The organism is Streptomyces sp. NPDC060184 (genome assembly GCF_042728795.1).
GTDB lineage: Bacteria > Actinomycetota > Actinomycetes > Streptomycetales > Streptomycetaceae > Streptomyces.
On record NZ_JBHWYX010000027.1, the window covers coordinates 3,090 to 105,032 of the forward strand.

The 101,943-nt window shown below is 71.1% G+C and carries 83 protein-coding genes and 2 pseudogenes; 38 read left to right on the plus strand and 47 right to left on the minus strand.

Translation table 11 applies throughout. The features are described 5' to 3' along the window. The coding region (locus tag ACFWEE_RS19055) for a tetratricopeptide repeat protein (RefSeq protein ID WP_386890485.1) at window positions 1-961 on the plus strand (961 nt) is incomplete at its 5' end. A gap of 435 nt (window positions 962-1,396) precedes the next feature. On the opposite strand, the gene ACFWEE_RS19060 is transcribed toward ACFWEE_RS19055, so the two are convergent. The 5 genes from ACFWEE_RS19060 to ACFWEE_RS19080 all read right to left on the minus strand — a co-directional run bounded on the left by ACFWEE_RS19060 (window position 1,397) and on the right by ACFWEE_RS19080 (window position 5,466). Next, window positions 1,397-2,413 carry a zinc-dependent alcohol dehydrogenase family protein gene (locus ACFWEE_RS19060; protein WP_386890487.1) on the minus strand — a complete coding sequence of 339 codons (1,017 nt, stop codon included), beginning with the start codon at window positions 2,411-2,413 and terminating at the stop codon, window positions 1,397-1,399. A 28-nt stretch (window positions 2,414-2,441) separates the two neighbouring features. Next, window positions 2,442-2,840: a cupin domain-containing protein gene (locus tag ACFWEE_RS19065; protein WP_386890489.1), complete on the minus strand. Its 399-nt coding sequence runs from the start codon at window positions 2,838-2,840 to the stop codon at window positions 2,442-2,444. A 25-nt stretch (window positions 2,841-2,865) separates the two neighbouring features. Continuing rightward, complete coding sequence (locus ACFWEE_RS19070; RefSeq protein WP_386890491.1) at window positions 2,866-3,186, minus strand: carboxymuconolactone decarboxylase family protein; 321 nt, start codon at window positions 3,184-3,186, stop codon at window positions 2,866-2,868. A gap of 53 nt (window positions 3,187-3,239) precedes the next feature. After that, window positions 3,240-4,001, minus strand: coding sequence for a glucose 1-dehydrogenase (locus ACFWEE_RS19075; protein WP_386890492.1), 762 nt, complete (start codon window positions 3,999-4,001; stop codon window positions 3,240-3,242). Window positions 4,002-4,062: 61 nt separating this feature from the next. Further along, entirely contained in the window at window positions 4,063-5,466 is a 1,404-nt protein-coding gene (locus ACFWEE_RS19080; RefSeq protein ID WP_386890493.1) for an MFS transporter, read from the minus strand. A 146-nt stretch (window positions 5,467-5,612) separates the two neighbouring features. Between ACFWEE_RS19080 and ACFWEE_RS19085 the strand changes: the two genes are divergently transcribed. Continuing rightward, window positions 5,613-6,509: a helix-turn-helix transcriptional regulator gene (locus ACFWEE_RS19085; protein ID WP_386890495.1), complete on the plus strand. Its 897-nt coding sequence runs from the start codon at window positions 5,613-5,615 to the stop codon at window positions 6,507-6,509. 130 nt (window positions 6,510-6,639) lie between these two features. On the opposite strand, the gene ACFWEE_RS19090 is transcribed toward ACFWEE_RS19085, so the two are convergent. The 4 genes from ACFWEE_RS19090 to ACFWEE_RS19105 all read right to left on the minus strand — a co-directional run bounded on the left by ACFWEE_RS19090 (window position 6,640) and on the right by ACFWEE_RS19105 (window position 10,282). After that, window positions 6,640-7,032: a hypothetical protein gene (locus tag ACFWEE_RS19090; RefSeq protein ID WP_386890496.1), complete on the minus strand. Its 393-nt coding sequence runs from the start codon at window positions 7,030-7,032 to the stop codon at window positions 6,640-6,642. Further along, complete coding sequence (locus tag ACFWEE_RS19095; protein WP_386890498.1) at window positions 7,013-7,759, minus strand: hypothetical protein; 747 nt, start codon at window positions 7,757-7,759, stop codon at window positions 7,013-7,015. Before ACFWEE_RS19095 ends, ACFWEE_RS19090 begins: the two co-directional genes overlap by 20 nt. Next, the gene (locus ACFWEE_RS19100) at window positions 7,747-9,507 is read right to left on the minus strand and encodes a site-specific integrase (protein WP_386890500.1); all 1,761 of its coding nucleotides are present in this window, start codon (window positions 9,505-9,507) and stop codon (window positions 7,747-7,749) included. Before ACFWEE_RS19100 ends, ACFWEE_RS19095 begins: the two co-directional genes overlap by 13 nt. A 133-nt stretch (window positions 9,508-9,640) precedes the next feature. Beyond that, window positions 9,641-10,282 (minus strand): hypothetical protein, encoded by a 642-nt coding sequence (locus ACFWEE_RS19105; RefSeq protein ID WP_386890502.1) that lies wholly within the window; start codon window positions 10,280-10,282, stop codon window positions 9,641-9,643. 260 nt (window positions 10,283-10,542) lie between these two features. Here ACFWEE_RS19105 and ACFWEE_RS19110 point away from each other — a divergent pair, with 260 nt between their 5' ends. Next, window positions 10,543-11,313, plus strand: coding sequence for a helicase associated domain-containing protein (locus tag ACFWEE_RS19110; RefSeq protein WP_386890504.1), 771 nt, complete (start codon window positions 10,543-10,545; stop codon window positions 11,311-11,313). A 538-nt stretch (window positions 11,314-11,851) separates the two neighbouring features. Here the strand turns inward: ACFWEE_RS19110 and ACFWEE_RS19115 are convergent. From ACFWEE_RS19115 to ACFWEE_RS19130, 4 genes are read right to left on the minus strand one after another with little or no spacing between them, the layout of a single operon-like run. Next, on the minus strand, window positions 11,852-12,973 hold the full coding sequence (locus tag ACFWEE_RS19115) for a hypothetical protein (RefSeq protein WP_386890505.1): 1,122 nt from the start codon (window positions 12,971-12,973) through the stop codon (window positions 11,852-11,854). Further along, window positions 12,970-13,521 carry a hypothetical protein gene (locus ACFWEE_RS19120; RefSeq protein WP_386890507.1) on the minus strand — a complete coding sequence of 184 codons (552 nt, stop codon included), beginning with the start codon at window positions 13,519-13,521 and terminating at the stop codon, window positions 12,970-12,972. The genes ACFWEE_RS19115 and ACFWEE_RS19120 overlap by 4 nt, the downstream gene beginning before the upstream one ends. A gap of 12 nt (window positions 13,522-13,533) precedes the next feature. Beyond that, entirely contained in the window at window positions 13,534-13,863 is a 330-nt protein-coding gene (locus ACFWEE_RS19125) for an NAD(P)-binding domain-containing protein (RefSeq protein WP_386890509.1), read from the minus strand. Next, complete coding sequence (locus ACFWEE_RS19130; RefSeq protein ID WP_386890511.1) at window positions 13,860-14,990, minus strand: hypothetical protein; 1,131 nt, start codon at window positions 14,988-14,990, stop codon at window positions 13,860-13,862. Before ACFWEE_RS19130 ends, ACFWEE_RS19125 begins: the two co-directional genes overlap by 4 nt. A gap of 324 nt (window positions 14,991-15,314) precedes the next feature. Between ACFWEE_RS19130 and ACFWEE_RS19135 the strand changes: the two genes are divergently transcribed. Then, a complete protein-coding gene (locus ACFWEE_RS19135) occupies window positions 15,315-16,145 on the plus strand; it encodes a Scr1 family TA system antitoxin-like transcriptional regulator (RefSeq protein WP_386890513.1) in 831 nt (276 codons plus the stop codon). Continuing rightward, on the plus strand, window positions 16,142-16,348 hold the full coding sequence (locus ACFWEE_RS19140) for a DUF397 domain-containing protein (protein WP_386890515.1): 207 nt from the start codon (window positions 16,142-16,144) through the stop codon (window positions 16,346-16,348). The genes ACFWEE_RS19135 and ACFWEE_RS19140 overlap by 4 nt, the downstream gene beginning before the upstream one ends. Window positions 16,349-16,543: 195 nt before the next feature. Here ACFWEE_RS19140 and ACFWEE_RS19145 read toward each other — a convergent pair whose 3' ends face one another. The 4 genes from ACFWEE_RS19145 to ACFWEE_RS19160 all read right to left on the minus strand — a co-directional run bounded on the left by ACFWEE_RS19145 (window position 16,544) and on the right by ACFWEE_RS19160 (window position 19,439). Beyond that, the gene (locus tag ACFWEE_RS19145) at window positions 16,544-16,999 is read right to left on the minus strand and encodes an HNH endonuclease family protein (RefSeq protein WP_386890517.1); all 456 of its coding nucleotides are present in this window, start codon (window positions 16,997-16,999) and stop codon (window positions 16,544-16,546) included. Continuing rightward, entirely contained in the window at window positions 16,996-17,760 is a 765-nt protein-coding gene (locus ACFWEE_RS19150; protein WP_386890519.1) for a class I SAM-dependent DNA methyltransferase, read from the minus strand. Before ACFWEE_RS19150 ends, ACFWEE_RS19145 begins: the two co-directional genes overlap by 4 nt. 186 nt (window positions 17,761-17,946) lie before the next feature. After that, window positions 17,947-19,116, minus strand: a complete 1,170-nt coding sequence (locus ACFWEE_RS19155) for a YcaO-like family protein (protein WP_386890521.1) — start codon at window positions 19,114-19,116, stop codon at window positions 17,947-17,949. After that, window positions 19,113-19,439 (minus strand): hypothetical protein, encoded by a 327-nt coding sequence (locus ACFWEE_RS19160; protein ID WP_386890523.1) that lies wholly within the window; start codon window positions 19,437-19,439, stop codon window positions 19,113-19,115. The genes ACFWEE_RS19155 and ACFWEE_RS19160 overlap by 4 nt, the downstream gene beginning before the upstream one ends. A gap of 504 nt (window positions 19,440-19,943) precedes the next feature. Here ACFWEE_RS19160 and ACFWEE_RS19165 point away from each other — a divergent pair. Beyond that, window positions 19,944-20,098 (plus strand): annotated as a pseudogene (locus ACFWEE_RS19165) (IS5/IS1182 family transposase); the annotation flags it as partial. On the opposite strand, the gene ACFWEE_RS19170 reads toward ACFWEE_RS19165, so the two are convergent. Next, window positions 20,093-20,563 (minus strand): hypothetical protein, encoded by a 471-nt coding sequence (locus ACFWEE_RS19170; RefSeq protein WP_386890525.1) that lies wholly within the window; start codon window positions 20,561-20,563, stop codon window positions 20,093-20,095. The pseudogene ACFWEE_RS19165 and the gene ACFWEE_RS19170 overlap by 6 nt on opposite strands. A 449-nt stretch (window positions 20,564-21,012) precedes the next feature. Between ACFWEE_RS19170 and ACFWEE_RS19175 the strand changes: the two genes are divergently transcribed. The 4 genes and pseudogenes from ACFWEE_RS19175 to ACFWEE_RS19190 form a co-directional block, all read left to right on the plus strand. Then, window positions 21,013-23,301 carry a helix-turn-helix domain-containing protein gene (locus ACFWEE_RS19175; protein WP_386890526.1) on the plus strand — a complete coding sequence of 763 codons (2,289 nt, stop codon included), beginning with the start codon at window positions 21,013-21,015 and terminating at the stop codon, window positions 23,299-23,301. Window positions 23,302-23,630: 329 nt separating this feature from the next. Beyond that, window positions 23,631-24,056, plus strand: a complete 426-nt coding sequence (locus tag ACFWEE_RS19180) for a hypothetical protein (protein ID WP_386890528.1) — start codon at window positions 23,631-23,633, stop codon at window positions 24,054-24,056. Window positions 24,057-24,335: 279 nt separating this feature from the next. Next, window positions 24,336-24,821: a hypothetical protein gene (locus ACFWEE_RS19185; RefSeq protein ID WP_386890529.1), complete on the plus strand. Its 486-nt coding sequence runs from the start codon at window positions 24,336-24,338 to the stop codon at window positions 24,819-24,821. A 19-nt stretch (window positions 24,822-24,840) separates the two neighbouring features. Beyond that, window positions 24,841-25,044: pseudogene (locus ACFWEE_RS19190) on the plus strand (hypothetical protein); the annotation flags it as partial. Between the two features lie 30 nt (window positions 25,045-25,074). Here the strand turns inward: ACFWEE_RS19190 and ACFWEE_RS19195 are convergent. From ACFWEE_RS19195 to ACFWEE_RS19220, 6 genes are all read right to left on the minus strand, one after another. Next, window positions 25,075-26,028 (minus strand): MerR family transcriptional regulator, encoded by a 954-nt coding sequence (locus tag ACFWEE_RS19195; RefSeq protein ID WP_386890531.1) that lies wholly within the window; start codon window positions 26,026-26,028, stop codon window positions 25,075-25,077. Between the two features lie 1,071 nt (window positions 26,029-27,099). Next, the gene (locus tag ACFWEE_RS19200; RefSeq protein WP_386890533.1) at window positions 27,100-29,577 is read right to left on the minus strand and encodes a glycoside hydrolase family 3 protein; all 2,478 of its coding nucleotides are present in this window, start codon (window positions 29,575-29,577) and stop codon (window positions 27,100-27,102) included. 506 nt (window positions 29,578-30,083) lie between these two features. Further along, window positions 30,084-32,657 carry a family 78 glycoside hydrolase catalytic domain gene (locus ACFWEE_RS19205; RefSeq protein WP_386890535.1) on the minus strand — a complete coding sequence of 858 codons (2,574 nt, stop codon included), beginning with the start codon at window positions 32,655-32,657 and terminating at the stop codon, window positions 30,084-30,086. A gap of 75 nt (window positions 32,658-32,732) precedes the next feature. Then, a complete protein-coding gene (locus ACFWEE_RS19210) occupies window positions 32,733-33,620 on the minus strand; it encodes a carbohydrate ABC transporter permease (protein WP_386890536.1) in 888 nt (295 codons plus the stop codon). Between the two features lie 5 nt (window positions 33,621-33,625). After that, window positions 33,626-34,510 (minus strand): carbohydrate ABC transporter permease, encoded by an 885-nt coding sequence (locus tag ACFWEE_RS19215; RefSeq protein ID WP_386890537.1) that lies wholly within the window; start codon window positions 34,508-34,510, stop codon window positions 33,626-33,628. A gap of 127 nt (window positions 34,511-34,637) precedes the next feature. Next, a complete protein-coding gene (locus ACFWEE_RS19220) occupies window positions 34,638-35,954 on the minus strand; it encodes an ABC transporter substrate-binding protein (protein ID WP_386890539.1) in 1,317 nt (438 codons plus the stop codon). Between the two features lie 292 nt (window positions 35,955-36,246). On the opposite strand from ACFWEE_RS19220, the gene ACFWEE_RS19225 reads away from it, so the two are divergent. Together ACFWEE_RS19225 and ACFWEE_RS19230 are read left to right on the plus strand one after the other, a co-directional pair. Then, window positions 36,247-37,260: a LacI family DNA-binding transcriptional regulator gene (locus ACFWEE_RS19225; protein WP_386890540.1), complete on the plus strand. Its 1,014-nt coding sequence runs from the start codon at window positions 36,247-36,249 to the stop codon at window positions 37,258-37,260. A gap of 120 nt (window positions 37,261-37,380) precedes the next feature. After that, complete coding sequence (locus tag ACFWEE_RS19230) at window positions 37,381-38,376, plus strand: LacI family DNA-binding transcriptional regulator (protein ID WP_386890542.1); 996 nt, start codon at window positions 37,381-37,383, stop codon at window positions 38,374-38,376. 210 nt (window positions 38,377-38,586) lie between these two features. Here the strand turns inward: ACFWEE_RS19230 and ACFWEE_RS19235 are convergent, their stop codons facing one another. After that, window positions 38,587-39,504 (minus strand): LysR family transcriptional regulator, encoded by a 918-nt coding sequence (locus ACFWEE_RS19235; RefSeq protein ID WP_386890543.1) that lies wholly within the window; start codon window positions 39,502-39,504, stop codon window positions 38,587-38,589. Between the two features lie 127 nt (window positions 39,505-39,631). Here ACFWEE_RS19235 and ACFWEE_RS19240 point away from each other — a divergent pair, with 127 nt between their 5' ends. The 13 genes from ACFWEE_RS19240 (at window position 39,632) to ACFWEE_RS19300 (ending at window position 51,228) form a co-directional block, all read left to right on the plus strand. Continuing rightward, on the plus strand, window positions 39,632-40,633 hold the full coding sequence (locus tag ACFWEE_RS19240; protein WP_386890544.1) for a fumarylacetoacetate hydrolase family protein: 1,002 nt from the start codon (window positions 39,632-39,634) through the stop codon (window positions 40,631-40,633). Further along, window positions 40,630-41,592: a cyclase family protein gene (locus ACFWEE_RS19245; RefSeq protein ID WP_386890545.1), complete on the plus strand. Its 963-nt coding sequence runs from the start codon at window positions 40,630-40,632 to the stop codon at window positions 41,590-41,592. The genes ACFWEE_RS19240 and ACFWEE_RS19245 overlap by 4 nt, the downstream gene beginning before the upstream one ends. Before the next feature lie 24 nt (window positions 41,593-41,616). Then, window positions 41,617-42,747 carry an FAD-dependent oxidoreductase gene (locus ACFWEE_RS19250; protein ID WP_386890546.1) on the plus strand — a complete coding sequence of 377 codons (1,131 nt, stop codon included), beginning with the start codon at window positions 41,617-41,619 and terminating at the stop codon, window positions 42,745-42,747. Then, window positions 42,744-43,763, plus strand: coding sequence for an amidohydrolase family protein (locus tag ACFWEE_RS19255; RefSeq protein WP_386890547.1), 1,020 nt, complete (start codon window positions 42,744-42,746; stop codon window positions 43,761-43,763). Before ACFWEE_RS19250 ends, ACFWEE_RS19255 begins: the two co-directional genes overlap by 4 nt. Window positions 43,764-43,767: 4 nt before the next feature. After that, window positions 43,768-44,700 (plus strand): VOC family protein, encoded by a 933-nt coding sequence (locus ACFWEE_RS19260; protein ID WP_386890548.1) that lies wholly within the window; start codon window positions 43,768-43,770, stop codon window positions 44,698-44,700. 100 nt (window positions 44,701-44,800) lie between these two features. Continuing rightward, window positions 44,801-45,772 carry a fumarylacetoacetate hydrolase family protein gene (locus ACFWEE_RS19265; protein ID WP_386890549.1) on the plus strand — a complete coding sequence of 324 codons (972 nt, stop codon included), beginning with the start codon at window positions 44,801-44,803 and terminating at the stop codon, window positions 45,770-45,772. Further along, entirely contained in the window at window positions 45,769-46,521 is a 753-nt protein-coding gene (locus tag ACFWEE_RS19270; protein ID WP_386890550.1) for an SDR family NAD(P)-dependent oxidoreductase, read from the plus strand. Before ACFWEE_RS19265 ends, ACFWEE_RS19270 begins: the two co-directional genes overlap by 4 nt. A 16-nt stretch (window positions 46,522-46,537) precedes the next feature. Next, window positions 46,538-47,293 (plus strand): CoA transferase subunit A, encoded by a 756-nt coding sequence (locus tag ACFWEE_RS19275; protein ID WP_386890551.1) that lies wholly within the window; start codon window positions 46,538-46,540, stop codon window positions 47,291-47,293. Then, window positions 47,293-47,943: a CoA transferase subunit B gene (locus ACFWEE_RS19280; protein ID WP_386890552.1), complete on the plus strand. Its 651-nt coding sequence runs from the start codon at window positions 47,293-47,295 to the stop codon at window positions 47,941-47,943. The genes ACFWEE_RS19275 and ACFWEE_RS19280 overlap by 1 nt, the downstream gene beginning before the upstream one ends. 96 nt (window positions 47,944-48,039) lie before the next feature. Next, window positions 48,040-48,675, plus strand: coding sequence for an FAD-dependent monooxygenase (locus ACFWEE_RS19285; RefSeq protein WP_386890553.1), 636 nt, complete (start codon window positions 48,040-48,042; stop codon window positions 48,673-48,675). A gap of 154 nt (window positions 48,676-48,829) precedes the next feature. Next, on the plus strand, window positions 48,830-49,240 hold the full coding sequence (locus tag ACFWEE_RS19290; RefSeq protein WP_386890554.1) for an FAD-dependent monooxygenase: 411 nt from the start codon (window positions 48,830-48,832) through the stop codon (window positions 49,238-49,240). A gap of 23 nt (window positions 49,241-49,263) precedes the next feature. After that, window positions 49,264-50,304: a cupin domain-containing protein gene (locus ACFWEE_RS19295; protein ID WP_386890555.1), complete on the plus strand. Its 1,041-nt coding sequence runs from the start codon at window positions 49,264-49,266 to the stop codon at window positions 50,302-50,304. 57 nt (window positions 50,305-50,361) lie between these two features. Further along, a complete protein-coding gene (locus ACFWEE_RS19300; RefSeq protein ID WP_386890556.1) occupies window positions 50,362-51,228 on the plus strand; it encodes a fumarylacetoacetate hydrolase family protein in 867 nt (288 codons plus the stop codon). A 148-nt stretch (window positions 51,229-51,376) separates the two neighbouring features. On the opposite strand, the gene ACFWEE_RS19305 is transcribed toward ACFWEE_RS19300, so the two are convergent. Next, the gene (locus tag ACFWEE_RS19305) at window positions 51,377-51,787 is read right to left on the minus strand and encodes an ATP-binding cassette domain-containing protein (RefSeq protein WP_386890558.1); all 411 of its coding nucleotides are present in this window, start codon (window positions 51,785-51,787) and stop codon (window positions 51,377-51,379) included. A 64-nt stretch (window positions 51,788-51,851) separates the two neighbouring features. Further along, entirely contained in the window at window positions 51,852-53,165 is a 1,314-nt protein-coding gene (locus ACFWEE_RS19310; protein WP_386890560.1) for a peptidoglycan DD-metalloendopeptidase family protein, read from the minus strand. Between the two features lie 796 nt (window positions 53,166-53,961). Here ACFWEE_RS19310 and ACFWEE_RS19315 point away from each other — a divergent pair. Both ACFWEE_RS19315 and ACFWEE_RS19320 read left to right on the plus strand, forming a co-directional pair. Then, entirely contained in the window at window positions 53,962-54,273 is a 312-nt protein-coding gene (locus tag ACFWEE_RS19315; protein WP_386890561.1) for an ankyrin repeat domain-containing protein, read from the plus strand. Beyond that, window positions 54,212-54,643, plus strand: coding sequence for an ankyrin repeat domain-containing protein (locus ACFWEE_RS19320; RefSeq protein WP_386890563.1), 432 nt, complete (start codon window positions 54,212-54,214; stop codon window positions 54,641-54,643). Before ACFWEE_RS19315 ends, ACFWEE_RS19320 begins: the two co-directional genes overlap by 62 nt. 46 nt (window positions 54,644-54,689) lie before the next feature. On the opposite strand, the gene ACFWEE_RS19325 is transcribed toward ACFWEE_RS19320, so the two are convergent. The 5 genes from ACFWEE_RS19325 to ACFWEE_RS19345 form a co-directional block, all read right to left on the minus strand. After that, the gene (locus tag ACFWEE_RS19325) at window positions 54,690-54,848 is read right to left on the minus strand and encodes a hypothetical protein (protein WP_386890605.1); all 159 of its coding nucleotides are present in this window, start codon (window positions 54,846-54,848) and stop codon (window positions 54,690-54,692) included. Window positions 54,849-55,468: 620 nt separating this feature from the next. Beyond that, a complete protein-coding gene (locus tag ACFWEE_RS19330; RefSeq protein WP_386890565.1) occupies window positions 55,469-58,138 on the minus strand; it encodes an alpha-L-rhamnosidase C-terminal domain-containing protein in 2,670 nt (889 codons plus the stop codon). 495 nt (window positions 58,139-58,633) lie between these two features. Continuing rightward, window positions 58,634-59,254 (minus strand): hypothetical protein, encoded by a 621-nt coding sequence (locus ACFWEE_RS19335; RefSeq protein WP_386890567.1) that lies wholly within the window; start codon window positions 59,252-59,254, stop codon window positions 58,634-58,636. A gap of 4 nt (window positions 59,255-59,258) precedes the next feature. Next, window positions 59,259-59,924, minus strand: coding sequence for a sigma-70 family RNA polymerase sigma factor (locus tag ACFWEE_RS19340; protein WP_386890569.1), 666 nt, complete (start codon window positions 59,922-59,924; stop codon window positions 59,259-59,261). Window positions 59,925-59,929: 5 nt separating this feature from the next. After that, window positions 59,930-60,130, minus strand: a complete 201-nt coding sequence (locus ACFWEE_RS19345; RefSeq protein WP_386890571.1) for a hypothetical protein — start codon at window positions 60,128-60,130, stop codon at window positions 59,930-59,932. A gap of 492 nt (window positions 60,131-60,622) precedes the next feature. Between ACFWEE_RS19345 and ACFWEE_RS19350 the strand changes: the two genes are divergently transcribed. The 5 genes from ACFWEE_RS19350 to ACFWEE_RS19370 all read left to right on the plus strand — a co-directional run bounded on the left by ACFWEE_RS19350 (window position 60,623) and on the right by ACFWEE_RS19370 (window position 67,519). After that, window positions 60,623-62,569: an NAD-binding protein gene (locus ACFWEE_RS19350; protein ID WP_386890573.1), complete on the plus strand. Its 1,947-nt coding sequence runs from the start codon at window positions 60,623-60,625 to the stop codon at window positions 62,567-62,569. Window positions 62,570-62,961: 392 nt separating this feature from the next. After that, window positions 62,962-63,051 (plus strand): K(+)-transporting ATPase subunit F, encoded by a 90-nt coding sequence (gene kdpF, locus ACFWEE_RS19355; RefSeq protein WP_037777601.1) that lies wholly within the window; start codon window positions 62,962-62,964, stop codon window positions 63,049-63,051. Between the two features lie 8 nt (window positions 63,052-63,059). Continuing rightward, entirely contained in the window at window positions 63,060-64,724 is a 1,665-nt protein-coding gene (gene kdpA / locus ACFWEE_RS19360) for a potassium-transporting ATPase subunit KdpA (RefSeq protein ID WP_386890574.1), read from the plus strand. Continuing rightward, a complete protein-coding gene (kdpB, locus tag ACFWEE_RS19365) occupies window positions 64,721-66,847 on the plus strand; it encodes a potassium-transporting ATPase subunit KdpB (RefSeq protein WP_386890575.1) in 2,127 nt (708 codons plus the stop codon). Before kdpA ends, kdpB begins: the two co-directional genes overlap by 4 nt. Before the next feature lie 6 nt (window positions 66,848-66,853). Then, window positions 66,854-67,519: a potassium-transporting ATPase subunit C gene (locus ACFWEE_RS19370; RefSeq protein ID WP_386890576.1), complete on the plus strand. Its 666-nt coding sequence runs from the start codon at window positions 66,854-66,856 to the stop codon at window positions 67,517-67,519. A gap of 12 nt (window positions 67,520-67,531) precedes the next feature. Here ACFWEE_RS19370 and ACFWEE_RS19375 read toward each other — a convergent pair whose 3' ends face one another. The 3 genes from ACFWEE_RS19375 to ACFWEE_RS19385 form a co-directional block, all read right to left on the minus strand. After that, entirely contained in the window at window positions 67,532-68,485 is a 954-nt protein-coding gene (locus ACFWEE_RS19375; RefSeq protein WP_386890577.1) for a 5'-nucleotidase, read from the minus strand. 142 nt (window positions 68,486-68,627) lie between these two features. Then, entirely contained in the window at window positions 68,628-70,076 is a 1,449-nt protein-coding gene (pntB, locus tag ACFWEE_RS19380) for a Re/Si-specific NAD(P)(+) transhydrogenase subunit beta (RefSeq protein ID WP_386890578.1), read from the minus strand. Between the two features lies 1 nt (window position 70,077). After that, window positions 70,078-71,628: a Re/Si-specific NAD(P)(+) transhydrogenase subunit alpha gene (locus ACFWEE_RS19385; protein WP_386890579.1), complete on the minus strand. Its 1,551-nt coding sequence runs from the start codon at window positions 71,626-71,628 to the stop codon at window positions 70,078-70,080. A gap of 702 nt (window positions 71,629-72,330) precedes the next feature. On the opposite strand from ACFWEE_RS19385, the gene ACFWEE_RS19390 reads away from it, so the two are divergent. The 3 genes from ACFWEE_RS19390 to ACFWEE_RS19400 all read left to right on the plus strand — a co-directional run bounded on the left by ACFWEE_RS19390 (window position 72,331) and on the right by ACFWEE_RS19400 (window position 75,272). Beyond that, window positions 72,331-73,173, plus strand: coding sequence for a class I SAM-dependent methyltransferase (locus ACFWEE_RS19390; protein WP_386890580.1), 843 nt, complete (start codon window positions 72,331-72,333; stop codon window positions 73,171-73,173). Beyond that, complete coding sequence (locus tag ACFWEE_RS19395; protein ID WP_386890581.1) at window positions 73,170-74,336, plus strand: GNAT family N-acetyltransferase; 1,167 nt, start codon at window positions 73,170-73,172, stop codon at window positions 74,334-74,336. The genes ACFWEE_RS19390 and ACFWEE_RS19395 overlap by 4 nt, the downstream gene beginning before the upstream one ends. Before the next feature lie 186 nt (window positions 74,337-74,522). Next, on the plus strand, window positions 74,523-75,272 hold the full coding sequence (locus ACFWEE_RS19400) for an ATP nucleotide 3'-pyrophosphokinase (protein ID WP_386890583.1): 750 nt from the start codon (window positions 74,523-74,525) through the stop codon (window positions 75,270-75,272). A 60-nt stretch (window positions 75,273-75,332) separates the two neighbouring features. Here the strand turns inward: ACFWEE_RS19400 and ACFWEE_RS19405 are convergent, their stop codons facing one another. Continuing rightward, the gene (locus ACFWEE_RS19405; protein WP_386890603.1) at window positions 75,333-76,511 is read right to left on the minus strand and encodes an MFS transporter; all 1,179 of its coding nucleotides are present in this window, start codon (window positions 76,509-76,511) and stop codon (window positions 75,333-75,335) included. A gap of 243 nt (window positions 76,512-76,754) precedes the next feature. On the opposite strand from ACFWEE_RS19405, the gene ACFWEE_RS19410 reads away from it, so the two are divergent. Then, window positions 76,755-77,126 (plus strand): ArsR/SmtB family transcription factor, encoded by a 372-nt coding sequence (locus tag ACFWEE_RS19410; RefSeq protein ID WP_386890584.1) that lies wholly within the window; start codon window positions 76,755-76,757, stop codon window positions 77,124-77,126. Between the two features lie 135 nt (window positions 77,127-77,261). On the opposite strand, the gene ACFWEE_RS19415 is transcribed toward ACFWEE_RS19410, so the two are convergent. Then, a complete protein-coding gene (locus ACFWEE_RS19415; protein ID WP_386890585.1) occupies window positions 77,262-77,684 on the minus strand; it encodes a PPOX class F420-dependent oxidoreductase in 423 nt (140 codons plus the stop codon). 105 nt (window positions 77,685-77,789) lie between these two features. Next, window positions 77,790-78,002 carry an MbtH family protein gene (locus ACFWEE_RS19420; RefSeq protein WP_386890587.1) on the minus strand — a complete coding sequence of 71 codons (213 nt, stop codon included), beginning with the start codon at window positions 78,000-78,002 and terminating at the stop codon, window positions 77,790-77,792. Window positions 78,003-78,257: 255 nt separating this feature from the next. Here ACFWEE_RS19420 and ACFWEE_RS19425 point away from each other — a divergent pair, with 255 nt between their 5' ends. Then, a complete protein-coding gene (locus ACFWEE_RS19425) occupies window positions 78,258-79,373 on the plus strand; it encodes an alpha/beta hydrolase-fold protein (RefSeq protein ID WP_386890589.1) in 1,116 nt (371 codons plus the stop codon). A gap of 94 nt (window positions 79,374-79,467) precedes the next feature. On the opposite strand, the gene ACFWEE_RS19430 is transcribed toward ACFWEE_RS19425, so the two are convergent. The 8 genes from ACFWEE_RS19430 to ACFWEE_RS19465 all read right to left on the minus strand — a co-directional run bounded on the left by ACFWEE_RS19430 (window position 79,468) and on the right by ACFWEE_RS19465 (window position 100,105). Beyond that, a complete protein-coding gene (locus ACFWEE_RS19430; RefSeq protein ID WP_386890590.1) occupies window positions 79,468-81,171 on the minus strand; it encodes an ABC transporter ATP-binding protein in 1,704 nt (567 codons plus the stop codon). Then, window positions 81,155-92,110 (minus strand): amino acid adenylation domain-containing protein, encoded by a 10,956-nt coding sequence (locus ACFWEE_RS19435; protein ID WP_386890591.1) that lies wholly within the window; start codon window positions 92,108-92,110, stop codon window positions 81,155-81,157. Before ACFWEE_RS19435 ends, ACFWEE_RS19430 begins: the two co-directional genes overlap by 17 nt. Window positions 92,111-92,434: 324 nt before the next feature. After that, window positions 92,435-94,222 carry an ABC transporter ATP-binding protein gene (locus ACFWEE_RS19440; RefSeq protein WP_386890593.1) on the minus strand — a complete coding sequence of 596 codons (1,788 nt, stop codon included), beginning with the start codon at window positions 94,220-94,222 and terminating at the stop codon, window positions 92,435-92,437. 46 nt (window positions 94,223-94,268) lie between these two features. Beyond that, window positions 94,269-95,327, minus strand: a complete 1,059-nt coding sequence (locus ACFWEE_RS19445; RefSeq protein WP_386890594.1) for an iron-siderophore ABC transporter substrate-binding protein — start codon at window positions 95,325-95,327, stop codon at window positions 94,269-94,271. Window positions 95,328-95,444: 117 nt separating this feature from the next. Then, the gene (locus tag ACFWEE_RS19450) at window positions 95,445-96,323 is read right to left on the minus strand and encodes an ABC transporter ATP-binding protein (protein ID WP_386890604.1); all 879 of its coding nucleotides are present in this window, start codon (window positions 96,321-96,323) and stop codon (window positions 95,445-95,447) included. 45 nt (window positions 96,324-96,368) lie between these two features. Then, a complete protein-coding gene (locus tag ACFWEE_RS19455) occupies window positions 96,369-97,457 on the minus strand; it encodes a FecCD family ABC transporter permease (RefSeq protein WP_386890596.1) in 1,089 nt (362 codons plus the stop codon). A 62-nt stretch (window positions 97,458-97,519) separates the two neighbouring features. Beyond that, window positions 97,520-98,578 (minus strand): FecCD family ABC transporter permease, encoded by a 1,059-nt coding sequence (locus ACFWEE_RS19460; protein WP_386890597.1) that lies wholly within the window; start codon window positions 98,576-98,578, stop codon window positions 97,520-97,522. Between the two features lie 171 nt (window positions 98,579-98,749). Beyond that, window positions 98,750-100,105: a lysine N(6)-hydroxylase/L-ornithine N(5)-oxygenase family protein gene (locus ACFWEE_RS19465; RefSeq protein ID WP_386890599.1), complete on the minus strand. Its 1,356-nt coding sequence runs from the start codon at window positions 100,103-100,105 to the stop codon at window positions 98,750-98,752. A gap of 232 nt (window positions 100,106-100,337) precedes the next feature. Between ACFWEE_RS19465 and ACFWEE_RS19470 the strand changes: the two genes are divergently transcribed. Beyond that, entirely contained in the window at window positions 100,338-101,285 is a 948-nt protein-coding gene (locus ACFWEE_RS19470; RefSeq protein WP_386890600.1) for a methionyl-tRNA formyltransferase, read from the plus strand. Window positions 101,286-101,366: 81 nt separating this feature from the next. Here the strand turns inward: ACFWEE_RS19470 and ACFWEE_RS19475 are convergent, their stop codons facing one another. Continuing rightward, entirely contained in the window at window positions 101,367-101,783 is a 417-nt protein-coding gene (locus tag ACFWEE_RS19475) for an SRPBCC family protein (RefSeq protein ID WP_386890601.1), read from the minus strand. Window positions 101,784-101,943 lie beyond the last annotated feature (160 nt).

Sequence of the window (101,943 nt, forward strand, 5' to 3'; positions counted from 1 at the left end):
CCGCGACAACCTCGCCAACTCCTACGCGGCCATGGGGCGCACCACCGAAGCCACCACCCTGCGCAAGAGCGTCCTCGCCGACCGAGAACGACTCCTCGGACCCGAACACCCCGCCACCCTCACCGCCCGCGACAACCTCGCCAACTCCTACGCGGCCATGGGGCGCACCACCGAAGCCACCACCCTGCGCAAGAGCGTCCTCGCCGACCGAGAACGACTCCTGGGACCCGAACACCCCGACACCCTCGATTCCCGCAACAACCTCGCCAACTCCTACGCGGCCATGGGGCGCACCACCGAAGCCACCACCCTGTTCAAAGGTGTCCTGGCCGACCGGGAACGACTCCTCGGCCCCAGCCACCCCGCCACCATCAGCGCCCGCAGCAACCTCGCCGCCTCCTACGCGGAAGCGGGGCGCGTCACCAAAGCCACCACCCTCCAGGAAGGTGTCCTGGCCGACCAGGAACGACTCCTGGGACCCGAACACCCCGAGACCCTCACCGCCCGCAGCAACCTCGCCGCCTTCTACGCGGCCATGAGGCGCACTACCGAAGCCACCACCCTGTTCAAAGGTGTCCTGGCCGACCGGGAACGACTCCTGGGACCTGAACACCCCGACACCATCAGCGCCCGCAGCAACCTCGCCGTCTCCTACGCGGAAGCGGGGCGCGCCACCGAAGCCACCACTCTCCAGGAAGGTGTCCTGGCCGACCGGGAACGACTCCTCGGACCCGAACACCCCGACACCCTCACCGCCCGCAACAACCTCGCGAACTCCTACATGGTCGCCGGGCGCCCCGAGAGAGCCATCACCCTGCTCACGGACGTCCTCCCTGACTGCGAACGGCTCCTCGGCCCCGACCACCCCGCCACCCTCACCGCCCGCAATAGCCTCGCCATGGCGTCCAAGCTTGGTGGTGATGGCACCGCACCGCAGGTAGAGGCATCACCGAGGAAATGAGCTGAAACCTGCGCGGTCCTTGGTCTCGTCCGTACCGGGGGATGCTGGCCGGGCTCCTGTCCGCGAAGCCCGGCGAGTCAGGTCGCTGTGTCGGGGGCCGGGCGTGGGTCGGTCGATGCTGGAAACGTGGTGACCTTTCAGGAGGCGGGACAGGCTGCCTTCGCTTATCCCGACCGCTGGGACGATCGTGGGACTTGGTGGAAGGGATCACGGTGTGACGTGGAGACTGCCGGAGCCCATGCTGAGTACGCCCGTTTTTGAGCCGGTACTGCGGCCGGGTGGGCAGGGGAGCCGAAGTTATGGCCAGGGTTCCTCGCTGTCCGTTGTCCATCGCGGACCTCATCTTTAGGGAACTGTCTAAGGACCAGCACGGCTCGCTCCCCTGCGGTCATCCAGCTGGTCGGCTGGCAGACCGCAGGGGAGGTTCGGCGTCGGTCAGGGGCGCAGGAGGGCCTTGATGGCGCGGCGCTCGTCCATGGCCTTGTAGCCTTCGGCAGCCTGATCGAGAGGGAGTGTCAGGTCGAAGACGCGGCCGGGGTTGATGCGGCCGGTCATGACGCGGTCGATGAGGTCGGGGAGGAAGCGGCGTACAGGGGCGGGGCCGCCCTGGACGGCGACGTGGGAGTAGAACAGGGCAGTGCCGTCGATCTGGACGCCGTGGGGGACACCGGCGATGCCGACGCCTCCTCCGGGGCGGGTGGAGTTGAGGGCTTGCTGGGTGGACTGCTCGGTGCCCACGCATTCCAGGACGCGGTCGGCGCCGATGCCGTGGGTGAGGTCCTTGATGTGGGCCACGCCGTTGTCGCCGCGTTCGGTGACGACGTCGGTGGCGCCGAACTCGGTAGCGAGCTTCTGGCGGGACTCGTGCCGGGACATGGCGATGATGCGTTCGGCGCCGAGTTCGCGGGCGGCGAGGACGGCGGAGAGGCCGACGGCGCCGTCACCGACGACGGCGACGGTGTCGCCGGGCTGGACGCCGGCGGCGATGGCAGCCCACCAGCCGGTGCCCATGACGTCGGAGCAGGCGAGCAGGTCCGTGGCCTGGTCTTCGGTGGGCAGGTCGGCGGTGGCGACCAGGGTTCCGTCGGCGAGCGGGACACGGATGTACTCGGCTTGGCAGCCGCCGACGAACTCACGGTGGAGACAGTTGCTGGGGTAGCCGTTTCGGCAGTTGAGGCAGGTGCCGTCGCTGGCGAAGAAGGAGCCTACGACGAACTGTCCCGGCCGCACGGTGGTGACCTGGTCGCCGACTTCTTCGACGATGCCGACGTACTCGTGGCCGATGGGGGCGGGATCCTTGGCGGGGTTGATGCCGCGGTAGTCCCACAGGTCCGAGCCGCACACGCAGGTGGCGAAGGTCTTGATGACGGCGTCGGTGGGCTTGATGATCTGCGGGGCGTCGAGGCTTTCGACGCGGACGTCGTGGGGGCCGTAGAGGACTGCTGCACGCATGACGGGGTGCTCCTGGGAGTCGTTCGGGTCAGAGTTCGCGGGTGCGGGGACCGGCGTATTCGGCGTCGGTGACATGGTCGAGCCAGTCGACGTCGTCGCCTTCCCACAGGGCGATGTGGGTCATGAAGTGGTCGGGTGCGGCGCCGTGCCAGTGCTCCTCGCCAGGCGGGGTCCAGATCACCTGGCCCGGGTGGGCTTCAAGGACCTTGCCGCCGCGGGACTGGATCAGGGCGATGCCCTGGACGATGTAGAGGGTCTGGCCGATGCCGTGGGAGTGCCACGCGGTGCGGGCGCCGGGCGCGAAGTGCACCGCGTTGGCCCGCGTGCGGGAAGGCTCCTCGCCGCGGTAGATGACATCCGCCCAGGCGTCGCCGGTGAACATCTTCTCGGGCAGCTTGCGGGTCGCGGGACGCGTCTGCAATTCCATCAGGTGGCTCCTTGAACGAGGGGGGTCAGTTGGTGAAGAGGTCCTTGGCGACCGCCATGGCAGACATGGCGTGCGGCCAGCCGGTGTAGAAGGCGAGGTGGGTGATCGCTTCGATCAGCTCGGTCTCGCTGAGGCCGTTGTCCTTCGCGCGCCCCAGGTGGTGGCGCAGTTGTTCGGTGCTGCCGGCGGTAACCAGGCTGGCCACGGTGATCAGGGACCGGTCCCGGGGGCTGAGGCCGGGGCGTTCCCAGACTTCACCGAACAGGACGGTGTCGGTGAAGTGGACGAGTTGGGGGGCGAAGTCGCCGAACATCCGGGCGGCGCCGGAAGGCTCGTTGTCGGCCATGAGAAGGCTCCTTTCGCCGCGTCCCAGGGGCGGGACGCGAGGCTGGGCAGGGGTTACTGAACGGTGTAGCCGCCATCGACGGCCAGGGCGTGACCGATGACGAAGCTGGACTTGTCGCCGGACAGCCACAGCACGGCCTCGGCGATCTCCTCGGGCCGTCCCAGGCGGCCGATGGGCTGCTGGGCCAGCAGCGCGTCCATCGCAACCGGGTCGGTGGCTGTCATGCGCTGCACCATGGGGGTGGCGATGATGCCGGGGCACACGGCGTTGATGCGGATGCCGCGGGCGGCGTACTCCAGGGCCGCGCTCTTGGTCATGCCGAGCACTCCGTGCTTGGAGGCGTGGTAGGCGGCCAGACCGGCGATGCCGATCAGCCCGCCGATGGAAGCGCAGTTGACGATCGTGCCGCTGCCCTGCTCGCGCATCTGGCGCAGTTCGTACTTCATGCAGTTCCACACGCCGCGCAGGTTGATGGCCTGTACCCGGTCGAACTCGGCGCCGTCGGCGTCGGCGGTCTCCACGTTGGGGGTCTGCACCCCGGCGTTGTTGTAGGCGGCGTCCAGGCGGCCGAAGGCGGCGACGGTCTGCTTCACCAGGTCGGCGACCTCGTCCTCGGCGGCAACGTTGCAGACCACCGGCAGGGCCCGGTGACCCTGGGCGGTCAGGCTGTCGGCCGCTTGAGCGATGGCGTCCTCGTTGGTGTCGGCCAGGACGACAGCTGCGCCTGCGGCGGCGAATGCCTCCGCTGTGGCCAGGCCCATTCCGGCTCCAGCGCCGGTTACCAGCGCCACCTTTCCCGAGAAAAAGCCACTCATTGTTCTACCTCTTCCGGTATTGGAACTTGCAGTTATTTCAGAGTGGTTTGGTGCTGAGCTCTTACGCGTCGCGGCGACGGGCACCGCCCATGCGAGGCACGACCAGCGCAGAAGCCAGGGCCACGATGGCGGCCAGTAGGAGGCTGAGGCGCAGGCCGTGCTCGAACCCGGCCGAGCCGGACAGCAGGGCGCCGAAGACCGCGACGGCCAGGGCCCCGCCGACTTGACGGCTGGTGTTGAACACGCCGCTGGCCGTGCCGGTGCGGTGACTGGGGACGTGCTCCAGCAGGAGTGCGGTGGTCGGGGGCATGACCAGCGGGCCCGCCAGACCGACCGGGATAAGCAGCAGCGCGGTCAGCCACACCGGCGCCGACGCCGGGACCACGGCCAGTGCGATGGAGCCTGCCGCGATCAGGACCAGGCCCGCGATGACCGGCACACGCGGCCCGGTGCGCTCGGCGATCCGCGCGGAAAACGGGGTCAGACAGGCGCTGAGCAGCATCATCGGCACGAACGCGATGCCGGCTCCCAGCGCGGACAGGCCGTGCTCCTGCTGGAAGTACAGGCTGAACAGGAACGGCAGCCCGTAGAAGCCGACCATGAACGCGAACCCGATCACGGTGGCGATCACCATCACACGTGAGCGGAACAGCTCCAGCGGCACCATCGGGTGCGCCACCTTGGCCTGCGCGAACACGAAGGCGGCGAACGCCACGACTGCCAGGCCCAGGGCTGAGAGAACCTGCGGCGCCGCGAAACCGGCCTCCCCTGCTTCGATCGCACCGAACGTCAGCCCGCCCATCGCGATGACCGCGGTGAACTGGCCGATCCAGTCGAACGGCGCCGACCGTGTGGGAGAGTGCGCGGTACGGGTGAGCAGCAGGAGCGTGACGAGGCCGACCGGCAGGTTGATCCAGAAGATCATCCGCCACGAGGCGAGGCTGAGCAGGCCACCGAGGACCGGCCCTGCGGCGGCGGCCACGGCACCGCCCATCGCCCACACCCCGACCGCGCGGGCCCGGCGGCCCGGGTCGGGGAAGGCATGGCGCACCAGGGCCATCGACGTCGGCATGGTGACCGCCGCTCCGATGCCCTGCACCAGCCGGGCAATGATCAGCACCGGCAGCGTGGGCGCGAGCCCGCAGGCGGCCGAGGCCAGCACGAAGAGCAGCAACCCGCCGCAGAAGGCCCGCCGCGCACCGATGCGGTCGGACAAGGAGCCGGCCGACAGCAGCAGAGCGGCGAACATCAGGGTGTAGGAGTCGACCACCCACTGCAGACCCGTGATGCCACCGCCCAGCCCGTCGCGGATCGAGGGCAGCGCGACATTGACGATGGTCGCGTCCAGGGTGATCACGAAGAAGCCGAGGACCGCCGCAGTCAGGGTCGCCCTGGCGTGCTGTTCCGTGCCGGACGTGGTCGCGTCCGCGTCCGGCGGGCGCCGCAGGGAAGCGATGAGGGACATGGGGTGGGTTCCTTCTGCCAGGGAGGGCCGACCTCGTGGTCCGGCCACTCATCCAAAGAACCACGCAACCCCTCTGACCTGGGAGTCCTTGCCGGGAGGGGTACTGGCAGGGACCCCCGCCGCCCCCACCGGCCTACGCTGGAGCAGTGCCAGACCACACTGTCCGCGAGGACATCCGCACCTTCCTCACCAGCCGCCGCGCCCGCATCACCCCGCAGGAAGCGGGTCTCCCCGACTTCGGCGGCCGGCGGCAGGTCTCCGGATTGCGACGCTCAGAAGTCGCCCAGCTCGCCGCGATCAGCATCGAGTACTACACCCGCATCGAACGCGGCAACGTTGGCGGCGTCTCCGAGGACATCCTTGACGCACTCGCCCGCGCCCTGCGCCTGGACGACGTCGAGCGCGCCCACCTCACCGCACTCGTACGCGCCGCCAACAACCCTCACCGGCCGCCCGAACGCGACGGCGGCACCAGCCGCGTACGCCCCAGCCTCCAGCAGATCCTTGACGCCATGACCGGAGCCGCCGCCTTCCTGCGCAACGCCCACCTGGACGTCCTGGCCACCAACGCCCCCGCCCGCGCCCTGTACCGCGAAGCCCTCGACACCGACGACCAGCCGCCGAACCTGGCCCGCTTCGTCTTCCGCGACCCCCGCTCCCGGCGCTTCTACCGCGACTGGGACGGCATCGCCCACGACGCGGTCGGCAGCCTGCGCACCGAGACCGCCCGCACGCCCGGCGACACCGAGCTCATCGACCTCGTCGACGAACTCATGTCCTGCAGCGACGAGTTCGCGACGCGCTGGGAAGACCACACCGTCGAGTACTACCGCAGCGGACAACAGCACTTCCACCACCCCGACGTCGGCAACCTCGACCTCGACTACGACGCCCTCGAAGTCCCGGCAGACCCCGGCCTCACCCTCGTCACCTACACCCTGCGCGCAGCCCATCCCCACCTTGCCCCGTTTGGGACGCTGCTGGGCCGACCGTCGCCGTCCAGCACGACGGCGGCTACCGGCAGTGAAAACCTGCCCCGCTGAAGCGGAGCCGTACCGGTGCATGCGGTGGCGGGGCCGCCGGGCTTCGGCGAGCAGCATGATCAGAGGGCATGTGCAACACCCCCTGCCTATATGCCGTGCCCGCGCGCGGGTGGCGCCGAGCAGGCCAGCCTTACCCCGGCCCCGGGCCCGTCCGCACACGGGAGGGCAGCGGATGGATGGTGGCGCCTTGGCGCAGGGCGGCGTTTTGGAGAGTGAGTTGCCGGATGGCCTCCTCGTACAGGACGAGGGTGCGGCGCAGGTCGGTGTTCTCCTGGCGGAGCCGCTGGAGGTTGGTCTCCGTTCGGTCCCGGCTTTTCTCGTCTGGCGGCGCGGGCGCAGGGCCGCGGGCGCGGAAGTGGGTGTCGATCAGGTCGTGGTAGTGGCGGTGGAAGGTGGCGTGCGGGATGCCGAGGTGCCGCTCGACGGCGGTGACCGTGGGCCTTCGCCCGGTAGCGGCAGCCTGGCTGAGGACGGTGTCAATGGCGGCCTTGACGGTGTCGGCGTCAGGCAGGGTGCGTTTCACTGTGTGGGCTCTGGGGCGTGTCGGGCGAGGAATCCCGCGGTGTCGCGGCGCTGCTCTTCGAGGCGGTGACGGACGTAGGGGGCGAGACGGTCGCCGTCGGCGAGGGGGCATCCAGTGAGGCGAGGTGGTCGGTCAGGGCCGAGCGGTTGGTGGGGGTGAGGGCGGCGTTGCGGCAGGCCAGGGGCCGACAATCGGCCATGACCGGAGTCTCGGCAGGTCCGGAGGGTGTGCGGCACAGGGCTCGGTCGGGGTTGTAGACGCAGGTGAGGAAGGTGCCTGGGTACAGGTGCGGGTCGTGGCGGGCGAGGATGCGGCGCAGTCGGGCCTCGTCGGTGACGACCTGGCCGTCGAAGACGGTGTGCCGGGCGAATTCGGCGAGCCGTGCTTCGGCTTCCGCGCCCGCCGGGCCGGTCAGCGCTGGCCGGTCGCGGTCGGTGCTCATGGCTGCGAGGTGCTGGCCGCGGGCGAGGGCTTCTTCGGCCTCGACCTCGTCGCGGAAGCCGGAGTCGCTGGTGCCGGCATAGCCCTCGAACATCTGGATGCACTGATGGCGGTACTGCAGGGCCCCGGCGATGGTGCCGCCCGGCCGGCGGGCGATGAACCAGGCCAGAGTGCGGCGAAACTGCCGGGTCGTCAGGTGCGGCATCCGCCCCCTGGCCTGGGGAATGCTGTCCGGGCGGTGGTGTGCGGCGCAGTAGTCGTTGATCCAGGTGATCAGTGCAGCCATGTCCCGGTTGGTGGTGTTGCTGTCCGGCACGTGGTGCGGGTCCTGACGCTGTCGGTGGCTGGGTGAGCTGGGCGGTTTGGCGAACAGGTAGGACTGGCCCTGCGGTTGGAGGCGTTCCAGGACCGTGACGGCGCGGGCCACGGGTGCGGTGACCACCCAGGTGGCTTCTGCTCCGTGGGCGCCTTCGCGCCCTTGAAGGCCAGGCTGCGCAGTCGGTGTCGGTAGATCTGGCCGTGCGGGTCACGCTGCACGCTTACGCATCCGCGCTGGAGGTGCTTGATCTCCGAGTCGCGCATTCCGGAGAGGTAGGCGATCACGATCCAGCAGGACACCTGCACCAGCCGCTCCAGCCGGGCCGCCTCGTAGTACGAGATCCGCTGCAGCCACGGGCCGCCGTCCAGTTGGCCCCGGACCGCGTGGGCGAGCGGGCAGTCGCTGTCCACGCCCAGCTCGCGGGCCGCCTCGGCAATCATCCGCCGGGCCATGGTGCCCTTTCCGAGCCGGTGCTCGGGAAAGCCGATCAGCCGGGCCAGGTAGCTACTGCTCGGCACGGCCCCGGGATGGAGACGTGCCGTGGCCAGGTTCGGCGGCGCTGAGGGCAACGGCTGCCTGCGGCGCCGGAAGTCGTCCAGCAGGGCGTGGATGGCCGCGAGCGGATCAGGCCAGGCTGGCGCCCGGGTGTCGATGGCGTCGCGCTCAGCGCGAGCCGCCAGCACGTCGTCGGCGAAGTCGTCGACCCAGCGCAGTGCCCATGTCAGCAGCGGCCCCAGGACCGGCTCGGGGATGCGGTCGGTGAGGTTCTCCCCAGGACGGTAGGAGTGGGATCGCACCCACGCCTGCCAGACGGGGCGCCGCAGCGGGTCCTGTTCGAGATGTTCGGGAAGCCGGCTGCGATAGGCCCACAGCAGCCGCACAGCACGGCGGTGGCGTTTGGTGGCACTGGCCGACAGTCGTAGGGCGACGACCTCGCGGTGGTAGTCGTCCAGATCCTCACCGGTGAGCTGTTCCAGGGCTCGGCCGCGCGTGTCGGCCCACAGCAGGAAGCGGCGCACGCAGCCGTAGTAGGTGCGGATGCTGCTGATCGAGATCGGCAGCTCGCCGGGCGGAGTGTCCTGCATCAACAGGGCGTAGAACAGGCGCTTGGCGGTCTCCGCCACCGGCAAGGGCGGGCGCGTGAAGTCGAGCGTGAAGCGTCTGTGGTCGGCGCGCAGCCACGCTGGATTCAGTGACCAGACGCCGTCGGCGAAGCGGGAGGTGTCCTCCACGGCGCAGTCGGCGCGCAGAGGTCGTGCGGCCAGAACCGGGGAGTCGCCCGGGACCGGCGCGGGCTGGGTGGCGGGTTCGACGGCGCTGGTCATGGCAGCTCCTTCGGGCCGTCGAGCAGATCGAGCGGCAGCGCAGGCTGGCTCTGGGCCGCGGCGGCGCTCCTGCCGGCCCGTGCCGTGCAGGAGCCAGGCCGCGGTGGCGAAGTTCTCGAGGGAGCCGCGCAGCAGGGTCCAGGGGCTGGCGGGATCGACCTCGCGACCCAGCACGATCCGGCGCAGCGCGTCGGTGTGCGCGATGCCGGCGGCGAAGGAGTTCCGGATCAGTGCGGAAGCGCCGTACACGCCCAGGAGTGCGTCGTCGACGGCCAGGCTGCTCGCAGCCTGCGGGGCCGGCAGGGGAAGGTAACCCTCCGGTCCCCGCCAACGCTCGACATCGTCGAACAGTGGTTTGAGGTAGTCGAACTTCCCACAGGGCGGCGTCATGGGCGCAGCTCAGGGACCCGGACGGACACAGAGCGCAGGCTTTTCGCAGCCTCCGGCCGCCGCTGGGTCATGGGCTGTCGCGAGTTCCTCCTTCCGACGCAGGGAGCGGCGCGGACAGGGCGGCCGAAGGAGGCTACACCTGCGCTTCGGCATGGGCGGCCAGAGCCTCCAGGGCAGCGGTAGTGCCGATCATCAGCTGGACGAACTGCTCGTCCGGCTTCAGTTCGGCAAGACCGGCAGCAGCCAGGAAGCCGGGCCATCTCTTGGTCCGGGCGTGGGCCGCGCCGTTGGAGCGCAGGTTCTGGAGCAGGCGCAGCGGGTCGACGAGGGTGTCGGCATCGTTGCTGGTGTGCTTCACCCATCCCTCGAGGTTGTTGATGGTGGCTGCCTTGGCGTCGGCTCCGGGGAGTCGGCGCAGTGCCTTGACGTCCAGGTACTCGATGACGCCCTTGGCCAGGGTGAGGATCTGCATGTCGGCTTCGCTCTGCTCGCTGCTGGTGGGCATGTGCAGGCCGACGAATGCGATCTGGTCGGCGGGGTCCCAGGTTCTGTAGACCGGCTGTCCGGCGATGGCGGACAGGGCGGCGTTGAACCGTTCGCGGGCCTGCGCCAGTCGGTGGAGCGGGTCGGTGGTCCCGTCGATCCACTGTCCCAGCATGTCGCGGAGGTGGCGCTCTTGGTCGATGCCGCCGCGGGGGGCGACGTTGAAGCTGAGCCAGTGGGTGCGTTCGGCACTGAGCAGGTCGCGTCCCAGGTCGCCGAGGTACGCCTCCACCAGGCCTTCCTCGTTGCGGCCGATCGAGATGCTCCACAGGCCCAGGCACCACAGGCGGCCGTCGCGGACCTGGTAGCGGGAGGGCTCGGAGGTGTAGCGGCGCAGAACCTCGCGTCGGAAGTAGACGCGGGTGAGGTAGTCGGGTGCACCGGGATCCCTGGACCGGCCGCGGAGGCGTTCCGGGTCGCAGGTGAAGGTGACGGCCTGGCCGGTGTTCGGATCGGTGTCGGGGGCGGTGGCTGTCGGACCAGCGCCGCGCGATGCGGGGCGGGACGATGCTGCCGGAGCGGGCGGAGGACCTGGAGGCGGTCGGCGTCGTGTGGGACCCGGCCGACGCCGCGTGGGAGGAGAACCTCGGCGCGGCCCGCGCGTACTACGCGGCGTACGGGACGCTCGCCGCGCCGGTGACCGCGATGGTCATGGACCGGCCGGTGGGGCAGTGGTTGGCCAACGCGCGGAAGAAGAACGGGCTCGGGAAGGATCAGGCGCGGGCGCGGCGGCGGGCGGCGGCGCTGGCCGCGATCGATCCGGACTGGAACCCGGACTGGCCCGTCGACTGGCAGCGCCACTACGCGGCCCTGGCGGGCCTGGTGGCCCCGGAGAGCGTGCTCGGGGACGTGGAGCCCGGGGCGATGGTGAACGGGCTGGACGTGGGCCGGTGGCTCGCCGCCCAGCAGAACGGATGGGAGCAGCTGTCCGCGGGGCAGCGCGAGCGCCTGGCCCGGCTCGGTGTCCGGCCGCCGGAGAAGCCTGCCGCCGAGGCCGTTGCCGTTCCGGCGCAGGCGCGGTCGCGGCGGGCGGGCGGTGCGCGGGGCGGGGCGTTCGAGCGGGGAGTCGCCGCGCTCACCCAGTACACGGCCCGGGAGGGGACCGTGGTGGTGGCGAGGTCCTGGTCGGAGGATTTGCCGGACGGGACATCGGTCCGGCTCGGGGTATGGCTGTCGAACATGAAGAGCCGACGGGCGACGCTCACCGGTGAACAGCTTCAGCAGCTGGCCAGCCTCGGGCTGGAATGGGCGCAGGCCGCATGAGGCGGACGGGCACCGGCCTGCCCCCCGGGCCCGACGGCCACCCGCACCCCGCCGCCCGGACGAGCACCGGGGGCACGGGGGCCGGTCTGCGTCCTGGTGCGCCTGGTCTAACGGCTGCGCGTCCAGTCGTAGGGGCGCGGGCCCGGGGCGCGAGCCCGGCACGCGGGGCGGGTTACCGGCTGCGGGACGGGCGGCGGGCGGGGGCGCTCTGGCGGCGGTGGGCGGGGACGGCGGGCTCCGCGGCCCCAGCCCCGGGGCCGGGTGCGGTGGTGGCGGTGGTGGAGCGGGCGCGGGCGGCGGCCGGGGAGACGCGGGGACGGTCCGGGACCGGGGTGCCGGGCGGAGCGGTCAGGGTGTGGAGGGTCGCGGCGACCAGGCGGCGAACGGTCGCGCTGCCGGTGCTTTCTCAGCCTCTGACGGCGATGAGGTCTACTTCGCCGCGTCGCTGTGGAACGGTCCCTTCGCGGATCACCGGGGCGGTCCGTGTTCGGAGCCCGCACCGGTCCGGCGGGCTTCGAGCATGGAGACGGAGACGGGGTTACAGCAGGCGGGCGGCGGTCTTCTCCAGGAGGGCGGTCGCGGCGGTGGTGTCGTGTCCGAGGATGAGGGCCTGGTGCGGGAGGGCGTCGAGGGCCCGGATCAGTTCGGGGGTGGGTCCGGTGAGGGGCAGCAGTCCGAAGATGTCGGGGTAGCGGTCCTCGGTGGCCGCGTTGAAGAAGTCGGCGGGCTGGACGCCCCGGGTGGTCTCGGCTGGCACGGGAGTGGCGCCGGCCTGGATGCTCGGGAAGAGAATGCCCGCGGCGTGGCCTTCCGTGGCGAGGTCCATGCCGAGCCAGGTGGTGAGCTGGTCGGGGAAGAACTGGGGCTTGAGCTCCTTGCCGGACGCCCGCCACAGCGGGGTGCGGTCCCCGGCGACGAGGGCGTCGGTGACCCGTTGGTGCTGGGTGGGGTGCGTGGGCTCGCCGTCGAGGACGCGGCGGCGGACCGGTTCGTAGAGGCCGAGGGCGTCGAGGAGCCCGAAGCCGATCGCGGCGGCGGAGGGCCAGGGCAGGATGCGGACCTGGCCGTCCAGGACGCGGACGAAGATCCGGTCGTTGGCGAGCAGGCGCCATCCGGCGCGGGCGAGAAGGAACCCGGTGGTGGTCTTCCCGGCACCCTTGTCGCCGAGGGCGAGGACCGTTGCCCCGTCGGGGCGGGTGGCGGCGGAGGCGTGCAGGATCTGCCAGCCGTCGGCGAGGAGCCGGCCGCGTACGACTTCGCGGGCGAGGCGGGCGGCGGCGGTCGCGACGGTGATCTCGTCCCGTCCGGCGATCACCAGTCGGTTGGTGTGGGGGGTCCACTGGTAGGCGAGTCCGCTGTCGGGCTGGGCCGCCGCCACGACGCCGTCCTCGTCCGCCCTGTGAATGAGCCAGTCGCCTGCGAACTCCGTCTCCACCGGGTTTCCGGCCGCGGTGACGTGCGCGGTCATCTGGTCGACCTGGTCCGGGTCGACGTCGGCGGCCACAACCGGGCCGTTCACGTCCGCCGGGTCGACGGCGGTGGCGCTCCACCAGGAGCCGAAGTAGCGCAGGGACCAGTCGGTGACCGCCGCCTTCCGGCTGACGACGGTGACGGCCTGCCCTCCGGTGGGGCTGATGCGGGTGGCGCGGAAGTCGGTCATGCGGTCTCTCCTGATTTTTCGACGAGGCGGTATGCCTGGCGGATCTTGGTGTCGGCGGCGTCGAGGCTGCTCGCCTCGGCCGGGCTGAGGGGCGGGAGGGCCACGGTGGGGTGGCCGTCCTGGAAGCGCAACGGGATTCCGAGCCACCCGCCCTGCCAGCGTGCGGACAGTTCGATCACCCCGTCCGTCACGCCGAGGGCGTGTTCGAGGGCGGCGATCGTGGCGCCGGCCGGGCCGCACCGGGTCCGTCCGATACCGCCGTTGATGCGGCGGGGGCGGGCGGCCAGCTCGTCGCGGATCTCCTGCAGGGGGAACGCGGCGGGGCGGTCGTGGACGGTGGTGGACGAGGCGCAGATGACCGCGTGGTCGCCGTGTTCGCCGATGACGTGACCGTCGACGGCTTCGACGGGTACGGCGAGGAGCCGTGCCAGGGCGATCCGGTAGCGGGCGGAGTCGGTGTTCGATCCGATGCCGTAGACGCGCTCGCAGCCGGACACGTCGGCGAAGAGCCGGGCCAGGACGTCGACCGGGTTGGTGACCATCACCACGATCCCTGTGTATCAGGCCAGTTGGCGGGCCAGCGCGGCGACGAGCGGGGCGTTGGCGGTGAGCCCTGCCATCCGGACGTCCCGGCGGGCGGTGTTCGTGAACACGGCCCGCGCGCAGACCACGATCGCGTCGCAGGTCAGCATCCGGTCAGGGGCGCACTGACTCACCCGTACGGGGGAACCGGTCACCTGGCACATGTCCTCCAGGTCGGTGACGAGCCCGCGTGCGGTGCGGCCCGATCCGGAGGCGACGAGGAGCGAGTCGCACCAGTGGGAGGCGACCAGGAGCGGGGCGAGCGCCTGGCCCACCGCCCCCGCGCCGATCAGTCCGATCGTGCTCACGCGGACACCGCCCACGCCGCGTCGTCCAGACACGTCCGCCACCACGTTGCCGCGGTGCCCCGCGAAGCCATGGACGCGGTCGCGTGCTCCAGCATCTGCGTGATCACGGACGCCCGCTCGACCATGGCGCGGCCGTGCTCCGGCAGCGGCAGTCCTTCCGGCGCGGACAGGTAGGTCGTGAGGATGTTCGTGGTGTCCATCAGCCACAGCAGGATCAGGTGGCGCAGCCACACGTCCCGGTCGTCCGCGTCAAGGCGGTTGCAGGTCAGGAACACGTGTCGGCTGATGCCTGCGATCGTGGTGCGGGCGTCATCTCCCGGCGCGGAGCCGCTCACCAGGTTGAGCACGGTCCGCGAGAGCAGTTTCGCCAGATCCGCACTGCTCCAGTCCCGCTGGAGCCCCGGGTCGAGGAACGCGAACCCCCGTGGTGTGGCCACCACGTGCTCCGGTTTCAGGTCCCCGAAGGCCAGGGGCAGCGACGGCACGGCGGGCAGCAGCTTCGCCGTCCGTAATCGGGACACGACCGGGGCGAGCACCGCCCCGTGGCCCGTGCGCTCCAGGTACGTCGGCCCGGACAGGCCGTTGAACTTCCGCTGGAACGTCCCCGGAACCGACCGCTCACCGATCAGAGCACTGTCCATACGGCGGCCCGAACCCGCCCGGCGAAGTGCCGGCACCAACTCGGCGAAGACCCGCTCGAACAGCTCTGCCGTCCGCAACGGCTCACGCGCGACGAGCTCGGCGAGCGTCGGACCGGCGACCGCCTGCGTGAACAGCACCCCGCCCTCGTAGCCGGCCGGGCGGGGCACCCGCAGACCGGCCGCCCGAAGGGCGGTCAGCTGCGCCATCTCGCGCCGCAGCAGGGCTCCGGGGGAACGGCTGTAGGCGGTGTGAGCCTGCTGAACCGCGGGCCAGTCGCCGCAGATACCGCGCAGCACCGACACCAGCGAGACGCCGAGGATGCAGCACTTCGCGAACAGGATCTCGCCGTCGACCTCGACCTGTCGTACGTGGCTGGTGACGCTCGGCGCGCTCTGCTGGAGCTGTATCTGCGCCTCGGGCCACAGAGTCTGGGCGGACCTGACGATCTGTTCGTCCGCGAATTTCAGCACTTCGACCGAGGTCACGGACGGTGTGGTTACCGTGACGTGCTCGACAGTCTGGGGATGGGCCACAGGGTTCTCCTCCGTCGGCCATGCGGCGCGCCTGTCAGCGCGCAGCAAGTCACGCACAGCGGCGGTAACGCACGCTCGGCGACGTCACATACCCTGCCATTGAATTTCAATGAACGGTATGCGCACTACTGAACTTCCGTTGCGGGAAGGCCCGATGATGGTTGGTGCGGTCCGCCAGTAGGCCGACGCCGCGTACGCTTCGGCTGGGCCGCACGGAGACAGGCGGCGCCTCGGGGAGGGAGCAACGTGGCACGGTCGGTAGGACCTGCGGGCCGAATGCAGATCGGCCGTGTTCTGTCAGTTCTGCGCGAACGCGCCGGACTCACTCAAGCTCAGGCGGCGGCAAAGGCCAGCGTGAGCGTCGGCACGGTCAACCGGTACGAGGGGTGGCAGGACCGTGCCGCCTTGCGCATACCGACCTTGCGGGCCATCGCCGACGCGTGCGGCGCCACAACGGAGGAGCGCGACGGCCTCGTACGGCTGGCCGGCACGCACGAAGAGGGATGGTGGCTGGAGGACCCGGCACTGCCTGAAATCCTGTCGCCGCTGGTGTCGTTCGAGAGCTACGCGACCTACGAGCACGTGTGGGCGAGCCTCCTCGTCCCCGGTCTGCTCCAGACCCCCGCGTACGCCCTCGCGCTCCATCAGTCCGCCCTGCCGCGTGCCGACGCGGCCACCATCCAGGCCAGCGTCGACGCGCGGATCAAACGCCAGTCCGTGCTGGGTGCCGACGGCCTCCACCTCTGGGTCGTCCTGAAGGAGTCCGTCCTCCGGGACAAGATCGGCGGTCCCGCGGTGATGGCCGAACAGCTCGGCCACCTGATCGACGTCTCCCGCCAGCCCCACATCACCCTGCAGGTACTGCCGAGCGAAGTCGGGCACGTCGCGGGCGGAGGACACTTCCTGCAGCTGGGCCGGGATGACGCCGATCCGATGGCGTCGATGGCCGTGGTCTACCTCGAACTGCACAAGCGCGGGCTGTATCTCGATGCCGCAGCCGACGTCCAGGAATACAAGATCGCTTTTGACTGTCTACGGTCGGAAGCCGTAGGCGCCGAGCGCAGCCGATCTCTTCTGGACACAGCACGACAGGAGCACACCCGATGAAAACTCCGCAGCCGCCTACGAGCGCCACCACCTGGCGCAAGAGCAGCTTCAGCGGCCCCAACAACGAGTGCGTGGAGGTGACCTCCCTCGGCGCGCACATCGGAGTCCGCGACTCGAAGCGCCCCGACAGCCCGGTGGTGCTCACGGTCTCCATCGCATCATGGGCCGCCGCGCTCGGCGCCCTGCGGTCCGGGACGCTCTGACCGAGAGGCGCACGCCCCGAGGTCACTGCGGCGGCAGTCCGCGCGGCCACGGCTGTGAGGAGAACTGCGGGCAGGGCCGGCCGACCCATGCCCTCCATCGCCGAGCTCCGCGCGGCCAGCGAGCATCGGTACCGGTCCCGGAACCTCTGAGCACGCTCCTCCGGAAGGGGATGCCGCCCACGCAGCGCGAGGTGCTTACGGTGCGGGCTCGAAGACCACGGTGGTGCCGGTGCAGTCCTCCGCGGTGCCGAGCAGGGCCTGGCGCTCGGCGTCATCGACAGCCAGGTCCCAGCGCAGCTTCGTGGCGACCCAGGTCGCGGCGTACGTGCAGTGGCACGAGCCGTCCGTGGGCATCCACTCGGCCGGGTCCTTGTCGCTCTTGGACCGGTTGGACGCGGCGGAGACCGCGATCAGCGTGTCAGGCGATCCCTGGTCGTTCGCGTATGCCTCGCGTCGTTCGGCGCTCCATGGCGTCTGCTCGGAGTCGTAGACCTCGGCGAGCGGGACGAAGTGGTCGACGTCGAGGCGGGCCGCGTCCGTCACCGCGAGGTTGTCGTACGCGCTGCGCCAGGACCCGCCCGTGGTGTCGCGCCCCGGCCGACCTGGGGCAGCAGCACGGGTAAGGAACGCCGGTGTGCTGCAGGCGGTCATGCCGGTAGCTCGTAGACGGAGACGTGGTAGCTGCTGGAGTCGGTCAGTGGCCGTCCCGACCAGCCGCCGGTCCGCCGCACGAGCCGCAGGCCCGCCAGTTCTGCCAGCAGGTCGAGCTCACCCGGGGTGAAGTAGCGGAAGGACACGCGCACATGTCGCATCCGGCCGTCGTCGAGCACCGCGTAGTCCGAGGTGTACTGCTGGCGGGCGGGATGCAACGTGCGCGTGCGCAGGACGAAGGCCCCGTCGACTGTGTTGACCGGCTGGGTGCCGTTGCCGCGGGTGGCGAGGGCCTCGGGCAGGTGTGCGTCGAGCACGAACCGTCCACCGGGCGCCAGCCGCCGGGCGGCGGAGGTGAGGCAGCGGCGTTGGGCCTCCTGGGTGTCGAGTTCGGCGAAGGTGCCGCCGGCCGCGTAGACGAGCGAGTACCGCCCGGTGTCCTCAGGGGCCGGGGGTGCGGAGAAGTCGCCGAGGGTCACCCGAACCGCGCTGCCGCCGGGCTTGGCGCGCAGTTGGGCGGTCATCCCGGGTGAGGCGTCGATGCCCTCGACGGTCAGGCCCAGGGCGGCCAGTGGCAGGGCCACCCGGCCGGTGCCACTGCCCATGTCGAGCAGGGGCCCGGGCGGGCCCTCCTTGGCGAGGGCGGCCAGGAAGGCGACGGTCGAATCGGTGGTCGACGCGGCGAACCAGTCGTCGTACCGGTCGGCGAACCGTTCGGCGTAGGAGGGCTGTACCGAGGCGTCGTACTGGTACGCGGACATGGGGTGAGCTCCTTTCGCTGCGGGAGTGGGAAGGGCAGGGCGCTGACCGGTGATCGCGACCGGCGCGGCACGCGGGGCCGTTCCCCGCGGGGCTTGCGGAGGAGCCTGCCGGGGTGATCAACCGAACGGGTGGGGAGGCACCCCGGGTACCGAGCCGGAGGGCAGAGGCGATGCCCCCGGGGGCGATCAAGCGGACGACGGCCAGGCCCTCGTCCGCCGGGGGCCCGCGCACAGGTCGACGGCGATCACCTCACGTCCGGTGTGCGCGGCCAGCAGAGCCACCGGGTCCGTCTCCCGGGCGGGCGCCGGTACCGGGGGAGCATGGAGGGAGGTGGCCGGTCCTGCCCACCGCGTCAACGCGTCCTGCGCGTGGAAGGTCCACAGTGCGTGGTCCAGCGCGGTGCGCGGAACACCGGTACGCGACAGACGGTCCCAGGTGGGGGCGGCCACCGGCACGGTCATGCTCCAGCGGATCATCAGCGCCTCCCAACAGGCCCGTGCCACCGTCTCCGAAAGCTCGTGGGCGGGGCCGCAGCGGGCTCCGAACGTCTGATGTACGCGGTCGGGCTCGTGGACGCAGACGGTGACGGCCGCGACCCCGGCCGGGGCCGGGAGGACGAGCGCGGTCGCCTCCAGTCCCGCGCCGTCGAGCAGGTTCCGCAGCTCTGCCGCACCGGGCGGCAGAACAGTGCGGGCGTCGAACGCCGTGGGCGGGTGGCGGAGCGGGTCGTACCAGCTGAGGCGCGCCAGATCGCGTTCCAGGATCTCCCAGGCGGCGTGCGCCGCCGCGTCGTCCGGGCCCGTATGGGCGGCGACGCCGGTCGAACCGGCCCGGTGGGTGGCCGCGCAGCCGGCCGGCGGGCGGTGCTGGAGAAACGCGGCACCTGCCGGTACCCAGACGTCCTCACCGGATCCCGTCGCCCGGCCGCGGTACCAGAGCTGCCGCACCTCACGCGCGGGAATCCCGCCGCGTGCCGGGGCGGCGGGGCCGGTGGCGGGGTCGGCGGGGTCGGCGGCCGGGACGCCGTCGCGGCGCAGCGCGGACCAGTCACCGGTACGGACCCGGTCGCCGCGGCCCGACAGCGGCCTCGCACGGTCGGCGTCCGCCTCGGCTTCCACGGCGCGCCCTGCAAGGACGTTTCCCATGCGCTCCATCAGTTCACCGCGGGCGCGCCGGCGGACGTCCACTGCGGCATCGCCCGCGGCACTGCCGATCAGGACGGGGGAACCACCCCCGGCGCCGTTCGGGTTGAAGGATGCCGACCGGGCGGCGACGCGGGCCAGCAGCGCGCCGGGGGTGTGCGGCCAGGGAGCGAAGACCTCAGGGGCCCAGGCCACCGGTGGGGAGACGCTCACGCACCGCCCCCTGACGGCCGGCCCGCACGCGCTCCCTCCCGTGCGGCCTCCTCCGACAGCAGACCGGTCTCCTCCGACAGCCGGGCGGACTCTTCCGACAGCAGGACGGCCGCTTCGGCGCGCACGGTCTCACCGGCAGGGGTGAGAGCGGCGCGGTGGAGGCTGAGCGTTTCGACACCCTGCGACGCCTTATCCAGCAGCCGGGCCCGGCGGTCGGCCACGGCCTCCCGCTGAGGCTCCGACAGCGGCGCGTCCCGGTGGATCAGCCGGTACAGGACCGTCTGACGGACAAGGACGACCGTCTGCTGGAAAAGCCCGGTCAACGGCCGCAGGTCCGGCCGCAACGGAGTCATGACCGAGGGCCCGGGTGCCGTGGCGGGTTCGAGGAACGGGGTACTGAAGGCGGCGGCGTTGCAACGGGTGTGGGTGCCTCTCGTGGACCAAGGCGTCGGCCAGCCGGTTCCAGCCGGGCAGACTGGTGCGCCCCGTGGTGAGCCGGGCCGCGTTGACGAACACGGCGCCGTGCGTGGTGAAGTCGGTGAACCCGTCGATGGCCCGCCCGTCCAGCAGGGTGATCTGCCGCACACCTGCGCGCAGTTCGGCCAGCATCGCCGGCCACACCCCGTCCAGCCGCTCAGCGGGTCGCAGCACTGCTGAGTGAACCCTCCTGACACGAGGCAGGCCCCGATGCAGCTCCCATTCTGAAACGATCAGTAAGTCGACGCTCGGACCTCGGTGACGTCGACGCCCTGGGCGTCGAAGCAGGCCAACCGGTCGCGGCTGTTCTTGCCCGTCGGCAATGGTCGATGCGGACGGTGGCGCCCCCATTCGACGAGGAGCGGTACAAGAAGCGCAACACCGTCGAACGAGCCGTCAACAAGCTCAAGAACTTCCGTGCGGTGGCTACGCGGTATGACAAGCGAGGTTACGTCTCCTTGGCACCGTCTCAGCTGCAGCTGTCATGGTGTGGCTTCGCTCATGACCGGCCGCTCGTGTTCAAGTCGAGTGCGGAAGCCCGGCCGACTGCGGCAAAAAGGATGAGGGGCAGCTCCTTGTCGGCCTGGCCGATCGCCAACGCGAGCCAACGACCGTCGTCGGGAAGCGGCCACACCTGCATGCTCACGACCTGTTGGCTGAGGTAGTTGAGCGGCTCGGCCACCGGCTCCCCCTCGCAGCCGGCGCTGAGATACGGTCCGAGATCCACGTTGGACGCATCGCCCCATCGAGTCGTCAGGCGTGCCGCCAGGTCGCCGAGGCAGGCCTGCAGTTCGGCTTCGGCCTCAACCCAGGCCTGTCCGTCGTCGTCATCCCAGAAATCCCGGCTGACCTGCAGTACACGCACATGATGCTCTGGTCCACCTTCCCCGGAGGCATCGTCATAGGTCACCTCCGGGAACGGCTGCACGGCCAACGTGGCAATCGTTGAGAGATACTCCGCAGTGCTCATGGGCGCAGGCTATGGGACCGCCCAGACAACCTCCGCCGGACCGTGCGCGGGCAACTGGAGCCGCTGCGGGCGAAGCTGGTCAGGCTCACGGATCGCGGCTGGCTGCACAAACGCGGCGACGGGAAGTTCACCGCCCGCGTGCGCTGTCGAGCGCACCTTGAACTGGCTCGCCGACCTGATACGCGGCCACCTGAAGAAAGATCGGCTCCAGGTGGCGGGCCCTGCCCGCCGGGAAGATCGCCGGCATCGTGCTGGCCGTGCTGCGCTGTGACCAGCGGCCCGGCGACCTGGCCGGTGGGCCGTCGCCCGGTGGGTGCGGGAAGTCGTCGGCCACCCGGTTCGCCAGGTGAGATGCCTTCGGGCGGCTTGCTCCGAAACCATAATCTTCTGGAAGGACAGCCGCAGCGGCGTCACCGGTTTCCCCTGCGGGGACATGCTCAGGAGCGGATATGGACAAGCGGGAACTTGGCCGACTGCTGCGTGAGGCGCGGCAGCGGTCGCTGCACACTCTGGAACAGCTTGCCGAGCTCTCCGGGGTGAGTGTCAGGGCCATCAGCGACATGGAACGGGGGAAAAGTCTTCCCCGCCAGGCGACCCTGGGCGAGCTGATGGACGCGCTCGACCTGGGTGAGGACGAGCGACGGCGACTCGTGCAGGCGTCCGCGCGCAACACCTGGCAGGTGCCGCAGCAACTGCCTCCCGACCTCGCGGCCTTCCGCGGCCGTGAAGAGGTGCTGAGGGCCGTCCACGGCTACACCGATCAGGTCGCCGAACACGGCGGACACGTGGTCATCTCCGCCATCGGCGGCATGGCCGGGGTCGGCAAGACGGCACTCGCCGTGCACTGGGCGCATCAGGTCGCCGACCGGTTTCCCCACGGCCAACTCTATGTGAACCTGCGAGGATTCGAGCACGCGGACAAGCCGCTCGACCCCGGTGAGGCCCTCGGCGGTTTTCTGCGGGCGCTCGGCGTGCCCAGCGGCGACATACCGCTCGGCACCGACGAGCGCGGCGTGCAGTTCCGGGAGCGGACCAAGTCCCGGCGGCTGATCGTCGTCCTGGACAACGCTTCGAGCGCGGAGCAGGTGAGGCCACTGCTGCCCGCCTCAACGGGGTGCCTGACGATCGTCACCTCGCGCAACCAGCTCCCCGGCCTCTCCGCGGCCGAGGGCGCCTCCCTGGTCAGCCTGGACGTATGGACCGAGGCGGAGGCCCTTGCCGCGCTGGCTGCCAGGATCGGTGAGGAGCGCTGCCGGGCGGAGCCCGAGGGCGCTGCCCAACTTGTCGCGCTGTGCGGATATCTGCCGTTGGCTGTCGCAGTCGTCGGCGTCCAGCTCAGTGCGGAGCCCCGGATGCCACTGCGGCTCGCCGTCCGCGAACTGCGAGAGGCCCGGCCGCGGCTGGACGGCCTCGCGGTCGCGGACCACCGGGTCGACGTCCGTATCGTCTTCTCCCGGTCCTACCAGGCGCTCACACCCGGGACCGCCCGTTTCTTCCGCTATCTGGCTGTCCACCCCGGACCGGCCGTGACCGCGCAGGCGGCTGCTTCCCTCGCCGACGTGGAACTGGGGCAGGCCCGGCGGCATCTGCGCGAACTCACCTCGGCCAGCCTGCTCTCCCGGGACTCCGACGGCCGCTACGTGCTCCACGACCTGATCCGCGCCTACGGCGCCGAACTCGTCGACCAGGAGAAGGACGACCGCCTGGGCGCGGAGACACGCCTGCTGGACTATCTGCGCCACAACGCATACACGGTCAACGCGTTCATCGGGCAGGATCCGTACCAACTGCCCAACGTTCCGTTGCCGGGGGTGGTGCACGTGGAGATGGACAACCGTGAGGAGGGGCTCGACTGGTACCGCCTGGAGGAGGCGACGGCCGCGGCGGCCCTGCGTACCTTGGACAACCCGCTGCTGAGGCGCCACCGCATCGACGTCACGCTCGAATGGGTGGTGTACAACACTCTGGTCGCCGGCCGATGGCCCGAGGAAATCACCACCGCGCGCATGGCACTCGACGCCTCCCTCGCGCTCGACGACCCGGTCGCCGTCGTCAGGATCTGCTACAACCTGGCTCGCGCCCTGGTGGAGACGGGACACTCCGAGGAGGCTGACGAGCCCCTCGACCTGCTCCTGAGGCACCTGCACCGGCTGTCTCCGGAACAGCAGGCCCGCGCCGAACGAAACCTCGGCTGGCTTCGGGTGCGCCAGGAACGCCACGGCGAAGCTCTGCGGCACACCCGTAGGGCCCTGGTGCTCGCCCGGTCACTCGATCACCGCGAAGAGATCGGTCGCGTGCTCACGCACGAGAGCTGGTGCCTCGCACTGCTCGGCAGGCACCAGGAAGCCTTGGCCAAGAGCGAGGAGACGCTCGAAGTCCTGCGGGAAGTCGGAGACCGGCGCAACGAGGCGGCGGTCTGGGACACCATCGGCTACGTCCAGCAGCGCATGGGCGATCTCGATGCGGCCGTCGCCGGCTACCGGACGGCACTGCACATCTTCGAAGAGCTCAGCGACGACTACATGCGGGCCGAGGTGCTGGACAACCTCGCATCCGCCCAACTGGAACTCGGCGAGACCGAGGACGCAAGGACGAGCTGGACCGGCGCGGCCGATCTGTTCGGCGTCCTGCGTGTGGCACGCGCTGCCGAGATGCGCGCCAAGGCGGAAGCCCTGCCACCGCCCGAAGCCGCGCGGCCGGTCGGAACGCCGGGCGGGGGCACCGGCGAGGGCGGGTAGGGGAAGGCGGACGCGTAGGTACGGGGATCGAGTGAGGGCGGACCGGCGGCTCCGTAAGGCCGTGTACCTGCGCCGGGAGCAGCCGGTACGGTAAACCTGCCCGATGCGTCAGCGCGCCCGCATCAGCCTCACCCGCGCCGCGACCGGGACGGCAGCCTGAACTCGTGCCGGGCGGCTGCCACCAGCGGCACGTAACGAGGCGGACGCGGCGCGGTGCGGGCGCGCGGGGCAGTCCAGGAGGGCCGGGGTGACGCCACTTACGTCGAGGGATCGGGACCGGCCCTCAAATCCCCGGTCGCCACGAAGCTGAAGCGCCTACGCTCCGGCCCATGCGAACCGTCTTCGTGTTTCCAGAAGGTGAGCGAGCTGAGACCGTCGCCTCACTCGATCAACATCTGCCCGAGCAGAGCGATCCGTGGACTCGGGCCGGCAACCTCTACATCGACATCGACGATGAACAAACCGGCTACCTCTTTTCCGACTGGGATCCTGAGGATGTGGCGATCCTCGAAGCGGCCATCGGGCATCACCCCACTTGGGCGGTGCAGATCGACATCCCCGGGCGGATCGACGGCACCGCGGAGGTTCACCAAATGATCGCTCTGCTGCTGGAGCATGGAGGCGCCGCCACGGACGACTACACCACCCACCCATGGACTCTGCCGGAAATCCTGTCTGGAGCGGTGATCGACGGCCTGCGCTTCTTCGACTTTCGCGGCTACCACGAACTCAACCGCGAACACGGGCACTCCTGACCCGACCACTTCACCAGCGCACGCTCGAAGAAGCCCGCATCCGCTGCCCTGTCCTGCGGCCCGATCCCGAGCAGACGCCCCGCCTGGAGCTGATCCACGCGAACCTGCTCGACCGCCTCCAGGAGGCCAAGGAACAGGGACGGCTCGGTGAGCTCGCGCAACCGAGCCCAACCTCGCCGCCGGGCAGCAGCTTGCCGCCGTGCGCGGTACGGCCGCGCGCAGTGTGGACTGTCCATGGGCAGCTCGGCCGCACTTGCGGCAAGTTGAGAGACTCTTGTCATGGGATCTTGGGGAACCTTGTGGCCGGCGCTGCTGTCTCTGGCGGGTGTTGTGCTCGGCGCGGGCGGGTCGCTGTTCGGCCAGTACCTTGTGTCGCGCGCAAGCACCCGGCAGTTGGAGGTACAGGAGTCTGCCGCGCATCGTGCGGAGCTCAAGCACGCGGTCTTGAAATTCCTGAGTATTGCGTCGCAGGTGGAGAAGACGGCGTTCGCACTCCCCCATGCCGACGTCAGCGCAGCCGATCCCGTGATCGACCGTCTTGTCGATGACCTCTGGCTCGCCCACGCGGAGATCGATCTGTCGGCCAGAAGCGAGCCCCTGCGGGGTGCCGCCTATCGTTATGCGGCCCGCCTCACCGAGGCAGCTCGAGGCGAGTTGGCCGACGCGTCCGCGCTGCGCGGGCCGCAGGTGCAGTTCTTCGATGCCGCGTACGACGACATGTGGCCTGGTCAGCGACGAGCGGCCGGGGACCCCTCCACGCCTTGATGGGACAGGGCTGTGGGCAACTCCCCCGTCGGCCCGCGCCCACCACGTCTTCGGTGCCTCAGACCCGGCCGGTTTCGCGGCGATGGGCATCGTCGAGACCCTTCTCCACACCTACGACGTCACAGCCGGCCTCGGCTTGGGGTTCACCGCCCCCGACGACCTGTGCGCACTGGTCCTCGAAAGACTCTTCCCGCATGTGGAGAGCGACGAAGAGCCGTGGCCGAGAAAATCGGAGCGACGGTCAGGCGTGGGACTACCGCCCGCGGGACTGCCGTGGGGTGTGAGCGCGCAAGGCTTCTGTGAACCACGTGAACACCGGTGCCAGGCTGGGCGGGGCGGGCCATCCGTTGATGACGGCCAGCAGGTGCCAGTAGCGTTCCGCGCGGGGGTCGCCGGCGATCTCCAGGCGAGTCAGCAGCCAGCGGCGCAAGTCGGCGTCGTCGGCGCGGCTGAAGGTTTGCGCGTAACGGGCGGTGAGGGCGTCGATGATGGGTGCGGCCTCGGCCGAGGCCGGATCGGTGCCGGCATCGAGCGCGCGGCCGATGCTGTCGCGGACGGTCTCGGTGAGGTCGTGGTGCAAGCCGGTGACGTCGCCTTGGGCGCGCTCGCCTGCCTGGTACTCCGCCATGCGGCGGACGGCGGCGCGGAAGTCGGGGTCCTGGGTGAGTTCGGCGAGCTCCACCCAGGCGTCGACCTGATGGGGTTCGGGGTCGTCCGGCAGTTCGGGCATGGCCGAGCGCATCATGTCGACGAAGTCGGCGTTGGCGTCGAACCCGCCGAAGGTGTCGTCGATGAAGTCGGTGATGAGGCGTCGTCGTTCGCCGTCGGAGAGCTTGGCAAGCTTGTGCATGAGGTCCATTTCCTCGGGGGTGGAGTCCCGTTTGGCCACCGCTCGCAGCACCGCGCGCCGCAGTCGCAGAGTGCGGATCTGTACCTCCAGGGCGTCGGCGTGTGCAGCCGCGACCTCGGGCACCGAAACCTCGCGGTCCAGCACCTGCCGGATGACGGCAAGGTCGAGCCCCAGGTCACGCAGGGTGCGCACCAGATCCAGACGCGCCAGTGCGCCGATGTCATAGAGTCGGTAGCCGGCCGGGCTGCGGTCCGTCGGCGGCACGATTCCGGTGTCGGAGTAGAACCGAATGGTCTTGACCGTCAGCCCGGTCCGCCGGGCCAGGGCCCCGATCGTGAAGAGCGTGTCGCCGTCCATGCCTGCACCTTCGTGCCTCCCCCTACGGGAGACTCAAGCCCAGTCTCCACGCAGGTGCTTCCACCCAACTGGAATGCCAGTCCACAGGCCTTGACGATGACTCGCCGACGAACGATCCCGGCCTGCCGCACCGATGCCCGGAAAATGCAAGACCATCTGACACACGTCGGGGCCACCAGCCTCGCGTCAATGCTTCATCTTCCAGCTGGCCGCCGGACGTCGATGCAACGTCGAGTGGGAAGGGACAGCGACGACCCACCCCGGTTTGAACACCCGCCCACCCGGCGCCCCACCAGCGGTTCCAACCCCGCCTGCACGCACCTTCACCGAGTACCAAAACCGCCGGCCGTACCGTCGCGGGGCCCAGCCGTCCGTGTGCCCCGCAGCGGCCGGAGACCACCTACGCCACGCCTCCTGGCTGGAGTTCGAAGGGCCGGTGAGGGACGCTCTTCGAACTCGCCCGGCCAATACCGGGCGCGCTGTAGTCGTTCCCCCGTTCACGACGGGGGAACGAGCGGAAACGGGGCGAGTCCGACAGACGCCGCTTGGATCTCGGTCAGGCTGCTTGCGACCTGCACGACGCCCACGGCTCTGCTCTCCGCCACGTCGGCGTTTCTGGTCGAAGTCCGAGGTCGTCGCGTACACGGTGGTCGCGACGAGAGCGTAGCTGACCAGCTGGGTGACCCACGGGGTCTCGTTGCCCAGCGCCAGCAGGGTGGTTCCCTTCTCCCGCGCGAGTTGGCACAGGCCGATCAGCTCGTCCAGGTCTTCGGTGTCTCGGCGCCGATCGCGGCGAGGGCGTCTTGGGAGTAGAGGACATGAGAACGCTCCGTGCGGTGGTCGAGTCAGAGAAAAGATGGAGAGAGCAGGAGGAAGACGGGTGGGCGGAGCGGGGAGGCATCGGCCCGGAAGGACACGGCGGACAGGGCGCGAGACGATGCGCGTCGCGCGCCCCACAGCTCGCTCCCCCTTGTGGAGGTCGTGCGAAGTCCTGTTCGGTGATTGGGTGCGGAGGAAAGCCAGCGGTCCGCTCAGGCGCGGCGCCGCTCCGCGCCGCGGAGGCGGGCGAGGTCAGCCGACGGTCACGCTTCGCTGTGCTGTCAGGTGGCGGGACGAGCGTGCTGTGGCGAAGGTGTACAGGCCCGGGGTGAGGGTCCAACCGCTCGGCCGCCAGACGGACAGGTCCTCCTGCGGGATGGTGAAGGTCAGCCGTCGGGAACCTGCTGCGTCCAGCGTGACCTTGCGGAAGGCGACCAGGCGGCGGGGCTCCGCTGCTGCCGCCCCCGGCAGAGTGGCGTAGATCTGGGCGACTTCCGTGCCCTTGCGTGGTCCTGTGTTGGTGACCGTCACCGAGAGGGTGACGGTTCTGTTGGCCCGGTCGTAGGCGACTTCCAGGGATCCGTGGGCGAAGGACGTATAGGAGAGGCCGTGGCCGAAGGCGAAGCGCGGTTGCCGGCCTGCGGCGTCGTAGTAGCGGTACCCGACGCGGATGCCCTCGTCGTAGGCGACCGTGCCGTTCGCGCCCGGGTAGGTCGCGGCGGTGGTGCCGGGTCCCTGGGTGGCGTCGGTGGGGAAGGTGACGGGAAGGCGGCCGGAGGGGTCGCTGTCGCCGAAGAGGACGGCGGCGAGGGCGGTACCCATGCCTCGGCCCCCGTACCAGAGCTGTATGACGGCTTCCACCTCGTTCAGCCAGGGGGTGGCCACGGGGCCGTCGGTATTGAGGACGACGATCGTGCGCGGGTTCGCCGCTGCCACGGCGCTGATGAGCTGGTTCTGGTCGCCCGGCAGGTCGAGTTGTGCGTGGTCCATGGCCTCGCCGGCGATCCGGTTGACGAAGACGACCGCGGCGTCGGCCGCTCGTGCCGTCGTGACGGCTGCCGGGATGAGCGAGTCGGGCTGCCAGCCCAGGGTCAGGCCGCAGGTGCCGGTTTCGGCGGTGGCGTTGGAGTAGGTCAGTTCGATGCTCACCGCGCGGCCCGAGGTGAGCTGGGCGGTTCCCTGGAGCGGATAGTCGAACGGCCCGAGGAAGAAACGTCGCATCTGGCGGGTGCCGGAGACCACCGTGGCCCCGTTGATCTTCAGCGTGGCCGTACCGGCGGGCAGCAGGGAGAAGCGGTGGAGGCCGGTGGTGGTCGGCAGGAGGGTGCCTGTCCACTTCACGGACCATACGGCGGGCAGATTCGGAGCGGGGGTGGTGGTGAAGTCGACCCCCGCGTCGGTCCTCGTCAGCAGCGGAGTCCCGCTGGGGTCGGCGCCCGCGAAGTAGGCCGCGGTGAGGCCGGGCCTGCCCGCGTTGTCGCGCACCACGGTCGTGGGGACCGTGGCCAGGGGAAGGTCGCCCCTGGTGCCCTGTGCGTGGGTGACCGTGACGGCGCTTCCGGCGCGGCCACGGATGGCCTGGAGAGGGGTCGCCCAGGTGCCGGGATCGACGTAGCTGGATCCGCCGACTCCGGTCAGGGCGTCGGTGTCGGCGGGGCCGATGACGGCCAGCGACTTCACGGAGGCGGTCAGCGGCAGGGCCGAGGACCCGTTGGCGAGCAAGACCGTGGAGGAGATCGCGGCCTCGTGGGCAAGGTCCCGGTGGGCCTGTGTACTGACGTCCGCGGCAGGAACAGGGACGGGGCTGTCGAAGAGGCCGTTGGCGAACATCGTGACGAGGATGCGTCGTGCGGCGTCGTCGAGCCGCGCGGCCGGGACGGCCCCTTCCGCGAGACTCCCCGCGGGAACCGTCACCGCGCCGGCGCCGAGTCCGGCGAGGTCCATACCCGCCCTGGCGGCTGCGACCTGGTCGTCGCCGGCCCAAAAGTCCGGCACCGTGTAACCCTGGAGGCCAAGGCCCGTCTTGAGATCGCTGAACAGAGCAGGGTTCTGCGTCGCGAAGACGCCGTTGATCTTCGGGTAGGCCATCATCACCGACGTGGCCGGCGCGGCGGCGACCACGTGACGGAAGGGAGCCTCGTAGATCTCACGCAGGGCACGGTCCGACACCTCGGTGTCGGTGAAGAACCGGTTGGTCTCCTGCGTGTAGGCGGCGAAGTGCTTCACGGTGGCGACCACCTGCCGGCTCTGCAAACCGACCGTGGCAGCCGCGCCCATCCGGCCGGCGAGCAGGGGGTCTTCTCCCATGCCCTCGGACTGGCGTCCGGAGTGCCAGGTACGCGTCACATCGACGGTCGGGCCCAGTACGTTGTTGTAGCCCTTGCCTCTGCCCTCGGCGCCGATCGCTTCTCCGAGGCGGCTGACGAGGTCCTCGTCGAAGGTCGCCGCCTGGGCGACGGGAACGGGAAAGGCCGTCACCCCCTTTTCCCCTCGGAGGCCGGCGGACCCGTCGACCATGACCAAGGCGGGGATGCCCAGGTGGGCGACGGCCGCGAAGTCGCAGCGTACGAGGGCCTCCTTCTCCGCCGCCGTCATCCTGGCCAGCAGGTCGTCGGCCCTTTCTTGCGCGGCGGGGTTCGTCGCGGCCACGGCCTGGGCGCCCATGACCGGAACCATGGCTGCGGCCAACGCGGTGAGGGTGGCGGCAGAGAGAAATTGTCTTCTGTTCACAGCGGCTCTCCTGATACCTGTGGACGGCTGCTCCACATTCCGTCGCGGGGAAAATGAGGGCCACTCAGGATGTCAGGATCTTGAGTAGCCCCGGCTGGCGGGAACAGCACGGGATTCATGCATCGCATGCGTGCACATGCACGTCTTTTCCGCTTCGTTCGAAACACCCTGCCGCGTCCCACGGCAATAGATTTCGCACATCTCGGCGCCGACTCGTGAAGCGTTTCACCCAACAAGCGGAAAGCTATTGTCTGTTCGCCTTCGGGTCAACCCTTGGAAGAAACCTCTCCAAATAAGCCCCTGACCAGCAAATACGGAACTCTCCGAATTGAAACGGACTGAAAATTTCAATGGAAACCCGCCGGGAAACTCCCCCCATCATCTTGGGGGATCGCAGACATCCACGACATCGATACGGAGCTCATGGGCAGATCCCGAAAACGCCTGGACCGGCCGGCGCAGAAACGGTCGCACCGGGCAGTCCAGGGATGGGAAATGCGTTTCGTTCAGGCGGTCACTCCGACGATTGCGGTGGTTTCCAGGACGTGTTCACCCGGGTCGAGGGAAACGGGCGGGCTTCCGGGCAACTCGGCGACGGCGCACGTTCCTTCGGGAACGGTGCAGCGGGCCGTCAGGCCGGTGTCGGTCAGTTCCCAGGAGAGCGCCGCGGTGCCGTACGGGGTCTCGTGGCGGGTGCGGGCCCAGGTGATACCTCCTCCGGGCCGCGGCCGGAAGAGGATTTCCCGGTAGCCGGGGCCCGTGGCGGTGATGCCGCCGACGACCCGGTGCAGCCAGTCCGCGACGGCGCCGAGAGCGTAGTGGTTGAAGGAGGTCATGCCGCCCGGGTTGAGGCTGCCGTCGGTCCGCAGGCTGTCCCAGCGTTCCCAGATGGTGGTCGCGCCCTGGGTCACGGTGTACAGCCATGAGGGGCACTCGGTCTGCAGCAGCAGCTGGTAGGCGACGTCCAGGTGGCCGGTGTCGGTGAGTGCGTCGCAGATCAGCGGGGTGCCGACGAAGCCGGTGGCGATACGGGCGTCGTCCGCGAGGACGAGTTCGGCGAGCCGGTCCCCCGCGTCCCGGCGCTGTTCGGGGGTGAGCAGGTCGAAGGCGATTCCCAGGGCGTAGGCGGTGGGGCTGTCGCTCGTCATGCGGCCATCCGGCAGGACGTACCGGCGCCGGAAGGCTTCTGCCACCTCGGCGGCCAGGGTGGTGTACCGGTCCGAGTCCGCGGTCTTCCCCAGCTCGGCCGCGGCGCGTCCGAGCTGACGGGTGGAGTGGGCGTAGTAGGCCGTCGCGACGAGGTAGCGGTCGGTGACTCCGGCGGCCGGGTCGTCGGGCGGTGCGGCGGGGTCGAGCCAGTCGCCCAGCTGGAAGCCGGTGTCCCACAGGCGCGTCGGGCCGGCGAGGCGCTCCACCAGGTCGACCCATTTCTTGGCCATGGGGTAGTGGCGCCGGAGGAGACCGATGTCGCCGAAGCGCTGGTGGAGGGTCCATGGGGTGAGTACGGCGGCGTCTCCCCAGGCCGCCCCGGGGTGGATCGGCGTCCACATGGGGGCGCCGGGTATGACGGGCACGTACCAGGGGACGGTGCCGTCGGGGAGTTGCTCCAGGCCAACGTCGGTGAGCCAGGAGTCGAGCATGCCGGCGCAGTCGTAGAGGAAGCTCGCGGTGGGCGCGAAGACCTGTATGTCGCCGGTCCAGCCGAGGCGTTCGTCGCGCTGAGGGCAGTCGGTGGGTATGTCGACGAAGTTGCCGCGCATGCTCCAGAGGACGTTCTCGTGCAGTCGGTTGACCAGGGAGTCGCTGCACTCGAACCAGCCGGTGCGGCGCATATCCGTGTGGTGGACGCGGGCTTGGACCATGTCGGCAGTCAACTCTCCTGGCCAGTCGCTCACTTCGGCGTAGCGGAAGCCGTGGAGGGTGAAGCGCGGCTCCCAGGTGAGCGGTCCGTCGCCGGAGAGGATCAGGGTGTCGGTGGCGTACGCCTCGCGCAGCGGCCGGGTTGCCAGTGCGCCGTTCTCCAGTACTTCGGCGTGCCGCAGGACGATGGTGGTGCCGGCCGGCCCGTCTGCGGTGACGCGGAGACGGCCCACGAGGTTCTGGCCGAAGTCGAGGAGGTGCCCGCCCTCGGTGGGGGTGATGGCGACCGGGGCGATCTCCCGGGTGCAGCGGACCGGTGGTCCCGTCGGGGCGACCAGCGTCGCGGGGTCACGGCGGCCCGTCCGGACGGGGCTCCACGGGTCGGAGGCAGTACGCGAGGGTGAGGGGGTGCACCAGTGCGGATCGTGGAGCCGGGCGTCGAAGATCTCGCCCTCGTAGAGGCCGCTGGTCAGGATCGGCCCGGGAGCGGCGTGCCAGGTTCCGTCCGTGGCGATGACGGTGACGGAGCCGTCGTCGTGCACCACTTCGAGTTGGGCGATGAGCGCTTGGTCGGTGCCGTAGATGTTGCGGGTGCCGCCGTCGAAGCCGTACTTGCCGCGGTACCAGCCGTCGCCGAGCCAGGCTCCGACGGTGTTGGCGCCCTCGGCGAGGTGGTCGGTGACGTCGTGGGTGCGGTAGCGCAGCCGGTGCGGGTAGACGGTCCATCCCGGGGCCAGTGTCTCGTCCCCGACGCGACGACCGTTGATCTCCGCCTCGTACAGGCCGTGGGCGGTGACGTACAGGCGGGCATGGGACACGGGGCGGTCGAGCCGGAAGTCCTTGCGGACCCGCGCCGGGCGGCGCTCGGCCTCCGGGTTCTCGTCCCATCCCGCGCCCACGGGCACGGCCTGCCAGTCGGTGGGCGCAAGCAGGCCGGCTTCGACCGTCCGCGGATCGCTCCATTCCGATGGGTCCGGGGCGTCCGGGGTCCAGACGCGGACCCGGACGAGCGCGCGTTCCCGGGAGGCCAGCGGCTCACCCGGCCAGGGCGCGCGTACCTGGATGTCGGCGTCGACCCGCCCGGTGCGACGCACGGCGCCGCAGCGGTCGACCTCCAGTTCGTATGCCTGCTGTCGGCCGGATCCCGGCGGCAGCGTCCAGGTGAGCCGGGGGGCGGCGACTCCGATGCCGAGTCCGTCCGGCAGATGTTCGAAGGACACCGGGGAGGGCTGAGGGGGGAGCACAGGGAGGACCTTTCTTGCACGTGCGGGAGCGAGCGTGGTGGCGGGCGGGGGTCAGCCCTTGACCGCTCCCGAGGTGAGGCCCTTCATGACCTTCTGGTTGAGGAAGAGGTAGATCAGGAGGGTGCCGAAGACGTTGATGCAGATGGCGGCGAAGAGGGGGCCGTACTGGGTGGCGCCGAAGTCGCCGGTGAAGTTGAGCAGCCCGACCTGGATGGTGCGCAGGTCCTGGTCGTTGGTGAAGGTGAGGGCGATGAGCAGGTCGTTCCAGATGAAGAAGAACTGCACCAGGCCGACGGTGAGGAGGGCGTTGCGGACCAGGGGGACGCTGATGGTCCAGAAGGCGCGCAGGATGCCGGCTCCGTCGACGGTGGCCGCCTCGAACAGCTCGCGCGGGACCGTGCGGTAGTAGGTGGCCATCATGAAGACGGTCAGCGGCAGGCCGGTGCCGGTGTAGGTGAGGATCAGCGGCCACAGCGTGCCGGACAGGCCGGTCCGGAAGTACACGGTGAACAGCGGCAGCAGGATCATCTGCGGCGGGATCATCATGCCCGTGAGGAAGACGAGGAGGGTGAGGCTGCGGCCCTTCCAGACCATGATCTGGAGGGCGAAGCCGGCCGCAGTGCCCAGCAGCAGCATCAGGGCGAGGGCGGGGACGACGGCGAGCAGGCTGTTCTGGACGTACAGGCCGATGTGGCCGGTGTTCCACGCCTCGCCGTAGTTGCCCCACTCCCAGGAGGTGGGCAGGCTCCAGGTGGAGTTGTTCAGGTAGTCGTCGTTGGACTTCAGTGAGGTGAGGAACATCCATATCAGCGGGTAGACCTCGACGACCAGCAGAACTGCGACGACGGTCTTGACCCACAGGCGACTCCCCCGACGGCCGGACCGGGGCCGTAGAGCCCGGTCGGGTGTCGTCTTCGGGTGTGTGTCGATGATGGCCATGGGGCTCAGCCCTCCGTGAGGTCGCGCCGCGAGACGCGGTAGACGACCAGGCTCACCAGCAGGCTCACGACGGTCAGCAGCAGGGCGATGGTGCTGCCGTAGCCGTAGTCGCTGTAGGTGAACGACGTCTGGAACATGTACAGGGTCAGCGGGGTGGTGCCGTTGCCCGGGCCGCCGTTGGTGAGGGCGACGATCGAATCGAAGGCTTTGAGCGTTCCGTTGATGCTGAAGATCAGCGAGGACATCAGGACCGGCAGGGACAGCGGCAGCACGATGTGGCGTACGAGCCTGAGTCCGGTCGCCCCGTCGAGTCGGGCCGATTCCAGGACTTCGTCGGGGATGTCGACCAGGCCGGCGAAGAGCAGCACGGCGTAGAAGCCCATGGACCGCCAGATGTCCATGGCGACCAGGACCCAGAAGGCGCTGCCCGAGCTGCCGAAGAAGTCGATCGAGTCGATGCCGACCGCGTTGAGCAGCGAGTTGACCGGGCCGGTCTGCGGGGCGACCTGGAAGAACTTCTGGAACAGCAGGCCGACGGCGACGGTGGGCAGGACGACGGGGAAGAAGACCAGGGTGCGGATGAGCCCCGAGGCCCGTCTGAGGAAGAACACGTAGAGCAGGGCCAGGAGATAGCCGGCGACGACCTGACCGGCCGTGACGGTCACGGCGTATTTCAGGGTGAACCAGAGCGCGTCCCGCACCGCCGGGTCGTCGAGGAGGCGCGAGAAGTTGGCGGCACCGTTGCCGGTGAAGCCGTCGATGGTGTTGCCCTTGGTGAAGGAGTAGCCGAGCGACCACACCATGGGGACGAGCATGATCAGCGAGTAGACGAGGAGGGCGGGACCGAGCAGGAGCGCGATCGCCCTGCGGTCACCGAGTACGCGGTGCATGGATGGTGTCCGTCTCGTTTCCGTTGGCGGGACGTGCGGCGGTGCGGGGCGGCTGGGCCGTCGTCGGGGCCCGGGGGCGGCTCGCACACGACCGCGCACGAAGGCGGGCGGGCCGCCCCGGGGAGGGTCACCGGGCGGTGAGCGCGTCCTGGACGGTCTGCATGAACTGCTGGGGGCTCATGCTCCCCGAGACCAGGCTCGCGGCGTTGGTCTGGCTGATGGTGGTGGCCTTGGTGCTGAACAGGGCCTCGAACCACAGCACGTTCTGCCGGGAGGAGCTGACGGTGTCGCGGACCTGGGTGGTGACCGCGTTGGCGTCCTTCACCTCGGTGTTCACCTTGAAGCCGGTAATGGTCCCGTGGTCCTTCAGCGCCGTGGCGCCGTAGTTCTCGGCGATGCAGGAGACCCAGGCGCCGGTCTTCTTGTCGAAGGACTTCGCGGCCAGGGTGATGCCGAGGCCGACGTTGGACGGGTACTGGTCGGCCGAGCCCTTGCCTCCGGCGACGGCCGGGAAGGGCATGAAGCCGACGTTCGCGGCGCCGACCTTGTTCTGTTCGGCGTCGGAGATGTTCGCCAGCGCCCAGCTGCCCATGTAGAACATGGCCGCCTTGCCGCTGAGGAACTGGTTCATCGCGGTGTCGTAGTCGATGGAGCCGACGCCCTTGCCGAAGTACCCCTTCTTCCCGAGCGCGGCGACTTCGTCGGCGGCCTTCACGTATTCCGGGTCGGTCAGCTTCGCCTGACCGTCCGCGACCTTCCGCAGCGCGTCGGGGCCGAGGCTGCGGAAGAGGTAGTCGCTGATCAGGCGGGTCAGCGGCCATCCCTGCTGGCCGGAGGCGGAGAAGGGCTGGACGTCCTCGGACTTCAGCTTCGCCGCCGCGGACACCAGTTCGTCCCAGGTGCCGGGCACGGCCAGGCCGTTGTCGGCGAAGATCTTCTTGTTGTAGAAGATCCCCTCGATGTTGTACTCGTACGGCAGTACCTCCAGCTTCCCGCCGTACAGGGCCTTGATCGTCGAGACGGCGGCGGGCTCCAGCTGGTCCAGGACGCCCAGCTCCTTGAGCTTCGGTTCCAGGTCGGCGACCTTGCCGGACTTCGCGAGCTGCTGGGTGAGGGCGGGGGCGTTGCCGGCGGCGAACTGCACGGGCAGTGCGTTCTGGCCGGCCAGGAGCTGGAGCTTCTGGTCGAGGCTCGCCTGCGGGACGGTTTCCACCTTGAGCGGCAGTGCGTCGTTCGCCGGCTTGCACGCGCCCTTCGACAGCGTGGTGAGAGCGGTCTTCACGGTGGTGTTCTCGGTGACGCTGAGGTAGTCGAAGTTGTCGGGTGCGGCCAAGGAGCCACCGCCGCTGCCGCCGCAGGCTGTGGCGAGCAGTGCCAGCGAAGCGGTGCCGACGGTGAACAGACTCAGTCGCGTGCGACGGCCACGGGGCATGCGCAGGGACACGGGGAACTCCCAGGGTCATGGAGGAGGACGGAGGAGGACGCAGTGGTGCGAGAGCGCCAGGGCGGGGCAGGGCCCGGCAGCACGGAGAACTTTGTAAAACGTTCTCTACGTCGAGTGGGCAAAACCTTGCACTCCACATCAGGAGCCGTCAAGACACGCTGCGGTAACAGCATGGCGATTCAAGGCGACTTGACAGTTCCCCAGGAGTACGGTGTAGACCGTTGCACGACACGCATCACAGAGCAGGGGTGGATCGATGGATCAGGCCGGCGCAGCCAGACAGAACAGACGCGTGACGATCACCGATGTGGCCCGGCACGCCGGCGTCTCCACCGCAGCCGTCTCCAAAGTGCTGCGCAACGCCTACGGCGTGAGTGCGAGCATGCGGGAGAAGGTCACGGCGGCCATCACCGAACTCGGCTACCGGCCGCACGCGGCGGCCCGCGGCATGCGCGGACGGACCTACACGATCGGCGTACTGCTCGACAACGTGCGCAACGCCTTCTTCGCGGACATCCTCGACGGCATCCAGGACGAACTGCGTCAGACCGAATACACCGTGCTGATCGGCGCGGCGGGATTTGACCCGGAGGACCAGGCGAAGACCATCCGCTCCATGGTCGACCGCCAAATGGACGGACTGGTCCTCATCGCCCCCGGGACAGCACGGGCCGAAGTCCTGGCCACGGCTGCGACGACTCCGACCGCCGTCATCGGCCACCACGACACGGACGACACCTACGACTCCGTCGTGGACGCCGACGACACCGGGGCCGGCCTGGTCGTCGACCATCTCGCCGCCCTCGGCCACCGCGACATCGCCCTGGTCTCCGCCGCGGGCACGAAGGCCAACCAGTGGAAACGCACACCCGAAGTCGTGCTGCGGGACGGCTACCTGAAGGCCATGGACCGGCACGGCCTGACCGGACACGCCCGCGTCCACCACACCGCCTACTCCGACGAGGGCGGATACAAGGCGGGGATGACCCTGCTGACCGCGGCGAACCGGCCGACCGCCGTCATGGCTGGTGCCGACGTCGCCGCCCTGGGCATCTTCCGTGCCGCCCACGAACTGGGCCTGCGCATCCCCGAGGACCTCTCGCTCGTCGGTTACAACAACACCGCACTCGCCGCACTCGCCCCCGTCCAGTTGACCAGCGTCGACCAGGCCGGTTACACCATGGGCTCCACCGCCGCCCGCATGCTCGTCGAACGGGTGGAGGGCCGGAGGGACCGGGCCATGCGGACCACCATGACCCCCCGGCTGGTGGTGCGGGCCACCACCGCCGCACCAAGGAGCCGGTAGGCCGTGCACCGGTCGGTCGCTGCCACACCTGCGGCACTCTCGGCACCCCGCCCACCGGGCACCGAGGTACGGGGCGCGGGGCGGGACAGCAGAGCACGCCCGCGGGTCGGCATCAAAGACGTGGCGAGGGAGGCCAGTGTCTCGCTCGGCACCGTCTCGAACGTCCTCAACCGGCCCGAGATAGTGGCCGAGGCCACCCGAACACGCGTCCTGGAGGTGATCGACACGCTGGGCTACGTCCGCGCCGAGGGCGCGCGGCAACTGCGGGGCTGGGCTTCGCGAGTGATCGCCCTGATGGTTCTCGACATCGTCAACCCGTTCTTCACCGCGCTCGCCGCCGGCGTGGAGCAGGCCGCCCGTGAAGCCGATTTGGGCGTCATGGTCTGCACCGGCGCCCACGATCCGGGGGAAGCGGCACGCTACTTGTCGCTGATCACCTCGCACCAGGTCCGCGGTGCGGTGATCACCGCGGGCGAGGACACCGACCGCACGGTCGCGGCCTTCCGCCGCAACGCGGTCCCCTTCGTCGTCGCCGACCGGAGCGCACCCTGGACCGAGGCCTGCTCGGTCGGCATCGACGACGTCGCCGGAGGCCACGCCGCCGCCCGCCATCTGATCGCCCGGGGCCACCGGTCCCTCGTCTACGTCGGCGGTCCCGAGACCCTTCCGCAGGTACGGGACCGGCGTCGAGGCGCGCTGGGCGCCCTCGGCCCGGCCGGCCTGCCCACCACCGCCCTGCTCGAACTCCCCTGCCCCGCACTCACCGTGGAAGCCGGAAAGGACGCCGGACACCGCATTCTCGGCCTTCCGCAGCGACCGACGGCCGTCTTCTGCGCCAACGACCTGCTGGCTCTCGGCGTTCTGCAAGCGCTGTACGAGGCCGGGCTGAAAGTCCCCGAGGACATCGCCGTGGTGGGCTACGACGACATCGAGTTCGCCGCCTCGGCCGTCGTACCCCTCACTTCGGTACGCCGGCCGGCCGTCGCCATGGGCCGGCGGGCCGGCCGCCTCCTCATCGAGGACACGGCCGACGGTCTCGCTCATGAACACGCGCACATCGTCCTTCAGCCGGAACTCGTCGTGCGCCGGTCCACCATGGCGGCACCGGCTCGCTGATCACCCCGGGTCGCGACCGGAAACGTATCCGGACCACAGCCTGCTGCGGCGGGGACGCGGGTGCGCGGTTGCGCACGACCTGGATCGATGATGCCTCTGGGACGCCCCGCTGCCCACCGGTGGCACGATTCATGTATCGGATGCCTTCCATCCATTCGGCGGATGGCCGACTCCGCGCGAGCAGCGAACCGGACCCGATCCGCGCCCTGCTCACGCCCGCGCCTCCTCGACCATCCGGCTGCCGACCCGGGCGGCCGTCTCCCGCAGCCAGATGTGGGCCGCGTCGTGGGTGTGCACGGGGTGCCACCACATCGCCTCCCTGAGGGGGACGGCCTCGTACGGCGGTTCGACCACGCGTACGGCGGCCAGCGGTGCGAGGAGCCGGGCGAGGCGGGCCTGGATCAGGGCGATGCGCCGGGTTCCGCCGACCAGCAGCGGGATGGTCTGGAAGCTGTCGACGGACACCTCGACGCGGGGTTCGACCCCCAGCATGCCCAGTTGGCGGACGGCCGGGGCGTCGTAGGTGCGCTGGTAGGTGACCCACGGCAGCCGGGCCAGGTCCTCCCGGGTCAGCCGGTCGTCGACGCTCGGGTGGTCATCGGCGACGAGGAACACCCAGCGGTCCTGATAGAGATCGGTGGCCGGGAAGTCGCTGATCACACCGTGCGGCATGAGCAGGCCGTCAGTGGTGCTCAGCAGGGTCTCGGTGGCGTCCACCACGGTGGTCGGCGTCTGCGCGAAGCGCAGCCGGATACCGGGGGCCTCCTGGTGCACGACCCGGGCGAGCTCGGCGCCGAAGACGGCCACCGCGTAGTCGGACGCCACCAGCTTGAACTCGCGGTTCTCCTTGACCGGATCGAAGTGCGCCTGACTCGCGAAGAGGCGTTCCAGCAGGTCGTAGGCGGTGGACGCCCGGTCGAGAAGGACCTGGCCGAGGGCGGTGAGTTCATAGTGGCCGCCGACGCGGGCCAGCAGGTCGTCGTCGAAGTGCCGGCGCAGGCGTGCGAGCGCGGCGCTCATGGCGGGCTGGCTGAGGCCGACGCGCTCCCCGGCCCGGGTGACGTTGCGCTCCTCCAGCAGGGCACGCAGGGCGACGACGAGATTGAGGTCGAGGCGACTGAGATTCATGGCGTATTTCCTCGCTGTCCGGCGACGACCTGCGGCAATTTGTCATGCGGATGCCGACCATCCACAGAATCGATTTCCGTGATCACTGGTGGCGGGTCCAGATTAGTGCCACCGCAATCAGGAGGACATGTTCGTGAAACCTGAAGCCTCGTCCGCCCTCTTCGCCGGGCCCTTCGCCCTGGCCACACTCTCCGCCCCCGAGGGGGCACCCTTCCCCGCTCTCGTCACACCCGACGCGCAGGCGATCGACCTGCGGTCCGCCCTGGGTAAAGCCGAGTTGACCGTACGGGCCGTCCTGGAGGACTGGGACGCGGTGGAGCCGCAGCTCGCCGCGCTGGCCTCCGACGACGGTCCGCACCGCCGGGCGCTGGCGGAATTCCGGGTACACGCACCGGTCGAGCCGCGCCAGGTCTTCCAGTCCGGGGCCAACTACCGCCGGCACGTCATCGATCTGCACGTCGCCCATCGGGCGCCGGGCGACGAGCGGCCGGAGGCGGAACGGCGCGCCGAGGCGGCGAAGATCATGGACCGGCGGGCGGCCGATGACCTGCCGTACGTCTTCATCGGTCTGCCGAGCGCGATCACCGGACCGTACGACGACGTCGTGCTGCCGTCCTGGGCCGAGAAGCCCGACTGGGAGCTGGAGCTGACCGCGGTGATCGGCCGCCCCGCCTACCGGGTGTCCGTGGAGGAGGCCCTGGACCACGTTGCCGGGTACACCATCGCCAACGACCTGACCGACCGGGCGACCGTATTCCGCCGGGACATGCCGCAGATCGGCACGGACTGGCTGCGCAGCAAGAACGCCCCCGGCTTCACCCCGCTCGGCCCCTGGATCGTCCCCGCCGCCTCGGTCGCCGACACCGACGACCTGCGCGTGGTGCTGAAGCTCAACGGCGAGGCCATGCAGGACGAGTCGACCAAGGACATGATCTTCGACGTCGCGCGGATGGTGTCCTACGCCTCCCAGTCGGCCCGCCTCCTGCCGGGCGACCTGGTGCTCACCGGCTCCCCCGCCGGCAACGGCATGCACTGGGGCCGACTGCTGCGCGACGGCGACGTCATGGACGGCTCCATCACCGGACTGGGTGCCCAGCGCACCCGTTGTGTGGCGGAGGAGGCCCGGTGACCCCCGACCGCACCGACCCCGAGGGCTCGATCGCGCGGGCCGCGAAAGCGTGCTCCAACTGGAACCGCTGGGGCGAGGACGACGTACTGGGCACCCTCAACTTCCTCGACGAAGCGAAGCGCCGCGAGGGCGCAGCCCTGGTCAGACGGGGCGTCAGCTTCTCCCTCTCCCAGCGCTTCGACATCGACGGCCCGCAGAGGGGCTGGCGTCGGCGCACCAACCCGGTCCACACCATGCTGGACACCGGCACCGACGCGGCCCTCGGCAACCAGGGCCTGCCGCACGGAATCGGCGGCGCCGACGACGTGATCGCGATGCCGCTGCAGTGCTCCACGCAGTGGGACGGACTCGGGCACATCTTCGACCACGGCAAGGCGTGGAACGGACGCCCGGCCGAGCAGGTCGTCACCTCCGACGGTGACCTGGTCACCGGCATCGAGCACATGGCCCCCTACGTCGCCGGGCGCGGGGTGCTCCTCGATGTCGGCCGGGTCGTCGGCGAGGACGGTGAGCTGCCCGACGGATTCGCGATCACCGAGGAGCACCTGGCGGCGACGGCCCGGGCGCACGGCGTGGCCGTGGGACGCGGCGACATCGTGCTGGTACGCACCGGGCAGCTGAGCCGGGTACGCCGCGACGGCTGGGGCGATTACGCCGGAGGGCCCGCGCCCGGCCTGTCGTTCACCACGGCCGGCTGGCTGCACCACACCGAGATCGCCGCGATCGCCACCGACACCTGGGGCTTCGAGGTCCGTCCGAACGAGTTCGAGCATGCCTTCCAGCCGCTGCACCAGGTCGCCATCCCGAACATCGGCCTGCTCATCGGCGAGATGTGGGACCTCGACGCACTCGCCGAGGACTGCGCGACCGACGGCGCCTACGCCTTCTGGCTCACCGCGGCCCCCCTGCCCATCACCGGCGCGGTCGGCTCGCCGGTCAACCCGATCGCCGTCAAGTAGCACCGAGGAACGAAGGAGTTCCCCATGACCCCATCCCGCACGGTCCTCGTGATCGGCGGCGGCGCGGCCGGCAACGCCGTGACGATCCTGCTGCGCCGCGCCGGGTACGCCGTGGACCTCGTCGAGGCCAGGGCCGACTGGAACGCGACCGCCGGCTCCGGCATCACCCTCCAGGGCAACGCCCTGCGCGTCCTGCGCGAACTGGGCGTCTGGAAGCAGGTGGAGGCGTCCGGTTTCGGCTTCGGCTCGGTCGGCATCACCGCACCCGACGGCACGGTCCTGCACATCCAGGACGACCTGCGCACCGGCGGCGACGACCTGCCCGCGACCGTGGGCATGCAGCGCCCCCGGCTGCAGCGGATCCTCATCGACGCGGTGCGCGCCAGTGGCGCGACCGTGCGGCTCGGCATCACGGCCGAGATCCTGGACCAGGACGCACGCGGCGTCTCGGTACGGCTCTCCGACGGCTCCGAGCACCGCTACGACCTGGTGATCGCCGCCGACGGCCTCGGTTCGGCCACCCGCGCGGCCATCGGCGTCCCCGCCCGGCCGGAGCCCACCGGGATGGCCATCTGGCGCGTCGCCGCCCCGCGCCCGGCCGGCGTCACCCGTACCGACCTCGCCTACGGCGGGCCGGCCTACATCGCCGGCTACTGCCCCACCAGCGACACGACGCTGTACGCGTACGTGGTGGAGGCCAACCGCGACCGCGCCGGGATACCGCCCGAGTCGTACGCGGACGAGATGCGCCGCCTGACCCGGCACTACGGCGGGTTCTGGCCGGAGATCACCGAGCACGTCACCGATCCGGCGAAGGTCAACTACACCTGGTTCGACCGCATGCTGGTCGAGGGGTCCTGGCACCGGGGCCGGGTCGTCCTGGTCGGCGACGCCGCGCACTGCTGCCCGCCCACCCTCGCCCAAGGCGCCGCCCTCTCGCTGGAGGACGCGTGGGTGCTCGCCCAGATGCTGACCGGAGCCGACGACTGGGACGACGCGTTGTTCCAGGCGTACTACGAGCGGCGGATCGTCCGTGTCCGCCCGGTCGTCGAGGCATCCGTCCGTATCGGGCAGTGGCAGCTCGACGGTGTGCACGACGCCGACGTGCCCGGTCTGATGGCCCGCACCATGACCATGCTCCGGGAGCTGCCGTGACCGCCCCGCAGGTTCAGCGGGCCGCCCCCACGGTCGACGTACACGCCCACGTCCTGCTGCCGGAGATCGAGGCGCTGGTGGAGGGGCGGCCGGGGCTGGCCGGGGCACGAGCGCTGGACGCCCGCCGCAACGGCCCCGCGGCCCTCGCCGTCAGCGGTCCCATGATTCGCGAGCGCTTGACCCGCCTGACCGACGTCACCGTACGGCTGGCAGCGATGGACGCGCAGGGTGTCGACGTCCAGCTGGTCAGTCCCTCCCCCTCCCACTACCACTACTGGGCGGACGAGGAGACGGCCGAGGAGGTGTACCGGCTGGCCAACGAGGCCACTGCGAAACACTGTTCGGCCGCGCCGGACCGGTTGCGCGGTCTGGGCCTCGTACCGCTCCAGCACCCGGAGCGCACCGTCGACGCCCTCGACCACGCTCTCGCGCAGGGCCTGCTCGGCGTCGAGATCTCCAGCCACGCGCCCGGCCGCGAACTCTCCGACCCGGCCTACGAACCCTTCTGGACCCGGGCCGAGGAGACGGGCGCGATCCTCTTCCTGCACCCCTTCGGCTGCACCCTCGACGAGCGCCTCGACCAGTGGTACCTCTCCAACACGGTCGGTCAGCCCACCGAGAACGCCGTCGCGCTCTCGCACCTGATCTTCTCCGGGGTACTCGACCGGCACCCCGGGCTCAAACTGCTCGCGGCCCACGGCGGCGGCTACCTGCCCACCCACATCGGCCGCTCCGACCACGCCTGGTCCGCCCGGTCCGACGCGGGAGCCGGCTGCGCCCACCCGCCCAGCAGCTATCTGAAGCGGCTGTACTTCGACTCCCTCGTCCACGACACCCGTGTACTGCGGGAACTGGTCCGTGTCGCCGGGGCCGACCGGGTGCTGCTCGGTTCGGACTTCCCCTTCGACATGGGATCCGAGGACCCGGTGGGCGCCCTGCGCGGCGCCGCCCTGTCCGAGGCCGACTTCCACGCGATCCGAGGCCGCAACGCGGCCTCCCTCCTCCGGACGGACTGACACCATGCGCCTGCTCACCCACCTGAGGCACGTCGACCTCGCCGTGCCCGACTACGACAAGCAGCTCGACTTCTACGCGGGCGTCTGGGGACTGACCAAGGTCGCCGAGGATTCCGGCATCTCCTTCCTCGCCGCCGAGGGCTCCCCCGAGCAGTACGTCGTGCGGCTGCGCAAGGCCGACGAGAAGCGACTCGACCTCGTCTCCTACGGCGCCGCGTCCGCGGCCGACGTGGACACCCTCGCGGAACGGCTCCTTGCCGGAGGCGTGCGGTTGATCTCCCGTCCGGGCAGGGTCGACACACCCGGCGGCGGATACGGCTTCCGCTTCTTCGACGTCGACGGCCGCACCATCGAGGTGTCCGCCGACGTCGAGGTGCGGCGCCACCGGAAGATCGAGGAGAAGGAGGCCATCCCGGTCAAGCTCTCGCACGTCGTGCTCAACTCGCCGGATCTGAACCGCACCCGCGCGTGGTACGAGCGCCACCTCGGCTTCGCCCTCTCCGACACCCTCAGCTCCCCGCACATGGGCGAGGTCATGCACTTCATGCGGATCAGCAACCAGCACCACTCCATGGCCATCGCCCAGGGCCCGCACACCGCCCTGCACCACGTCTCCTTCGAGATGCGCGGCATCGACGAGTACATGCGCGGCTCCGGCCGTGTCATGCGGGCCGGATTCAAGAAGGTCTGGGGCCCCGGACGGCACATGGCCGGCGACAACACCTTCACCTACTTCCTCGACCCGCACGGCAACACCGTCGAGTACACGACCGAGTTGGAGTGTCTGGACGAGGACACCTGGCACCCGCACGTGTACGACTTCTCCCGGCCCGAGGTCACCGACCAGTGGGGCACCGCCAACGCCATGAACGAGATCGTCGCCAAGGAGTCCTTCAACGACCCCGACCGCGGCGTCTTCATCGCACCCCCGGTCTGATCCCTTCCGCCGAGTCCGGGTGCCCGGGGGCGTGGGCCGCGGTCCACGCCCCCGAGGCGCACTTCTTTCCCGCCCGACCGCACTCCGCCGGAGCCGCACCATGCGTTTCGCCAGTTACGAACATCAGGAGCACCGCCGGGTGGCGGTCGTGGAAGAGGACGGAACCCTCTTCCCCCTGCCCGGGGTCACCTCACTCACCGCACTGATCCAGGAGACCTCCGGCCTCCCCGCGCTGCTCACCGCCGGATCGGCGGCCCTCGACGGGCCGGCCGGCCCGCACGTCTCCCAGGTCCATCCGCTTCCCCCGCTCCAGCCCGCTTCCGTACGGGACTTCGTGACCTTCGAGGAGCACGTGGAGGGGGTGCGCCGGTCCGTGGAAGGCGTCGGCGGCGTCCCCGAACAGTGGTACGCGGCCCCGACCTTCTACTTCACCAACCCGCACGCGATCCACGGTCACCTCGAAGGCATCCCGGTACCGCCCGGCTCGTCCGTCCTGGACTTCGAGCTGGAGGTCGGAGCCGTCATCGGCCGCGAGGGCCGCGACCTGACTCCCGGCCAGGCACGCGACCACATCATCGGCTACACCGTCTTCAACGACTGGTCCGCACGCGACCTCCAGAGCGCGGAGATGAAGGTCGGCCTCGGCCCCTGCAAGGGCAAGGACACCGCCACCACCCTGGGTCCGTACCTCGTCACCGCCGACGAACTGGAGCCCCACCGCGACGCCGACGGCTTCCTGCGGCTGGCCATGACCGCGGAGGTCAACGGCCGGGTGGTCGGCGAGGACCTGCTCTCCCGCATGAGCTGGACCTTCGAGGAGATGACCGCCTACGCCTCTCGCGGCACCCGGGTCGTCCCGGGCGACGTGCTCGGCTCCGGTACCTGCGGCAACGGCGGCTGCCTCGCCGAACTCTGGGGCCGTCGCGGCGAACAGTCCCCGCCGCCGCTGAAGCCCGGTGACACCGTCACGCTCACCGTCGAGGGACTCGGCGTCCTCACCAACACCGTCGTCGCCGGCGCCGCCCCCAGCCCCCTGCCCACCGGACGCCGCCGCCTCCGGGAGCGGCCGTGACCGACCCGCACTCCACGAGGCTGCTCGGAAAGGTCGTCGTCGTCACCGGCGCGGCCGGCGGACAGGGCGCCGCCGCGGCCCGGCTGCTCACCCTGGAAGGGGCCCGTGTCATCCCCACCGACGTGACCGGCGCACCCGGCTGCCGACGCCTCGACGTCACCAGCGAAACGGCCTGGGCCGAACTCGCCGACGAACTGCGGGAGTCGTACGGGCAGGTGCACGGCCTGGTCAACAACGCCGGCATCACCTGGCGGGCCCGGCTCGGCGACGTACGCCCGGCGGACATGGCACGCGTCCACTCCGTCAACGTCACCGGTCCGCTCCTCGGCACGCAGTACCTGGCGCCGCTCATGCGCCCCGGCTCCTCCATCGTCAACGTCGGCTCGTCGGCGGCCCTCACCGCTCACTACCCGGTCGCCTACACGACCAGCAAGTGGGCACTGCGCGGCCTGTCGAAGACCGCTGCCCTGGAGCTCGGACCACGCGGTATCCGCGTCAACACGATCCATCCCGGTTACATCGAGACCGGCATGACCGCCTCGGCCGCACCCGCGTTCCGCGAGGCGAACGTCCGCGAGACGCCCCTGGGGCGCACGGGCACCGTCGGCGAAGTCGCGCCGCTGGTGGCGTTCCTGCTGTCCGACGACGCGTCGTTCATCACCGGTGCGGAGATTCCGGTCGACGGCGGCATGACCGCGCACGGCGGCGTCAAATCCGTCTCCGACGCACTGCGCGAGGCCCCCAACTGAAAGGCACCACGCACCCATGAACAAGGTCCGCGCCGACGCCGCCGAAGCGGTCGCCGACATCTCCGACGGTGCCTCGATCGCCGTCGGTGGCTTCGGCCTCAGCGGTGTACCCGAAACCCTGATACGCGCCCTGTACGACCGGGGCACGACCGGGCTGAACGTCGTCTCCAACAACTGCGGAGTCGACGGACGCGGTCTGGGCGTCCTGCTCTCCGCCGGCCGCATCGCCCGCGTCACCGGCTCCTACGTCGGCGAGAACAAGGAGTTCGCCCGTCAGTACCTCGGCGGTGAACTGGAGGTCGAACTCACCCCGCAGGGCACCCTCGCGGAACGGCTGCGCGCGGGCGGGGCGGGCATCCCCGCCTTCTACACCCCGGCCGGCGTCGGCACCCAGGTCGCGAACGGCGGCCTGCCCTGGCGGTACGCCGCCGACGGCACGGTGGCCGTGGCCTCCCCGCCCAAGGAGACCCGCGACTTCGCGGGCCGTGCCCACGTCCTGGAGCACGGCATCACCACCGATTTCGCCCTCGTACGGGCCTGGCGCGGCGATCGCCACGGCAACCTGCTCTTCCGCCGTGCCGCCGCCAACTTCAATCCCCTCGCCGCCATGGCCGGCCGCGTCACCGTCGCGGAGGTCGAGGAACTTGTCGAACCGGGAGCACTCGGCCCCGAGGACATCCACCTGCCCGGCATCTACGTCCAGCGGATCGTGGCCCTCACCGCCGAGCAGGCCGCCGACAAGCAGATCGAGAAGAGGACGGTGCGCGCCTGATGGCCTGGACCCGCGACCAGATGGCCGCCCGCGCCGCCGGCGAACTCGCCGACGGCTCCTACGTCAACCTCGGCATCGGCCTGCCCACTCTCCTTCCGGGCCATCTCCCGCCCGCCGTCCACGTCGTCCTGCACTCCGAGAACGGCATCCTCGGCACCGGCCCCTACCCCGTCGAGAGCGAGGTCGACCCCGACCTCGTCAACGCCGGCAAGGAGACCGTCACCGTGCTGCCGGGAGCCTCCTTCTTCGACTCCGCGCTCTCCTTCGGCATGATCCGCGGCGGCCACATCGACACCGCGGTCCTGGGCGCCATGCAGGTGTCCGAACACGGCGACCTCGCCAACTGGATGATCCCCGGAAAGATGGTCAAGGGCATGGGCGGCGCGATGGACCTCGTCCACGGTGCCCGCCGCGTCATCGTCCTCATGGAGCACACCGCCAAGGACGGCACTCCCAAGATCCTCGGCAAGTGCACGCTGCCCCTCACCGGCGAGCGGTGCGTCCACCGCATCATCACCGACCTCGGGGTCCTCGACGTCACCCCCCACGGACTCGCCCTGGTCGAGACCGCCCCAGGCGTCACCGTCGAAGACATCACCACCCGGACCGACGCCGCCGTGCGCGTGGACAGCGTCTTTGCGGCCTGCTGACCCTTGAGGCGCCGCCGTCCCTCCGAGCCCTGTGGCAACCCACCACCGACGGACCCATTGCCCGACAGAACACCCACGCTCACTCACGGAGGCCAGATGCCCGTCACCTCTTCCCCACTCCACATCGCCGTAGTCGGCGGCGGCATCGGCGGACTGGCAGCCGCTTTGGCGACGGCTCGCGCGGGCCACCGTGTGACGCTCGTCGAACGAGCCACCCGCTTCGGCGAGATGGGCGCCGGCCTGCAGCTCGCCCCGAACGCCTCCCTCGCCCTCGACGAACTCGGCGTACTCGGCGCCGTACGGCACACCGCCGTGGCACCACCCCGGCTGGTGATGATGGACGCCCTCACCGGACACGAGGTCACCGCCCTCGACCTCCGCGGCACGGCCTACACCGACCGCTTCGCGCACCCCTACCTCGTCACCCACCGGACCGACCTGCACGCCGCGCTGCTGAGCGCCTGTCAGGAACACCCCGGCGTCACTCTGCGCACAGGACACACCGTCACCGGGGCGGAACAGAACGGCCTCGGCGTCCACCTGAGCTTCGCCGAGAACCACGCGGAACTGACCGCCGACGCGGTGGTCGCGGCCGACGGACTCCACTCCCGCCTGCGCCAGTCGTTGGTGAACGACGGAGAACCGGTCTGTTCACGGTACGTCGCCTTCCGCGGCGCCCTCCCCACCGGGAAGATGACCGGCCCGATGTCCCGACACGCCGCCGGGGCGTAGTGGTCGCTCTCGAAGACGGCGACCTGGTTGTAGAGCTCGCCGCGGCGTACGGGGTACTGCACCAGGTGCATGCGGGGCCCGGCCCAGACCATCACCGCTTCTGAGGGGCACCGGAGCCGAACTCGAGGAACGCTTCGCCGGGGCCTGCCGGGCCGTGCGGGACGCCCTCCCCCTCATCTCACGCGACCGGCGCTGGCCCCTCTACGACCGCGCCCCGATCGACACCTGGGTGCACGGCCGCATCGCCCTCCTCGGCGACGCCGCCCACCCCATGCTCCAGTACCTCGCACAGGGCGCGTGCCAGGCACTGGAGGACGCGGTGACGCTCGGAAAAGCTCTCGGCCAGTGGTCGGACCCCGCTCAAGCCTTCGCCGCGTACGCGGACCGGCGCCGCGAACGGGCGGCGCTCGTCCAGACCAACGCCCGCCGCTTCGGCGAGATCTGCCATCTGGAAGGCATGGGAGCCACCCTGCGCAACATGCTCCTCTCGTCACGCGGCCCCGAGGCGTTCGACGACATCTCCTGGGTGTGGACCCCCACCCCCGCACCTACTCGCGCCCTGTGAACCGGCTCGCCAAGGAGGACACCGTGACGACCGACGACAACGCCTACAAGGCCCTGGAGAGCCTGGGAGCCGCCCCGTTGTGGCGCTTCTACGGCAACCTCTTCCCCGCACAGCCCAAGAGCCGTGCCGTGCCCCACCGCTGGAGCTGGCGGGAACTGCGACCGCATCTGCTGCACTTCTCCGAAACGCTCTCGCTGGACGAGGCGGAACGCAGGGTACTCATGCTGGTGAACCCCGGCCTGACCGATCCACCCGCCACCGTCAACACCCTGTACGCGGGGCTGCAGATCATCCTGCCCGGTGAGACCGCCCAGGCACACCGGCACACGTCCAACGCCTTCCGTTTCGTCCTGGAGGGCAGCGGTGCGTGGACGACGGTCGACGGCGAGCGTGTCTTCATGTCGCCGGGCGACCTGCTGCTCACCCCCGGCTGGCACTGGCACGACCACACGCACGAGGGCGACGCTCCGATGATCTGGCTCGACGCCCTCGACTACCCCCTCGTCAACGCCCTGGAGGCGGGCTTCTACGAGAAGTACCCGCAGCGCCTCCAGCCCGTGACCCGCCCGGACGACGCCGGCAGCAGGCAGTTCCTGCACGGCAGGCTGAACCCGGTCTGGCTCACCCAGAACGGCCCCAACTCCCCCGTGTCCCGCTACACGTGGGAGGAGACCCGACGCGCCCTGGAGGGGATCTCCGACACCGCGGCAGGCAGCGACGTCGACGGCATCGTCCTCGAATACACCAACCCGTGGACGGGCGGCCCCGTCATGCCGACCATCGGCTGCCGCGTCCAGCGACTGCGACCGGGCTTCCGGGGAGCCGGACACCGGCACACAGCCTCGACCGTCTTCACCGTGGTCCGCGGTGAAGGGACCACGATCGTGGACGGCGAGCGGTTGGAGTGGTCCGAGAACGACACCTTCGCCGTGCCCGGCTGGGCGTCCTACCGGCACCTCAACCACTCCGTCTCCCACGACGCCGTCCTGTTCTCCTACAGCGACGAGCCCGTCCTGCGCTCCCTCGGCCTGTACCGCACCGAGGACGCCGACCCGGGAGCCTGAACGGCACCCCACCCGGACGTCCCGTATCCGTATCCCGCAATCCGCAAGGAGGCCCAGATGCGTCTGGCCCTGTTCAACGACGGGCGGCTCGGAGTCGTCGACGGCGACGACCTCGTCGACGTGACCGAGCAACTCGCCGGTACCGGCACGCCCGGCCCGGCCGGAGCACTCCAGCGTCACATCGAGACCACGGCCCGTGCGGGAGCTGCCCCGCCGGACCTCTCCGGCCTCACGCGCGTCCCGTTGGCCAAGGCAGTCCTGGAGGCGCCACTGCCCCGTCCCGGCAAGATCATCGGGGCGCCGGTCAACTATCCGGACCACAAGGCCGAGATGGAGTACACCACCTCCGTCGCGGACCTGGGCGTCTTCCTCAAGGCCAACTCGTCGGTCATCGGGCCGGGCCAGGACGTCCTTCTCCCCTACTCGGACAAGCGCACCGACCAGGAAGGCGAACTGGGCGTCGTCATCGGCCGTACCGCCCGCCACGTCGACGCGGCCGGCGCGCTGGACCACGTCTTCGGCTACACCTGCGTGCTGGACATCACCGTGCGGTCCGGCGAAGACCGTTCCACACGCAAGTCGTTCGACACGTTCACACCGATCGGGCCGTGGATCGTCACCGCCGACGAGATACCGGACCCCGACTGCCTCGACCTGCGCTGCGACGTCAGCGGTGACACCCGGCAGCGGACGAATACCGCGGATCTGATCTTCGGCGTCCGTGAACTGATCGCCTACACGTCATCCGTCATGACCCTCCACCCTGGTGACGTGATCGCGACCGGCACACCGGCAGGCGTGGGGCCGCTCAGCCACGGTGACACGATCGTCCTGGACATCGAACGGGTCGGCCATCTGGAAGTGGGCGTCGACGGGACCCGGGCCGCCCCCTACGAGCGACGCCCCGGGCGCCGGGCGCGCTGAAAAACGCCCTTCAAGGTGGTTGCCGGTCAGCTGACCGGCACCACCAACCTCACACACGCAACCGGGAGACCCCCAGAGCAGGGCCCCGCGCGTGCCCGTTTCGATGATCCGACTGTCCCTGTTTGGATCGGGGCCCGTCTGCTTGCCGTCATTGACCGCTGGTGGCCGAGGCGCTGATGGCCTGATGAACCGCAACCTCGGTACGTCCGTCGGCCTGAGAGGTCGCTTCGTCCAGTAGGAGCACGTCGGCGCGGCGCAGCAGTGCGCGGTCCATCGCGATGCGTCGGCGTTGTCCGCCCGACACTGCGGAGGAGATCAGGGAGGTGTCCGGTCCGTCGGGAAGTTCGGCGAGGTCTCGGTGAGCAGGACGGTGTCGAGGACTGCGGCAAGTCCGGTCTCTGTGGTGTGTGGGGCGGCGAACGAGGTTGTCGCGGATCGTGCCCGGGACGACGGGGGTTTCCTGCTCGACGTAGGCGAAGCGCTCGCGGACCTGCCCGTATGCCGGTTGCGGCGGAGCTCTTCGTACCGCACCTCGAAGACCGCGGCGGGTAGAACTCACGGCGTCGCGCTCGTGGGAGGGGAAACGGAGCTCCCGACGGCACCGGGCTCGGCCCGTCAGGCAATCAGTAGGAACAGCCGCTGGTGGGGAGGCCGGTCGGCGATGGAGGTGTCACGCCGTCGTACAGAGCGAGAAGCAACGGCTGCGGACAGTGCTTCACGCCGCCGATCCGGATCTCGAAGTGGAGGTGTGGCCCGGTGGACTGTCCCGTGTTCCCGGATTCCCCCAGGTACTGACCGGGTGCCACGGTGGTCCCTGCGGCGACACCCCGCGAGTCGAGGTGACCGTAGATGTAAGTGGTGCCGTCGGCGCTCGTCAGGGTGATGCCGTTGCCGAAGCCCCCGTCGATGTAGCCGACCGTGCCGCGGGTGACCGCGTACACCGGTGTGCCGATCGGAACCTGGATGTCGATGGCCGCGTAGTCGTGGTGGGGGTCGTCCAGCTCGCTGCGGGGCACCGCGGGCTGGGGCAGCACGTAGGCGTAGTCGTGGCCGACGCAACTGACGGTCTCCGCCTCGGCGGACAGCAGAATCTGGGTCCAGCCGGACGTGTCGACCGGGTCGTCGTTGTGATAGACGATGTCGCTTCCAGAACCGTCGGCGGGATTCACGTCCTGGTACCAGTACATTCCGCCGGCCGACGTCACGCCGTAGTAGAGGCCGCCGCCGGGGGAGACCAGCTTCTCGAAGCCCGACCAGTTGGCCGACGCCAGCAGGTTGCTCGACCAGGCGCCCGCACTGTCGATCCGGTACTCGACGAGCCGCCCGTCCGCGGTGTTCGCAAGGAGCCGGTCGTCACCCGTGGAGGCGAGCGTTTTGAGGACGAAGCCGGTGCCGATCTCGCGGCGCTGGCCGATGTGTTCGGATCCGGTCGGCTTGGGCTGGGAGACGAGGTACTGGATCAGCATGCCGCCGGCAGTCCCGTACAGGTGGCCGTGTCCGTCGTACACGAGCTTGTCGTGCGTCCAGCCGGTGCCGATCTGCACCGGCGAACCCACGAGGGCGAGCGAGAGGTTGTTGGTCTTCACGTCGATCCGGTACAGCGTGCCCGCACTGTCGGTGGCCAACACGGTGTTGAAGTTCAGCGTCGCCATCGTCTTCGGGACGAAACCGAGGTCGGGTCCCACCAGCGTCTTGAGCCGGTCACCGCTCGAGGGATCGATCTGGGAGTAGGTCAGACGGCCGTCGGCCAGCACTCCGTAGATCGACACCGATCCGGAGCAGTCCGTGTCCGCGGCGGCTCGGGCGGCAGCGTACGAAAGTGCCGCCGTGGCAGGTTCGGCCGCCCGAGCCGTGGCGGTGGTGACGGACACGAGGCCGAGAGCCAGGCCTCCCGTGAGGAGCGCGCGGACGGCGCCGCGGCGCCTGCTGGTCTGCAACGTAGAACCTCCGTGGTGTGTGGTCCGGCGAAGCCCGCCGCGGGGTTCCCCGGCGAACACCACCGGAATCTGCCGGGGCGTCGACAGACAGAAGGTCCTGCCGACACCTGCGAGCGTCTCCACGGAGCAGCCCGCAGTACCCCCGCCGCGACCTATTCGTTACATGCGCATGCCATGTTGACCGACGGAGTGCGTACAAGGCGACGCGTGAACCCCTTGACTGCCACCCGGCTCAGATGCCCTGGCGCGGCTTGATCTCGGCTCAGCCCTCCGCCGCCGGATCCTGCGCCCCAGCCATACCCGCACCGTTCCGCAGGGGGCCGGCGCCGCCGAGCGGTCCGTCCGCGTGACCCACTGCGAGGCGGTGCGCCGGGACCGCCTGGAGGCCCGTCACCGCCCTCGCACCGAGGCGGCGTCGGCGGCCTGGAGGCCGCTGTGGGCGAGCGCGGCGAGTCGGCGGGGATCAGCAGCGACGGTGTCCCTACAGCCGAAGGCGGAAATCAGGGTCCGCTGGGAGAGGCCGTGGTCGAGCGCGGCCGTGCCGACGCGGTCGGCGTGTCGCGTGAGAGACGTCCCCGGGCGGGCGCGGCGACGGCGTCGTGGATCGCGGCGAAGCGCGGGTGACATCGAGGAGCCGATACGCCTGGGCGCGGCTGCCGCCGAACTCGGGGGTCGAGGGGGAGCCGGCGGAGGTGCGGATCCCGAAGGCGGCGCTGAACTCGTACGCGGCGGCGTACCCTCGGCGAAAAGCAGCCCAGGCCTCGGCAGCCAACGATAAGCAAGGAGAAGCCTCTCCATGAACCCGCACGAGGATCTGCTGACAGCCGCTGGATCCCGTGGCCACCGCCAGGATGTCGCATGGCTGATCAAGCAAGGTGTTCCCGTGGACGGTACGGGCACAGGGCGGCGCACCGCGCTCGACCTGGCCATGTGGGCAGGCCACGACGACATCGTGCAGCAACTGCTGAATGCCGGGGCTGATCCCGAACAGCGCATCGGAGAGCACCGGGAGACGCTACCCCTGTTGTTCGCCGCGTCCCGGGGACATGCGCAGCTGGCTCTCATGCTCCTCGAAGCGGGAGCCGCCCCCCGAAGGACGACGCGATGACGCAGACGCCACCCCTTTGATGATGGCTGTCGCCCAGGGACATACCAGTATTGCCGAAATCCTGATCAACGGTGGTGCCGACATGAACCGATCGCACGGTGTCCACTGGGATGCGGTCCATGCATCCGCAGCGGCGGGATGGCCCGAAATGGTCCGCCTCATGCACGGCAAAGGAGCAATCTACACAACCGAGCACCTTGCGGCTGCCGAGAAAGGGAAAATGAGGCACCAGGATCTCAGCCAGGACCATCGCTATCGCGAGGATTTTCCCGTCACCCATCTTCTCAATTACGAAAAGACTCTCGCCATAATAGGGAATCTTCTGAGCCGTGGCAGTATTCACGGCAACAACGACTGGCACAGCGATTGACATGGCCGGGGCGCGCACGCCTCGGCCTGCCGGTCCGGACGGGGCTTCACAGGGCGGCCACCTCGTGAAACGAGTCGTCCCGCGGTTCGAACGTCATGTCGCTGGACCCGACCGGCACGGGTCGGGCCCGCTGGACGATGCGCCGGAAGACAGCATGGAACGCCTTCGACATCACCTTCTTCTCGACAACCGTCTCTTCCGCCATCCCGCGATCATGACGTTCACGCTCGGCCAGGACAACCCGCTCCGTCCCCGGTGGGGCAAACTTCGAGGAGGCTCACCGAACTTCGCCGAGACAGGTCGACTGCCGGCCCTGGTCCACGCGGCGCGCGCACGGGTGGCGTGGCACCAGGCCCTCGGTGTCCTTCCGTCCCGTGAGGCCTCCGGCACGCGTGCGGCTGTCTGCCGAGGACGCCGCCGAACACCATGAGGGCAGGCCCATTCCCCTGGCTGTGCGCACCAGCGCGACGGGCGCGTTGAGGATCTGGGGCGTGGAGTCGACGGGAATTGCCGAGGGCGTCGAGCTGCGAGGCACGAAAGAGTCGGGGCGGTCGTCGGCCGGGCCTCGTCCTCCGGGTTGGGGCCGCCATTCGAGTTCGCCCACGACGACCCGGCCTCTGCATCCGTCTACGCCCTCCGCCGCCGCCCCGGCCAACACCAAGCCTCCCCGGCACTCCCTTCTGGAACCGCCCGGGTGGCCGTACTCCGACGGATACGGCCACCCGCAGCCGACCCCACCCGTCGGGACCCCTGCCTCCAGGTCCGAGTCGGCCGGCAACCGGTTATGACGTTCCGTCAGGCCCGCTCCCCGCGTCGGCGTGGCGACTACCGATGGCCGGCCGTGAAGGTGTGGACTCCCGGGCCCAGGTCCGCAAGGGTGACCCGGCCCCCGGCCAGCCGGACCGACCGGTCCGCCCCGCGGCGTCCGTCCCAGAGCACCCTGCGTCCCTCGCGGACCACCGTCCTGCCCGCGTCACCGGGGAGGGCCAGGGAACCACGTGTCCCCGCGGGCACCTTCACCGTCACGGTGAATCCGTCAGCGGAGTTCTGCCAGGAAACCGTCAACGCACCGCTGGGTGTCGGCAATTGGCCCTGCGCCCAGGCGACGTCGCCGGGATGGGGACGGACCTCCCACGTGGCGTAGCCCGGCGAGGTGGGACGGGCGCCGAGAAGTTGGTGGGTGAGCGCGGGCAGTACGCCCGTGGACCAGCCGTGCGCCATGCTGGTGTACGCGTCCTCGTACAGGGATCCGCCCGGGCCGATGCCTTCCCAGTTCGTGATGCCGGGATCGTTGCGGTCCATCCAGCCGTAGGTACGGCGGATCTGGTCGAGCGCGGAGTCCGCTCGACCGGCTTCGAATCTGGCCACGATTTCCGGGTACGACGTGAAGGCGTACACGCGCTGCGACGCGCCGTCGAACATCGTGTCGTTGTCCATGAAGGCGTTGCCGTACGGTCGGCGCGTGGTGGCGTCGAGATGGGCGAGGGCCGAGGCGGTCCGGGCGGCGTCGGCGACACCCGCGACGACGGCGATCCCGTTGCCGTCCTGGGCGTGCCGCACCGCGCCGGTACCGGAATCCAGGTAGGCGCCCGCCTCTTCGTCCCACAGGTGCGCGTTGACGGCTTCGGCCACGCGGACCGCCCGGTCCTCCCACCGGGCCGCGTCGGCGCTGTGTCCCAGCCAACGGGCCAGGGCGGCTGCGTTGTTCAGGGCCTGCACGTAGAGGACGTTGTAGTACGTGATCCTGCCCGTGCGGTTCAGGAAGGCGTAGTCACCGTAGCCGCCGGTGCTGTTGAGACCCTTGCTGAGCAGTCCGGCGTCGTCGGTGACGCTGGGGTACCAGGTGTCCAGGACTTTGAGGAGGTTCGGGTAGTACCGCGCCGCGTAGGCGCGGTCGCCGGTGTAGAGCACGTAGTCCCAGCTGCACGTCACCCACCACAGCGGATAGTCGAACAGCGGAAGCGTGTAGTCGCTGATCGACGCCGGCGGGATCCAGCCGTCCGTCCGCTGGTGGTCGGCCAGGTCGGCGAGCACGTTGCGCGCGGCGGCTGCGGCTTCGTCGTGCGTCAGATAGAGGGTGCGGGCCGAGACGGCCAGGTCGCCGACGTAGGGGTCCCGGTCACGCTTCGCACCGTCGTGCAGGACCAGCTTCCCTTCGAGGGTGGCACTCCACGCGTTGCGGGGGTCGACGTCGTCGCGGCGGAAGGTGTCGGTGACGAGTTCGTTGGTGTAGGACGCCCCGTACCAGTAGCGGTTCAGGTCGTCGTCGGAGCACAGGAACCAGCCACGGTACGTGCTCGGTGTGCCCAGGTACGCGGTGAAGTCCAGGCTCACCGCGTCGATGCCGACGGTGCCCCACGCCTGTGCGGCGGGAGCGTCCGACGCCAGCGCGTCCAACGTGATCTTGAGGTAACGGAAGCCGTGCAGCCCGTCCGCGAAGACCTTGTCGCCGGCCTGGAAGCCCTTGTGGTCGAGCCAGTCGGCGCCCTTGGCGGGTACGGCGAACTGGTCGGTGCCGTGCCCGGCCCCGCCGGCCTGGTCGGAGCGGGTGAAGTCGCTGCGCTCGGTCAGGAACTGCCTGGTCTCGGAGAAGGCCACCCGGACGCCGGGCGAATCGTCCGAGGCGAAGCTGAAGCGGATGCGAGGACAGCCGACGACGACCTTGCCGAAGTCGACTGTCACGCTGGGCAATTCCTCCACCGCGACTGCCTCGGGCCAGACCTCGTTGATGCGCGTGAACGCGCCCTGCGAGGTCTGCTGGACCGCCGTCACGGTGATGCGCACCTTGGACGCCCGGACCGGGGCCGTGAACGGCACCGCCCGCTGGATGACATCGTTGTCAGAAAGCGCGGCGACCGAAGTCCACGAGCCGTCGCTCCACACCTCGACGGTGAAGTCGGTGGGCGCACCGTCCCTGTTGGACAGCACGGTGATGCCCGCCAGCTCGCGCGGCTCGGGAAGCGACACGGTCAGCGTGTCGGGGAAGACACCTTCGGTGTCGTCGTTCCAGAAGGTGTCCGGGTCGCCGTCCACGGCGTGCGACGCGTCGTAGGTGCGGGGCTGCCCGTCGCTCCCGCTGTTGCCCGCGTGCGCGGAGGAGGCCTCCGCCGTGGTGCCCTCGGGCCAGCGGGGCGCCGGGGCCGGCCGCGAGCGGCGCAGGACGGTGACGGGCCCGCCGGGCTTGAGCAACGCGTCCGGCCTCACGACGTCGCCGGTCGCAGCGATGCTGCTGACGGGGCGCACGGTTCGGGACGCGGGCCCCTGGACGTAGCGCTGCCAGCCGGTACCGCCCCGGGGCGGCCCGGCCACCGGGCGACCGGGGGCGGTACCACCCGACGCCGACGCCGGAGCCGCCCCCGCGAGAGAGACTCCGGCGGCCGAAAGGGCCACAGCCGCGGCGCCGGCCGCGATCACGGAGCGGCGGGTGGGGCGGGCGGCGGCCTGGGTGGTGGTGGCGGGCTGTATGTCGTTCTCGGACGAGCGGTCCAATGTCATTACGCCTCGCTTCGTGACGTTGCCGACTGTACGATCATGCGGAATGAAACGTTTCACTCCCGATGGACGTGGCGAACGTACCGCAAAAGCCGGGCGGCGTACAGATCTTGAGCGGCCCCCGGAACAGGGGTGACGCCCCTGCCGGACCACCAGGCCGTTCGGGGCCGCACCGCGAGCGGTACCGACCTGTCGTCCGGCCGTGGTCGACGCTGCGTCGTCTCCCTCGTCCGCGAGGTCGGCGAAGCGCCTTGCCGAGTCGACGCCCCACCGCCGCGGCGCCCGGATCCCCGCGCGCCGCGGCCACGCGCCGGGCCGGGGCATCGGGACGCGGGCCTTCGCCCCGTCCACCGCCGGCGGGATTCGGCGGTCACAAAGCCGCCTCGCACGGCCTGAGCACGGAACAGAGTGGGGTGGCGTACCGACCTGTCGGCGACCGCGCCCGAGCAGGACGGGCCCCGGGCTCCGCTACGCGCGCAGAGCCCGGGGCCCGGGGCGCTACAGGGCCTCGGCGAGTTCTTCGATCCGGTCCGCGAGGTCCTGGGCGGGGCGGGGAACCCTGCTGTGGCCCGACTCCTCGGCGGCATCGACCTTGAGCCGGCCCACAGCTGCGCGCAGGGCCTCGCGCCGCACGGGTGCGCGGCGGGCGGGCAAGCGTGGGACGGTGGGCCTTTCCGCGGAGAGCGCCTGCCGGGCCCAGAGATCGGCGTCGCGCAGTTCACCGCGGGCCAGGTGGTAGAGGTGCAGGCACTGGGCGGCGGTGGCGTTCTCCGCACCGGCGGCGAACCCCCACCAGAACCGCGCCCCTTCGCGTTCGTCGACGAGGAAGAGCAGTGAGGCGAAACGGAGTGCCCCCTCGTCGTCCATGCCGTCGTGGGCGAGTTGGGCGACATGTTCGGCAGCGTCACGATGGCGCAGAAGGTGTGTGCACAGGGTGGTCAGGCGGAGGTCGGCCCGCTCGTGCGAGGTGGGGAAGTGGCCCTCGGGGGCGAGCTTGGTGCCGAACATCAGGGTCGAGGTCACGTCGCGGACGATCTCGCGTTTGAGGTCGGCGAGATCGTCGTCGGTGAACGGGTCGGGGTACCCGGCCCCGCCCAGTGCGTCTCGGTTGCTGCGCACGGCGCTACTCCTCTTCCTTCTCGTCGGCGGCCGGGCTCAGGGCCAGGCCGAGTTTGGTGGCGATGCGCTCACGGGCAAGTCGCCGGTGGGAGCGGACGGTGTCGGGCTTGATGCCCATGACGTCGGCGACCTTGGTCGAGGAGAAGTCCAGGACGTAGTGCATGACGATGACGTCGAACTGCCGCTCGGGCAGGCCGGCTATCGCGGCATAGAGGCCGAGGGGGGATTCCATCACCGCGAACTGGCGCCGCCCGGCCTCCAGAGTCGCGCGGACGGCCTGCTGGAAGGCGGCGGTCTGCACCGCACGGGAGGGCCGGCCCGTCATCCGCAGGTGCGTCTCCACCCGCTGCTTGAGCAGTTTCCACGCGTACGCCTCAGGGTTCTCTTCGAGGAGAACGTTGTTCCAGTTCAGGGCGAGGTGGGAGTAGCAGCGGCGCACCACCGCCAGAGCGGCCTGTTTGCTGCCGAGCATGGTGTGGGCGTAGCGCAGGTGGGCCCGGGCGTAGAGGTCGTAGAAGGCCTCTTGATCCGGTGTCATCTCGTACTCGATGCCTTCGAGGTCGCGGAGTTCCTCCAGGAAGTGGCGCTCCTCGGGGAGCCCGGCCCCCGGGGGCGTTTCCCGGGGCTCGTCCGGGAGGTCGGGCTCGTCGGACAGCGGCTTGCCGGTCATGGGCTTCACCTCTCCCCGCGGCGGGAGAGGGGCGGCTGGGCCGCCGTGGCGGGGGCGGAGGCCTCATGGGGCTCCGTCAGGAGTTCGGTGGCGCCGATCCGTACCCCGGCGCGCAGCAGACGCCTGGTCAGGGCGCGTACGTCGGGGGCGAAGACACGCAGGACGGTGGGTACCACCAGCACTGAGAGAAGATCGTGAACGGTCACGGGTCCTGTTCCTTGGGGTCATGACACGGCGCTCCTCCCTCCCAGGAGCACCGGAGGACTTCGCTGTCCTCAATCGCAGCCTTACGAACCTTCATGGGCAAACGCGTACGGGGAAGCCAACTTTTTTGACCCGGAGCGATCATGTGGTCACCAAGCGACAGTGACAACTGCGGTGCGCTACTGCACAGTTACTTCGCGCTCAAGGCGTCCACCAGGGAAAACGGGCCGGAGCAGACAGGCCGACCCCCGTGATCAGCCTCCGGTCACAACCGCTCAACTCCTGTCGCGAGTGACGCACGTCACGCGGCGGCGAAGACCTGTACGCCCCCGCCGCCCGACGGAGCCGGCGTGCCGGTCGTCCCGCCGGGACTTCCGCGCAGAGTCCCCGAACGGCGACGGATCTCGGTCATCGGCCTTTCCCATACGGAACGTTGACGCCGGACTTCCGGTCGGGCTGGAATCGAACACCGTGGAAGCGGCAGGCTGGCGCGTGTGATCACGACTTCATCAGCCGTCCCGCACGACACCCCGCGCTCGCGGCACATGGTGATCTGCGGTGACGACGGCCTGGCCCGCCGCCTCGCGGTCGAACTCGACGCGGTGTGCGGAGAGACCGTCACCGTCGTCCTGCCGTCGCGCCACCACGAGCACGGCGGAGAGATCGACGCGCTCCACCGGGACCCCACCTCCGGCATCGAGCTGCTGGTCGCGGCGCGTCCGGACGAGCAGGCGCTCCGGGCGGCAGGGGTCGAACAGGCCGCCGCCCTCGCCCTGACCTACGGCGACGACCAGACCAACATGATGGCGGCCCTGCTCGCCCGGAGCATCAATCCGTCCGTCCGGCTGGTCATCCGGATGTACCACCGTGAGCGCGGGCGTCACCTCGAACAGCTGCTGGACCGTGCCGTCCTGGCCCGCCGGAACCGGCCGGACGCCTCGCCCCAGGACTCCCCGCCGGCCGACTTGCCGCTCGACACGTCGACCACGGTGCTCTCCGACGCCGACACGGCGGTTCCCGAGCTGGTCGCCGCGGCGGCGCTCGGGCACGGGCACACCCTCCAGGTCGCGGGCAAGGTCTTCCGGGGAGTGGTCCGGCCGGCCGGGACTCCCCCGCACACGGCGGATCTCGCCACCTTGGCCGTCTTCTCCGGTACGGACCGGCACGATCCGCGCAGCGAGGACAGCGCGGAGACTCCCGGGGACGGGGGAACCCAGCTCCTGCCGGACACCGTCACCGCGTACCACAGCCAGTTCACGCACGGGCGGCTGATGCTGGAGGAGGTGACCGCCGACCGCACGCTGGAGGTTCCCTCGGCCTCGCGCGGAATCGGCGGCCGGCTGCGTGAACACCTCACCCACCTGCCGTGGAAGGTGTTCGTCTCGCGCGAGATGACCTCCGTGTTCGGTGTGCTGGCGGCGGTCGTGGCGCTGCTCTCCCTCGCGACCTGGGCGGCCGTCGACGGCATACCCCTGTGGAAAGCGGTGTACCTTCCGCTGCTGGACATCTTCACCATGGGCGATCCCGCCACCGGAGAACCCCGGGCGCGCAAGTTTCTCCAGTTGATCGCGGGCTTCACGGGCATCGCGATCCTCCCGCTCGTGGTGGCCGCCACCATCAACGCCACCGGTGCCTTCCGCGCCGCGTCGATCAACCACCTGCCCTCCGACGACCTCGGGGACCACATCGTGCTCGTCGGGCTGGGCAAGGTGGGCACCCGGGTCCTGGTGCGGCTGCGCTCCGCCCATCACCGGGTCGTCGCCGTCGAACGCGATCCGCGGGCACGGGGGGTCGCGGTGGCCCGGGAACTCGGTGTGCCCCTGATCCTGGAGGACGCCACCGGTCCCCGTGCCCTGGACCTCGCCCGGATCGCGCAGAGCGCTTCCCTGCTCGTCCTGACCAGCGACGACAGCGCCAACCTGGACATCGTGATGGCCGCGCGCGAGGCCAACCCGGGCGTACGGGCGGTGATGCGGCTGTACGACGACGACTTCGCGGCCACCGTCTCGCTCACCCTGCGCGCCTCCTATCCGGACGCGGTGACCCGCAGCCGGAGCGTCTCCGCGCTCGCCTCACCGGCGTTCGCCGCGGCGATGATGGGCCGCCACGTCGTGGGCGTGATGCCGGTCGAGCGAGGAGTGCTCCTGTTCACCACCGTCGACGTGGCGGGCCATCCGGCGCTGGAGGGCTTCTCCGTCCACGAGGCGTTCGCCCGGAACGAGTGGCGCGTCCTCGCCGTGGGTTCCGCGGTCCGGGGAACGCCCGTCGGCTCCCCCTCCGAGACTCTCGGCGGTCAGGACCCCCTCGACCGTGCCGGCTTCGACTGGCGTCCTCCCCACGGCCGCGTCCTGCGGGCCGGGGACCGGGTCGTCCTGGCGACGACCCGGCGCGGACTCGACATCCTCACGCGCGGGGCACCGGCCGGTCCGGACGCCGCCTGACGGACCGTACGGGAACGTCCGGGGGCTTGCCCCGCCGCGGGCGCGGCCGGGCGGGGCGCCAGGGCTGTGGCTGCGGGGAGGCGCCCCGGACGGGCTAAACGGCCCTGTCCTTTCCGTGCCGGGGCGGACGCCTTGTCCGCAGCGCGTCAAAAGGGCGCAGGCGGCCGGCCGGTGTCCTGTCCACGGCAGGCGGAACCGGCCGCCCCGGGGATTTGCTGGGTCTTGGAGGGTCCGGCTCCAGCCGGAGGCTTCCACGGGGAGCCTGCTGGTCCGGGGCGGCCCTGTCCGACGCACGGCCCGAGGAGCAGGGAAATGGCCGACGTGGTCTTCGTCGTCGTCATGATCGCGGTCTTCGCGCTGGTGACGCTCATCGCCAGGGGGGTGGCGAAGCTGTGACCGCCGAGAACGTCGTCGGCCTCGTCGTGGCCGTCGCCCTGCTGGGCTATCTCGTCCTCGCCCTCCTGTACCCGGAGAGGTTCTGAAGACAGCCATGAGTCCCGTCCTCGCCGGTGCGCTCCAGGTTCTCGCGCTCCTCGTGGCGCTCGCCCTGGCCTACCGCCCGCTCGGCGACCACATGGCCCACGTCTACTCCTGCGACAAGCACCTGCGCGTCGAGAAGTGGGCGTACAAGGCCGTCGGCGCCAACCCGAACACCCAGATGCGCTGGCCCGCGTACCTCCGCGGGGTGCTGGCCCTCTCCGCGGTGAGCGTTCTCTTCCTGTATTTGCTGCAGCGGGTGCAGGGTGGCCTGCCGGGTTCGCTGGGGTTCGCCTCGATCGACCCGGACCAGGCGTTCAACACGGCGGCGTCCTTCGTCGCCAACACCAACTGGCAGTCGTACTACGGCGAGCAGGCCATGGGCCACGTCGTGCAGACCGGCGGCCTCGCGGTGCAGAACTTCGTCTCCGCCGCCGTCGGCATGGCCGTCGCCGTCGCGCTCGTCCGCGCGTTCGCCCGTACGGGCGACGGCGAACTCGGCAACTTCTGGGCCGACCTGGTCCGCGGCACCGTCCGCATCCTGCTGCCGATCGCGGTGATCGGCGCGCTGGTGCTGGTCGCGTGCGGCGCCCTCCAGAACTTCTCCGGCATCCACGACGTCGGCCAGTTCACGGGCGGCTCCCAGCAGTGGAACGGCGGCGCCGTCGCCTCCCAGGAGGCCATCAAGGAGCTGGGCACGAACGGCGGCGGCTACTTCAACGCCAACTCCGCGCACCCCTACGAGAACCCCAACGGTCTCTCCAACCTCTTCGAGGTCTTCCTGATCCTGCTCATCCCCTCCGCCCTGACCCGTACCTTCGGGCGGATGGTCGGCTCGCTCCAGCAGGGCTACGCGATCCTCGGCACCATGGCCGTCATCTGGGTCGGCTTCACCGCCCTGATGATGTGGACCGAATTCGCCCACCACGGCCCCGCGTTCGACATCGCCGGCGGAGCGACGGAGGGCAAGGAAGCCCGCTTCGGCATCGGCGGTTCGTCCGTTTTCGCGGTGGCCACGACTGTGACGTCGACCGGGGCCGTGAACGCGTTCCACTCCTCGTTCACGGGCCTCGGCGGCGGCATCGCCCTGCTGGGCATGCAGCTCGGCGAGATCGCCCCCGGCGGTACCGGATCGGGGCTCTACGGCATCCTGATCATGGCGATGATCGCGGTGTTCATCGCCGGTCTGATGGTCGGCCGCACGCCGGAGTACCTGGGGAAGAAGATCGGCACCCGCGAGATCAAGTTCGCGGCCTGCTACATCCTGATCACCCCCGCACTGGTGCTCGGCTTCGCGGCCACCGCGATGGCTCTCCCGACCCCGCCGCGTTCGATGCTGAACCCGGGCGCGCACGGCTTCTCGGAGATCCTTTACGCCTACACCTCCGGCGCGAACAACAACGGCTCCGCCTTCGCGGGGCTGAACGCCGACACCCAGTGGTTCAACACCACGCTCGGGATCGTCATGCTCCTCGGCCGGTTCCTGCCCATGGTCTTCGTCCTCGCTCTGGCGGGCTCGCTGGCCGAGCAGAAGCCCGTACCGGCGACGACGGGCACCCTCAGCACCCACAAGCCGCTCTTCAGCGGCCTGCTGGCCGGCACGATCCTGATCGTCACCGGTCTCACCTACTTCCCGGCGCTCGCGCTGGGCCCGCTGGCCGAGGGGCTGGCGTCATGACCACCGGCCCGAAGCAAGAGGACTCCATGTCCGCTGTCACCCCGTCCCGGGCGCCGCACCAGGACGCACCCACCGGCCACAGCGGCGAAGGTCGCGTCGGCGGCGGCCTCTTCGACCCCCGGCAAATGCTCGGTTCGCTCCCCGACGCCGTACGGAAGCTCGACCCCCGGGTGATGGTCAGGTCCCCCGTGATGTTCGTCGTGCTGATCGGGTCGGTGCTCACCACCGTCCTGGCCGCCACGGACCCCACCGACTGGTTCGGCTGGGCCATCACGGCCTGGCTCTGGCTGACGACGATCTTCGCCAACCTCGCCGAGGCGGTGGCCGAGGGCCGCGGCAAGGCGCAGGCCGACACCCTGCGCAAGGCCAAGACCGACACGGTCGCCCGCCGACTCGTCGGTGAGAAGGAGGAGCAGGTTCCCGGCACCGAGCTGCGCGTCGGCGACCTGGTGGTGTGCGAGTCGGGCGACGTCATTCCGGGCGACGGTGATGTCGTGGAGGGTGTGGCCTCGGTCGACGAGTCCGCGATCACGGGCGAGTCGGCGCCGGTGATCCGTGAGTCCGGCGGTGACCGCAGTGCCGTCACCGGCGGAACGAAGGTCCTCTCCGACCGCGTCCTGATCAAGATCACGACAAAGCCGGGCGAGACCTTCATCGACCGGATGATCAATCTGGTCGAGGGCGCGGCGCGGCAGAAGACGCCGAACGAGATCGCGCTGAACATCCTGCTGGCGTCGCTGACGATCGTCTTCCTGCTCGCCGTCGTCAGCCTGCAGCCGTTCGCGGTCTACGCGGGCAGCAAGCAGTCGATGATCGTGCTGGCCGCGCTGCTGGTCTGTCTGATCCCGACCACGATCGGCGCGCTGCTCTCCGCGATCGGCATCGCCGGGATGGACCGGCTGGTGCAGCGCAACGTCCTGGCCATGTCCGGCCGGGCCGTCGAAGCCGCGGGCGACGTGTCGACGCTGCTGCTCGACAAGACCGGCACCATCACCCTCGGCAACCGCCAGGCCGCCGAATTCCTCCCGGTCACCGGGGTGACCGAGGCGGAGCTCGCCGACGCCGCCCAGATCTCCTCGCTCGCCGACGAGACGCCGGAGGGCCGCTCGATCGTGGTCCTCGCCAAGGAGAAGTACGGGCTGCGCGAACGCCATCAGGGAGAGTTGTCGGATGCCGTCTGGGTCGAGTTCACCGCCCAGACCCGCATGTCGGGCGTGGACGTGGACGGCCGCGCCGTACGCAAGGGCGCGTCGGGTTCCGTGCTCGGCTGGGTCCGTGACCAGGGCGGTACGGTCTCCGGTGACGCGGGCCCGCTGTCCGACGCGATCTCCGCGGCCGGGGGTACCCCGCTCCTGGTGGCCGTGCGCGACGACCGGGGCGCCCGGGTGCTGGGTGTGGTGCACCTGAAGGACGTCGTGAAGGAGGGCATGCGGGAGCGGTTCGACGAACTGCGCCGGATGGGCATCCGCACGGTGATGATCACCGGGGACAACCCGCTGACCGCGAAGGCGATCGCCGAGGAGGCGGGGGTCGACGACTTCCTCGCCGAGGCGACGCCCGAGGACAAGATGGCCCTCATCAAGCGGGAGCAGGCGGGCGGCAAGCTCGTCGCGATGACCGGCGACGGGACGAACGACGCCCCCGCCCTCGCCCAGGCCGACGTCGGCGTAGCGATGAACACGGGCACCTCGGCCGCCAAGGAGGCCGGGAACATGGTGGACCTGGACTCCAACCCCACCAAACTGATCGAGATCGTGGAAATCGGCAAGCAGCTCCTGATCACCCGGGGCGCGCTCACCACGTTCTCCATCGCCAACGACGTCGCGAAGTACTTCGCGATCATCCCGGCCATGTTCACCGCGGCCTACCCCGGGCTCGACAAGCTCAACATCATGGATCTGTCCTCGTCCCGGTCCGCGATCCTGTCCGCCGTCGTCTTCAACGCGCTGATCATCCTGGCGCTGGTGCCGCTCGCCCTCAAGGGCGTCCGCTACCGGCCGGCCGGCGCGGACAGCATGCTCCGCCGCAACCTCGGGATGTACGGCCTCGGCGGCCTGATCGCCCCGTTCATCGGCATCAAGATCATCGACCTGATCATCTCCCTCATCCCCGGAATCGGCTGATCCGCCATGTCCAGTTCTCCAGGAAACACCGGCCGGCTGCTCTGGGCGGCACTGCGGGCCCTGCTCGTCCTCACCGTGGTCTGCGGCGTCGTCTACCCCCTCGTCATCACCGGCATCGCCCAGGGCCTCATGCCCGGCCGTGCGGACGGCTCCGAGATCACGGCGAACGGCAAGGTCGTCGGCTCCGAGCTGATCGGCCAGCGCTTCGACCTGCCTCTCAAGGACGGCCAGGAGACGGCGGACCCGGACCTCGCGTGGTTCCAGCCCCGCCCGTCCGACGGCCTCGGCACCAACACCGTCAACACCCAGTACGAGCTGCTCGTCTCCGGAGCGACCAACCTCGCGGGGGACAACCCGAAGCTGGTCGACTCCGTCACCGCCGCCAAGGCCGCGGTCGTCGAGGACAACTCCGTCCCCGGCCACCCGGTCAGCCCCGACGACGTGCCGGCCGACGCCGTCACCTCCTCCGGCTCCGGCCTCGACCCGGACATCTCCCCCCAGTACGCACAGCTCCAGATCCGCCGCGTCGCCGAGCGCAACCACCTCGGCGTCGACCAGGTCACGAAGCTCGTCGACGACCACACCAGCGGACGCATCCTCGGCTTCATCGGGGAACCCCGCGTCAACGTCCTCCAGCTCAACATCGCGCTGCGGAAGCTCGTCGGGCGGTGACGGGGCCCGCGGTCAGGCCGGGCGGCGGTCGGCCTCGGCGACCTCGTTGATCTTCCCGAACGGGACGTGCACGCTGGGCGTCGTCCGCGAGGTGCTGACCAGGTGGGTCTCCTGATCGTCGAAGAAGATGTGCGGCCTGAGGATCTTCATGATCTCGCCCTTGTCGATGCCGCCGAGGAAGAAGGCGTCGTTGACCCTCAGACCCCACTCCTTGAGGCTGGTGACCGCGCGCTCGTGGGCGGGCGCGTTCCGCGCGGTGACGATGGAGACGTGGAGACGGATCCGGTAGCCGGGATTCCTGCCGCGTTCCTCCTCCTCGCGCCGCTGGATGCGGTTCACACCGGCGAGGAATTCCTTGAGCGGCCCGGCACCGTGCGGGATCGCGGCGTTCCTCGTCTCGTGGGCGCGGAACTCTTCGATCCCGCCGGTCTGGAACACCTGCTCCGACTCGTCGCCGGCGAGTACGCCGTCGAAGTCGAAGGAGATGCGCAGGTCGTCGTCGTCCCAGTCGTCCTCGTGCGGTGCGCCCAGGACGTGGCCGGCCGCCAGGCCGGAGGAGACGGCCTCGCGGACGTCCTGCTCGTTCGCCGACAGGAACAGCGACATGTTGAGCGCGGGCATGAAGTTGTACGGTGACCGGCCCTGCCGGAAGATGGCCCGGCTTATCGGCAGCCCGTGGGACGCTATGGAGCGCATGACCCGCAGGCCGGTGTCGGGGTCGTTGCGGGACAGGACGATGACCTCCACCAGAGGGTCTTCGGCCTCGTTCAGGTCGTTCAGCGACAGCAGGCGCCGGATGAACGGGAACGCCACTCCCGGGCGGAGCTCGTCGTCCCGGTGCTTCTCCTGGTGGTCGCGGTAGCCCTTCTCGCCCTGCTCGCGGAAGATGGCGTCCGACTCGGTCAGGTCGAAGAGAGCGCTGGACGCGATCCCGACGACGAGCCGGTTCGAAAGTTCGTAGCCCACAGCAATCCCTTGTTCGACCCACTCCTCATGTCGTCGCATCTTCGCACCGAGGGTTTCCGCCGGTGCCGACGGGCGGCGTCCGGGCGCCGGAGGGCCCGCCCGCCCGCGCCCGGCATCGGGGCGGGGCGGGCGGGCGGGTCTCTCAAGCGGCGACCGGCGTCACGCGGGTGCCGGCGAGGGCGGTCAGGGCGGCCACGATCTCGTCGCTCCTGGTTTTCGCGTCGCCGAAGAGCATGGCGGTGTTCTCGCGGAAGAAGAGCGGATTCTGCACACCGGCGTATCCGCTGGCCATCGACCGCTTGAAGACGACGACGTTCGCGGCCTCCCAGACGCGCAGGACCGGCATACCGGCGATCGGGCTGCCGGGGTCGTCCATGGCGGCGGGGTTGACGGTGTCGTTGGCGCCGATGACCAGGACGACGTCGGTGCCGGCGAGGTCGTCGTTGATCTCGTCCATCTCCAGCACGATGTCGTAGGGCACCTTGGCTTCGGCGAGCAGCACGTTCATGTGGCCCGGCAGGCGGCCCGCGACCGGGTGGATGGCGAACCGCACGTCGACGCCCCGGGACCGCAGGAGGCGGGTCAGTTCGGCGACCGGGTACTGCGCCTGGGCCACCGCCATGCCGTAACCGGGGGTGATCACTACGCGGGAGGCGCCGGCCAGGAGCTCGGCGGTCTCGTCGGCGTTGGTCTCGCGGTGCTCCCCCAGCCCGTCGTCACCGCCGCCCCCGGGCGCCTCGATCCCGAAGCCGCCCGCGATGACGGAGACGAAGGAGCGGTTCATGGCCTTGCACATGATGTACGAGAGGTAGGCACCCGAGGAGCCGACCAGCGCGCCGACGACGATGAGCAGGTCGTTGTCGAGCAGGAAGCCGCTCGCGGCAGCCGCCCAGCCGGAGTAGCTGTTGAGCATGGAGACCACGACGGGCATGTCGCCACCGCCGATCGAGGCGACCAGGTGCCACCCGAAGAGCAGCGCGATCGCGGTCACGGCGATGACCGGCCAGAGCGTCGGGCGGGCGGCGAAGAGGACGGTGAGGACCACGAAGGCGAGCAGCGCGCCGAGGTTGAGGACGTTCTTGCCCGGCAGGACGAGGGGGGCGGACTTGATCCTCGCGCTCAGCTTGAGGTTGGCGACGATCGAGCCGGTGAAGGTGACGGCGCCGATGAAGATGCCGAGGGAGACCTCGGCGTGGTGGATGGTCAGGAGCGATCCGGAGAAGCCGCCCTCTCCGTGGCGTTCGACCTCGATGTAGGAGGCCCAGCCGACCAGTACGGCGGCGAGTCCGACGAACGAGTGGAGCAGCGCGATCAGTTCGGGCATGCCGGTCATCCGCACCATGCGGGCGCGCCAGATCCCGATGACCGCGCCGACGGCGAGGGAGATCGCGAGGACGAGCGCGGTGGCGCCCCGTACCGAGGTGTCGTGGAGGGTCAGGCCGATGGTGGCGGCGAGGGCGACGGCCATGCCGGCGACCCCGTACGTCCAGCCCTGCCGGGCCGTCTCGTGCTTGCTCAGGCCCGCCAGGGAGAGGATGAAGAGCAGGGCGGCGACGAGGTAGGCCGCGGTGGAGATCGAGGCTGCGGTCACGTCAGTTCCCCTTGCTGAACATGGCGAGCATGCGGCGCGTCACCGCGAAGCCGCCGACGATGTTGATGGAGGCGAGCAGGGTCGCGAGGCCGGCCAGCGCCTGGATCATGTGCCCGCCGAGGCCGACCTGGACCAGTGCTCCGACGACGATGACCCCGGAGATGGCGTTGGTGACGCTCATCAGGGGTGTGTGGAGCGCGTGGTGGACCTTGCCGATGACGTAGTAGCCGATGACGACCGCCAGCGTGAGTACGGTGAAGTTCTGCGGGATCGGCGCGGGGGCGAACGCGATCACCAGCCAGAGCAGGGCGATTCCGGTGAGGACGAGTGCGAGTTTCGCGGGACCGGCCAGGGTCTTCGTCTGCGGTGCCGGGGCCGCCGTGGCGGCGGGAGCGGTCGCGGGGGCCGCGCTGACCTGGACCGGGGGCGGCGGCCAGAGCTTCTCTCCGCGCCCGTCCCCGGTGGCGCGGACGACCGTGATGCCGCGCTGGACGGGGTCGTCGAGATCGAGGACGGCGTGGCCGTCCTTTCCGGGGGTGAGCAGTTTCAGCAGGTTGACGAGGTTGGTGCCGTACAACTGGCTGGCCTGGGTGGGGAGGCGGCCCGCCAGGTCGCTGTAGCCGAGGATGGTCACGCCGTTGGCGGTGACGATCCTCCGGCCCTCCGCGCTGCCGGCGACGTTGCCGCCCTGCGCGACGGCCATGTCGACGATCACGGAACCGGCCTTCATGGTGGCGACGTCGGCTTCGGTGATCAGCCGGGGGGCCGGGCGGCCGGGGATGAGGGCGGTGGTGATGATGATGTCGACGTCGGCGGCCTGGGCGGAGTAGAGCTCGGCGGCGGCCGTGTCGTACAGGTCCGTGGTGGCCTTGGCGTAGCCGTCGCCGGACTGCTGGGCGTCTTCGTCGACGACGACCGGGAGGTACTCACCGCCCAGCGATCGGACCTGGTCGGCGACCTCGGGGCGTGGGTCCGTGGCGCGTACGACGGCGCCGAGGCTGGACGCGGCACCGATCGCCGCCAGGCCGGCGACTCCGGCGCCGGCCACGAGCACCTTGGCCGGCGGGACCTTTCCGGCGGCGGTCACCTGGCCGGTGAAGAACCGGCCGAACTCGTGGGCGGCCTCGATGACGGCGCGGTAGCCGGCGATGTTGGCCATGCTGGAGAGGACGTCCAGGGACTGGGCGCGGCTGATGCGCGGCACGGCGTCCATGGCCAGCACGGTGATGTCCCGTTCGGCCAGGGCGTCCACGAGGCCGGGGTTGTGTGCGGGGGCCAGGGTGCAGACGAGGTAGGCGCCGTCCTTCGGCCGGTCGACGTCGTCCGGCGAGGGGCCGTTGACGCGCAGGACGATGTCCGCGCTCCACGCCTCGTTCGCGGTGCCCACGGTGGCTCCGGCCTCGGTGTACGCGAGGTCGGTGAAGGCGGAGAGCTCGCCCGATCCGGACTCGACGACCAGTTCGTAGCCGAGGGCGATGAGCTGTCTTACGGTCGTGGGTGTCGCGGCCACCCGGGTCTCCCCGGTCGGCTCGCGGGTCACTCCGATGCGCATGGATAGGGCTCCTTCGGAAACGTGGGCCGCCGTGCACGGTTGGCGAGGGGCGGGGGTCTGATGCTGCCCCCTGCGACCGGCGTGACACCAGACCTGATTCGGGCGTGGATCAGCACACGGGGTGCGGGTTGACGGCCGTGTTCGTCGCGCGGTAGCTCGCCGGTGGCGGACGGCCGCCGGGAGGGGTGCGGAGTCGTCGGAGGTTCCGGCGGCACGGTCCGGTCCGCGACCGCGGCGACGATCGGGCGAACCCGGACGAGCCAGCCAACTCCGGCGCGGTGTCAGCCTGTTGCACTAGGTTCCAGTGCGACCGACGGCAGTCTCGCGGCAGGACCCGTGCGGGGGCTGGTCGCAGGTCCGTCGCCCGTACGCAGTGGGCCCACGCCTGCGGTTGGAGACCCGGCGATCCGTTCCGGCCCGAGGCTGCGGCGCGGGGGGTGTGGCGGCTTCGTGAACGGGCCGCGGTCCGGTGGACGCGGCGGGTCCGGGCACGTGCCGGGGCCGCGGCCTCCAGCCCGGCGAAACCGGGCGGGTGCGTCCGTGACCGCGAGGCGGGAATGTGCGTTCACAGGGCAGTGGGTGACCTCCACCCACCGGCCGCCGAGCAGGCCGGCCCGCGCGGCGCGGGGACTTCCACGCCGATGCGCGCCTCGCCCGCCCGCGTGCCCTCCCGGCGCCGACATGCCCGAAGGAGCGACACCGTTGACGACGGAAGACCATCTGGCCCCGAGCCCCCCGCCACCGGACCTCTTCGGCTCCGCCCGGGCATACGCACGTCACCGGCCGGGTGTTCCGGCGGAGGCGGCCCGGCTTCTCGCGCGGACGCTCGCCCGGGTGCCCGGTCCGGCGCTGCTGGACCTCGGGACGGGAACCGGCCAAGTGCCGCTTTCCTTGATCGGGTTGGTTCCCTCGGCCCACGTGTCCCTGGTGGACACGGGGAAGGAGCGGATGCGTGCCGCGGTGGACCGACTCCTGCCGGAACTGGGCACGTCGCGCGTCGCGCGGTTCGTCGGCCGGGCGGAGGACTTCGCGCCCGGGGGTTCGGCCCCCCGTCCGCATCTGATCACCTGCTGCCGGGCCTTCCACTGGATGGACCGGCCGGCCGTCCTCGCGATGGCGGACCGGATCGCCGCGCCGGGTGCGGCCTTCGCGGTGATGGAGGACCGAAGCCTGTGGACGCACGACGCCGACTGGACGCGTGCGCTGCGGGCGCTCATCCAGTCGTATCTGGGGCCCGTCCGCCGCGCGGGGGCGGGCGACGCGTACGTGGAACCCTCCCGGCCGTACGAAGAGGATCTGGCCGCTTCGGCGTTCAGCCGGGTGCGCACGTACGCGTTCCCGGTTTCCCGGATGTGGAGTCCGGACCGGGTACTGGGGTATCTCGCCACGACGACGTTCGCCGCTCCGGCGCTCTTCGGCGACCGGCACCCCACCTTCGAGGACGAGGTGCGCCGGCTCCTCGGTGCGCACGCCGCGCTCGGCCCGCTGACCGAGGAGAGCGTGTTCACCGTGCGGCTCGCCCGGCGGCCCGGGGACCTCGCATGAGGGGCGAGGCTGCCGGAGAGCAGCCCACCGCGCCACCGGTCCGGACGCGCCGGGCCCTTCCCGGGCACGGCGAACGGGCGCTGCCCGAGGCCGTGAACCGGGAGCGGAGCCCGGTGCCGCGTTCGCGCCGCCCGGACGGTGCCGGGGACCGGTGCGTACCGGCCGTTGCCGCCCGGTACTTCGCCGTCCCCGAGCCCCGGCCCGCCGTTCCCGCAGACGCGGCGGAGATCGCTCGTCTGAAGTCGGCGCACACGTGCTCCGAGCCGCTTTCGCCGGAGCGGTTCGCCGCGACCCGTACCCTCCTGGCGGCCCGTCTCGCGGCGGCCGGAAGCGCGGTGGCCTACGTCGTCGACGCGCCGGGGGGCGGCGGGCTGGCCAGTTGCGCGCTCGCCCTGGTGCATCCGGTCTTCCCGTCGCGCGACTCCCCCGAGGGTCTGGCGGCGCACGTGGACGCCGTCGCCACCGAGCCCGCCCACCGCGGGCGCGGCTACGCCAGTACCGCGCTGGGCGCGCTGCTGCGGCATCTGGAGGAGCTGGGCGTCACCGAGTACGCGCTGCACACCGGCGGCGAACCGGCGCCGTTCTACGAGCGGTTCGGCTTCTTCCGCGACTCCGCGCTGCTGCGGATGACCCGGACGCCCGTACGGGAGTCCGGGGAGGCGGCGGGCCTGTCCACCGCGCAGTTCGCGGAGACGGTCATGCGCGCCACGGGCTTCGCCGGGCTGTACTTCACCGACGAGGACGGCCATCCCCTGCAACTGCACGCGGTGTACTCCTCCTCGCACCCGTGGCAGGTGCCCGGCGGCACCATGGACCCGGGTGAGCGTCCCTGGGGTACGGCGGTGCGCGAGTGCCGGGAGGAGACCGGGATCGTCGTCGCCGGACCTCCCCGGCGTCTGCTGGCCGCCGTCTACGGTCTGCCGGGCGCCCAGTGGCCGTACAGCACCTTCGGGTGCGTCTTCGACGGCGGGCGGCTGACCCGGCGTCAGATCGAGGCGATCGTCCTGGATCCGGCGGAGCACGACGAGGTGCGCGTACGGCCGCTGGAGGAATGGCGGGACCACATGCCCGACGGCGACTACCGCAGGCTGCTGGCCATCGACGGTGCCCGGCGGTCGGGTGAGACGGCGTACTTCGACACCTGGGACTGGGAAGCGGAGTGAAGCACGCACCGCCCGGGTGGTCACTCGCCCGCTCGGGCGGACGGCCGTGCACGGCAAGCAGGGGCCGGGACGGCTCTCCGGTCCGGTACGGGACGTGACTCGCGGCGGTCATGATCGTTCGCAGGGCGTGATCCGCCTGACGGACCGGGATCACTTCCCCCGCACCAGAAAGACCGGTAACGCCGCATGAACATCAGCACCCGACCCGTCGTCGTCGGCCGTGCCGCCGTCGCCGTCGCCGCCACCGCCGTTCTCTCCCTGGGTTCGGTGGCCGCGGCCGACGAGCACCAGGGCTGGAAGGGCGAGGGCGGCCTGACCCTGACCGCCGACGAGAACAACAAGGTCGACGCCTACCTGGACCACGCCCGGCAGGCGGAGCGCACCATCAGCGTCCAGGTCCGCACCGCCGCCGCCCTCTCGGGCGCGGAGATCATCGGCTTCGACCAGCGGCTGAAGTCGCCCGACTCCCTGAAGCGCAAGGTCGCCACCGCGCTCGGCGAGGACTCCGGCCGCAATGTCGACACGGTGCTGGCCGGCATCTCGGACGCCGTGCGCTACACCGTGCAGTGGCAGGACGCCGAGTACACCGCCGGTGTCACCAATGCCTCGGACACGCTGGACGCCTTCGGGAACGACAGCACCAAGTGGTCGAACACCTGGGGCCGTACGAGCGGCTACCGGGCCCTCAACACCGGCTGGCGGGCGCCCCGTTCGGGACAGCTCTTCGAGATCCAGTTCCACACCCCCGCCAGCAAGCACGCCCAGGAGGCCACCCACAAGCTGTACGAGGAGCAGCGGCTCCCCTCCACCAGTGCGGCGCGCAAGCAGGAGTTGCAGCGGGAGCAGGACGCCCTCTTCTCCGCCGTGCCCGTGCCGAGCGGCGCCGAATCCCTCGTGGCCCCGGGGGCGGTGCGGACGCTGCCGGCTCCCGTGTGACCACGACGGGCGGGTCCGCGGCGCCTCCTCGCGGCGGACCCGCCGTCCGGAGCGGCCGGGTCAGGCGCGCCGGGCCACTGGTGCGCGCCGCCGGTCCGTGAGGACCACCAGGCCCCCGGCGACCGCGAGGCCGAGGAGGACCGAGCCGAACGCGGTGGCCCCGGTGGTCAGGCCGACGGCGTCGCTGAGGTATCCGGCGGTCACGGGCAGCAGGCCCGCGGGGACGTAACCTCCCACGTTCAGTGCGGCGTTGGCCTCCGCGAGGCGGCCGGGCGGGACGGCCGCGTTGAGCAGGGAGAGCCCTCCGAGCTGGCCCAGGCCCTGCCCCGCACCGGCGAGGAGGGCGGAGGTGATCAGGAGGGGCGCCGAGGCGGTGTGCACGGCGGCGATCAGCACCAGCATGCTCGTCGCGGTGGCGACCGCTCCGGCTGTCAGGACGAGGGGGCGGGCCAGCCGCTGGACCGCGAACTGCACTCCTGTCGCGGCGAGGAACATGGCGAAGGCCATGGTTCCGGCGACGATGCGGCTGGTGGTGCCCAGGAGACCCGAGAGCAGTGAGGGCCCGAGCGACAGCATGAACGAGGTCGCGGTGATGCCGGGGGCGAACACCGCGATGCCCAGCATGAGTTGGCGGCCGTTCCCGCGCGGGACGGAGGGTACGCGCACCCATGCGCCCGCCGGGGAGGGGTCGGGTCGCCGGATCGGCATGCGCAGAACCGCGACCACGGCGCCGGCCAGCAGTGCGGCTTCGACGGCGAAGACGGTGACGGTCGGCGCGGGCAGCGTCTCGGAGAGCACACCGGCAAGGAAGGGGCCGAGTCCTGCTCCGAAGACCATCGCGCAGGAGGCGAGCAGAGCGGCGGTCCGCTTCCGGTCCGCGCCCGCCACGTCGGTCACCGCCGCCATGCCTGCCGAGACGACGGCGCCCACCGCGATCCCGGTGAGCAGGCGCGCGACGATCAGCGCGGCCACACCGGTGGCGGTGGCGAAGACCAGGCAGGCGACCAGGGCGAGCCCGAGGGCGGGCAGCAGTACGGGCTTGCGCCCGACGCGGTCGGAGACCACGCCCGAGACCAGGAGGGAGCCGATGAGGCCGACGATGTAGAAGGCGAAGACGACCGTCAAGGTGCCCTTGGAGAACCCGATGTCGCGCTGCCAGAGCACGTACAGCGGGGTCGCCGCGTTGGAGAGGACGAACACGGCGGTGACCGGCCAGGCAGCGAGCCAGACCCACCACAGCGGTGCGGGCGTCCGGCCGCCGGCACGGGCGGGTAACCCCTTGCCCCCGGGTGCGGCTTCGGCTCCGGCATCACCTCCGGCTCCGGCCGGGGATGCGGTTTCGGTCGGGGATGCGGTTTCGGTCGGGGCCGCGGTTTCGGACATGGCTGTTCCTTTCGACCACCCAGCAGTACGAGTCGAGTCGAACTTAGCATGCAGTACGATTGAACTCGTACAGTGGAATCGAGCCGCGAGGGACCACCGATGCCCGACACGAACGTCATCCCCACCGCTCCCGCCGCACCTCTCGGCCTGCCCGACCCGCTGCCGGAGCCCGCGGTCCAGGATCTCCGCCTGGAAACGGTCCTCGGGGCGCTCAGCGACCCCCTCAGGCTCACCATCGTCCGCAAACTCCTTCTGGAATCGGAGGAGTTCGACCACTCCTGCGGCTGGTTCGGGCTGGACCGCCCCAAGTCCTCGCTGACCCACCACTTCAAGGCGTTGCGCGAGGCGGGGGTCACCCGGCAGCGGCAGTACGGCCTCGAACGGCGCAGCCACGTACGGACCGAGGACCTCGACGCCCGCTTCCCCGGGCTCATCGAACTCGTCGCTGCCTGGACCCCGCCGCGGCCCTGACCCGGCGGGTACGACGACGGGCCCCGGCGGCAGCCGCGGAACAGCGGCGGCCACGGGGGCCCGTGGTGGCGGGTGAGCACGCCGGCCGGTCCCGCAAGGGGCGATCGGCCCGGCTCGGCATCCGGTCGGGTGCGGCTACTCGGCCGGTACGGAGACCTCGGCCGCGAAGTCGTTCACCCGTTCCGGGGTGACACGGACGATCAGCCGCGTCTCCTCGGGGCCCTCGGAAGGCGGGTCCTGCGCCAGATAGCGCTGCGAGAGCCTCTTCGGCAACTCCTTGTCCGGGTCGGGCAGCAGCTCGGCGGTGCCCCGGATCTCGGCCGACCGGTACGGGTCGCCCAGATCGAAGACCGTGAGGCTGACCCGCGGATCGCGCGCGATGTTCCGGGCCTTCTTGCGCGCGGCGGTCACGGAGATGAGCAGCGTGTCGCCCTCACGCTCGAACCAGACGACCGAGGTCTGCGGCCCACCGTCGGGGTTGACGGTGGCGAGGGTGGCGAAGTTCCTGCCGTCGAGGAGTTCGGCGGTGGCGGGGCGGAAGCCCTTGAATGACGTCATGTACGACGACAACCGCGCGCGGGCGCGATGTCTTCCCCGGCGCCCGTCGTGGCGCGGACCGCGCATCAGAGCGTCCGCGCGTCGGGGCGACCTCACCCCCAGACGTCAGGCGCCCATGGTCTCGGCGAGCGAACGGGGCCGCAGGTCGGTCCAGTTGGCCTCGACGAACTCCAGGCACGCCTCCCGGGTGTTCTCCTCGAAGGCGATGGCCCACCCTCCGGGGACCTCGGCGAAGGACGGCCAGAGCGAGTGCTGGCCCTCGTCGTTCACCAGGACCAGGAAGCGGCCTTCGGGGTCGTCGAACGGGTTGGTGCTCATGTGTCAGCGCCTCCTCGGCGGACCGGCCGGGCGGCCGTGTCGTGCGGGTGGTGCGCGGCCGGACCGCCGCCCACCCTGAACGGATTCATCAGGTTAGGCTACCCTAATCACCGTGAGCCTAGCCTTTCGACTTCCCTCTCACAAGGAGACGTTGATGCTTCCCGTGACCGAACGCTTCCGTACCGGGGACGGAGCCCGCCCGCCGCTGGGCGCGTGCCGCCGGACCACGGACGCCCACCGCACCACCGGCCGGCCGTGACGGCCGCCCCCGGCCTCGCGGCAGACCGCCACCGCCCCTCGCCCTTCGCGGACTTCGGGCTGTCCGGCACTCCGGGGACCGAGGCGTTCTGGGCGGCGGCGCGCACTCCCCTGTCGGTGCCCTCCCCCGACGGCGGCTGGGTGGCCCTCTTCCTGTGGCGCGGGTCCCCCGCGCGGGTCGTCTTCGAGAGCTGGTCCGAGCCGGTGCCGCTGCGCCGGTTCGGCGACACGGACTGCTGGTACGCCGAGGTGGCGATGCCCGAGCGGCTGCGGGTGACCTACCAACTCCTCGCGGACGAAGGGGCGTACGCCGATCCGCTCAACCCGGCGGGCGCCGGGGGCGACCGCTCGCTGGCCGCGACCCCGGACGCCCCGCCGCAGCCGCACTGGCCCCTGGTCGGAGCGGACGACGTGCTGCCCCTTCCGCGTACGAGGCTGCGCTGGGCGAGCGAGCGGCTCGGCGGGCGGCGCACCGTACGCGTGCATCCGGCGGGCGGCGGCGGGCCGGTGGTGGTGCTGCTCGACGGGGACGACTGGCTCCATCTGCATCCGGCCACCACCGCGTTCGACTCCGCGGTGGCCGCGGGTGAGATGCCTCCGGTCACGCTGGTCTTCCTGCCGGTGAAGGACCGGGAGGCGGAGTTCGGATGCCGGCCCGGCCTCTGGGAGGCGGTCCGCGACGAACTGCTGCCGCTGGTGGCGGAGTCCGGCGTGCCGGCGGACCCCGGCCGGCTGGTGGTGGCCGGGCAGAGCCTCGGCGGGCTGAGCGCGCTCCACGCGGCGCTGGACTTCCCGGAGCTGGTGTCACGGGTCGCGGTGCAGTCGGGGTCGTTCTGGTGGTCCCCGGAGGCCGTGGGTGCGGCGGACCCGCTGGGCGGGCCGCCCGGGGGCGCCCTGGCCGGCCGGCTGCGGAAGCACCCCGGGCTGTCCGGGCTGCGGGTCGCGTTCGACGTGGGGGAACACGAGACGCGGATGCTCCCCCACTGCGAGGCGGTCGAGTCCCTGGCCGAGGCGGCCGGGGCGACCGTGCGGGTCTCGCGGTCGCCCTCGGGCCACGACCGGGTGGGCTGGCGGCACGCCCTGCTCAGGGATGTCGCCTGGGCGCTGGGCTGAGCCCTGCCGACCCCGCGAGCCGTGCCGACCTCGCGCCCCGGTCCGGGCCCCGCCGCCCCGGACCGGAGTCGGCCGGGGCGGCGGGGTCATCGGGTCATCGCGCCACCGCCCGGCAGTACGCCTCGTCGGTGGCGAGGAGGTGGCGGTGGGTGGCCTCGGCGGTGATGACGCCGTCGTCCAGGACGAGGACCCGGTCGGCGGCGTCCAGGAGGGCCGGGCTGCTGGTGAGCACGACCGTGGTGCGGCCCCGGCGCAGTTCGGCGACGTTGCGGGCGACGAGCTGTTCGGTGACCGCGTCGACCGCCGTGGTCGGGTCGTGCAGGACCAGGATGTCGCTGTCGGCGGCCAGGGCCCGGGCCAGGGAGAGCCGTTGGCGCTGCCCTCCGGAGAGGTTGGCGCCCCGGTCGCGGACGACGTGGTCGAGCCCTTCGCGGTGCAGGGCGACGACGTCGGTCAGCAGGGACGCCTCGACGGCCTCCGGGATCATGCGGCTGGTGCCGGAGGGATCGATGTTGGTCCGGAGCGTGCCCGCGAAGATCTCCCCGTCGTACGGGTTCACCAGCAGGTGGGCGCGTACCGCCTCGGCGGGCAGGTCGCCGAGCTCCTGACCGCCGAGCCGCACCACCCCCTCGTACGCGTGGGGCGGTACGTTCAGGGCGAGGATCGCCGCGAACTCGGCGGCGGCGCGCGGCTGGTAGGCGGCGATCGCGACGAACTCCCCTGCGGCGACCTGCAACTTGAGTTCGCGCAGTGAGCCGTGGCGGACGCGGTCGATCTCCAGGCCGCCGCCGGGCTCGGGGCTTCCCGTGCCCGGGGCGGCGACCGCCGGGGCGTCGAGGACCAGTGCCATCCGCTCCGCCGACGCGCGGGCCATCATCACGTACTTCGGCATCTCCGAGAACAGCTTCATCGGTTCCATGATGAACTGCGCCAGCCCCACCGCCATGACGAGTTCCCCGACGGTGATCTGCCGGTCGAAGGCGAGCCAGCCCGCCACCAGGGTCACGGCGGCGGCGAGCATCGCGTTGAGGGCCAGCGAGGCGCCCGCGTAGGCGCCGTTGACCCGGGCGACCGTGATCGCCTGCCGCTTCGCCTCGGTGCTGACCTCGCGGTAGGACCGGAACGCTGCGTGGTTGCCGCCGAAGCCGTGCAGCGGGCGCAGGCCGGTGATCAGGTCGGCGACCTTGGCGCCCGCCCGCGCCACCCGGGCCTGCTGCTCCTTGGTGCTCGCGCCGATCCGCTTCGACAGCACGCCGAGGACCGAGAGGATCGCGGCGGCTCCCACGAACACCAGCAGGCCCAGACGCGGGTCGGCCAGTCCGAGCGCGGTCCCCGCGACGAGGATCGCGACGACCGAGCTGGCCAGCAGCGGCACCACCTCGATGATGTCGGCGGTCTGGTCCGCGTCCTCGGTGGCGATGGTCAGCACCTCGCCGGACTTCAGGTCCATGTCCCGGGCCACCGGCTGGAGTCCGCAGGCCGCGACGCGGACCCGCCAGTGGTGGGCCTCGGTGGTGTTGGCCTTCTGCAGGATGCGCATCCCGAACCGCCAGGACAGCGACACGGTCGTGATGATCACGGCCAGCGCGCCGACCGACAGCAGGAGTCTGCCGAGGCTGCGTTCCTGCAGGGAGTGCTCGACGATCAGCCCGAGCGCGATGGGGAACGCCGTCTCACCGGCCTGGTAGAGGCCCATGAGGACGGTGCCCCAGGCCATGGCGCCGAGGTTGCGGCGCAGGGCGGTCCGCAGGATGTCGGCGCCCTGGCGGGGCCGCTGGGTGTCAGCTGTTGTCTTCAAGGTGGCGCGCAATCGCTTCCGGGGTTCGCAGGGTGAGCAGATCACGGATGGTGATCACGGGTCCGTACTCCCGGCGGAGCAGCCCGATCAGCCGCACCGCCAGCATGGAGTGTCCCCCGAGGGAGACGAAATCGCTCACGGCGCTGACCTCGTCGTCGTCCAGGTCGAGTGCCTCGGCGAAGAACTCGCAGACCAGGGTCTCCGTTTCGTTCTCGGGGGCGCGTTCGCCGGCCGTGGTGAGGACGCCGAGCGGCTTGGCCTCGGGCAGGGCCTTGGTGTCGGCCTTGCCGTTGACGGTCAGCGGGATGGCGTCGACCCGCGCGTAGTGCGTCGGGCGCAGGAAGTCCGGCAGTCCGGCGCCCACGTCGGCGGCGACCGCCGCGAGGTCCGCGCCGCCGTCGGCGCCGCCGGGACCGTCCAGCACCAGGTAGGCGGCGAGCCGGTGGGCTCCGTCGACCTGGGGGTCGGGCTGGGCGACGGCGGCGACGAAACGCACCGCGGGGTGTGCGGCGAACGCGGCCTCCACCTCGCCGAGTTCGACGCGGTGGCCGCGGATCTTGACCTGCTGGTCGGTGCGGCCGAGGTAGTTCAGGTTTCCGTCGGGCCGCCGGAGCACCAGGTCCCCGGTGCGGTACATCCGGGTGCCGGGTTCGCCGAACGGGCAGGCGACGAACCGGTGCGCGGTCTGGGCGGTCTGCCCGAGGTAGCCGCGGGCGATGCCGACCCCGCTCACGTACAGCTCGCCGGGGACGCCGTCCGGCAGGGGGCGCAGCCACGGGTCGAGTACGTACACCTCGGTGTTGTCGATCGGTACGCCGACCACCGGGTCCTGGCATTCGAAGGTGCCGACGCCGAGGGTGTTGATGGTGTATTCGGTGGGCCCGTAGAGGTTGTAGCCGACGGTGCCCTCCGTGGTGGCGAGTCGCTGCCAGAGGGCGGGGGTGACGGCCTCGCCGCCGAGCAGGACCAGCGCGGGGCGGTGGGCGGGGTCGTCGAGCAGCCCCTCGGCGACCAGCTGCTGGGCGTAGGTCGGGGTCACGTTGATGACGTCGATGCCGTGTTCGAGGCAGTGGGCGACGAGCCGGGGGGCGTCGCGGCGCAGTTCCTCGTCGCAGATGTGCACCTCGTGGCCGTCCGCGAGCCAGAGGAGTTCCTCCCACGACATGTCGAAGGCGAACGACACGGTGTGCGCGATGCGGAAGGTCCGGTGGCCGTGTTCGGCGAGGACCGGTTCGAAGATGCGGCGCTGGTGGTTGACCAGCATGTTGGTGAGGCCGGCGTACTCGGTGACCACGCCCTTGGGCTTCCCGGTCGATCCGGAGGTGTAGATGGTGTACGCGGGGTGCCGCAGGCGGTCGGGGTCCTCGGGCGCGAAGGTGACGAGGGGTTCGGCGTCGGGGAGCGGGCGGTCGAGTGCGATCAGCTCGCCGGTCAGCCGGGGTGCGACGGCACTGACGGTGAGGGTGACCGCGGGCCGGGCGTCGGCGACGATCGCGGCGATCCGCTCGTCGGGGTGGTCGAGCTCCAGCGGTACGTACGCGGCGCCGGTGCGCAGCACCGCGAAGAGCGCCACGATCGAGTCGAGGGAGCGCGGGAGGGCGAGGCCGACGGTGGTCTCCGGGCCGATGCCACGTGCGGCGAGCACGCCCGCGAGGGCGCGGCTGCGGTCCCTGAGTTCCGCGAAGGTCATCGTGGCGCCGTGGGCGACGAGCGCGGTCCGCCCGGGGGCGCGGTCGGCGGCCAGGTCGAACCGGTCGACGACGGTGTCCGTGCCGATGCCGGTGCGGTCGGCGGGCGCGGGCGGGTCGCCGAGGCCGGGGAGTGCGCCGAGCGGACCGGTGGAGCGGGCCAGGGCGTCGAGCACGCGCAGGTAGCCGGTCAGCAGGCGGCGGGCGCCCTCGGTGTCGTCGTCGCGGTACTCCAGCTTGACGGTGAGGCGGTCGCCGGGGGTGACGACCCAGGTGAAGGGGTAGTGGGTCGAGTCGTCGGCCTTCACCGAGGTGATGCCGTGGCGGGCGTTCATCGCGGCGAACGCGTCCATGTCCAGGAAGTTCTGGAGCACGAAGAGGTTGTCGAAGAGGCTGTCGTGTCCGGCGGCCCGCTGGATCTCGCCGAGCCCGAGGTGTTCGTGGTCCATCGCCTCGACCCGGTCCCGCTGGACGGCGGCGAGGTAGGCGCCGGCGGTGTCGTCCGGGCGGGGCCGGGTCCACTGCGGCACGGTGTTGAGGAGCACGCCGACGATGCCGGACGTGCCTTCGCCCTCGCGGCCGGAGACGGTGACGCCGAACACCGCGTCGGCGCGGCCGGTGTGGGCGCCGAGCAGCAGGCCGAAGGCGCCGGTCAGCACGGAGTTGAGGGTGACCCCGTGGGTCCTGGCGGCCTCGCGCAGGAGGTCGGACGCCTCGGTGGTGAGGGTCTGCGTGAGGGCGCGCGGCAGCTCGTCCGGGAAGGACGGGTCCGGTCCGGCGAGCAGGGTCGGGCCGGTGAGTCCGGCGAGGTGGCCGGTCCAGAATCGGGTGGAGTCGGCGGGGTCCTTGGCGGCGAGCGCGCGGGCGTGGTCCTCGAAGGAGGGGGTGGCCGGTGCCGGGTCGAGCGGTTCGCCCGCGAGGACCGCCCGGTACGCGTCGAAGAGGTCGCGGAGCACGGTCTCGCGGGACCAGCCGTCCCAGAGCAGCAGGTGGTAGCTGAGCAGCAGGCCGTCGCGGTCGTCGGGCAGCCGCACCACGGTCAGCCGGATCAGCGGCGGTTCGCCGGGGTCGAATCCGGTGTCGCGGTCCCGGGCGCGCAGGGCGTCGGTCTCGGCCTCCGTGCTGAGGGAGACCGTGCGGACGGGTACGCGCCGGCCGGCGGCGAGGACCTGGACGGGGTTGCCGTCGTCGTCGGTGGTGAAACCGGCGCCGACGACCGGGTGGCGGGTGATCACGTGCGCCATCGCCTCGGCGAGCGCGTCGGTGTCCAGGCGCCGGTCGAAGGTGAACCAGCTCTGGGCGACGTAGTGTCCGGCGGTGCCCGCCAGCTGGGCCTGGAAGTAGAGGCCGCGCTGGAGCGGGGTGACCGGCGCGGTGCGCTCGGCGGTCGCGCAGGCGTCGGCGATCTCCTCCAGCGCGCGCCCCCAGTGCCCGGTGATCGTGTCGGGGACGCCGTCGGCGAGGGTGAACTCCGCGTGCAGGCCGCCGGTGGCGCTGTCGGTCCAGGCGTTGACCTCGACGGCGTACGGGCTGCCCTGGTCCCCCGGGGTGAGGCGGAGCGCCTGCGACTCGCTGCCCCGGCCCAGGTAGTTGAAGAGCACCTGGGGGTGCGGGCGGGCGGTCAGGAGGGGGCCGGTCTGCGGGTTGAGGTGGCGGAGCAGGCCGTAGCCGAGGTGCCCGTCCTCGCCGGGCCGGCGCGCGGCGGCTTCGCGGGCGGCGGCGACGGGGTCGGTGTGCGCGGTGAGGCGGACCGGTGCGACGGCGGTGAACCAGCCGACCGTACGGGAGTAGTCGTGGTGGTCCCGGGCGGGGACGCGGCCGTGGTGTTCGAGGTCGATCGCGAGATCGGTGGGCTCGCTCTGGATCCGGGTCAGCGCGGCGCGCAGCGCGCCGACGAGCAGTTCGGTGAGCCCGATGCCGAGGGCACCTGGCGCGGTGCGGGTGACCCGGTCGCCGGTCTCCGGCGGGAGCACGGTCGTGCGTACGCGCGGCACCGTGGCCGGGGGCAGCGGGGCGGGGGCGTCGAGGGTGGTGAGCCAGTGGCCGAGGCCGTCGACCGCTTCGGCGGAGCGGGCGGTCAGCGCTTCGGCGTACGCGGCGAAGGGAGTGGTCGGCGGTGCCAGGGGCTCGCCGCGCAGGGCGGCGGCCAGGTCCTCCAGCAGGATCAGCCAGGAGACCGCGTCGACGCAGAGGTGGTGGGCGGTGACCACGAGGGTGTGGGTCTCCCCGATCCAGGAGAAGGCGACGAGGCGCCCGGCCGAGGGGTCGAGCCCCGCGGCGGCCTCGTCCGCCGCGGCGGTCGGGTCGGTGGTGTCCGGGAGCAGGACGGTGGCGATGGCGGGTTCGGTGGCGAGGGACCACACCCCGTGGTCGGTGCCGAGCCGCAGCCTCAGGGCCGGGTGCGCGGCGAGCAGGGTGCCGGCGGCGCGCCGGACGTCGGCGGGGGTGGTGGTGGCGGGGGCGGTGAGCGTCCGGGCCTGGGCGAACCGGTCGAGTGAGCCGCCCAGTTCGCGCTGGCGCAGCACGATCGGCGTCGGGTGGACCGGGCCGTCCTGCGGAGGGGCGGGCCGGGGTGCGGCGGGGAGCTGCGGCGTCCGGGTCTCCAGGTGTGCGGCGAGCGCGCGCGGGGTGCGGTGGAGGAACACGTCGCGGGGTGCGACGGGCAGGCCGAGCGCCCTGGCCCGGTTGATCAGGGTGATGGCGACGATGCTGTCACCGCCGGCCATGAAGAAGTCGGTGTCCGCGTCGACGTCCGGTTCCGGGAGGGTCGCGGCGAAGAGGGTGACGAGCGCGTCGAGGGTGACGCGTGGGGCGGGCGCCGGGGCGCTCGTGGCCGCGGGGGTGTCCTCCCGTGCGGCGCGCTCGGCCAGGGCCTTGCGGTCGAGCTTGCCGTTGACGGTGAGCGGCAGGGCGTCGAGGGTCAGGAAGCGGGCCGGCACCATGTGGGCGGGCAGCTTGGCGGCGAGCAGGCGGGCGAGGTCGCCGGGGGCCCGGCCGACCACGTGGGCGACCAGGTGGTCGCCGGTGTCGGCGGGGGTGACGGCCGCGTCGGTGATGCCGTCGAACTCCCTGATCGCGGCCTCGACTTCGCCGAGTTCGACGCGGAACCCCTTGAGCTGCACCTGGTCATCCGCGCGGCCCACGAACTCCAGCTCTCCGCCGAGGGTGCGGCGGGCGAGGTCGCCGGTGTGGTACATGCGGGAGCCGTCGCCCGCGAACGGGTCGGCCACGAACCGCCCGGCGGTGAGTTCCGGCCTGCCGAGGTAGCCGAGCGACACCTGGTCGCCCGCGACGTAGATGGCGCCGACCCGCCCGGGCGGAACCGGCCGGAGCCGGTCGTCGAGGAGGTGGGTGGTCAGTCCGGGGACGGGACCGCCGATGGGGCTGGTGTCGCCGCCGCCGAAGTCCTCGTCGGTGAGCACCCGGTGGGTGACGTGGACGGTGGTCTCGGTGATGCCGTACATGTTGACCAGTTCGGGCGTGGCCGTGCCGTGCCGCTCGACCCAGCCGCGCAGCCGTCCGAGGTCCAGCGCCTCGCCGCCGAAGATGATCCGGCGCAGCGCGGTGGCCGGTTCCCCGGCGTGCCGGTCGGCCTCGATGAACTGGTAGAAGGCGGACGGGGTCTGGTTGAGGACGGTGACCCCGCGTTCGCGGACCAGCCGGTGGAAGTCCACCGGGGAGCGGGTCAGGGCGTACTCCGGCACCAGCAGTTCCGAGCCGTGCGCCAGCGCGCCCCACAGCTCCCAGACGGCGAAGTCGAAGGAGTAGGAGTGGAACTGGACCCATACGTCGTCGGGGCCGAAGTCCATGGCGGGCCGGGTGTTGGCGAGGAGCGTCACCACGCTGGAGTGCGGGACGACGACGCCCTTGGGCCGGCCGGTCGATCCGGAGGTGTAGATGACGTAGGCGGGGTCGTGCGGGCCCGCCTCGGTACGTACGGCGCCGGTGGGTGCGGTGTCCGGCGCGGACGGCTCGGTGCGGGGCGGTTCCTCGCCCAGCACCAGGAGGGCGGGGTCCCCTCCGGTCCGGCGGAGCAGCCCGGCGAAGCGGTCCCGCTCGCCGGGGGCGACGAGGACGACCTGCGGGGCGGCGTCGGTGAGGACGTGCTCCAGGCGCTCGTCCGGGTAGGCCAGGTCCAGGGGTACGTACGCGCCCCCGGCGGTGACGACGGCGACCAGGGCCACCACCTGTTCCACGGAGCGCGGGACCGCGACGGCGACCCGGCTGCCGGGGCGGACCCCGGCGGCGCGCAGTGCGGGGACCAACGCGTCCCGGGCTGCGGCGAGTTCGCCGTAGGTCAGGGAGCGGGTGGTGCCGTCGAGGGCGCACGCGGTGACGGCGGCGGCGGCCGGGTCGCGGCGTGCGGCGGCGTCGAAGAGCGCGCCGAGCGTCGTCGGGGCCGTCGGCCCGGCGGCCCGGTGCTCGGGGTGCGCCAGGGCGCGGACCGGGGCGTCCAGCCGGGTGAGCAGGGCGGTGAGGGTGCGGGTGAAGGTGCGCAGGATGTCCCGGGCACCGGCCTCGCGGAGCAGTGCGCGGTCGTGGACGAGGTTGAAGCGGACCCGCCCGCCGGGGGCACGTTCGACGACGAGGGTCAGGGGGTAGTGCGGGGCGCCCTCGTTCTCGATGGCGGTGATGACGAGGTCGTCGCCGGGCCGTCGCAGCGCGTCGACGTCGGTCGCGACGTCGAACACCACCAGGGTGTCGAAGAGGGTGCCGTGTCCGGCCAGGCGCCCGGTCCTGGCGAGCGAGACGTGGCTGTGCGGCAGGACCGCGCTCTGGTGCTCCCGGACCGAGGCGAGCAGTTCGCCCGCGGTGGTGGTGTCGGACCAACGAGCGCGTACCGGGACGGTGTTGATGAAGAGGCCGACCATGTCCTCGATGCCGGGGACGTCCGCGTCGCGCCCGGACACGGTGGAGCCGAACACCACGTCCCCGCCGTGCAGGATGCCGCCGAGGGTCAGGGCCCAGGCGCTGTGCACGGCCACGCTCAGCGGCACTCCGGCCGCCCGTGCGGCGGCGTCGATGTCCGTGCCGGGGTCCGCGCCCTCGTCGACGGCGTCGGCGAACCGGTCGGACGGGGTGTGGTCCGGGGCGACCAGGGAGGGGTTCGGGAGTCCGGCGAGCTCCGCCCGCCACACCCGGTCGCTCTCCTCCTCGTCGAGTCCGGCGAGGTGGCGCACGTAGTCGGCGAACCCGCCGGTCCGGTACTCCGTGCCGGGCGCGTGGTACTCGGCCAGCAGCGCGCGGAGCATCGGAGGTACCGACCAGCCGTCGGCGACGATGTGGTGCACGGTCTGCACCAGCACGGTACGGCCCGATCCGGCGCGGATCAGGGTGTAGCGCATCAACGGGCCGGTGGCCAGGTCGAATCCGGCGCGGCGGTCCCGTTCGGCGAGGTCGCGGATCTCGGCGTCGGAGATACCGGGCCGCTCCAGCACCGTGAAGGGCGCCCGCACCCCGCTCTCCAGGACGGACACCACCCGGCCGTCCGCGAGGGCGGTGAACCGTGCGGCGAGGTTCGGGTAGAGCTGGAGGAGCCTGCTCGCCGCCGCCTCCAGGCGGTCGGCGTCCACCGCGCCGTCGAGGGTGAGCAGCTGCTGCTCGACGTAGGCGCCCGCCGAGTCGTCGTCGAAGACGGAGTGGAAGTAGAGGCCTTCCTGGAGCGGGGTCAGCGGCAGGATCTCGCGGAGTTCCGGCGTGTCGAGGGCGTCGACGTCCGGCTGGGCGAGCGGCACGAGGGGGAAGTCGCTGGGGGTGTGGCCGCCCTCCTGGAGGGCGGCCAGGCCGGTCAGCGCTTCGCTCAGGTAGGTGCCGAGGGTGTCGATGTCCTCGTCGGTGAACATCCCGTCGGGCCAGGAGAGGGTGGTGACGAGTTCGTACGCGCCGGTGGACGAGGCTTCCGCGATCGCGTTGAACTCCAGCGCGCGCGGCAGCCGCATCCTGGGGTCGCGCCGCTCGCCGAGCTGCCCGGTGCTTCCGGCGAGCCGCCAGTCGCCGGAGGTCTCCGCGTCGAAGCGGCCGAGGTAGTTGAAGAGCACCTGGGGTGCGGGCGTGTCGAACGCCGTGCCGGACAGGTGGCGCAACACGCCGTAGGAGAGGCCGCCCGCGGGGACCCGGGCGAGGTCTTCCTTGACCGCCTTGAGCGCGGTGGCGAGGTAGCCAGGCGCGGTCAGGTCCTCGGCCGGGCCGGGGTCCACGGTCACCGGGAAGAGGGTGGTGAACCAGCCGACCGTGCGGGAGAGTTCGGGCTCGGCGCCGGTCACGAAACGTCCCTCGCGGCCGTGCCCCTCCAGCTCGACGTGGGCGAAGGTCTGGTCCTGTCCGAGGCCGCGGCGCCACCGGGCGAGGGTGACGGCGAGCGCGGTCAGCAGGACGTCGTTGACGCCCGCGTGGAACTTGGCGGGGACGTCGCCCAGCAGCGCGGCGGTGGGGCCGGGGCCGAGCGACACGGTCCGGGTGCGTTCCCGGCCGACGGTGTCGGCGTCGGACGGCGCCCGGCGGCCGAGCGGCCCGTCCTCTCCCGGCAGGGGTCGCCGGTAGTACGCGCGGTCCGCGTCGAAGTCCGTCCGCGCGAGGAGTTCCGTCCAGTGCCGGAAGGACGTGCGCACCGGCGGCAGTTCGACCGGCGCGCCGGAGGACCACTGGCGCCACGCCGTGGCCAGGTCGTCCATCAGGACCCGCCAGGACACGCCGTCGATCACCACGTGGTGGACGACGAGGACGAGTTGGCGATCGGCACGGCGCCAGACGGCGCGGAGCATCACACCACCGTCGGGGTCGAGCGCGCCGGTCGCGAGGGCGAGGCACTCCTCCTGCGGCAGGTCGCTCTCCTGCCATCCCGCGACGGCGCCGTCCGCCTCGGGGACGTCGAAGCTCCAGTGGTCGCCGCGTACCAGCCGGGCGCGGAGCATGTCGTGCCGCCGGACCAGGGCGGTGAGGATCTCGTCGAGGGCGTCGGCGGTGAGCTCGGCGGGGACGTTCACCACCACCGACTGCACGAAGCCGTCGACCGCGTCGGTGGTCTCGCCGAGCCACCGCAGGATGGGCGATCCGGTGATCTCGCCGGTGGCGACGGGGCGGTGGAGGGGTGCGGACACCTCCTCGCGGCTCGCGACGGCGGCCAGCGCCCCGATGACGCTGTGGGTGAAGATCTGCCGGGCGGTGACGTGGAGGCCCGCTTCACGGAGTGCGCTCAGCAGGGAGATGGCGAGGATGCTGTCGCCGCCGAGGCGGAAGAAGTCCTGGTCGACACCGACCTCGTCGAGCCGGAGCAGGGTGGCGACGGCCGCGCAGACCGCGCGTTCCTCGTCGGTGGTGGGCGGGACGGACGAGCCGGTCGCGACGACGGGTTCGGGCAGGGCCTTCCGGTCGAGCTTGCCGTTCGCGGTGAGCGGGAACTCCTTCATCACGACCACGTGGGTGGGCACCATGTACTCCACCATGTGCTCCTCGGCCCAGGCCCTGACCTGGTCGCCCCGCAGGTCCTCGGCCCCGGAGACGGGGATGACGTATCCCACCAGGTAGGTGCCGCCCGCCGCGTTCTTCTTCGCGACGACGCAGGTGTGGCGTACCGAGGGGTGTTCCGCGAGGCCGGCTTCCACGTCCTCGATCTCCAGCCGCATGCCGCGGATCTTGATCTGGTTGTCCGCGCGGCCCAGGAAGTCCAGCGAGCCGTCGGGGGCGTAGCGGGCGAGGTCGCCGGTGCGATAGAGCCGGGACCCGTCGTCGGCGAAGGGGTTGGCGACGAAGCGGGACGCGGTGAGGCCGGGGGCGTTGACGTAGCCGCGTCCCAGGAGGAAGCCGCCGACGTAGAGTTCGCCGCCGACGCCGACGGGGACCGGGCGCAGTTCGTCGTCGAGGACGTAGAGCCGGGTGTTGGGGTTGGCCCTGCCGATCGAGGTGGAGAGGCGTTCGGCGGCGCCTCGGTAGATGACGTGGGAGACGCCGATGGTCGTCTCGGCGGGGCCGTAGCCGTGGTAGAGCGGGATGTCGAGCTTGGTGCGGAAGCGTTCGTACAGTTCCGGGGTGAGCACCTCGCCGCCGCACCAGACGTGCCTCAGGCTGTCCAGTCGGCCGGAGTCGCCGGCGATCTCCAGCAGGACGTCGAGCATGGAGGAGACCAGGTAGGTGAAGGTGACGCGCTGTTCGGCGATCACGCTCAGCAGGTGGTGCGGGTCGCGTTCGCCGCCGGGGCGAAGGACGACGAGCCGGCCGCCGGTCACCAGGGGCAGGAAGATCTCGTTGATGGAGATGTCGAAGGAGAGCGGTGCTTTGAAGAGCGAGGCGTCGTCGTGGCCGAAGCCGAGGATTTCACGGCTCTGCCAGAGGAGGCGTTCGCTGATCGCCTCGTGCCGGATCATCGCGCCCTTGGGGCGTCCGGTCGAGCCGGAGGTGAAGATCACGTATGCGAGCGCCGCCCCGGGCACGTCGGCGAAGGCTCCGTCGGCGGGCTCGGAGCCGTAGCCCCAGGCGTCGAGGTCGACGGCGACGGCCTCCGGTTCGCCCTCGGGTCGTACCCCCGAGTCGTTGAGCTGGAGGACGGCCCGGGCGTCCTCGATGACGACGCCGCGGCGGGCGGACGGCCACTGCGGGTCGAGCGGTACGAAGGCGCCTCCGGCCCGGAGCACCGCGAGCAGAGCGATCACCATGTCGGCGGACCGGCCGAGCGAGATGCCGACGACTTCTTCGGGGCCGAGCCCGCGACCGGTCAGGTGATGGGCCAGCTGGGCGCTCAGTTCATCGACTTGACGGTACGTCAGGGAGCGGTGCTCGTCGACGACGGCGACGGCGTCCGGCCTGGCGCGCACCTGTTCGCGGAACATCTCCACGAGGGTGGGGCGGTCCCGTTCGGCGTCGGTGTCGTTCCACCGGGCCAGCAGTTCGGCCCTGGCCGAGGCGCCGGACGCGGTGATCGTGCCGAGGGGCCGGTCGGGGAAGTCGACGAGGTCGTCCAGTGCGCCGCGTACGTCGGCCGGCTCGACCCCCTCGGGGACGATGATGCTCCGGCCGTCCTCACCCACCGTCCAACCGGCGGTCCCCGAGCCGCCGTTGTGCACCCAGCCGAGGACGTCGGGGAAGAGGGTGGCGGGGCCGAGGTCCATGCCTTCGGGTGCGCGGCCGGTGGCCCAGTACGACAGGCCGATGGCGCAGGCCTCGGTGATGGTGGTGTCGGAGTAGTCACCGGTTCGCCGGCGCACAGCGGCCAGGCTCGCGGGAGACAGCGGCACGAGGCGGGCGTGGGGGTCCATCATCGAAGACTCATCGTCCCTTCCGGGTTGGAGAGTTGGCTCGGAACGGGCACGGTCCGGGCAGGGTTCGTCGGCTTGTGCCGGGCGTGCGCCCGGGCGTGGTGCCGCGGTCGGTCCGCTGCGTCGCGGGAGGGTCGGGGGTGGTCGTGCTCCGGCACGCCGAGGAGGCCGGACGGGGGTGGCCGCTCCCGGACGGGCGTGCGGGTGCGCCGTCGCACGGGGTGTGCACGGAGGCGGTTGTACGGGTTACCGGGGGGCGAGCGTGCTCTAGGTCGTGTGGTGGAAGTGGCGTCGCCCGCCCGAGAGGCGGGACTTTCTCGACACGGCCTAGCTTCCTTCGCGCCAGGCCCGCCACAGGCGTGCGTACCGGCCGTCCAGGGCGACCAGTTCCCGGTGGGTGCCCTGCTCCACCACTTGTCCGGCGTCCAGCACCGCGATCCGGTCCGCCGCCATCGCCTGGGTGAGCCGGTGGGCCACGAACAGGGTGGTCCGGCCCGCGCAGGCAGCCAGCACGGCGCGCTCCAGCTCGGCGGCGCCCTCGCTGCCGGCCTCGGCGGTCGATTCGTCGAGCACCACCACGGGGGCGCGGCCCAGCATCAGCCGGGCCAGGGCGATCTGGGCGACCTTGGTGCCGTCCAGCCGCTCGCCGCCCTCGCCGACCGGCGTGTACAGCCCGTCCGGCAGCGCGTCGAGCCAGGCTCCGGCGCCGACCGCGCGCAACGCCTCGGTCAGTTCGGCGTCGGTGGCGCGCGGTGCGGCGAGGCGCAGGTCGTCGGCGAGCGGGCCGGAGAACACGTGGGTCTCCTGCGTCAGGATGCTCACCAGGGCCCGGGCCCCGGCCTCGTCGAGGTCGGCGAGGTCGGTCGGGCCGATGCGTACGGAGCCGGTGCGCGGGGTGCCGATACCGGCGATCAGCGCGGCGAGCGTCGACTTGCCGGCCCCCGTCGCCCCCACCAGGGCGAGCGAGCCGCCTGCCGGGATCGTCAGGGCCACGTCCCGCAGGACCGGCTCCTCGGTTCCTGGATAGCCGAAGGTCAGCCCCTCCACCGTCACGGAGTACGGCACGACGTCCGCCGGGGTGACCGAGGCGTCGCCCACCAGCCGTCCTTCCGCCCGCTCCCCCAGGACGCCGACGAGGCGGGTCAGGCTGGCGCCCGACTTCTGTGCCTCGTCGAAGGTGAACATGATGGAGCCGAGCGGGGTGAAGAGCCGGTGGAACATGAGCGGGGCGGACGCCACCTCGCCGAGGCTCGCCGCGTCGTTCTCCAGCAGGGCGTACCCGACCAGGAGGATCAGGACCAGGCCGATGAACTCGGCGCGGTTCTCCCGGCCGACGAACCGGCCGAAGAACCGGAACACCTCGACGCCGAGTTCGCGTACCCGCCACGACTCGCCGGTGACCTTCTCGCGCACGGCGCCTTCCAGACGGTAGGCCCGGACGGTGTCGATGCCGTCGAGACCGCTGATCAGCGCCTGGGCGCGGTCGGCCTGGGCGGCCCGCTGCTTCTGGTAGAGCGGCGCCGACCTCGGGAGGTACCAACGCAGCGCGAGGGCGTAGGCGGGCAGCGCTCCGGCGCCCGCGAGACCGAGCCGCCAGTCCAGTCCGAACATGGCGGCCGTCGCGATGGCGACGAGGACCCCGGCGGTGAACACGGTCGGAACGGCGGACCGGATGCCCTTGGAGAGGACGGCGACGTCGTCGCCGACCCTGGAGAGCACGTCACCGCGGCCGACCTGTTCGATCCGGGCGCTCGGCATCCCCAGCACCGCGCGGACGGCGCCTTCGCGCAGTCGTGCGAGCAGGTCCGCGCCGAGCCGTCCGATGAGGTACGTCGATCCGGCGGTGGCCGCCGCGCCGAGCAGCGCGGCGGCCCCCATCAGGGCGCCGACGGTGACCAGGACCGAGCGCGACTCGCCGTCGACCACCCCGTCGACCACCCGGCCGAGGAGGAGCACCGGAAGCACCTGGAGGACCGCTCCGGCCACCGTGGTGAGCACGGTGGCGGCCGTCAGCCAAGGCACCTGGCGGCAGTGCGCCACGAGCCACCGGGCGGCCTCTCCCCCGCCCGCCGTGCGCAGGGTCGCGGGGGCGGTGCGGGTGTCCACGGCGCTCACGCGGAACCCCTGACGGTCCGTGCGGTACGGGACGGGGTGGACGGCGTCACTGGTCGACCGACTTGACGAGCTCGTCGATGGCGTAGGGCAGGGAGAGCAGGGTGCCCTGGGACATGGCCGCGCCGACCGCCGGCCCCTCGCTGTCCAGGAGGTACGAGACCTTCTTGTTCTTCACCGCTGAGAGGTTGGCGAAGAGGTCGAACTTCTTCAGCGCGTCCTGGTCCGCCTGGTCGTTGATGACGAAGATGCGGTCGACGTCGACGAGGTCGATGCGCTCGGGCGAGAGCACGGTGTAGAACTTGCCGCCGGCGGCCTTGTCGACCTCGGTGGCGCCCTTGTAGCCGATGCCGGTGATGAGCCGTCCGCGCACGTCGGTGGTGGCGAACGGGGCGACCGAGCCCTCGTACCAGGACAGCGCCACGGCGGTCTGACCGGCGAACTCGGGGTGCGCCGCCGCCGCGGAGTCGAGCTTGTCCTGGATGCCCTTCACCAGCGCCTTGCCCTCGGTCTCCTTGCCGAGCGCCTTGGCGATGTGCACGGCGTTGTCCTGCCAGGGGGCGCTGAACGGCTCCTTCTCGTCCTTGGTGCGGCCCACCGTCGGCGCGATTTTGGAGAGCTTGTCGTAGGCGGCCTGGTCGATCTCGGAGTAGACCGCGATGATCAGGTCCGGGCGCAGGGCCGCGATCTTCTCGTAGTTGGGGCCCGCGTCACCGTTGCTCATGATGACCTCGGGACGGGCGTCGCCCCACTTGTCCTTCACCCAGGGCCACTGGGTGTTGATGTCGGGGGACGTGCCCGCGGGGTTCGGGTACTGGTCGACCATGCCGACCGGCTTGACGCCGAGCGCGAGGATGGCCTGGTCGTCCGTGTAGCCCACGGAGACGACCCGCTGGGGGGCCTTGGTGATCTCGGTGGTGCCGAAGGCGTGCTCCACGGTGACCGGGAACGCGCCGCCGGCGACGGCCGGTGCGCTGTCGCTCGCCTTCGCGTCGGGCTCGTCGGAGCCGCCGCATCCGGCGAGGAGTCCCACACCGAGGGCGGTGGCGGACAGCATCGCCGCCACCCGCCGCCAGGACTTCGTACCCGTCGTTCTCTGGAGGAGCATCCCGCATCCCTTGCTCTCGCACTGGCCGCCCGCACCCGGTCCCCGGGGCAGCCACACCGTATCCTGAAGAAGTGAGGCCAGCCTAGCCTAACCAAGGTATTTCCTGTGCCCCGATGCCTAGTTGGAACGGACGTGCGTGCGTCCGATCGGCACGATGAGGGGGCGGTCGCCCACCGGGTCGTCGATCACCTCGGCGCGCAGGCCGAACGCCTCGCGCAGCAGACCGGCGGTGATGACGTCCCGCGGGTGCCCCTGGGCCAGGATCGCCCCCTCCCGCATCACGATGAGGTTGTCGCTGTAACGCGTCGCCAGATTGAGGTCGTGGAGCACCATGACGACCGTGCGGCCCGCTTCGTGCAGATCGTCCACGAGGTCGAGCACGTCGATCGCGTGGGCCAGGTCCAGGTAGGTGGTCGGTTCGTCCAGCAGCAGGAGGTCGGTGCCCTGAGCGAGGGTCATCGATATCCAGACGCGTTGCCGCTGCCCGCCGGAGAGCGAGTCGACCGGGCGGTCGGCGAGTTCGGACACCCCGGTCATCGTCAGCGCGCGCTCCACCACCGCGGCGTCGTCGGAGGACCACTGCCGCAGCCAGCTCTGGTGCGGATGGCGGCCCCGGGCGACCAGGTCCGCCACGGTCAGTCCCTCGGGAGCGACGGGCGTCTGCGGCAGCAGCCCCAGCTTCTTCGCCACGTCCCGGGTGCGCAGCCGGGCGATGTCCTCGCCGTCCAGCACGACCGTCCCGCTCGTCGGCCTGAGCAGCCTGGTCAGGGTGCGCAACAGGGTGGACTTCCCGCAGCCGTTGGGGCCGATGATGGTGGTGATCAGCCGTGACGGGATCGACACGTCGAGGTCGTCGATGACCACGCGTCCGCCGTACCCGACCGTCACCCCCCTCGCCGCCAGCCGGGTGTCCCCTGCTCCCGTGCCGGTCGCGGTTCCAGAGACGCTTCGGGTTCCGGTTCCGCTTCCGGGTTTGGTGGTGCGGTGGGTGGTCATCTCTGCCCCGTCGTCCGTCGTCGTCATGTCGGCCCTCCTGTGTCGTCAGCCCGCACGCTGTCCCGCGAGGTTCGCCCGTACCAGGAGGTACACGAGGAAGGGTCCGCCGATCGCGGCGGTGACCACCCCGACGGGCAGCGCCATGGGCAGTGCCGTGCGCGCGACCAGGTCCGCGCCGGTCAGCAGCAGCGCCCCCACCAGCCCGGAGGCCACCAGGGGCGGGGTCGGGCACTTCGCCAGCCGCATCGCCACCTGCGGCGCCACCAGCGCCACGAAGGGCACCGGACCGGCCGCGCTCACCGCCGCGGCGGCCAGCAGCACCGCGCAGAGCAGCAGGACCGCCCGTACCCGCGCGTACCGGACGCCCAGTCCGGCGGCCACCTCGTCGCCGAGGTGCATCGCCTTGAACTGGAAGGCGGCGGTGGCGACCACGGCGAGCAGCGCGAGGGTGCACCAGGTCGCCACCCGGACTTCGCCCCAGGACCGGTTGTCGAGCGAGCCGACCAGCCACGCCTGGGCCCGCGCCACGTCCCTGATGTCGGCGGTGACGAGCAGCCAGGTGGTGAGCGCCTCCGTCACGGCGCTCACCGAGATGCCGATGAGGATGAGCCGGAATCCGTCGACCCCCCGGCGCCACGCCAGGAAGTAGACGAGCAGTCCGGTGCCGAGGCCGCCGGCGAGTGCGGCGGCGGAGAGACCCACGGAGCTGACGACCGCGGCGGCGGCCCCGCCCGACACCGTCACCAGGAAGACCGCGACCGTGCCGGCGCCTCCGGTGATGCCCAGCACGTCGGGGCTGGCCAGCGGATTGCGCGCGACGGACTGGGTGATCGCCCCGGAGACCCCGAGCGCGATCCCCACCACCAGCCCGGCCAGAGCCCTCGGCATCCGCAGTTCCATGACGACGAACTCGTCGACCTGTTCGCCCCGGCCGAAGACCGTGGCGACGACCCGGGGCAGCGCGAGGGGGAAGTCCCCGACCGCGATGGAGAGGCAGAACACCAGGAAGACCGCGACGGCCAGCACGAGCGTGACCGTGACGATCCAGGGCCGCCAGACGAACGACACCCTGCCGAGCCGCACTCCCGGTGCCGCGGAGGGCTTCGGCTGCGGCTGCGGCTGCGGCTGCGGCAAACGCGACGGCTCCGGAGAGGACGACGGCTCGGGGAAGGGCGATGGGTTCACTTCTGTCCCGTTCACGCGTTCTTGAACTTTCCGCGCCAGACCAGGACCGCGAAGAACGGCGCGCCGAGCAGGGCGACGACGACGCCCGCGGCCAGTTCCCCGGGCCGCACCACGAGGCGCCCGACGATGTCGCAGAGGAGCAGGACGACGGCTCCGAGGAGGCCCGCGTACGGCACCAGCCAGCGGTAGTCCGGTCCGGCGAGATAGCGGGCGATGTGGGCCACCATGAGCCCGAGGAACGCGACGGGGCCGCACGCGGCGGTGGCCGCCCCCGCGAGCAGGGTGATGGCGAGGATGCCGACGGTCCGGCTCAGCGCGATGTTCGCGCCGAGCCCTCGCGCCACGTCCTCGCCCAGGGTGAGCAGGTTGAGAGCGGGCAGGGTGGTCAGCGCGAGGACCAGCCCGACGGCGATGAAACCGGTCAGCGGCCAGATGACGCCGAACCCGACCCCGGCGACGGAGCCCGCGTTCCAGAACCGCAGGGCGTTCAGCGACTTCTGGTCGGAGAGCGCGACGGCCGTGGTCATCGCCGCGAGGAACACCGTGACGCCCTGGCCGGCGAGGGCGAGGGTCAGCGGGTTGCCCGCCCCCCGGCCCACGCTGGACAGGCCGAACACGACGACTCCGGCGACCGCCGCCCCGAAGAAGCCGAACCAGACGTACTGGAACGGGTCGGTGAAGCCGAGCAGCCCGATCGCGGCGACCACGGAGAAGGAGGCGCCGGAGTTCACGCCCAGCAGTCCGGTGTCGGCGATCGGGTTGCGCGTGTACCCCTGGATCAGGGCCCCGCCGACGCCCAGGGCGATGCCGGCCACGATCGCGAGCACGGTGCGGGGCACCCGGACGGTGCGCACGATGAGCCGGATCTCGGTGAGCCGCCGGTCGGCGTCCGGCTCGGCGAACAGGCCGTGCCACACGTCGGAGGGGCTCAGCGCGCGGGCACCGACCGCCAGCGACGCGGCCCCCGCGAGTACGACGATCAGCGCGAGCACACCGAGTCCCACAACTCGTCTCCGACGAGCCTTCGTTGCTCCCCCGGGCGCGGAGAGCTCCACCGTAGTCGTGGTCATGTCTTCGTACGTTATCCCTTTGATCTTCCGTGCCCGCAGGGGAGGTTGGCCGATTCGCCCGCGCGGAAGGACGGTTGGGGCGGGATCGGGCCCCGGCCGAGGGTACCCGTGTACGGAAACCTGGCTCCCCGGCCCCCCGCCGGGCGCGAGGCCGGACGGCACCGCCCCGCTTCAGCGGGACGCGCCGACGGCTCCCTCGGCCACCGTCTCCGCCCGCTCCGGGGAGACCCCGGCCCTGCGGTCGAGCAGCGAGTCGAGGATCTCGCCGACCCGGATCGCGGTGTTGGAGAGCAGCGACGAGGTGATGCCGTGGGTGTGCTCCGTACCGCCCTGGAGGTAGATGCCGCAGCGCAGGGCGGGGTCGGTCCCGATGCGGTAGTCGCGCTCGACGCGGACGCGGCCCTGGTCGTCGGTACGGCAGAGGTCCGCCGCCTCGCCGAGGAGACCGAGGGGGTCGACCGGGCTGTAGCCGGTGGCGAGCACGACGACGTCGGCGTCCAGGGCGGTCTCCTCGCCCGTGACCAGGGATGTCACGGTGGCGCGGGCCTTGTCGTCGGTCTCCTTGACGCCCACGAGGCGGGACACGTTGAGGAAGCGCAGCCGCTCGGTGCCGAGCACCTTCTCCTGGTAGCTCTGCCGGTAGAGGTCGTCGATCAAGTCGATGTCGACCACGGAGTAGTTGGTGTTTCCGTGATAGCCCATCAGGCGCTGCTTGATCTCGTCGGGCGCGGCGAAGTACTCGTCGACCGCACCCGGGTCGAAGATCCGGTTGGCGAAGGCGCTGTCGTCGGCGGGGCTGTATCCGTACCGGGAGAAGACCGCGCAGATCTCGGCTTCGGGGAAGGCGCGGTGCAGGTAGGCGACGTTCTCCGCGGCGCTCTGCCCGGCGCCCACGACGACGAACCGGGAGGGCGAAGTCCCCTCCAGTTCACCGACCTTGGCCAGGAGCTCGGAGTTGTGCCACACCCGGTCGCCGCGCTCGACGCCCTCGGGCAGCAGCGGGCGCAGCCCGGTGCCGATGACGAGGTTGCGGGCCCGGTGGACGGAGAGCCCTTCTCCCGACCGGACCGTCACGTCCAGGTACTCCACGATTCCGTCCTGGACGGCCGGCCTGACGGAGACCACCTCGTGGCCGTAGGAGACCATGTCCTCGACCTGGGCGGCGGCCCACTCGAAGTAGTCGTGGAACTCGACCCGCAGCGGGAAGAGGTTCTTGTGGTTGATGAAGTCGATCAGCCGCCCCTTGCTCTTGAGGTAGCAGAGGAAGCTGAACTCGCTGGTGGGGTTCCGGAGCGTCACCAGGTCCTTGAGGAAGGACACCTGCATGGTCGCGTCGTCGATCAGCATGCCGCGGTGCCAGCCGAAGCACGGCTGCTGCTCGAAGAAGCGGGCACTGACCGGCTGCCGTTCGCCGGCGCGGGCGTTGTGCTCACTGATCGCGATGGCCATGGCCACGTTGGACGGCCCGAAGCCGATTCCGATGAGGTCGTGGACCTGCGGTGCGTCGCCAGGAAGAACCGGTGACATGTCACTCCCATTCGTGCGGGGTAGCCGCTCATGGCATGGGGAAGGTGCGAGCGTCGGACACACCGACGGCGCGGCTCGAATTTAGGTGAGCCTAAGCTAATCCTGTGAGGCTGTCGAGAGGGCGCCGGGGCGTGCGGCTCGTCAAATGTGCTGCATCGCGCGCCCGTTGCAAAGCAAGGTAAGCCTTGCTTTACTGGCCCACGGTCCATTCCGGCACAGAGGAGGAACCCCCATGCGGGTCGTCATGTTCGGTTACCAGACCTGGGGTCACCGCACCCTGCAAGCTCTCCTGGACTCCGAGCACGACGTGGTGCTGGTCGTGACCCACCCCAAGAGCGAGCACGCGTACGAGAAGATCTGGAGCGACTCCGTCGCCGACCTCGCCGAGGCGCACGGTGTCCCCGTACTGATCCGCAACCGCCCCGACGACGAGGAGCTCTTCGCGCGGCTCGCAGCGGCGGAGCCGGACATCATCGTGGCGAACAACTGGCGGACCTGGATTCCCCCGCGCGTCTTCGCGCTCCCGCGCCACGGCACGCTGAACATCCACGACTCGCTGCTGCCGAAGTACGCGGGCTTCTCCCCCCTGATCTGGGCCCTGATCAACGGGGAGTCCGAAGTGGGCGTCACCGCGCACCTGATGAACGACGAGCTCGACGCCGGTGACATCGTGCGGCAGGAGGCGGTCCCGGTCGGTCCGACGGACACCGCGACCGACCTCTTCCACAAGACCGTCGACCTCATCGCCCCGGTCACCACCGGTGCGCTCGCGCTCATCGCCTCCGGGCAGACGGAGTTCACCCGGCAGGACCGCTCGCAGGCGAGCTTCTTCCACAAGCGGTCCGCCGAGGACATCCGGATCGACTGGACCTGGCCGGCCGAGGACCTCGAACGGCTGGTCCGGGCCCAGTCCGACCCGTACCCCAGCGCCTTCACCTACCACCGGGGCAAGCGGCTGGAGGTCCTGGCGGCCGTGGTCTCCGAAGCGCGCTACGGCGGCACGCCGGGACGCGTCTTCTACCGGGAGGGGGAGGGCGTGGTGATCGTCGCCGGAGCCGACGCGCGCACCGGACGCAACCACGGCCTGGCCATCACCCGGGTACGCACCGAGGACGGCCGGGAGTTGCCCGCGACGGAGTACTTCACCTCCATGGGCGGGTATCTCACCGGCCGCCCCTGAGGTGACCGGGCACCGGCGCTCGCGCACGCGGCGGTCGCTCCGGCAACGACCGCTCTGGTGGTCGCTCGGGCCGGGGGTTGCTCAGGCCGCGAGCGTCGCCGCGAGCGCGGCGAGTCCGTCGGCGTAGATGCCGTGGAAGAGGGCGACCGCCTCCTCGTCGCCGACCCCGTCGGGGGTGAAGCTGCCGCTCCACTCCACCCGGGCAAAGCCCGTGTCCGGTTCGGGGTGCACCGTCAGGGTGGAGAGGTAGCCGGTCACCGGGAAGGGCGCGCGGAGGATCGAGTAGCTGTAGCTGCGGGCCCTCTCGTCGAAGGCTTCGAGACGCTCGACGATCACGCCGCCGTCCTCGTTGGTGAGGGTGCGCACCCGGCCGCCCTCGCCGAGTTCGCTCGTCGGGATGTAGGGCAGCCAGTCGGGCAGGGTGTCGAACCCGCCGATGAGCTGCCAGACGTGGTCGGGCGACGCGGGGACGCGGACCGACGCGGTGGTCGTGGCCATGAGGGTGTTCTCCTTGGATTCGGCCGAGGGGTGCGGCAGGCGGAGTCCTGCCGCACCGGCGGCAGGGACGCGGGGGGGCCGGCGGGCCGCCCCCCCCCGCGGGGCGGGGGGGAGGCGGGGAGGGGGGGGGGGACGGGGGGGCGGCCCCGCGAAAGCGCGC

Coding starts and splice junctions, on each gene's coding strand:
- ACFWEE_RS19060 (WP_386890487.1), bottom strand. CDS start 2,413: ATGCGTGCAGCAGTCCTCTACGGCCCCCACGACGTCCGCGTCGAAAGC.
- ACFWEE_RS19065 (WP_386890489.1), bottom strand. CDS start 2,840: ATGGAATTGCAGACGCGTCCCGCGACCCGCAAGCTGCCCGAGAAGATG.
- ACFWEE_RS19070 (WP_386890491.1), bottom strand. CDS start 3,186: ATGGCCGACAACGAGCCTTCCGGCGCCGCCCGGATGTTCGGCGACTTC.
- ACFWEE_RS19075 (WP_386890492.1), bottom strand. CDS start 4,001: ATGAGTGGCTTTTTCTCGGGAAAGGTGGCGCTGGTAACCGGCGCTGGA.
- ACFWEE_RS19080 (WP_386890493.1), bottom strand. CDS start 5,466: ATGTCCCTCATCGCTTCCCTGCGGCGCCCGCCGGACGCGGACGCGACC.
- ACFWEE_RS19095 (WP_386890498.1), bottom strand. CDS start 7,759: ATGGCTGCACTGATCACCTGGATCAACGACTACTGCGCCGCACACCAC.
- ACFWEE_RS19100 (WP_386890500.1), bottom strand. CDS start 9,507: ATGACGCCGCCCTGTGGGAAGTTCGACTACCTCAAACCACTGTTCGAC.
- ACFWEE_RS19110 (WP_386890504.1), top strand. CDS start 10,543: ATGCGGGGCGGGACGATGCTGCCGGAGCGGGCGGAGGACCTGGAGGCG.
- ACFWEE_RS19115 (WP_386890505.1), bottom strand. CDS start 12,973: ATGACCGACTTCCGCGCCACCCGCATCAGCCCCACCGGAGGGCAGGCC.
- ACFWEE_RS19135 (WP_386890513.1), top strand. CDS start 15,315: ATGCAGATCGGCCGTGTTCTGTCAGTTCTGCGCGAACGCGCCGGACTC.
- ACFWEE_RS19140 (WP_386890515.1), top strand. CDS start 16,142: ATGAAAACTCCGCAGCCGCCTACGAGCGCCACCACCTGGCGCAAGAGC.
- ACFWEE_RS19145 (WP_386890517.1), bottom strand. CDS start 16,999: ATGACCGCCTGCAGCACACCGGCGTTCCTTACCCGTGCTGCTGCCCCA.
- ACFWEE_RS19150 (WP_386890519.1), bottom strand. CDS start 17,760: ATGTCCGCGTACCAGTACGACGCCTCGGTACAGCCCTCCTACGCCGAA.
- ACFWEE_RS19170 (WP_386890525.1), bottom strand. CDS start 20,563: ATGAGCACTGCGGAGTATCTCTCAACGATTGCCACGTTGGCCGTGCAG.
- ACFWEE_RS19175 (WP_386890526.1), top strand. CDS start 21,013: ATGGACAAGCGGGAACTTGGCCGACTGCTGCGTGAGGCGCGGCAGCGG.
- ACFWEE_RS19180 (WP_386890528.1), top strand. CDS start 23,631: ATGCGAACCGTCTTCGTGTTTCCAGAAGGTGAGCGAGCTGAGACCGTC.
- ACFWEE_RS19185 (WP_386890529.1), top strand. CDS start 24,336: ATGGGATCTTGGGGAACCTTGTGGCCGGCGCTGCTGTCTCTGGCGGGT.
- ACFWEE_RS19195 (WP_386890531.1), bottom strand. CDS start 26,028: ATGGACGGCGACACGCTCTTCACGATCGGGGCCCTGGCCCGGCGGACC.
- ACFWEE_RS19210 (WP_386890536.1), bottom strand. CDS start 33,620: ATGGCCATCATCGACACACACCCGAAGACGACACCCGACCGGGCTCTA.
- ACFWEE_RS19215 (WP_386890537.1), bottom strand. CDS start 34,510: ATGCACCGCGTACTCGGTGACCGCAGGGCGATCGCGCTCCTGCTCGGT.
- ACFWEE_RS19235 (WP_386890543.1), bottom strand. CDS start 39,504: ATGAATCTCAGTCGCCTCGACCTCAATCTCGTCGTCGCCCTGCGTGCC.
- ACFWEE_RS19240 (WP_386890544.1), top strand. CDS start 39,632: ATGTTCGTGAAACCTGAAGCCTCGTCCGCCCTCTTCGCCGGGCCCTTC.
- ACFWEE_RS19250 (WP_386890546.1), top strand. CDS start 41,617: ATGACCCCATCCCGCACGGTCCTCGTGATCGGCGGCGGCGCGGCCGGC.
- ACFWEE_RS19260 (WP_386890548.1), top strand. CDS start 43,768: ATGCGCCTGCTCACCCACCTGAGGCACGTCGACCTCGCCGTGCCCGAC.
- ACFWEE_RS19265 (WP_386890549.1), top strand. CDS start 44,801: ATGCGTTTCGCCAGTTACGAACATCAGGAGCACCGCCGGGTGGCGGTC.
- ACFWEE_RS19275 (WP_386890551.1), top strand. CDS start 46,538: ATGAACAAGGTCCGCGCCGACGCCGCCGAAGCGGTCGCCGACATCTCC.
- ACFWEE_RS19280 (WP_386890552.1), top strand. CDS start 47,293: ATGGCCTGGACCCGCGACCAGATGGCCGCCCGCGCCGCCGGCGAACTC.
- ACFWEE_RS19285 (WP_386890553.1), top strand. CDS start 48,040: ATGCCCGTCACCTCTTCCCCACTCCACATCGCCGTAGTCGGCGGCGGC.
- ACFWEE_RS19300 (WP_386890556.1), top strand. CDS start 50,362: ATGCGTCTGGCCCTGTTCAACGACGGGCGGCTCGGAGTCGTCGACGGC.
- ACFWEE_RS19315 (WP_386890561.1), top strand. CDS start 53,962: ATGAACCCGCACGAGGATCTGCTGACAGCCGCTGGATCCCGTGGCCAC.
- ACFWEE_RS19320 (WP_386890563.1), top strand. CDS start 54,212: ATGCGCAGCTGGCTCTCATGCTCCTCGAAGCGGGAGCCGCCCCCCGAA.
- ACFWEE_RS19325 (WP_386890605.1), bottom strand. CDS start 54,848: ATGGCGGAAGAGACGGTTGTCGAGAAGAAGGTGATGTCGAAGGCGTTC.
- ACFWEE_RS19330 (WP_386890565.1), bottom strand. CDS start 58,138: ATGACATTGGACCGCTCGTCCGAGAACGACATACAGCCCGCCACCACC.
- ACFWEE_RS19340 (WP_386890569.1), bottom strand. CDS start 59,924: ATGACCGGCAAGCCGCTGTCCGACGAGCCCGACCTCCCGGACGAGCCC.
- kdpA (WP_386890574.1), top strand. CDS start 63,060: ATGAGTCCCGTCCTCGCCGGTGCGCTCCAGGTTCTCGCGCTCCTCGTG.
- kdpB (WP_386890575.1), top strand. CDS start 64,721: ATGACCACCGGCCCGAAGCAAGAGGACTCCATGTCCGCTGTCACCCCG.
- ACFWEE_RS19370 (WP_386890576.1), top strand. CDS start 66,854: ATGTCCAGTTCTCCAGGAAACACCGGCCGGCTGCTCTGGGCGGCACTG.
- ACFWEE_RS19385 (WP_386890579.1), bottom strand. CDS start 71,628: ATGCGCATCGGAGTGACCCGCGAGCCGACCGGGGAGACCCGGGTGGCC.
- ACFWEE_RS19395 (WP_386890581.1), top strand. CDS start 73,170: ATGAGGGGCGAGGCTGCCGGAGAGCAGCCCACCGCGCCACCGGTCCGG.
- ACFWEE_RS19400 (WP_386890583.1), top strand. CDS start 74,523: ATGAACATCAGCACCCGACCCGTCGTCGTCGGCCGTGCCGCCGTCGCC.
- ACFWEE_RS19410 (WP_386890584.1), top strand. CDS start 76,755: ATGCCCGACACGAACGTCATCCCCACCGCTCCCGCCGCACCTCTCGGC.
- ACFWEE_RS19415 (WP_386890585.1), bottom strand. CDS start 77,684: ATGACGTCATTCAAGGGCTTCCGCCCCGCCACCGCCGAACTCCTCGAC.
- ACFWEE_RS19420 (WP_386890587.1), bottom strand. CDS start 78,002: ATGAGCACCAACCCGTTCGACGACCCCGAAGGCCGCTTCCTGGTCCTG.
- ACFWEE_RS19435 (WP_386890591.1), bottom strand. CDS start 92,110: ATGATGGACCCCCACGCCCGCCTCGTGCCGCTGTCTCCCGCGAGCCTG.
- ACFWEE_RS19445 (WP_386890594.1), bottom strand. CDS start 95,327: ATGCTCCTCCAGAGAACGACGGGTACGAAGTCCTGGCGGCGGGTGGCG.
- ACFWEE_RS19450 (WP_386890604.1), bottom strand. CDS start 96,323: ATGACCACCCACCGCACCACCAAACCCGGAAGCGGAACCGGAACCCGA.
- ACFWEE_RS19460 (WP_386890597.1), bottom strand. CDS start 98,578: ATGACCACGACTACGGTGGAGCTCTCCGCGCCCGGGGGAGCAACGAAG.
- ACFWEE_RS19465 (WP_386890599.1), bottom strand. CDS start 100,105: ATGTCACCGGTTCTTCCTGGCGACGCACCGCAGGTCCACGACCTCATC.
- ACFWEE_RS19470 (WP_386890600.1), top strand. CDS start 100,338: ATGCGGGTCGTCATGTTCGGTTACCAGACCTGGGGTCACCGCACCCTG.
- ACFWEE_RS19475 (WP_386890601.1), bottom strand. CDS start 101,783: ATGGCCACGACCACCGCGTCGGTCCGCGTCCCCGCGTCGCCCGACCAC.